The following is a 115,343-nucleotide window of genomic DNA, read 5'->3' as shown; positions in this document are numbered from 1 at the left end:
GATATAAAAACAGTCAACCACCGTTATCGTGAAATTAAAATAAAAATGCCTCGTGAATGGTTGGCACTTGAAGAAAAGTTAAAAACAATCATTCAAAAAAGGATTCAGCGTGGTCGTGTAGAAGTATTTATGACAATAGAACAGCAGGATTCCCACACTGAGCAACAAGTGGAGATAAACTGGCAACTAGCAGATCATTATTTTCAAGCTGCTGATCAGCTTAAAACTCGTTATAAACTACAAGATTCATTATCGCTAAAAGATCTTATGCTTATTCCTGATCTAGTTTCATTGCGTAAAAATCTACCTGATCAAGATGAATTGATGAATCAAATCATTTCGGATTGTTTAGAGGAAGCTTTGCATCAATTATTAGAAATGAGATCGAAAGAAGGAAGTCATTTACGCAAAGATTTAATGAAACGAGTACAAGTGATGGAGGAACTCCATACACAAATTCAGTCTATGGCACTATCAGCAGTTGAACAAATGCGTGAAAGATTATTACAGAGAATTCAAGAAGTTTATGACAAACAATTAGATGAATCTCGTTTTACTATGGAGGTTGCCTTAATTGCAGAACGTGCTAATATAGATGAAGAGTTAACCCGTTTGTTAAGTCATTTTGAGCAATTTAATACATTGTTTAATCAAGATGAGCCTGTTGGGCGCAAGCTTGACTTTTTGATCCAAGAAATGAACAGAGAAGTTAATACGATCGGATCAAAGTCTAATTTTACCGAAATCACAAACAAAGTCGTTGATTTGAAAGCAGAACTAGAGAAAATTAGAGAACAAGTTCAAAATATTCAATGAAAGCCATGATCTTCATATGTATATCAAAGAGGTAATCTGTGAATAGGTAATAGGGAGGAACTGAAATGGGTATAAAACTTATTAATATTGGTTTTGGTAATATTGTTTCTGCAAATCGTATTATTTCTATAGTCAGTCCAGAGTCGGCACCCATTAAAAGAATTATTCAAGAAGCACGTGACCGCCATATGCTGATTGATGCTACATATGGACGTCGAACACGTGCTGTGATATTAACAGATAGTGATCATGTGATATTATCTGCTGTGCAACCTGAAACAGTAGCCCAAAGACTTACAAGTAATAAAGAAGATGAAGACGAATAATTATGGAGAGTGTTATGGATAAAGGATTATTAATTGTATTGTCCGGTCCTTCTGGTGTAGGAAAAGGGACAGTATGTGCAGCACTGCGAAGACAAAAACCTGAACTTATTTATTCAATATCAGCTACTACTAGACAGCCTCGTAAAGGCGAAGTTGATGGTGTGAACTATTTCTTCAAATCAAAAGAAGAATTTCAAAAGATGATACAAAATAATGAGCTTTTAGAATGGGCAGAGTACGTTGATAATTATTACGGAACTCCCATTGATTTTGTGAAAAAAACGATTGATTCTGGTGAAGACATTATATTAGAAATAGATGTGCAAGGTGCTTTGAAAGTAAAGGAGAAATTTCCTGAAGCTGTCTATATATTTCTAGTTCCTCCTTCGATTGATGAGTTGAAAAATCGTATTGAAGGAAGAGGAACTGAGTCAGCAGATATCATAAAACATCGATTAACTATGGCTCAAGAGGAAATTGAATTATTGAAACATTATGATTATGCTGTGGTCAATGATAAGATAAAAAATGCATGTGCAAAGGTAGAATCTATTATTGTAGCAGAACATTGTAAAAGATTTCGATTTATTGAGAACAAAACAAAAGAAGAGGTGTAATGATGTTATATCCATCCATTGATGAAATTGTTGATAGAATTGATAGCAAATATTCACTTGTTGTAGCCGTTTCTAAAGAAGCGAGATTACTTCGAGATGGCAAGCATGTAAAATTAGAAAAAGTAAAATCACATAAATATGTTGGTAAGGCATTAGAAGAGATTTATAATGATCACATTCTAATCATAGAAAACAATTAAAAATACTTCATTTTTTAAACAACCTGAGGGTTGTTATTTTTTTGATTACTCGCGACGATCTCTTCGGGATGTTCCGATAAGAGCTTTTGATCTTTAGGAAAGTAGGGAGATTTATATGTTGAAAAGTAAAACAATCGTACTTGGGATTAGCGGAGGTATTGCAGCATATAAGGCAGCTTCTTTATGTAGTAAGTTAGTTCAAGGTGGAGCGAATGTTCATGTTATTATGACTGAATCTGCAACACAATTTATCCAACCATTAACATTACAAACGTTATCTCGAAATCCTGTAATCGTAGATATATTCGATGAAAAAGATGCGGCTGTCGTTTCTCATATCGATTTAGCTGATCGTGCAGATTTGGTATTAGTTGCCCCAGCTACTGCAAATATTATTGCCAAAATAGCACATGGTTTAGCGGATGATATGCTCAGCACTACATTATTAGCTACGATGGCTCCTATCATGATAGCACCTGCTATGAATGTACATATGTATGCACATCCTGCCGTACAAAAAAATATGCAAATACTGGAGCAACGCGGTATTCAATTTGTGAGTCCTGGTACGGGTCAATTAGCCTGCGGGTATGTTGGTGAAGGCAGATTAGCTGAGCCAGAAACCATATATGAGGCTGTACAGCAGCATTTTCTGACTTTTGAGTCTTCTCAATTGCTGAAAGGAAAACGTGTTTTAGTTACTGCCGGGGGGACTTTAGAGCGCATAGATCCAGTTCGATATATTACAAATGATTCTTCTGGTAAAATGGGGTTTTCGTTAGCAGAAGCGGCTTATAAAATGGGGGCAGAAGTCGTGTTAGTCTCAGCAAACACTCATTTAAAAGTGTTAGATGGAGTGGAGAATGTATGTGTTAAAACAACAGAAGACATGTATCAAGCTGTATTAAGCCGATATGATGAGATGGATATCGTGATTAAAGCCGCTGCAGTCGCTGATTATCGTCCCATAGAACAATATGAAAAAAAAATAAAGAAATCAGATGATACTTTAACAATAAGACTTCAAAAAAATCCAGATATATTAAAAAAATTAGGTGAATTAAAAACAAACCAGTTTTTAATTGGTTTTGCTGCAGAAACAAATGATCTAGAAAAATATGCACTTGAAAAATTGAAAAATAAAAATTGTGATATGCTTGTTGCAAATGATGTGACAGCTCTTGGTGCTGGTTTTGGTACAGATACAAATAAGGTGAATCTATATGATAAAATGGGATTAATCGAAGAAATGCCACTCTTATCCAAAGAGCAAGTTTCAGAACAAATTCTTAAAATTGCTGCTTCAAAAATGTCGTAAGGTGGTGATTTTAAACCATGTATGCTCGTGTCATCGTTGATGTTCCTTCAAAACAAACCAATCGTCCATTTGATTATAAGGTCCCGCCATCTTTAACCGATTGGGTAGAAATTGGGAGTAGGGTTGCTGTACGGTTTGGTCCGAGAATGATTCAAGGTTTTGTTATTGGGTTATTAGAAGAAAGCGAAGTTGATGATCGTAAGATGAAAAGCATTGAAAATGTTTTAGATCTTCAGCCTCCCTTAACACAGGAGCTTGTAAAGTTAGCTAAATGGATAAGTCGTAAATATTTATGCAATGAAATTACAGCGCTTCAGGTGATGCTACCAGGCGCATTGAAAGCTAAATACGAAAAATATATTACATTATCTGATTCAACAGAGAAAAAAGAATTTATTGCAAAAAGTGAGATAGAAAATGAAATTATACATTTTATAAAAAGTAAACAATCTGTTGAAATGAATGAATTACTTGACCATTTCCCAAATGCAAGTTTAACTATTAAAGAAATGATTTTAGGCGAGGTATTAACCGAAACTCAAAACATCAAAAATCGTGTCTCTGCTAAAAAAGTTTTAATGGTAAATCCTCCACAAAATATAACATTGTTAGAAAAGTACAAAAAAGAGTTATCTAAACAGGCACATAAACAATTGGAAATTTTACAGTTTTTTATAGAACATCCTAATTCAATACAGCTAGCTGAATTAACCAAAAGATTGAATACTAGTCCCTCGAGTATCAAAGCTTTAGTGAACAAAAAATGGCTGCAATTAGAAACAACTGAAATCTTTCGAGATCCTTTTCAAAAACATGATTTTATCCAAAGCTATCCATTGAAACTTACTGAAGAGCAGGAGAAGGTTTATCAATCCATTCGTCATATCATTCAAGAACAAAAGCAGCAGCTTTTTTTATTACACGGAGTCACAGGGAGCGGTAAAACGGAAGTTTATTTACAAACGATTCAACAGTGTTTAAATCAGAATCGAGAGGCGATTGTACTTGTTCCTGAAATATCATTAACACCACAAATGGTTGAACGGTTTAAAAGTCGTTTTGGGAACTTAGTGGCGGTACTCCATAGCAGATTGTCTCAAGGTGAACGTTATGATGAGTGGCGTAAAATTCAACAAAAAAAAGTGAAGGTCGTCATCGGGGCAAGGTCTGCGATATTTGCTCCATTCACAAATATTGGATTAATTATTATTGATGAAGAGCATGAAGCTTCATATAAACAACAAGATAATCCAAAATATCATGCGATTGAAATTGCAAAAATGAGAAGTGAGGCTCACCAGGCTGCGGTCATATTAGGTTCAGCGACTCCTTCTTTAGAAACTTATTATGAGGGTCATCAATCATCGATGAACTATTTATCGATGCCTACAAGAGTAGCGGGACGTGCTATGCCGCCAGTTCATATCGTTGACATGCGAGAAGAGTTAAAGGAAGGTAATCGAAGCATGTTCAGCCGAGTTTTACATACGGCGATTGAAGATCGATTAAAGAAAAATGAACAGATGGTTTTGCTCTTAAATCGCAGGGGATATTCCACTTTTGTGATGTGTCGTTCTTGCGGTCATGTTGTAAGTTGTCCCCATTGTGATATTTCTTTAACTTATCACATGAATACTCATCATATGCGTTGTCACTATTGCGGTCATGCTGAAAGAGAAAATCAAACTTGTCCTTCATGCTCAAGTCAGCACATTCGATATTTTGGAACAGGCACTCAAAAAGTGGAAGAAAGTCTCACTAGTTTTTTCCCTGGTATAAGAGTTATACGGATGGACGTTGATACTACGACAGAAAAAGGTTCTCATGAAAAATGGTTAAATCAATTCCGAGATCATAAAGCAGACGTTTTATTAGGTACACAAATGGTTGCCAAAGGTTTGGATTTTCCAAAAGTGACCTTAGTTGGTGTGATTGCGGCAGATACAGTGCTAAACCTACCAGATTTCAGAGCCTCTGAAAAAACATTTCAATTACTTACACAAGTTTCTGGGCGAGCGGGAAGGCATGAGCTACCTGGTGAGGTCGTAATACAAACATATAACCCTGATCATTATAGTGTGATTAGTGCGAGTCAACATGATTATTCATCTTTTATGAGAACAGAACTTCAAACGAGAAAAAGAGGTATTTATCCACCTTATTGCAAATTAATATTAATTACTTTTTCACATGAAAATATCAACCTTTTAGTACGTACAGGTGAGACATTTTCAGAATATATTAAAAGACAGCATCTTTCATCCGTTATAGAAGTTCTTGGTCCTGTAGCTTCGCCCATTCCAAGGAAGAAGGATAGATATCGTTTCCAATGTTTGATAAAATATCAAGGAGGGTGGGAAACGATAAACTTGGTTCACAAAGCGGTTGTTTCATTAGAAGAAACTATAAAACAAACTAAACTGCAGATAAGTATAGACGTAGACCCACAAATGTTAATGTAATTATGAATTTATAAAAGGTAGGTGATTGACATGGCAATTAGAGTCATTGTTAAAAATCCTGATCCGATTTTAAGGGAAAAGTGTAAAGAAGTTACAAAATTTAATAAAAATCTTCATAAATTATTAGATGATATGGCTGAAACGATGTATGATGCACCTGGGGTAGGACTTGCAGCTCCTCAGATAGGAATATTGAAACGTGTAATTGTACTTGATTCAGGTGAAGAAGAGGGACCGGGGTTAATTGAGTTGGTTAATCCAGAAATCGTTAAAACTTCAACAGAAAAAGAAGTAGGACCTGAAGGTTGTTTAAGTATTCCGTCTATCAATGGGGATGTAAATCGTTTTAAATCCATTACTGTAAAAGGCTTTGATCGAAATGGTAATGAAGTTGTTTATGAAGCAGAGGATTTTCTAGCCCGAATATTCCAACATGAAATTGATCACTTAAACGGTGTTTTATTTACAGATATAGCAGAAACCATTTATGAAAGGGAACAACCAAACAATGTCATTGATTAAACAAATACGTATCGTTTTTATGGGAACACCAGATTTTGCTGTTCCCTCTCTTCAACTTTTACTTGAAGAACAATTAAATGTAGTCGGAGTAGTAACGCAACCAGATAGACCTAAGGGGAGGAAGAGGATTCTAACACCTACTCCTGTGAAGGTAGAGGCGTTAAATCACAATATTCCTGTGTTTCAACCTGAAAAAATGAAAAATCCAGACGCAATAAAACAATTGAAACAATTGCAGCCTGATTTAATTATCACTGCGGCTTTTGGACAAATTTTACCAAAAGCGGTACTAGAAGTCCCTCGTTTAGGATGCATTAATGTTCATGCCTCTCTTCTTCCAAAGTATAGAGGAGGTGCTCCAATTCATCATGCAATAAAAAGTGGAGAAGCAAAAACAGGAGTTACCATTATGTATATGGCCGAAGGCTTAGATACAGGGGACATGATTAGTCGAGTAGAAGTGCCTATTCTTGATCAGGATAATACAGGAACGATGTTTGAAAAACTAAGTATTGCTGGAGCGGAACTGCTAAAAACAACTTTGCCTAAACTTGTAGAGGGTAATATTCAACCCGAAGTTCAAAATCATGAAGAAGCTACTTTTGCTTCAAATATTAAAAGAGAGGATGAACTCATCGATTGGGGAAAATCTTCTAAAGAAATATTTAATCATATTCGAGCTTTAAATCCTTGGCCAGGCTCTTATACTTTATGGGATGGAAAAGTGCTAAAGGTATGGGAAAGTTTAAATCCTTCTGATAACAGTTCAAAGTCTGATTATGATAAGGAAACATTACCAGGAACAGTAGTTCAGATGACTTCTAATGGTATAGAGGTGATAACTGGAGACGGAACGATCTGGTTAACACAAATTCAACCCGCTGGTAAAAAAAGAATGGATGTGGGGCAATTTAGCAAAGGAAGTATGATTCCAGAAGGCACACTACTTGGGAGCTGATTTATATGACTTCATCAAATACAACGACATCAAAAAAGAAAAAGCCTACAGCTCGTGAGCTAGCCATGAACATTCTTACAAAGGTTGATGAGAAAAAGGCATATAGTAATATTTTATTAAACGAATCATTAAACAAATTTAACTTAGAACGGCAAGAGGCTGCTTTAACAACTGAAATCGTATATGGCACGATTCAGAGAATGAATACAATTGATTATTTTTTAAACCAATTCGTAACGAAAAAGGTAAAGAAACTGCAACCATGGGTGCGGAATTTATTACGTTTAAGTTTTTATCAGTTGTATTACTTAGATCGAATTCCTGATCATGCTGTTGTAAATGAAGCTGTGAACATCTCTAAACGTAAAGGACATCGTGGGATTTCAGGAATGGTCAATGCAGTTTTAAGAAACATCATTCGGAAAAAAGAACAATTAGAATTGCCTAGCACTTCAAATATTGTGCAACACATATCCTTAAAACACTCACATCCTGAGTGGATGGTTAGACGTTGGATTCATCAGTTTGGTGAAGAGTTGACTGAACAAATATGCGAAGCGAATAATGGAACTCCTCATGTGAGTGTAAGAGTAAATACCCTTAAACAGGATAGAGATTTTCTAATAAATGAGATGCAACAAGAAGAAATACAAATATCTCCTTCGACTATTTCGACAGACGGCATTGTTGTTGAAAGTGGAGGGAACATGGCTCATAGCTCCTGGTTTAAGGAAGGTAAAATTTCTATACAAGACGAAAGTTCGATGCTTGTTGCAGCAGTGATCGATCCTAGGCCGAATGAAACCATTCTTGACTGTTGTGCTGCTCCAGGTGGAAAAACGACACATATGGCAGAAAAGATGAAAAACACAGGAGTCATTTGGGCAAATGACATCCATCCACATAAGGAAAAATTGATTGATGAACAAGTAGAAAGATTGCATTTAAAAAATATCAAAACATCGGTCCAAGATGCAGCCCTATTAAAGCAAAAGTTTGAGAAACATTCTTTTGATCGTATATTGTTGGATGCACCCTGTTCTGGATTAGGTGTGATCCGTAGAAAGCCAGATTTGAAGTGGGTAAAAAGTGAATCAGATGTTCAGGAAATAACACAAATACAATTAGATATACTGAGTAACATAGCTGACTTAGTAAAACCTGGAGGCGTACTAGTATATAGTACTTGTACGATGGAATCGTCGGAAAATGAACATATTGTTAAAGCATTTTTAGCACAAAACCCACAATTTTCCATAGATCCCTCTATTGAGAAACTTTTACCACAGGAGATATATCATCAAATCAAGTTAGAAGAGGGAATGCTTCAGGTGCTGCCGAATTATTATCATTCGGACGGTTTTTTTATTGCCCGTTTACATAAAAATGAGAATATATGATAAAATAGACTGAAACTTACCCAAAAAAAGAGACAAAGAAATTATCACTTTATAAACAAGGTTGTGTGAAAATGAAACCCTTTATTTATGATTACACCCTAGAGGAATTACAATCATGGGTAAAAGAAAATAAACAACCGACATTTCGGGCAGAACAAATTTACGATTGGTTATATGTTAAACGCGTAAACAGTTTTGAGGAGATGTCTAACATACCTAAACAACTTCGCGAAAAACTAGAAGCGGATTTCAACTTTGTAACTTTAAATGAGATAACAAGGTTCGAATCGAAAGATGGTACAATCAAATTTTTATTTGAGTTGCAAGATAAAAATGCGATAGAAACCGTTATTATGAAACACGATTACGGCAATAGCATTTGTGTTACAACACAAGTTGGTTGTCGAGTAGGTTGTACTTTCTGTGCATCTACTTTAGGAGGATTAAAAAGAGATTTAACAGCTGGAGAGATTATTGCACAAGTGGTACAGGCTCAGCAAAGATTAGATAATACAAATGAACGTATTAGCAGCATCGTGATTATGGGTATTGGAGAACCTTTTGAAAACTATGATCATATGATGAAATTTTTAAATACGATGATACATGAAAAAGGCCTAAACATCGGGCAGCGACATATTACTGTTTCAACGAGTGGGATTGTTCCAAACGTTTATAAGTTTGCAGATGAAAAAACACAAATTAATTTAGCGATCTCAATCCATGCTCCAAATGATGCACTTCGTTCAAGTTTAATGCCTGTAAATCGACGTTTTCCGCTTCGTGACTTGTTGAAAGCTTGTAAATATTATATTCAAACAACAGGTAGAAGAATTACCTTCGAGTATGCTTTAATTGGAGGTAAAAATGACCGACCAGAGCATGCAGAAGAATTAGCTGATGTATTGCAAGGGATGTTATGTCATGTGAACTTGATTCCTGTGAATCATGTACCAGAGCGGGATTATATTAGGACACCTAAAAAAGATATATTTGAGTTTAAAAAAATTTTAGAACGTAAAAAAGTGAATGTGACCATTCGTAGAGAGCAGGGTCATGATATAGAGGCGGCTTGTGGTCAATTACGTGCTAAACATATGGAGTCAAGTACGAGGTGATATAATTATGAAATCAACCAATAAAACGGATGTTGGACGTACTAGAGCAGTCAATGAAGATCGGGCTGCAGTACAAACCGAGTTAAATGGGTTTACTCTTGCAATTGTGGCAGACGGAATGGGAGGACATCAGGCTGGGGATACAGCAAGTCAAATTACGATTGAAACGATTCAAGAAAGTTTGCAATCTTTAGAGGTTAACATGTCTGTTGAAGAGTGTGAGATGTCCATCCGAGAAGCCATTTATCTAGCAAATGCAAAAATATATCAACTTGCTTCAGAAAATGAAAAATATAAGGGTATGGGAACCACTGTTGTGGTTGCACTTGCAACAGTTGAATTGATTTTAATTGCACATATCGGGGATAGCCGAGCTTATAAGTATACTGATGAATCTATGATACAACTAACAGAGGATCACTCTTTAGTAAACGAATTAGTAAAAAGTGGACAAATTTCTCTTGAAGAAGCAGAGCAACATCCGAGACGTAACTTATTAACTCGTGCTTTAGGAACTGAAGAATATGTTACCATCGAAATTCATCGTCATGAGTGGCTTCAGCATGATTTATTAATGTTATGTAGTGACGGTTTAAGCAGCTTAGTAAGTCAACAGGACATGGTTCATATTTTAAGCAAAGAACAAAATATTGAACATAAGGCTAATGAATTAATTCAGCATGCGCTTGATGCAGGTGGAGATGACAACATTACTGTTGTTTTATTAGTAAATGAATAAATTGAAAATGCTGAAATTATTATACACAAGTAAAGAGGTGAAAAAATGATTGGACAGCAATTAAGCGGTCGATACGAAATATTAAATCGCGTTGGTGGCGGCGGAATGGCGCTTGTATTTAAGGCACATGATAAACTATTGAACCGTATGGTTGCCATCAAAGTACTTCGTCAACAATTTGTTTATGATGAAGATTTTATTCGTCGTTTTCGTCGAGAAGCTCAATCTGCTGCATCACTTTCTCATCCGAATGTTGTAAGTATTTATGATGTAGGACAGGAAGATGATATTCATTACATTGTAATGGAATACATAGAAGGTAGCAATTTAAATGAAGAAATTAAAAATAGGGCTCCTTTTCAAGTAGATGAAGCCATACATATTACTTGTCAAATTTGTGATGCGTTAGATCATGCTCATCAAAATCAAATTATTCATCGTGATATTAAACCTCATAATATTTTAATTGGTAAAAATGGGCGTGTTAAAGTGACGGACTTTGGGATTGCACGTGCGGCTTCTTCGTCTGAAATTACACAGACTGGCTCTGTTCTAGGATCTGTTCATTACTTCTCACCTGAACATGCAAAAGGGGTTACACAAGGTGCCAAATCTGATTTATATTCACTTGGCATTGTATTGTACCAAATGTTAACGAACAAACTTCCTTTTTCAGGGGAAAGCCCAATTAGTATTGCTTTAAAACATCTACAAGAGGACGTAGAAGAACCTCGAAAAGTGAATCCGTTGATCCCACAGAGTGTGGAAAATATTGTACTAAAATCAATGCAAAAAAATCCTGAGCAGCGTTATCAATCTGCTAGTCAAATGTTTCATGATTTAGAATCATGTTTATTACCTGAGAAAATGAATGAAAATAAGGTACAGTTTAATGATGATTTAGATGATGAAGAACATACAAAAATCATGCCTGTCATCGGTTTAAATCGGAAAGTTCAGGAGATGGATCACGATGAAACCATAACCCCTGAACATAGAGAAGGTCGAAAAAAAAGAAATCGTCTTGGTTGGATAAAACCAGTTATTTGGACTTTTACTACAATTATCATTTTATTCTCAGCTTGGTTTGGTGTAAAAGCAGTGTTGGGTATGCTTGATGTATCTGACGTAGAAGTACCTAATGTTGTTGGTAAAACTTTAGAAGAGGCAACGAAGGAGTTAGAAAACGTTCAATTAAGAGTGCTTGATCCAGTTCAATATGAGTATGATGATCAAGTAAAAGAAGGAATCGTGATTGATCAATCGGATAAAAATAAGACGGTAAAGGTGAACTTCCCTATCACTCTCACTGTTAGCCAAGGACAAGAAACAAAAATCATGCAGGATTATAAAGGAATGCAGTGGGTGGATGTTGAAAATGCTTTAAGAAAAATTGGATTTTCTGATGAAGATATTAAGATGGAAACGGAATTAAGCGATGTACCTGATGGTGAGGTAATCAGCCAATCTCCTGAAGCAAATATAAAATTCAATCCAAATGATGTTGTTGTCTCCTTCATAGTAAGTGAAGGGTTAGGTAGCGTTACTATGCCTAATTTAATTAAATATAGCGAAGAAGCGGCAGTTAATACTCTTGAACAAAAAGGACTTAAAGTGATAATTGAAAAAGATTTTGATTTAAATGTAAATGAGGGTTATGTATTTAAGCAGCATCCTTATGAACCAGAAGATACCCTCAAAAAAGGTGAAGAAATTACTATATTTGTTAGTAAAGGTGAACCTGAAGATGTGAGGAGAACAAATTATCGTGTTTTCGTTGAACCTGAGGTTCAAGGTGAAGATTCAGTCATTGAGTTTAAAATAACTGATGCCCTAGGTACGGATCGCATTGGCAATACAAAAACGATAAAAGAGGAAGAGACTTTTTTTGTACCAATTGTATTAACTTCTGATTTACCTGATGGTAAAGCTTATATTAGTGTTTATCGTGATGCAAAACATTTAGGAACATATGAAGTGAAATATGATGATTATAAATAAAAAAAGGAGGGTTCTGATTAATTTATGCTAGAAGGAAGAATTGTAAAGGCATTAAGTGGATTTTATTATGTGAAACCTCATCAGAACGGAGAACCATTGGTCCAATGTAGAGCAAGAGGGATTTTCAGAAAAAGAGAAACCCCTCCTTTAGTTGGAGATTTTGTTATGGTTGAATTATCAGAAAACGGTGAGGGCACAGTTCATGAAATTCTTCCAAGAATTAGTGAATTAATCCGTCCCCCTATAGCCAATGTGAATTTGGCAGTACTTGTTTTTTCATTAGTAGAACCTAAACTAAATTTACAGTTATTAGATAAATTTTTAATTCATATTGAAAAAGTGGGTCTCGAAGCGATAATTTGTTTTTCTAAATATGACTTATATGCTTCAGATGAGCCTAAAATATTAGATGAGTTGATTCAATATTATGAAAAAATTGGTTATCCGGTTTTGTTAACAAGTAAGAAAACAAGTGAAGGTCATGAAGAACTTTTAGGGCATATGGCGAACAAAACCAGTGTATTTTCAGGGCAATCAGGTGTAGGTAAATCCTCTCTTTTAAATGCCATTATCCCCGGGTTGGAATTAGAAACGAAACAAATAAGCTCAAAACTTGGAAGAGGTAAACATACGACTCGCCATGTTGAATTACTTGAATTGAGTAACGGAGGTACCGTAGCTGATACTCCTGGTTTTAGTTCATTAGATTTTACGAATATTGAACAGGAGGATCTGGGTTTTTATTTTAAAGAGTTTAGAAAATATATTCCAAACTGTAAATTCAGAGGGTGCTTGCACCAGCATGAACCTAAATGTAAGGTTATTGAAGCTAAAAATGAAGGGGAAATTTCATCTGATCGTTATGGACATTATCTAGGATTTTTAGATGAGATTAGCCAGATGAAACGGAGGTATTAACATGTTACGTATCGCACCATCAATATTATCAGCAGATTTTTCAAAGTTAGGACAAGAGGTTCAAGAGTTAGAATCCTCCGGTGCAGATTGGATTCATGTGGATGTGATGGATGGGCATTTTGTTCCTAATATTACAATGGGACCTTTAGTTGTTGAAAGTATTCGTCCACATACTTCACTTCCTCTTGACGTACATTTAATGATTCAAAACCCGGATGTTTATATTCCTGATTTCGTGAAGGCAGGCGCAGATCTCATTACTGTACATGCTGAGGTGTGTCCTCATTTACATCGTACGATTCATCATATAAAAGATCTTGGTGTAAAGGCTGGCGTAGTTTTAAACCCAGCTACTCCTTTGACTGTTATTGAGCATGTAGTTCATGAACTGGATTTGGTATTATTAATGACAGTTAATCCTGGATTTGGAGGACAGAAATTTATTGAATCTATACTCCCCAAGATTAAACAGCTTAGAGAGATGAGTCTTAAAAATGGATTAAAGCTGGATATTGAGGTCGATGGTGGAATCAATATGGATACAGCTCCTTTAGTCATAGAGGCAGGTGCTAACGTGCTTGTTTCAGGAAGCGCGATATTTAATCATGACAATAAACAAGAGGCAATTGAACAACTCAGAGGTGGAAAATAATTTCAATTATTTTCTATAGGTATGTTGGAGGCTTATCTTACATATATAATGAATAGCGCTAAGTATTTGGATTTGTTTTATTTTTTTAAAACCATAGTCAATTTTTTGTTTGTTATGAATATACTATATTTAAAGTCCATGTACTTATGGTCAGTTCATTATGTATCCTGGGAGGGGTAGGGATGAGATTTTATACCTTTAAACTACCAAAATTTTTAGGCGGGTTTGTGAGGATTGTTTTAAATACGTTTAATAAAAAATGATCACTATGTTCTTCAAGAACTGAAAAAAGCACCCTGCAGAGGTGCTTTTTGTCAATGTCATTTTTTATGCACGTTCAACTAATCCAGATTTTAATGCTCTAGTACTAACATAAACGCGCTTTGGCTTACCATCTACAAGGATTCGCACCTTTTGAACATTAACTCCCCAAGTACGTTTCGTTTTATTGTTAGCGTGAGACCTGTTGTTTCCCACGCCTCTTTTTTTACCAGTAACATAACATTTGCGTGACATTCCTACACCCCCTTAAAAAAATCCTGAAGCATATACGTATTCATAAACACTTTTACTATGATATCACAAAAAAATTGAGATAGTCAATGAACTTTATAGAAAAATGGATTTATTTATATTCACGAGTATAGTACAATGATAAAGTCCATATTTCTGTAGAAAAAGGAGTGGATTGAAGATGACAATTCAACTTGTTAATGAGTATGGAAAGATTATAATGACAAGTGAGGTCATAGCAACCTTAGCCGGATCGGCTGCATTAGATTGTTATGGATTAGTAGGCATGGCTTCTCGTAGTCAGCTTAAGGATGGGATTGCAGAGCTCTTAGGCAGAGAGAATTTATCTCGTGGTGTATTGATTAGGCAAGAGGGTGAACAAAATGATATCCATATTGACCTGTACATCATCGTAAGTTATGGTACTAAAATCTCAGAAGTTGCACATAACATACAAAATAAAGTGAAATATGTTTTAAATGATCTCATAGGGCTTGAAGTTCATACTGTAAATATACATGTGCAAGGGGTTAGAGTATCCCAATAGAAAGGGAGAGTAACATTGAGTAAAGTTTTCATTAATGGTACAGATTTTATGAATATGGTTTTGTCTGGGGCGAACGTCCTTCATTCAAATGTAGAAAAAATCAATAGTTTGAATGTGTTCCCAGTTCCAGACGGTGATACAGGTACGAACATGAATATGACTTTAACATCAGGTATTGAGTATATTCAGTCAAAATCTTCGGACCACATTGGGGAGATGGCAGAGGCTTTTTCTAAAGGTTTATTAATGGGGGCACGTGGTAATTCTGGCGTCATCCTATCGCAGTTATTTCGTGGATTTACAAAAGCAGTTCAAGAACGAAATGAGATCAATGTAGTACAATTTGCAGCAGCATTACAACAAGGTGTGGATACTGCATATCAAGCTGTTGTGAAGCCGATTGAAGGCACGATCCTAACTGTTGCAAAAGAATCTGCAAAACACGCTCTGTTTATATCTCACCAAACGGATCAAGTTATTGAATTATTAGAGGAAGTGATCAGTGAAGCCAAGCAATCGTTAGCTAGAACGCCTGATTTACTTCCTGTATTAAAACAAGCTGGAGTAGTAGATTCTGGTGGGCAAGGATTGGTATTTATTTATCAAGGGTTTATTGAGGCTCTAAAAGGAAATTTTCATGTGGATAATGAGATAAATCATACCGATTCTCAGCAAATTACAACTAACAAGCCGAAACCAGCTCAATCAAGTATAGCTACGGAAGATATAACTCATTTTTATGATATGGAATTTTTTATTCATTTATCTAAGGAAGTTATTTTTGATGAGTCTGTATTAAGAAAAAAACTAGCTGAAATTGGTGATTCCATCGTTTTAATTCCTGATGATGATTTTGTAAAAGTTCACGTTCATTCCAATTCTCCTGGTGATGTATTAAATTTAACGATTCGTTATGGGGAGTTAACTCGTCTTCACATTCAAAATATGCGTGACCAACATCGTGAAATTGTGGAAGAAGCGGGTAGTATTCAAGAAAACGAGACTTTCAATGAAATCGATGAAACATCCGTTGAACCGAATTTGGAACCTAAGACCTTCGGAATGGTTACTGTTTCATCAGGCGAGGGAATTTCGGATGTGTTTAGAAGTATTGGAGTTGACTATGTTCTTTTTGGTGGTCAAACGATGAATCCTAGTACTGAAGATCTTGTGAAGGCTGTAGAAAGTATTCATGCAAAATATGTATTTATTTTACCTAATAATTCAAATATCATTTTAGCTGCTCAGCAAGCGAAAGATCTAATTGAGGATAAAGAAGTCATCGTTATTCCATCAAAAACAATACCACAAGGATTGTCAGCAGCGTTAGCATTGCAAGATATGAATGATTCTGACGAGAATGAAAAAATAATGAATCAAGCGATTCAGGACGTTCATTCTGGTTGTGTGACGATTGCTATACGAGATTCGCAAATGAATGGAATCTCCATCAATGAAGGGGATTATCTAGGAATACAAGAAAATCAGATTGTAACTGCTTCCAATGAAATTGTAGATACATCTAAGGAATTGCTTAAACAAATGATCACCCCAGATAATGAAATGTTAACGGTGTTTACAGGTGAAAGTGTGATTGTACAACATACTGATTTATTAATACAATTTGTTGAGGAATTTTACCCTGATATTGAAATTGAAGTCATTGAAGGTGGACAACCAATATACGATTATATATTTTCTGTTGAATAATAATAAAATGAGGTGATTGTGTGTCTAAAATTCGATTTGTTACAGATAGTACATCGGATATCCCATTAGAAATTAGGGAAAAATACAACATTGAGATGGTACCGTTAAAAGTTCATTTCGGTCAGGAAGTTTTTTTGGATGCCATTACAATTCAATCTAACGAGTTTTATGAAAAATTGGCTGGAAGTGAAGTGTTGCCTACAACGTCTCAACCGTCACCTGTAGATTTTTTAAAGGTATATAAAAAAATCTATGAAGAAGATCCAAACTGTACAATTATTTCCATTCATTTGTCTTCAGCTATGAGCGGCACATATCAATCTGCTGTATTAGCAAAATCTCTACTTGATGAAGAGTCAGATCTTCGTATTGTGGATGCGAGATCAGCTTCTTATGGAATTGGAGTATTGATGATTGAAGCAGTTAAGGCTTATGAAAATGGGAAAAATGCAAAGGAAATCTTGGAGGTAGTTGCAAAACTGCGACAGGATATGAGAGTTTACTTTTTAGTGGATACATTAGAATATTTGCAAAAAGGCGGTAGAATAGGTAAAGCTGCCTCCGTAGTAGGCTCATTATTAAATATTAAACCGATTCTTTCCATTGATGATGAAGGAGAAATCACTTCAATTGATAAAGTTAGAGGCAAAAAGAAAGCCATTAATCGAATTGTTGATCTTTTAAGAGAAGACTTTTCAAATACAGAAGATGTTGACATGATTATGATACATTCTAATGATGTTTCTAGTGCAGAAGATTTTTCACAACTTTTAAAAGAGCAATTTCAAGTACATAACGTAAAGTTTACATCTTTAAGTCCAGTTGTAGGCACCCATGTTGGTCCTGGGACGCTTGCTGTTATAATGCGACCTCGTTCTAATGAATAATTTACATCAAATCCCGCTCCAAGATGTTCATGGATTAGGTGCGACGAGAAGTAAAGATTTAAATGCACTAGGTATTCATTCTGTTTCAGATTTAATTGAGTATTTTCCTTTTCGTTATGAAGATTATCGTTTGCGAGACCTCTCAGAAGTAGAGGATGGAGAGAGAATTACATTACAAGCAAAGATTTATAGTTTGCCGCAAGTTCAACGATATGGGCGAAATAAATCAAGAATGACGTGTAAAATGATGGTGGATGATCAATCTATGATTACAACCGTATGGTTTAACCGGCACTTTCTTAAAGATCGTCTTATTATCGGTAAAGAAATTATAGTATCTGGGAAATGGGACAGAAGAAGGCAGGTTTTGACTGTTTCAGAATCTGAATTTCCTGGTGCTAATTCCCCTCAAGCTGGTGCATTACAGCCTGTTTATTCTGTAGGAGGGTCTATCACTCAAAAGTGGATTCGGAAAGTCATCCATCAAGCACTTCAACAATATAGCGGACTCATTAAAGATCCTATACCAGCATTTTACAATGAAAAGCATAATTTGATTCCTCGTAAACAAGCCATCATGTCCATCCACCATCCTCAAAATGTTTTAGATGGAACAGAAGCAAGGCGACGTTTAGTTTATGAGGAGCTTTTTTTATTTCAGCTGAAACTGATGATCTTTCGCTCAACATCACGATCAAAAGCGGATGGTATTCAGCACGGTTTTGAATCTGAGGACATACGTAAGTTTGTGCGTTCGCTCCCGTTTCAGTTGACAGATTCACAAAAAAATGTGATCGCTGAACTTCTCTCTGATTTACGTCAGCCTTATAGTATGAACCGTCTGTTACAGGGAGATGTGGGTTCAGGTAAAACGGTTGTAGCAGCATCAGCTTTGTATGCAAATTTCAAATCTGGTTTTCAGGGTGCGATGATGGTACCTACCGAAATACTAGCTGAACAGCATTTTCAATCGTTACAAGAGTTATTTGCACCCTATGGGCTTGAAATAGGATTGTTAGTCGGTAGTTTAACGAATAAACAACGAAAAGACGTTCTTGCATCATTACAATCAGGTCTCATTGATATCGTGATCGGTACTCATGCTTTAATACAGGAAAATGTCCATTTTAGAAACTTGGGGTTCGTTGTAACAGATGAGCAGCATCGTTTTGGTGTCAATCAACGAAGTGTATTTAGGCATAAGGGGTTGAACCCTGATGTTCTTACAATGACAGCTACACCGATTCCTAGAACGTTAGCTATTACTGCTTTTGGGGATATGGATGTATCTACATTAAAAGAGTTGCCAAAAGGTCGAAAGGAAATTAAAACATATTGGGTTAAACATAATTTGATGAAAAGAGTGCTTGCTTTCATTCAAAAGGAACTGCAAGTTCATCGTCAAGCTTATGTTATTTGTCCATTGATTGAAGAATCAGATAAGATTGATGTACAGAATGCAATAGATTTACATGCAGAAATACAAGAGGTTTTAACGGGTTACAAAGTAGGATTATTACACGGAAGGCAAGTTGCGGACGAAAAAGAGCAGATCATGTCACAGTTCAGTGAAAATGAAGTGCATGTACTCGTATCTACAACGGTAGTAGAAGTTGGAGTCAATGTGCCTAATGCTACTGTCATGGTCATTTATGATGCAGATCGTTTTGGTTTATCACAGCTACACCAGTTACGAGGGAGAGTTGGAAGAGGACAAGCCCAATCATATTGTATACTTATTGCCGACCCCAAATCAGAGATGGGTCAAGAGAGAATGCGCTCTATGACGAAAACGAATGATGGTTTTGAAATCGCACGTATGGATTTAGAATTAAGGGGACCTGGTGACTTTTTTGGTACAAAACAAAGTGGAATGCCTGAGTTTCGAGTTGCAGATCTAGCTCATGATTTTGAGGTGTTAGAGATGGCACGAGAGGATGCAGCAGAGTTAGTGAAATCAGAGGAGTTTTGGACTGCTGCTAAATATTTACCACTTCGTGAACTTTTGGAAAAGGATCAGTTATTAGAGAAGGAATTAGACTAAATATTCAAGTAGAGCGGTTGTTTGAAATACAATCAAAGAAAAGTGAGCGACTCGTTATTCTTTACAGTTTGAATGGAAAGAAACGTAGTCGCTATAATCATTTTGGGATGGGTTCAATATACGTTACGGCAAAGTAATTTTGTTTATCGGTCCAGAAATTACGCAAGCAAAGTCCTACTTTGACTAATGCTTGTTCGAATTCTTTGAGGTCGAACTTATAAGAATTCTCTGTATGAATCGTTTCTTCGGAAAGGAAAGAAAAAGTTTCATCCCCAATCTTCACTTCTTGATTCGTTTTGCTGATAAGGTGCATTTCGATTCTATTTTTATCATTGTTGAAAAAAGCATGATGTGTGAATTGTTCCACTTGAAAATTTGCATGAAGTTCTCTGTTCATTCGGTGTAACAAATTTTTGTTAAACTCAGCGGTAATGCCTTGTGAATCGTTATAAGCTGCTTCTAATAAAAGGGGTGATTTTTTTAAATCAATGCCAATAAGTAAACCATCATGGTGGTTTATATTTTTGGCTAATTGGCACAAAAACTTCTCCCTGTCATTTTCTTCTAAGTTTCCAATCGTTGATCCAAGAAATAAAATAACTTTTTGTTCTTTTGAACTCTGACATAGAAACGATAAGGCTTGTGTATAGTCGGCACGAATTGCTTTTACATCCAATAAAGGAAAGGTATCGAGTAATTTTTCAACGGTATTATTCAAAGCTTCTTGAGAAATATCAATGGGGACATATCGATTTCCTCTTTGCAAAGATTCTAAAATTAGTTGTATTTTTTCTTCACTGCCGCATCCTAACTCAAATAGTGGAGAGTTATGACCAATCAGAGCACAAATATCAGAATGAAATGTGGTCAAGATCTCTTTTTCTGCACGGGTTAAATAATATTCGGGTAAGGTGGTGATCTGATTAAAAAGTTTGCTGCCTCTTTCATCGTAAAACCATTTGGGATGTAACTGTTTTTGGTCTTGTCTTAATCCCTTTAAGACTTCTTCTTTTAAAGAGGAGATAGGAGGATTCAAATCAAGGATCATATGGTTTGGTTGCATCATATTATCGTTCCTCCTTAGCTAAACGAATGCCACTAAACTGCCATCTTTTATCTGGGTGGAAGAAGTTGCGATAAGTTGCTCGAATATGATTGCAAGGAGTAGCAATGGACCCACCACGTAAAACCATTTGGTTGCTCATGAATTTCGCATTGTATTCTCCTAATGCCCCTTCTGGTCTTGCGCTTTGTGGATAAGGAGTATAAGGGCTGGATGTCCATTCCCAAACTGTACCAAAAATGGTTTTGTCTGATTCGTAACTTTCATTAAAAAGAAGGTTTTCTAGAAACTTTCCTTCAACTGGTGCATTTCGAAATGCAAGTTCCCATTCTTGTTCGGTAGGAAGGCGATTACCGGTCCATCTTGCATAAGCATCCGCTTCATAAAAGCTAATATGTGTAACAGGTTGTTTTTTTTCTATGGGTTTTAATCCAGAGAGTGTAAATTGAAACCAAGTTCCGTTTATGTATTCCCAATATAGTGGTGCTTTCCACTTTTGTTTTGTAACAGTTTCCCAGCCATCAGAAAGCCAGTTTACGGCTGTCTCATAACCGTTATCTTCGATAAATTCAAGATATTCACCATTTGTTACGGGTCTGTTGGCGATTGAAAAAGGATATAGATAGTGTTTGTGAGCAGGTTGTTCATTATCGAATGAAAAATCTTGATTATTGGTTCCAATTGTTGTAGCTCCTCCCTCAAAATAGTCCCATTTTAGGGGTAGGACTGACGTATATTCCGATGGATTATCAATATCTTCTTTATAGGCAGGCTTTAATGGGTTAATTGAAAAATTATATTTAAGATCAGTAATTAAAAGTTCTTGATGTTGCTGTTCATGGTGAATGCCTAATAGAATTAAGGAATAAAACTTTTCATCTAACTCATCACTTTGATTTAAAAGTCCAATGATTTCTTCATCAACTGCACGCCGGTATTCTAGTACTTCTCTTACTGTTGGGCGAGAAATAAGACCCCTTTTTGATCTTGGAAACGGTTTACTTAATGTTTCATAGTAGGAATTAAACAACTTCCTTGCATCTTCTAAGTAATAGTAATACCTAGGTGTATAATCCATTAAAATAAAGTCTTCAAAAAACCAGGTTGTATGGGCTAAATGCCATTTGGGAGGACTTACATCTACCATGCCCTGTATACCAAAATCCTCAGTTTCTAAGGGTTCAACAATTTGTAGTGATAAGTTTCTTGTATACTGGTATTTCTCTAACAGTAGATTACTTCTTTTTGTTTGATTATGAATAACGATCCCTCCTTTTTGTTGGCTGAATTAGCAGCGTATTATAATTAAAAGAATATATGACTTCTGTAGATACATTATGAACGAATATGTAATCTAACTAAATAAATACGAAGGTTGAGTACTTGTTGCTAACATTGTTACATCATATCCAGCATTCTTATAATGGCTTGGTAACTTAAATGAAGGCCAAATCCTAGTATGATAAGACTTGCAACAAAAGAGATCCATTTAAGTGTGCTTGGTTTAAGTGATTTTCTCCCAAAGTGAACGGTGAGAGCTAAGTTTAAGTTCCACAACCCTATCCCTATAAAAACAGCACTGCTGATAAAGAATGCTTTGATTTTGTTGTCGTCGTTAAAGGTTTCACTTAACACTGATCCATATATACCTAGCCAAAAAAGAACATTTAGGGGGTTAAAAGCAGCGATAAACGCTCCTGTTAAAAATGAATCCATCAATCCAGTATGGTTAGAGTGGGTCCATTCATTAACCATTGTTGATTCTTTTTGCTTTCTTAAACTTTGTAAACCTGTATGCATCAACACCGCCGCACCGAAAATAATGAAAGTAAGCTGAATCCCCTCTAAGGTTAACAGTTGTGCAAATCCCTGGTACATGAGGAACATTAAGATACAATCAGCAGTCATTCCGCCTGCGCCTACAAAGAGAGACGGCCAGAATCCTTGAGATAATCCTCTTCTAAGAATTTCAATATTAATCGGCCCAATGGGTGCTGCGATGGATAACCCAAGAACAATATGTTTAATTAAAAGTAAGGACATCTTTTTACGCTCCTTTATAGCCTGTCTTTATAGTAATTAGTTATATTAGGAGAATGTAATATTATGCCAAGAACAATCATGATTTGTATGAGCACACCACAAATGTATTAAAAAATGAGTTAAATAAATCTGGATTTTCCTTACTTGTAATTTGTTGTAAAGTTTTTGATTTTTCTTTTCATTTATAGGTACATATTTAACATCTTCATCATAAACATTGCATTATGGAGGTGTGATTAATGGGCTATCAAGAATATGGAATACCCAAAGCACTGGTGGAGCGTGTGAAGAAAAAATTGCAAAACGATGTATACTTAGAACGAGTAAAAAAGGCATTAGAGGGTGTTACAAAAAAAGATCTGCAAAGTCGTACAAAAGTGAAAGCTCTTTTACAAAAAGCGTCCAAAATTTTAGGCATCAAAGTTGACACAGTAATAAGCAATAAAATCATTAAATTTGTAATTGATCAAAAAATTGATCCAAACAATACATTTCATATGATAAAGTTGTGGGGAATGTTTAGGTAAAAATTAATGAAATAGCAACCCATTTACGGTCCCTCTTATGTGTCTAATGAGAAGGGATTTTTTTTGAATCGTTTTACTCCTCCCGTTATATCCATTTGGATGTAATGGATTTTTTGTTTTAGGTAGACAATTTGAAATGAAGTTGACTTTTTATAGACAAATAAATATAATGTTTATAAATAAACAAACAAAAATAATTAAAATCTATTTATTTATAGATAAAGGTGAAAGGTGTTTATAAAATGAAAAACTCAGACTTATTTTGGAATGCGTCACTTGAAGAAATGAAATGTGGATTTAAAGAAGAAGAGGAATATTATACATGTTTGCTTTGTGGTGAAAAAGTGGAGAAGGGGATTATTTATCCTAACGATGGTATTTTGTATGAGGCTAGCAAGTATATACGAATTCATATAAATCGAGTTCATCAATCGGTATTTGATTATCTTATTGCCATGGATAAAAAAATTACGGGTCTAACGGATCACCAAAACACGTTGCTCCGACTCTTTTATGAGGGGAAAAATGATAAAGAAGTTCAGAAGGAAACTGGAATAGGAAGCGCTTCTACGATTAGAAACCATCGTTTTGCTTTAAAAGAGAAGGAACGTCAGTCTAAAAGTTTTTTAGTGATGATGGAGCTTTTAAAAGAAAATGACAAAAAAGCAACTAATTTTGTTATCCCTCATCAAACAGCAACTATGGTGGATGATCGTTATGTTGTTACTGAAAAAGAAAGTGCAGATATCTTAAAAAAGTTCTTTCCTGAAGGTACTGATGGTCCCTTAAAAACATTTTCAATGAAGCAAAAACATAAGTTGGTTGTTCTGAGAGAAATCACTAAAAAAATTGAAAGTAAACGAATCTACACTGAGAAGGAACTGAATCAAATTTTGGCTACAGTGTATGATGACTATGTGATTTTAAGAAGGTATTTAATTGAGTATGGCTTTTTAGACAGAAAATCAGATGGTAGTGAGTATTGGTTGAAGGAGGGAGAAGAGATGTTGAATAGAAAAGAAGCGGTACAAACCTATATGGATACAAAAATGGAAGCGGGTGTGTATCAGATTAAAAATAATCAAAATCAAAAGGTTTTTATTGGTAGCAGTATGAACTTGAAATCTATGAACGGGAAACAATTTCAACTGGATATGGGTAGTTACCCTATTAAAAAATTGCAAAGTGATTACAAAAAGTATGGGAAAGATGCGTTTTCTTTTGAAGTATTAGAGCTCTTAGAACATAAAGAGGATGAACATTTAGATAAATGGGATGTTTTGAAAAAACTTGAGGAAAAATGGCTAAGTGAATTACAGCCATATGGAGATAAGGGGTATAACACGAAAAAATCGAGAAAATAACATACCAGAATAAATGAATATCCTTGAACGTGAAAGGAGGTGAAAAAAATGAGCACAGGACAAGAATCAATTTTAGAAAAAGAAATGAAAGAACAAAAAAATGAAAAGGATGATGATAAATTAACCAAAAGTATATTAGAAGGACCGATTGTCCCCATAAGTTTAAAACTAGCGATTCCTATATTAATCGCAAATGTTTTGACGCTTGCTTACAATATTGTAGATACATTATTCGTTTCAGCAATTGATAAACATTCAACTGCTTTAATAAGTGGTTTGGGACTGATTTTCCCTATTTTTGTTTTTATTATGGCTATATCCAGTGGCCTTTTTATTGGAATAAGTGCATTGGTTGCTAGGGGGATTGGTGAGAAAAACAATAAGTTACTTGATAAAACTGCAGATTCTGGATTGATGTTGGGCTTATTGATTTCCTTGTTGACCATTTTGTTTGGATATTTGTTTAGTGATAACATTGTTCAAAAATTAGCTGGTACCGAATTAAGTATTGAAGCAATGGATTATGGACTTACCTACTTATACTTCCTGTTACCTGGTTTAGGTTTTATACTAGTGACACAAGTATTATCTGGAATTTTACAAGGAGAAGGATTAGCTAAATATGTTGCCTTCTCAATGCTTATTTCAACACTATTGAATATTATTTTGGATCCGATTCTTATATTTGGTTTTGATATGGGGCTTGCAGGAGCTTCCCTAGCCACAACAATCTCAATCATGGTTAGCTGTTTATATGTTATGTCCATATTTAAAAAGAAGTCAAACATAAAAGTGAAATGGGGGATAGTTCATGTTGACAGGAAAGTTATTGGTGAGATCCTTAAGATTGCTATACCAGTTTTATTAGTGACGGTAACTTCGGGTGTAGGTTTAGTATTCTTGAATTATATTGTAAGTTCGATTAGTGAGAGTGCAATGAATTCTTGGTCATTAGTAGGAAGGAGCGATGAGATTTTTAGAATGGCTGGCTTTGCTTTTGCTACCTCTACGATTACTTTAGCTGGACAGAACTTTGGTAGAGGTAATTTAGAAAGGGTTAAACAAATTTATAAAACAAATGTGGGTTTAGGTCTGATCTGTTGCTTGTTATTGGCACTGATATATAACTTAGTCGCTTATCCTTTATTTTCTTTGTTTTCATCTGTACCAGAAGTGGTAGATAACAGTGTAACCCAAGTTAGAATGCTTTCTTTAACTTTTCTTGGCGCAATGGTATCACTTATTTCCATATCTATTTTCCAGTCAACAGGTAAACCTTTGTTAGGGGCTTTATTAAACTTTGTCATTGTCATACTTCTGACTGTTCCATTGGCTTATGTACTGGTTTATCAATATGATTTGGGGTTGTATGGGATTTTTATATCCATTGGCATCGTTAACGGATTATTTTTATTTATCTCGTATTTATTAACACAACTTTATTTGAAAAAATTGAAATTTAAAAATATAACTAATTTGTAATGACTAAGAAATCCCGTTCTTTGTATCATATCGGGATTTCTTCTTCAACAATATGTTAATGCCATTTCTTTTGTTTTTTCATTCTGTTTTGTAATTTCCGCACGTCTAGGCATTGGATCCCATTCGTCTCTTTTATCTAACCAAGTATTTGTAAGTATTTTTGGACTTTCTTTTTGCCACTGCTGAATCCAATCTTCAGGCAGAGTAAGGTATGGTTTTTCTATAAGAGAATGGATTAATGGATGATCTGTCATCACCATCCACAGCAAACTCCATGCCCTTGGTACAACACGATAAATATCGTATCCTCCGCCACCGAGTGCGATCCATTTTCCATTGCAGTATTCATGAGATATGTTATGAATAATTTGGGGCATTTTGAGATAAATATTCATGCTGCAATGTATGTGTGAAAGAGGATCATATACGTGTGCATCACAGCCATGCAAGCTGACAATGACATCTGGTTTGAAGCTCCTCACAATTCTTTCCAATGTTTCACTGAAACATTTTAGCCACGATTCGTCCTCTGTATACGGTTGCATAGGAAGGTTTAAATTATATCCAAAACCGCTATCTTCGCCTCGTTCGGTTACATACCCTGTACCTGGAAACAAGTATTTGCCTGTTTCATGTATTGAGAAAGTAAAAACCTCTGGATCCGCATAAAAAGACCATTGCACCCCATCTCCATGATGCACATCTGTATCTACAAACAATACCTTTGCACCATAATTTTTACGGATGTATTGAATGGCAATTGCGGCATCGTTGTATACACAAAAACCAGCTGATCGATCTGGCATGGCGTGATGCAATCCTCCTCCTAAATGAAGAGCGTGTGAATATTGTCCTGACATGACTTGTTTACTTGCTTCTATTGAGCCTCCAGCCACGATAGATGTAATTTCATGCATGTTTACAAAATGAGGTGTATCACCTTTATCAAGTCCAAACTTTTCAGCCTGAGACAATGCATTTTTTGATGGGGAAGGGGAGCTTAATCCCTTCACTGCTTGAATAAACTCGGTTTGATGTACAGCATGAATAGATTCATCTGAAGCTGGTTTTGGAGTGATCATATTCTCTTCATTTAAAGCACCGGATTTTTTCAGTAGGTCTATCGTTAAAGTTAGACGTTTTTGATTAAAAGGGTGATGTTCATTAAATTTATAGTTTAAGGTTTGAGGATGATAAATAAATGCTGAATTTATACTCACTTTCCTTGACTCCTTTTTAGCTTCTTTTCGGTTTCTTCTAGATGTTTTTAATCCTTTCAAAGTTTCGCTTCACTTTTGTGGTTTTAGGTTTATGGGGGTCCCCGAAAAGTATTCGGATTAAGCTACAATACATTACTTCACTTTTTGGGGTTGGCTAGTACATGAAACGGCGTTGGAAACGGACTTGATCAAATTTCTCCTCTGAACTCATCGGCACGTTTTTTCCGATGCGCACCATTAAACAGTTTGCGGGATGTGAGCAGATTTCAGGATCGTCTGTGGCGTACCATGTCATACCAGCAGATTCCATCAACCTCTCCATCATTTTTCGATAATCCCAAACACTTAAGCCACTGCCTTTTAAATCCCAGTGCCAGTAATATTCGGTCGTAAATACGATATAATTTTCCAATTGATTTTTAAAAAAAGCATGTTGAATCATCTTTTTTCCCAAACCGTAAGATCGATAGGGGAAAGCTACTTCTATAGCACCCAGCTCTATTAAATCTTCCATATTTCCTTTTGACCATCTTTCCAATTCATCAGCATAGTGGAAGGTGACGTAACCTACGACGATATTTTTGTTCCGAGCAATGATGATTCTACCTTCCGGTAAGGAGGTAATTTCAATTAGCGCTTTTTGTTGTTCTTCCGGTTCACGAAAGGCAACTAAACGTTCATGCATGGTTAACGATTTTAATTCGGCTGAAGAAACTGGACCTTCTATGTAAATTGTTTTATCTTTAAATTTTAATTCTTGTTGATGAGGGATTTTTATATGTTCCATACCGATTCCCCTTTCAAAAATTGATCCTTATTATCATTTTACAGTTATTTTATACAAATAGGAATCAAATTTAACAAGAGAATGTAAACAATTATAGACTAAAACATATTCATCGTAATAATAGTCCCCTTCCCTATACAATCATTGCTGTAAAAATTAACCGGTTGAATCAGGAATATATGTTCGATATATTGAATACAATAAGTATAGGAACATATATTCTGTTTAGGGTGATGGGAATGAATAAAAAAGAGCGTGTAATTATGCTGGTTGACTGTCAATCGTTTTACGCTTCGGTTGAAAAGGCAGCACATCCACAATATAAAAACAAACCTGTTGTCGTGGCCGGAGATCCTGCTCGCAGATCAGGTATTGTCCTGGCAGCTTGTCCATTAGCTAAAAAACACGGGGTGGTGACAGCGGAACGGTTGGGGGAAGCGATGGGTAAGTGCCCCGATTTAGTTGTCCTGAAGCCTCAAATGCAATTATATATTGATGTTTCTTCTCAAATTACTCAACTTTTGGAAACCTTCACCGATTTAGTTGAACCCTATTCTATTGATGAACAGTTTCTAGATCTTACAAATACGCAGCATCTATTTGGAAAACCAGAGCAAATTGCTGAACAAATTCAAGAAAAGATCATGGACGCTACAGGTGTATATACAAGGGTGGGCATTAGCTATTGTAAGGTAGTTGCAAAAATGGCGTGTGATAATTTTGCTAAAAAAAATAAAAAGGGAATTTTTGAGCTTCCTAAAAAAGATTTGCAAACTGTACTTTGGCCCTTGCCCATACACAAACTGTTTTTAGTGGGCTCCCGAATGAATACACATTTATTACGTTTGGGGATTCATACGATAGGAGATTTAGCAAATACACCACTTTCTAAACTTCGGGAAAAATGGGGGGTAAACGGAGAGTTGCTTTGGAAAATTGCCAAGGGCATGGATGCTTCCCCAGTAACACCTCAAACCCACGAAAAGCAAAAAGGGATTGGGCACCAAATGACATTACCGAGAGATTATTGGAGCAAAACAGAGCTCGAGGTTATTTTATTAGAAATAACAGAATTGGTTTGTCGTAGGTGTCGTATGAAAGGCTATATGGGTTCTGTTATTTCTGTAGGATGTAGAGGAGCTGATTTTGATCGTCCGACTGGGTTTCATCGACAGAAAAAAATAACAGTTCCAACAAATGTAACGAATGAAGTATATGAAACGGTTCGCCAGTTATTTTATACACATTGGGATGGCTCACCTGTACGCAGCCTCGGGGTTTCTTTAACACAGTTGGTAAATGATCAGGAATATCAATTGAGCTGGTTTGATCCATTTGAAAAAGATCGTTCGTTGGAAAAGGCGACAGATGGGTTAAAGGATAAGTATGGGGATGCGATTATTATGCGCGCAGCCTCTGTGGCTGAAGCGGGTCTAGCTAAAGACAGAGCAGCTAAGATTGGAGGACATTATAAGTGAGTAAAAAATTGGAGGGAAACGGATTGTGGGAATCTAGCCGCATGATGCTTCCAGAACATAAAGAGCGTATTAATTTGTATAACGAACAGCGAAAGAAGAAGAAGAAACCACAGCTTGTTGAGGAAGAAGTTGGAATGATATCACAACGTTTGTCAGATTCAATGTTAGATGGTGCAGAGATTACAATAGAGCTATTTAATGAAAATGGGAAAAATCAATTTGCAACAGGAATAGTCAGCAAGATGGATTCGGCATTAAGGCGCATTAAATTACAATTTTATAATGATGATTACGAATGGATTCAGTTTGATATTATCGTGGATGTAAAATGAAAAACACGGTTCTGTAATCATTTCATAAGTAAGGTCATGTTTTTCTTGTAGTGAACTTTGGTACTCAAAACCAACAGTCCATTATTTCCCTATTATAATGGACTGTTGACAAGGGGAGAGCAATCATTGTTAGTGATCACTATCTAAATATTAGTATATATCATTTGATATAGTGAATTCAATAGAAAATGATGGATATAGTTCTTAAAAAAATAGCATTGAAAGAAATGCAGGAAATCAATTATCTACATAACAATATGCAATGATTTGTGAGCCCTCATTCTTTGTATCGTTTATGTACCCCTAGTAGTAGAATAATCATTAAGGGTTTTTACAACAATAGTCCACAATCATATTTGTGAAAGTGGACTATTGCAACTATGGGATAGTTTATTAAAAGTGTTTGAAGAAAAAATTCTTCTATTCATCTTTCAATTAACTACTGACAATGATAAACATTTAATGCTAAAAAATAAATAATTTGTAATAAAAACATGCAATGTTTTAAATTTATCTGTATATGCAGTGGCTGGTCCCTTGATTCACAGCAATCTTACAAATAGTTTGCAATATCTATCAAAAAGGTTTGAAAGGAATAATAGAGCAAACTTATTTATTCTTTTTTTAGTCACCTACTTCTAGTTGAGAGAATAAGACATAGGAATATCAAAGATCGGATATATTTGAGATTCTTATGGAACTACTATGTCAGTGCTTATGATTGTCAACATATAAAATTTCATTAAAGATAACTTCTATATTATCCATCAGCTGCAACAGGAGTTTTGAACTGTGTTCAGTATGGTTACTCTGCACCATATCTTCTGCAGATTGAACATATTTTCCTTCTGTAATATCATGGCTACAATGATGAATAAGTCTTTGAATGCTTTCGTCTGTTGATTCCAAATGAAACTGTAGTCCGAAAACGTGCCCATTATAGTGAAAGGCTTGATTCTTACAGTTTTCACTACTTACTAATCGTTTTACGTCTGATGGGATGTCAAATGTGTCACCATGCCAATGGAACGCATGAAATGTCTCTGGGAAGTTGTTGAAAATGGAACAATGAGTACCGTTTTGATGTAAAGAAACGGGAAACCAACCTATTTCTTTTTGATGATGAGGGTAAACACGTCCACCTAATACTTCACAAAGTAACTGTGCCCCAAGGCAAATGCCAAGCATCATTTTTTTGTTGGCAATGGTTTCTTTTATAAATTGTTTTTCTTCTTTAAACCACGGATACTTCCCATCTTTATCATACACACTCATTGGACCACCCATTATGATAAGTAGATCGAAATCATCTTGTGAAGGTAACGGGTCTTGATTAAATAATTGAGTCATCGAAATTTCGTATTCTTTTTCTTTTGCCCAATCCTCTATCAACTCAATAGATTCAAAAGCTACATGCTGGATATAATGAATTCTCATTATGATTCCCCCCTCAATATATTCTGATACAAGTTAATGAATTAAATGATGTTTCTGAAATGCTTCTCTCGTATACGGTTCATCAAATAATCCATTTCGCTTGAAATGTTTGAGTGTCATTTTTGATCCACTTCGTACATCAAGAATGATCTGATCACGTGGATAAGATTCTTCAATAATGCGTTCTATCAGTTTTTTTGGAAAATCTAATAGTTTAAGCCAACATCTTACTAGAGTTAAATCATGCTCCAGAAAACCATAAATAAATTTAGGTAGCATCGTCCCTATCAGCCTTTGATCTGCTTCGGAAAGTTGTATCCAAGCTTGATGGAGTACTTTGGCAAAATATACATGATGTCTTGCTTCGTCTTCAGCATGATCTCCAATGACTTCACGAACGGTTGGAACGATTCGTTCATCACGGGGAACAACGTTTAGAGTACCTGTAATTAACGTTTCAGAAACAATGGAAAAAAATAAATAAACGAGATCTTTTTTTTCTGGAGGAACGTCAGAAGCAAGTTGATGTAATAATCTAAGAAAACGAGGCTTCTCCATTAATGGCCTCTCTATACCCGTTGCAAGCTCTACTTGATTAATTAATTGGGCGGAAAATTTAAAATGATAAGCTTCATCTACGTATAACTTCCAGGCATCTTCTATCATTTCATAAGGCATATCCAACCCTAGCGTATTTCTACCTAATTTAAAAGAAACATAATTTACGGCTTCATGTTCTAGGTTTTCAGTGAAATCTAAATGTGCATAAAGCTGATAAACCGTTATGATTTTTTGTATTTTCTCACCTCTTTCTTGTACTAATGGATGCTGAGTAATAGGAACCAATTCAGGAGAAAAAAAGAATTGGCTTTTCTCCTGCTGAGTTTGACTATAGGTTCTACTTGGTTTTGTACGTACAGATGCCACTTCATCCCAAGTACTAAAGGGACTCTTATATTCCTTTGTTGTTAATTTTTTTCCTTGCATGATATCAACTCCACCTTTATTTCAAATGATTGGATTGTAACCTCTTTGATATTATGACACATTAGTTGAGTGTATGAAATTATTTTGCATTGATGCAAAATAATTAAGCAGCCACAATCCGAGCTTATAAATTATTTTGTATTATAAAATTTGTTAAAAAGTGTCGAATGTAGAAATACAAGGTGAAATTATAGAATATTATGAAACTCTGTTTCAATTCCTAACTCTTTTGCTTCTTCGAAAAGTCTAGTTTAAGCTCGAAGTTGGAGAATATACAGAAAAGTTAGTTGAAACGGAAAAAGGTTTTCATATCATTAAAGTAACAGGGGAAGAAGAAAAGAAATCATTTGAAAAAATGAAAAGTCAAATTCGAGAAAAACTAATCACTCAAAAGTTGGATCAGAGCCAAATATAAGAAACCACCACTAATCTTATTCGCGATGCAAAGACCGAAGAGGAAATGAAGGAGTATTATGGAAAAGATCAACCTGGTATTAAAGTAAACCTTATTTCACTTGAAGATATAAACACAGCAAAAGAGATCATTACAAAGCTTGATCAGTCAAAGTTTTGCAGAGTTAGCACAGGAATATTCCGTTGATCCTTCAGCTTCTAATGACGGTGATTTAGGTTTTATTAGACCTGGGGATAGAGAACCAGAATTTGAGGAAGAAGTACTCAAGCTGGGCGTTGGAGAATACACAAAAGAACCCGTCCAAATAGAAGATGCTTTTCACATCATAAAAGTTACAGAGAAAGAAGAAAAGAAACCGTTTGAAGAAATGAAAAATCAAATTCGAGATGAATTGACCACTCAAAAGTTGAATCCAGAGGAAACACAAGGAAAAATCAATAACCTCATTCATGAGATCAATATAAAAATTAATGATGAAGAGTTAAAAGACTTGTTTAAAGATTTAAACGCAGGTACAGAATAATCTAAAAATAAAACATTCCTTCAATATATATTCCCATATTGGAAACCACAGCTTGTTGAGGAAGAAGTTGGAATGATATTACAGCGTTTTCAGCAAGATGGATACGACATTAAGGCGCATTAAACTACAATTTTATAATGATGATTCTGAATGGATTCAGTTTGATACCATCGTTGATATAAAATGAAAAGGAGCTTAGGTAACAAGTTTCTTTTTTTGTATGAGAAAAAGCTTCTTTCATAATAGAAGAAACTTTTTCTTGGAGATGATGTTGTATGGTTTTTTTGACAAAAACATTTGTGATTGTGTAATTTTATTATATGAATTCAGAAGGAGTATTGACATAGACGTTCGCGGATTTTAAGATAACATTAGTACTTTAATAATAGATTGGATGTTTGTACATGAATAGCTTTGAAATTGCACGACTAGCAGGTGTATCACGCAGTACTGTGACAAGAGTGATCAATAATTACGGTAACGTTCACCCAAAAACCAAATCAAAAGTGCTGAAGGTGATGGAGGAGAATAACTATCGTCCAAATGCTACGGCAAAAAAGCTTTCTAGTAAAAAATCAAATGTCATAGGGTTGTTGGTAATAAAAGATATGGATAAAAGCTCTCCATCTTTCCTAGTTGATGCTTTTTTTGGACCTATGGTTGATACAATCATTCATACGGCTTCAAGTAGAGGTTATCGAATTATGTTGGATATTACAGAGGAAAATGATAAAAACACATTAAATTTATTCCATGAAAAGAGCATTGACGCAGGCATATTTTTGAGTTGGAGTAATATGCAACCTAAGATTAAAGAAGCAGTTAAATTGGGTTACCATTGTGGTGTGATTGATTTCGATTTTGCAATTGATCGAGATGATTCTATCGTTATTATGGATGTCTGTGATAAAAAAAGTGCTTATAAAGCAACGAAATATTTAATTGAATTGGGTCACGAACATATTGGATTCATTACAGGAATAAAATCAAAAAGATGTTCTATCGAGCGTTTGAAAGGTTATGAACTGGCACATTTAGAATCTGAAATTGTAATAAATGAAAGTAATTTATTTGAAGGTTATTTTAATGAAGAAGATGGTTACGCTGCAGTGGAGTATTGGACGGAATTAGGTAAAATGCCATCTGCTATTTTTGCTGCAAATGATAAAATGGCTATAGGTGCATTAAACGCACTACATAAAAAAGGATTGAGGGTTCCTGAGGATGTCTCCATCATTGGATATGATGACGTTATTTTGACACAATATACATCTCCTAAATTAACGACCATGAAAGTACCTGTGTCAGAAATGGCAGACTCTTTAATTAATACATTGATTGACAAAATAGAAGGAAGAGAAGACGTGCGGTTAAGAAAAACTTTTACAGCAAGGTTAGTTGAGAGGGAATCAACAGCACCAATTAGAAAAATAGAGAAAAAATAGTGGCAATAAATGAAGAGTTCTGTTATTCTAGTATTAAGTGATTCACGTGAGTCAATTTACCCTAGATTTGACTCATAAAACGGAGATGTTTCTCTAAGACTCATGGATATCAATTTTCGACAAAAATGAACCATGTGAGTCGGATGAATCAAACGGTTTTTTATTTTTTCCCCATTTAGCTGCTGACACTCATGTTAGCAGCTCTCTTTATAATAAAAAGGATTCGTTTTAAGATGGTCATTTGAAGAAACAGAAAAAACGCAGGTTTTATCCTGCGTTTTTTTCTTTTGGTACCTGCTCGCACAGGTACCTCATGGGAGAAGTGGAGTGTGAGAAAAACTGAATATGTATTATGCTTATTTAAGCTGATTTTATAGGGTTAGATTAAAGGTAATATGTCTATAAATGTCTTAAAATTGTAGTTTCGTCCCCAATCCGTCCCCAAAATTATTTTTCGATAATATCACCAAAGATATTTTCGGCTGCTTGATCTGCCTTTTGAATTACATGATTAGTGCTAAAAATGAGGGTATTGTGAGATATAAAGGAAGGGCGTGCATAGGCGCTCTTTTTTACATTCAGCCCATAGATAAGAGTCCAAGCAACTTCATTAGATTGTTCATAAGATAGTGTGAACGTAAATTTAATGAGTTAGGAGGTAATTTTATGGGTTTAAAGAAAGAACCTTTTGTTGTTGCTGAGACGTTTTCAGTATTAGATCCATATGACCCAGCGTCTGAAAATATAATCGTGCTTTCTAATGATGGCGATTTTGAAATTGTAGCTACAGTCGATGTATGTGTCAAACAACCACAGAGAACACAGGTGTCACTTGATTCATTCGCTCAAATCGCTGTAGAGCCAGGTGCCGATGATGATCCACAAACTTTTGAAGTGACGTATGAGCTCTTGAGAAATGGCGATCCCATTGTAACAATCGATGATGAAATGGATTATGTGCATGCAGGTACTGGAAGACATACAAACTTTCCAAACTTTCCTTTAGTGGATAATAATCCAAGTGCTGGCATCAATAGGTATGATCTTGTTTGTACAAGGATATCTGGTCCTTCTTTTATCTTTGTTGCTTCCCGTAGCCTAAAAGCAACAGTATTTACATTAACAGTTTAAAAATAAAATTTTATGATTAAACGGATAACAGGAAGGGCACATATAGTGCTTTTTTTGTTGGGAAAATATCATCCATTATGCTAGGGGAGGGAAGCAGGCTGATAAAAAGAAAGTCCCTACTAAGATGACTCTTAATAAGGACTATTACAGACAGCTTGCTTTTATATTATCCCTTTTATCTAATAAAATATAACTGATTTAGATTTTTCGAAAAAAGAGGAATCAACTATGCCTATTTATTTCATATATCTGCATTTACACAATCAAAAAGGTTTTTAAATAGCATTAATATAAATTATATTTTTTTGATTAGACAAAACAATAAAAAAAATGTTGCAATTAGAAAAATAATTATACTAGGTATTATCCCAAAGAATATAGCGAGTTGTATGAGTTCATCGCTTATACTCGGGTTCCTTGAAACTCCTATTACTAAAGCACCAGTAATAATTCCTAGACCAATCGCAAGCCCAGCTAATGTAATAAAAGGACCTAAACATAATCCCAAAAGACCTTTACAACATTTATCCATCTTTTCACCTCCAATAGAGATAAGTTAATTTTATGTTATGTGTCTATACACGATATTGATTGGGCGCAAGTAACAGATAACCATTGTTGCTAATGCGAAGGTGATTTTTTGTTGTGAAGAGGAAGGAACCTCGATAAGAAAGGAAGTGAGAAGCCATGCCAACTAAATCCAAAAGACCATGCAATAAAACTGGATGCAATACCCTAACAAGAGCAGATTATTGTGATGAACACAAAAAAGATAGCAACCAATACTATGACAAGTATATGAGAGATAAGAAGAGCAAAACATGAACTTAAAATCATTCTATCTACTTGTCAAATTGATGCCGTGGGATTTCCACCACCGAGTAGTCAACAAGCATTAAAAGCTATAGAGCAACAGAAAAATCGATTTAAAAATAGGGGTTCTTAGGGAAATTGAATTAGAACATTTTTCTTTTAAAATTCGATCATATGATTATTTCTTAAAAAAGTTGGGTCCTTTAAAATGAATTTCTAAATGGACTTAAAAGGATTTATATGGAAAGGCGGACATGATAGGCTGGATCAAAAACTTGCGATGCATTTTATTAAAAAGGATCGCCTTATCGCAAACATCGTGCCCGCAAAGGCTCAATGTCAAGCCGCAATTTTTCCAATTCATAATATTTGTGCTGTTAAGATTGAAGAAGAATTTGATTTCAAATTAAAACCCATTAAAAAAAGCGTCGTGGGAGAATGCTCGTGTACTGAAGACCCAACCACAAACTTAGCACAATCTATGATAGGAGAGGAGACAGGAATTCAGGCTTATAGTTTCTGTGAAGTAGGGACAATTATCGATGTTGGGGAAGGAATTGTCATTCTGTCTTTTGATGAGGAGGGAGCGACTTTTACAGCTGCTATATCTAGTTGCAAAATAAGTGCTTTAGGCGCTGATTGTTTGTAACAGACACCGCAGGAAAGAAGGCCTGAATAAATATCCGTATATATTTTTTATCAAGTGAAGAAAAACAAAAACTCTTTAAAATGAAAACGTGCTGATATGATGTTTATCAGTGGTTTTTCATTTTTTTGATTTAACTAGACACTTATCGTTCTGTGTATTATCATCTCCTCATCCGATGTCCTAAGGTAATACGCAAAAGTACAATTTTAACACTAGGTACACACGTCCAGTCAAACCTCTAATAAAACTCATAACATACATTAGATAAAAAATGAACGGAGGTGAAATCATGGGAGCTTTTGATAGAACAATCTGTGATTGCTGTGTCTGTCCGATGCAATGCGTCATGCAAAAATTAGTTACACGTGATGTGGGTATTGCCACGGCTGTCAGTGTGACTCCTGTTACAATTAATTCTGTTGAAAATTTTATAGCAAATACCAGTCAAGGATCATTTCCAATATGTAATGTTACTGCTGTTGGAAGTATACCTCCTTTTGATATTGATTTAAATCTAAAACCAGTGCAAAAAGATATTAAAGGGAAATGCAGTTGTTGCGAAGATCCAGCTACAAATGAATTGCAACAGCTCATTGGAAAAGAAGTGGATCTTGAATTTATTGGAGGAATAGCACCCTTTGCAGACGGAAATATCGTCACTGGAAAAGTTTCACAAGTTGGAGAAGGTATTTTAATTTTAAGTGATCTTGGAATAACTTTTTCTAATGCTGCAATATCTACTTGCCAAATTACAAGAATTGAACTCAACTAATTATACAATATCCCCCACCAGCTACTAAGCTAGTGCAGGAAAAAAACAAAAGCTTCTTCCGTTAAATGGAGAAGCTTTATATATGGGATATTTCAATAAAAGCATTTGTGACTGCTTGCTTTCATTATATTAATTCAGATTACATATTGACACTGGCATTAGCGGATATTTGAATCACATTTTGATGAATATTTTTGATGAGTTTTGCTTCCAGTTTAATCGATGCTTTAATCCGGACAAAATTTTTAATAGATTGTTAAATGTATGTGTATCATCGTCTCCACATCCGATAATCTGAGGTAAGTACATAATCAGAACAAATGTTCCGTTAGAGGTGAATAAAAATGAAAGAAAATGTTTTGGTTGGTTCCCAGTGCATGCACATCTTTAAGTCTATATCTAGGCTCTTTAAGCCATTCAAATCTTGATGAAACGGAAATTCAGGGGGGATGAAATCAATAACAATATTTAAGCTTTTAAATAATCAATTTGAAAATACCTTAGTAGGGTACGGTTTATTTTCCTTAAAGGAGGTGATATATAGAACACCCCTGATAATTGTTGAGAGCAATCATCAGGGACAAATGAAAAAAATAATGCAATTTAATATTATATCTATTCCCTCAAGTTGTAAATATGAAAACAAAGTAATTAAAGAAATATTTAATAAATTGAATATCGTTATTATCCAAGTGTTTAAAAGCACTTTAAATGTAAAGTTACACTAGAAGGAACTGCACATGAAAGGAAAACTTTTATTATACAAAGTGACTGACGATAAGATGTTAGGTTCTAATATATTGAGCGGTGACATTGTAATTATCGATAACGAAAAGAATTTTATTTTGGTAAGATGGCACTTATATGTATTGATGGAAAAAAGGTAAAGCTGAGCTATTTAATAAAACAAGGGTCATTTGTTATTACATACACCTCTGAAAATGATGTTGTAATTTTTCATAATAAACGTATTGAAGTATTAGGGTATGTACGTGAGGTGAATAGGGAGTTAGAAATTTAAAAATTCAAAATAGAACTTTAAAACCATTGGTATTATCATGAAAACAGAAAAAACGCAGGTTTTATCCTGCGTTTTTTTCTTTTGGTACCTGCTCGCACAGGTACCTCATGGGAGAGGAGAAACCGGATGAAGAGCTTATGGGGAAACGTAAGTCTTCTCCGCGGTTATCTACGACATTTTTGATGCCGTTAACTATAATTTTTGCCCTTTTTTGAGAAAATATACATAAGAATGACCAACTATTTGTGGATGTATTTTAAAGACATGCAGAATATGATACGATAGCAACGTACATATTGAAAGAAAATATAAGCAGGTGAATGTGTTGAGAGTAATATCGGGAGTCTCTAAAGGTAGAAAGTTAAAGGCGGTTCCAGGGAGTCATACGAGGCCGACTACCGATAAAGTAAAAGAAGCTATCTTTAGTAGGATCGGTCCTTATTTTTCAGGTGGGACTGTATTGGATTTATTTGCCGGAACAGGAGCCTTGGGTATAGAAGCGATAAGCAGAGGGATAGATCGAGGAATTTTTATAGATATTAACCCAAAAAGCATTGAAGTGATTAAGGGGAATATTAGTGCTGTAGGCCAAATTGAGAAAGCAGAAGTGTATCGAAATGATGCAAAAAGAGCTCTGAAAGTTTGTGCGAAACGTGAATTGAAATTTGATTTGGTGTTTTTAGATCCACCCTATAAATTAGAAATGACGGAGGATATTTTGCAACAAATGGACTCGCTTTCCCTTTTTCATAAAGGTGCTGTCGTTGTTGTAGAACATGACACGGTATACACATATAACGAACAAATAGGTAACCTCCAATGCAACCGTCGGTTAGTTTATGGTGATACCGCTGTTACGGTGTATGATTATATAGTGAATGAATAAAATGAGGTGTTGAAAAAATGCAAAAGAAACAGAGTATAGCTGTATATCCTGGGAGTTTTGATCCCGTTACATATGGACATCTAGATATTATTCACCGGGCTGCTAAGCAATTTGATACTTTGGTTGTTGCAGTGTTGAATAATGCTAAAAAAAATCCGCTTTTTACTGTGGAAGAACGGAAGGTTTTACTTCATCAAGCTACTCGGCATTTGCCGAATGTGGAAATTGATAGTTTTCACGACTTACTGACTAATTATATGAATTCAAAAAACGCACAAATCATCGTTAGAGGTTTAAGGGCTGTTTCCGATTTTGAATTTGAATTGCAAATGGCCTCTACAAATAGAAAGCTAAACGAGGACGTTGAGACCTTTTTTATGATGACAAACCCACAATATTCTTATTTAAGCTCGAGTATCGTAAAAGAGGTAGCTAAATATGATGGAACTGTCACCGATCTCGTTCCAAAAGAAGTAGAAAAAGCATTGAGAGAAAAGTATAATTACCTACAAAAGTGAAGACGTTTGTTTCCATAAAAGGGATACGAAGTGAATGATGATCCTTATCAAACGAATTTATGGAAAATCGCTCTGAAAATTGCAATGAATATGGATAGAATGAGCATTGTACAAAGTAGGATGAGTATAAAAATAAATGTGTTTTCCCAAATGGACCATACTGTATTAGGGGCTTCCACGTATTTTGGAGTGGTGTTAACAAAACTAGGTTGTACATCAGAAAATAAAATCTGATATGGTTTCCAAAGTAAAAAGGTTAACACAAAGGAAAATAGTGCTTGTAACATCCGTGATACTAAAAACGAACGATAACGTAAATCTGTATTTTGAATAAGACTTTTAACCTGTAGATGAACGGAAAAACCGCTCCAAGCTAACAAACTACAAATAAAAGCAATTTGCCAAATAAAAGGAATCGATTGTAATGTGCTAATTTGATATGCACCAAGATTTATTTCAAACCATCCAGTAGTGATGGAAGCCAATGTATTTTCAGACAGATTCATGATATTAAAAAACTGTGTTAACAGCTTATTAATCAGGGACAAAAGGTTTGTTAAGGTAACCATCTTGATGATTACGGCAAACAACATCATGGTGCCTCCAATCATCAATAAGTTTTGTGTAGAGGAGATGACAGCATCTCCAAGTAATTTACCAAATGTTCTCCCATCCTGTTGATGTGCTTGAATCATCGCCCTTACACTTCTTACGATGAAATGATTGTTCTGAGTAAGGGGTCTGTTTGAAGTGTCTCCATAGTATAATCTGAGTACAAACCCGAGTATTAATAATGAAATAAAATGGATGATCGTAATGAATAAACCAAGCTGCATGTGATGAAAAAATCCTATAGCAATAACATTGATAATAAATATGGGACTGCTTGAGTGAGAGATAGCTAGTATTTTTTCACCTTCATCTCTTGTAATTAGATTTTGTTGTCTTATATTTGATGTGATCTGTGCACTAGAAGGATATCCGACAGTCCACCCCATTGCGAGCGCCCAACCTCCTATTCCAGGGACTTTAAATAAAAACCTCATTAGTGGTTCTAACCAAACTCCAAACATACGAATAACACCATAAGCGATTAAAATTTCAGATAAGATGAAAAAAGGGAGTAGGGATGGGAAAACAATTTTCCACCAAATATTTAATCCTTGTAAAGAGGATTGAAAAGCCTCTTCTGGAAATATAATAATGAATAGAACAAGGAAGGCTGCACACATGGCTAGTAAAAATGTAAAAAAGCGATGATTCATGTTAAAATTCAATCGTGACATGCTTTTTCACCTCATTTGCTTTACAATGGTACATGTTTACGCTAAAGTTTGTCCAAATAGACCATCTGGGAGGAAATTGAATATGGAGCATCAGAATGAGAAGAAGACACACAAAATATGGGACATGAAATTTTCTAAAAACATCAAATTTTTTCTCATAGTTTCCGCCATTTTATACATTATATTTTTAATGCCAACACCCTATGTTGTGTATGAGCCAGGATCTGCTGAAATGTTGGAACCGATGGTTAATGTTGAAAATGGTTATATTGATGCCGAAGGAGCATTCATGTTAACTACTGTGCGCATGAATTATAGCAATGTATTTTACTATTTATATTCTTTCGTTAATCCTCACGCTGTAGTAGTAAAAAAAGAAGATATCTTTAGAAATGAAACAGAAGAAGAGTATATGGAAAGACAAACGTTTAATATGATAAATTCACAAAGTAATGCTATAAAAGTAGCTTACAATAAGGCAGGAGTTGCTTATGAATCGATTATAGATGGCGTTGTGATATTAGGCACTGTAGAGGGATACCCTGCAAAGGGTGTGTTACAATCTGGGGATAAAATTCTATCCATTAATGAAGAGATCATTAAAACCACGGAGGATATATATTCAGTTGTTGGAAAAAATCAGGTCGGGGATATGATCTCAGTTACATATGAAAGAGAAGAGCAAAACGAAGCAGTACAATTAACTTTGGTTGATCTTAGGAGTGAATATGAGGTTTCAGAAGGAATTAAAGAAAGACCTGGAATAGGGATTTATTTAGCTGACTTACAGCACATCATTGATGCAGGTAATATTAGAGGACCATCTGCAGGATTAATGTTTTCACTTGAGATATATAATCAGTTAGTACCTGAGGATATTACACAAGGTCATCTCATCGCTGGTACGGGTGAGATTTATGCAGATGGTCAGGTTGGAGCTATCGGAGGAGTCGACCGTAAGATTGTGGCGGCTGATAAGGAAGGGGCTGAAGTGTTTTTTGTACCTGAAGAGAATTATGAAGTCGCTGCCGAAAAAGCACAAGAAATCAAATCAGATATGGACGTAGTAACTGTAACGACATTGGAGGAAGCGCTGAAATATTTAAACCAGCTTACTCCTAGTCACTCCTAATAGAGGTGGTACAATATCCAAAAAATAAAGGGCATCCTATGATTCCCAGATTGTAAAAGGAGCCTAATAAGGCACCTTTTACAGGATGACTGGAGGTTGATAGTAATCCTGGAACATCTCTTTAGCAGATGGATTATGATAAGAAAGTGAATATATGGAGGTTGCACGTATGTCCATCTCTAATAGTGATGTATGATTTTTATTTACTTTTGTTATGATGGGTACTTTTGCTGTTTTCTTCATTTTCTTTAACAAATGTTGTCCTTTAATTGAAAATCCAAGCACCCTTAAATATGGGGTGCCTTTTTTTAATTTATCGATTGTGATATCAGTTTTATAGTGATTGAGTAAGATGCGAAGCAATGTGCGTTGTAACTTTGTCCTAGTATACCTTTTCGTTTTCAATAATTCTAATAACTTTGTAACCGAAAATGAAGAATCAGTTAACTCAGGTAATGTTTGTTTGAGTCTGTTTTCTAATCCTTCTGTGACTTCAAAAAAATGTGAGCATTCATTGGGTGTAATACTTAATAACTTGTATAATAATTGATCCTTTAAAGACTCCCAGTAGATAGGTCCGCGACCAGATTGAAATTCACGCTGTAACACTTCATAAGTATAATTAGGCATATATTGAGAAAAGTAAGATTGATTTTGTTTTTCAAAAATGAGTTTACGAATAGCCGTAGCACTAGCAATTTGTTGATCGGTAACCTCTTGCTGATGATACCCTGCCTTTTGTCTTGTAATGGTGAGAGGACTGATACTGCTGTTTAAACGTTCAATTGCAATTAAGTAATGTAAACCTAAAGTATTATTAGGCTGAGACAAGTCCATATGTTCAGATGTTTCAAAAGGTAAGATCTTTTGAATGGCTGAAGTATACGCAGCTGGATAATTCATTCCTTTTTTTAATTGTTGTTTTACTTCTGTTCCAAATCTAACGGGTTCTTCTTTTAGCTCTTTGGCTAATATCTGTAATGTTTCCAGCTCACCACTTTCACTGCCAAAACATAAATGATCAACAATTCCTGTTGCATCCAAGGCGGAAACTGCACCGAATGCAAACCATTCAGCAGGTTGGGAAGAGTAAACAACAGGTAGTTCAATGACTAAGTCAGCTCCCATATGTAAAGCCATTTCTGTTCGGGCCCATTTGTTTACTATCGAGGGTTCACCTCTCTGCAGGAAATTGCCGCTCATTACGGCAACTACGGCATCTGCATTAGATATTTTTTTAGATTGCTCAAAGTGATATACGTGTCCATTATGTAATGGATTGTATTCAACTATTATGCCAACGGTTTTCATATACTCCACCTCAATTTTAGATGTTGGTTCCTATACTGATAAATTCTGCATGAAAGAAAATACTTGAGCCAAAAAGCAAGTTTAATCATGTTTTTAGATATTTCATCACTTTTTTGGGTACTTTTAATATAACATGGAGGAAATATTGTTGACAAAACACAAAATAAATCGCTATAATAAACTTTGTCTGTTTGAGGTGGTTCTTAATGTCAATAATGATTAATTTACGTGATCTAATTACAAAAACAGATCCAGTAGTCATTCAACAATCTTTGTCTGTTACGGATCTAGTTTCAAATCACAAAGAAATTTTGAATATTACACCTTTAGAGGTGGATTTACAAGTGAAAATGGATTTTGAAGTGGCTCGAGTATGGGGAACATGTAATGGTCAAATTCGTTATATTTGTTCCAGATGTTTAAAAGAATATAATAAAACACTTCAAATTAACATACAAGAGGCTTTGACACAAAATTCAGAAATAGCAAAATCTGATCCTGAGGAAAGTATTCAGCTAGTTACATCTGATGAGGTTGATATTGAACCTTACATTAGAGAATCATTTTTATTAGAACTTCCCTATGCTCCTATCTGTGAGGAATCGTGTGAAGGGTTGTGTCCCACATGTGGGATTAATAAAAATGAATCATCCTGTACTTGTAAACAGGATCAAATTGATCCTCGTTTAGCTAAATTAAAAGACTTTTATGTCGAATAATGAATGGACATCGAATTAAGGAGGTGGAGAATTATGGCAGTACCTCAAAGGAGAACATCTAAAACTCGTCGCGATAAGCGCCGTACTCATTTTAAATTAGAAGTTCCTGGTATGGTGAAATGTGAGCAATGTGGAGAGTTGAAACTTTCTCATCATGTATGCAAATCATGCGGAACGTATAAAGGAAGAGAAGTTGCAGCAAAATAATTAATTTTTGAAAAAATAGTACTTCATTACGATGAAGTACTATTTTTTTCTTCACTTTTGTGATAAATTTATATATACTACTTTTAGTATCAGGTAATAATTTTTGGTGGTGATGAGAATCGGACGGCTTCCAAAACAGAAGCGGTTATTGGAATTAGCTAAAGAAATTGAACATAATCCATTTATAACCGATGAACAACTTACAAAGAAATTTAATGTTAGTATTCAAACGATAAGGTTAGATCGGATGGAGCTTGGTATTCCTGAGCTTCGAGAAAGAATAAAATTAATGGCGGAAAAATCGTATGATCAAGTGGTTTCACTGCAAATTGATGAAGTCATTGGGGAAGTAGTTGATTTACAATTAGATAAAAGCGCGATTTCCATTTTTGAAATCAATGATGAACATGTTTTTGCCAAAACAAAAATAGCAAGAGGTCATCATATATTTTCCCAAGGCAATTCACTAGCGATTGCGGTCATAGATGATGAGGTAGCATTAACAGCTTCTGCGGATATTCGTTTTATACGATCCGTGAAATTAGGAGAAAAATGTATCGCTAAAGCTTATGTACGTAATGAATCATTGAATCATGACAAAGCAAATGTTGATGTGTTTACATACGTAGGTAATGAGCTCGTTTTCGAAGGGAATTTTGTCATCTTTCGTTCAGATCATAAAAATAAATGATGAGGGGAGTGACTCTCATGAAAATCGCAATTGACGCGATGGGTGGAGATCATGCACCTGAGGTAAATGTAAAGGGCGCGATGTTAGCGGCTAAGCAATGGAAAGATATTGAAATTATTTTAGTGGGAGATTCTAAACAAATTGACCCATTACTTGATCCGTCTTTTACCAATATTACAGTTACTCACACTGATGAGGTGATTTCAGGAGATGAAGAGCCTGTCAGAGCAGTACGTCGTAAAAAAAACTCATCTATGGTATTAGCAGGGAAAATGGTAAAGGATAAAATTGCTGATGCGATGATTTCTGCTGGTAATACAGGGGCATTAATGACGACTGGATTGCTCGTCATCGGTCGTATCTCTGGTGTTGAAAGACCTGCTTTAGCGCCTATGTTACCAACGATGGACAATGTTGGCTTGCTTGCTTTAGATTTAGGAGCGAATATGGATGCTTCTGCAGAGCATTTAGTGCAATATGCCATAATGGGTAATATATACAGAACAAAAATTCATGGGATGGACTCTCCAAGGATTGGGCTACTAAATGTAGGAACCGAAGAGGGGAAGGGTAGTGAGATAACAAAAGAAGTATACCCTTTGCTTGAGCAGCTTCCCATCCATTTTATAGGTAATGTAGAAGCAAGGGATGTATTGAATCGAAATTGTGATGTACTTGTATGTGATGGGTTTGTAGGTAACATATTATTAAAAGCGATGGAAGGAACAGCGAGTAATGTTTTTTCTGTTTTGAAAGTTGAATTAACGAAAAATTTGCTTCGAAAAGCAGCTGCAGCTATTCTAAAACCCAGCTTGAGCGCTTTTAAAAAGAAGATGGATTATACCACTTATGGTGGAGCACCCTTATTAGGGGTAAATGGTGTATGTATTAAAAGCCACGGCTCCTCTGATGCAAATGCCGTTAAAAATGCAATCGGTCAGGCCAGAAATGCGATCGAAAAGAAACTAGTCGATTCAATTGCTTCAGAGATAGGTAAGAAATGAGGGCAATAAAAAGATGAATAATATTTCAGTTGGAATTATTGGGACTGGAAAATACGTTCCTGAAAGAATATTAACGAACAAAGATTTAGAGAGCATGGTTGAAACGAATGATGAGTGGATTAAAGCACGTACTGGAATTGAGGAAAGAAGAATAATAGCTGAAGATCAAGCAACGTCAGACCTTGCATTAAAAGCTGCTGAACGAGCTCTGATAAATGCTGGAATAAAAGCTGAGGATCTTGATCTTATTGTAGTTACAACAGTTACACCAGACATGGCTCTTCCTTCTACAGCGTGTATATTACAGGATAAATTAGGTGCTAAAAAAGCAGCTGCTTATGATTTATCTGCAGCATGCTCTGGATTTATTTATGGCTTAGCGAACGCGTCCAATTTTATTGCAACTGGTACATATAAACATATTTTAGTAGTAGGTGCGGAAAGTTTGTCTACAATAACAGATTATACAGATCGTAATACCTGTATTTTATTTGGTGATGGAGCAGGAGCAGTTGTACTTGGACCTGTTGCGAATGATAGAGGCTTTCGATCATTTGAGTTGGGTGCAGACGGCACAGGTGGCGACCTGTTAAAAGTTGAAGGTGGGGGATCAAGATACCCCTCCTCAACAAAAACAATTGAAAATAAATTACACTACATTTCGATGGAAGGTAGAGAAGTATTTAAATTTGCAGTTCGAATTATGGGATCAGCAGCTGAAGAAGCTCTTAAAAAAGCAGGTTTAAATAAATCAGATATTGACTTTTTGGTTCCTCATCAAGCAAATATCCGCATCATAGAGGCAGCTTTGGATCGACTGGAATTGTCGGAGGATAAATGTGTTGTGAATTTACAAAATTACGGCAATGTATCCGCTGCTTCTATACCAATTGCCTTAGCTGAAGCTGATGAGCAGGGAAGATTAGGTGAAGGTGACTGTATTGTACTTGTTGGTTTTGGTGGTGGATTAACATGGGGAGCTTCCGTACTTATTTGGTAAATTAAGATTAAACCTAAAAAGTGCATATGAATATAATAGCTTGATGCTGAAAACGGGAGTTCTTTAACACCATATTATTTAGGAGTTGATTAAATGGGAAAAATTGCATTTATTTTTCCGGGACAAGGTGCTCAAACTGTTGGCATGGGGTTAGATGCTTATGAACAACATGAAGGAGCTAGGCAAATTTATGATAAAGCAGATGAAATATTAGATTTTAAACTAACTGATTTAATATTTAAAGGTCCTGATGAAAAATTAAGACTTACTTATAATACACAACCTGCTTTGTTAACGACAAGTGTAGCACTGTATGAGGTTTTTAAAGAGGCGGGAGTTCATCCTGATTTTGTAGCAGGACATAGTCTAGGAGAATATAGCGCTTTAGTTGCGACAGGGGTGCTGAGTTTTGAAGATGCCGTAAAAACCGTTCGTTTACGTGGAGAGTTTATGGATCAGGCTGTACCAGAAGGTAAAGGAACGATGGCTGCAGTTCTTGGTTTAGGGAGAGAGCAGTTAGAGGGCTTGTGTAAAGAGGTTAGTCACAATGTAGGTTTAGTAGAAATGGCAAATCTAAATTGTCCAGGACAAATCGTTATCTCTGGTACAACTGAAGGTGTTCAAGAGATTGTTGAAAAAGGGAAAGAAGCAGGGGCGAAGAGAGTGCTTCCGTTGGAAGTGAGCGGACCTTTTCATTCTTCTCTTATGAAGGATGCAGCCGATAAGCTTTCATTGGAATTGAATCAAATTACCTTAAACACTCCAACAGTACCTGTTGTTGCTAATGTCACAGCAAATATGGTAACACAGCCAACAGAAATTAAAAAACTGTTAGTTGATCAAGTATGTGCGCCAGTACTGTGGGAAGATAGTATTATATACTTACTCGATCAAGGGGTGGATACGTTCGTTGAAATTGGTTCAGGAAAAGTACTAGCAGGATTAATTAAAAAGATTAATCGTAAAGTTAAAGTGATATCTATAAATGACATGAAATCAATAGAAAACTTTAAAATGGAGGGATCACATGCTTAAGGGGAAAGTTGCATTGGTAACAGGAGCATCTCGCGGTATAGGGAAATCCATTGCCTTATCTTTAGCAGAAGCAGGTGCGGATATCGTCGTCAATTTTGCAGGGAATGAAAAAGCTGCAGCTGAAGTTGTTGAGACAATAGAGGACTTAGGGCAAAAAGCGATTAAAATTAAAGCCAATGTTTCTCAAGTTTCTGAAGTTAGTGATATGTTCAAAAAGGCGATAGTAACATTTGGTAAGGTTGACATTTTGGTGAATAATGCTGGCGTAACAAGAGATAATTTATTAATGCGCATGAAAGAAGATGAATTTGATCAAGTCATCGATATCAATTTAAAGGGTGTTTTCAACTGTATCAAAGCGGCAACTAGACCTATGATGAAACAGCGTTCCGGTAGAATTATTAATATTTCTTCCGTTGTAGGAGTATTAGGAAATGCAGGGCAAGCTAATTATGTGGCAGCAAAAGCAGGGGTTATAGGTTTAACCAAATCAGCTGCAAGAGAATTGGCTCCACGTGGGATTACTGTAAATGCAGTAGCGCCAGGGTTCATTGAGACAGATATGACAGACCATTTAAAGGGGGATATGGAAGAGGGGATTTTAAATCAGATTCCACTCGCAAGAATGGGACAGCCTGCTGAAATTGCAAATGCAGTGAAATTCCTTGCTTGTGAAGAATCTTCGTATATAACTGGTCAAACATTACATGTAGATGGTGGAATGTATATGTAAATAAAAAGCATATGGAAATTTTAGTTGATTTTAAGTATAATACCATGGAGGAGGTGAACTGAATGTCAGAATTAGTAGATCGCATTAAGAAAATTATTGTTGATCGTCTTGGTGTTGATGAAGCTGAAGTTACTCCCGAAGCATCTTTTAAAGATGATTTAGGTGCAGATTCTTTAGATGTAGTTGAGTTAATCATGGAATTAGAAGATGAGTTTGAAATGGAAATTTCTGATGAAGATGCTGAAAAAATTAATACCGTAGGTGAAGTTGTGAATTACATAGAATCACATAAATAATTGAACCTTATATAATTTAATTAGAATCTTCAAGTCCCGTTCATTAACGGGACTATTATCTATCATTTTATACTTGAAAATGATGTAAATAAAGGGAATATATTATGGGATTTTATTGTTGAAATAAATACATATGGCGAACTAACGTTTGTTACGATGTAACTTATATGGTATAATTAACCTTATGCATGTAAAATACATATGCTTAGGAATATCTTTGTAAATAATCTTTCTAATCTCCCGTAGTACATTTAATTAACTAGGAAGCTCTTACCGTTAATCAACGAAGCTTACTACGTTTTATATAGAGGTGAATTTAATGAAGCAAAGAGTTGTGATTACAGGTTTGGGTGTAACATCTTCCCTTGGTTCTAATCTAGAACCATTCTGGAATAATTTAGTAGAGGGGAAATCAGGAATTTCTATCATTGAATCCATTGATGTTAGTGATTTGAGTACTAAAATTTCTGCTTCTATAAAAGACTTTAATCCTGAAGATTATATGGCGAAAAAAGAAGCACGTAAAATGGATCGATTTGTACAATTAGCGATTGCAGCAGCTACACATGCTTTGGAAGACGCTAATTTAAATGTAAAAGAAGACACAAATCCTGAAAGAGCGGGTGTCATTGTTGGTTCAGGTGTTGGTGGACTTCAAACATGGGAAGAACAACATACAATATTGCAAAAAAAAGGTCCAAAACGTGTAAGTCCATTTTTTATCCCAATGATGATAGCTAATATGGCATCAGGTCAGATCTCTATCCGTACGGGAGCAAAAGGACCCAATACAACACCTGTTACAGCTTGTGCTACAGGTACCCATTCCATCGGTGATTCATTTAAATTGATTCAACGAGGGGATGCGGATGTCATGATATGTGGTGGGGCAGAAGCTCCAATTACATTAACAGGTATGGCTGGATTTTGTGCATTGCGTGCAATGTCAACAAGAAATAATGAACCTGAAAAGGCAAGCCGCCCCTTTGATACTGGTAGAGATGGTTTTGTCATGGGTGAGGGTGCAGGCGTTTTGATATTAGAGTCCTATGAACATGCTGTGAATCGAAATGCTAAAATTTATGGTGAAATTATAGGTTATGGGATGAGTGGAGATGCATATCATATCACTGATCCCGCCCCAGATGGTGCTGAACGATGCATGAAGAATGCGCTGAAAGATGCTGGTATTCAACCAGAAGAAATAGATTATATCAATGCGCACGGTACCTCAACACCAGTCGGAGATATCTCAGAAACAAATGCAATCAAAGAAACTTTTGGAGAGCATGCTTATCAGTTAGCTATAAGTTCCACTAAATCAATGACAGGTCATTTATTAGGAGCAGCAGGAGGACTTGAAGCGGTTATCACTGGATTGACTTTAAAACATGGTGTAATTCCGCCGACTATAAATCTAGAAAATCAAGACCCCGAGTGTGATCTCGATTATACCGCAAATGCCGCTCGTAAATCTGATGTTGAAGTAGCATTGTCTAATTCATTTGGTTTTGGCGGACATAACGCTAGTATCATTTTGAAAAAAATATAAATGAAAATAATTAAAAGTAGTAAACATTTAGAAACAAACAGCTCAATCTTTCTATGTAGTCATACTTTAATCGTTTAGGTGGTGAAATATATGAATCAGGATTTGAAACAATTACAGTCAAAGTTGGATATATTTTTTAAAAATCAAAAATTATTAAAGCAAGCATTTACTCATTCATCCTATGTAAATGAACATCGCTTATCTAAATATGAAGATAATGAAAGATTAGAATTTTTAGGTGATGCAGTACTTGAATTAACGATCTCTGAATATTTATTTCAAACCTATCGACGATTACCAGAGGGAGAGTTAACAAAACTAAGGGCTTCAATTGTTTGCGAGCCATCCTTAGAAAAGTTTGCCTCAGCTTTAGATTTTGGGGCATATGCATTTCTCGGTAAAGGGGAAGAGTTGACGGGTGGAAGAGCAAGACCTGCTCTGTTGGCAGATTTATTTGAGTCCTTTATGGGGGCGTTGTTTCTTGATCAAGGTTTAGAAGCAGTGAAGTCTTTTTTAGAAAAGTATATTTTCCCTAAGTTATCAAGCGAAGGTAAACCGCAATTAAAAGACTACAAAACACAGCTTCAGGAATTTACTCAACAGCATAATATGGGTGTAATAAAATATAGAATTGTAGATGAAAGTGGTCCTGCTCATGAAAGGTTGTTTGTATCTGAAGTATGTATGAATGACACATCTTTAGGTAAAGGTACAGGGCGATCAAAAAAAGAAGCAGAACAACAGGCTGCTTCAAAAGCACTTATAAAATTAAATTATAAATAAATTTTATAAATTTACCGATCTATGAGCGTTTGTAGAAAACGTTCCATAAAAGATTTTTTTATTAAAAGGGCTCCTCAAGTATAAAAACTTGCTGGCGCCTCTTTTCATTAAAAAAACAAATTTTGTAATTGATACTACTGTAGTTATAACTTAGGTTGTTTGTTCTTTTTAGCTTCTATAAATTTCAACTCACACATGTGGGAAATTGTTCAGGGGTTCCCAAAAAGTATTCGGTCGATTAAAACCAGCCACGTCCATGTGGCTAACATCGACACCAGTTCATCCATGAACTGGGAATCTAAAGAAGTAGTTCACTTTTTGGGGTAAAATTGTGTTATATTTATTCATGAGGTGAGACCTTTATATGTTTTTAAAAAGGATTGAATTATATGGTTTTAAGTCTTTTGCAGACAAGACTGCATTAGATTTTGTACAAGGCATCACTGCTGTTGTAGGTCCAAATGGAAGCGGGAAAAGTAACATCTCTGATTCCATACGTTGGGTGCTGGGAGAGCAAAAAGCAAAATCCCTACGTGGTGGTAAAATGGAGGACATCATTTTTGCTGGTAGTGAGATTAGGAAACCTGTAAATTTTGGTGAAGTTTCACTTACATTGGACAATACAGATGAAAAGTTATTGCTTGATTTTAGTGAAGTTACAGTAACTCGACGAATACACCGCAGCGGAGAGAGTGAGTATTTCATTAACAAACAAGCTTGCCGCTTGAAGGATATTATAGAACTTTTTATGGATACAGGTATTGGTAGAGAAGCTTATTCTATCATTGGACAAGGTAAAATTGAAGAAATATTAAGCAATCGCTCAGAAGAGAGAAGAGGTATTTTTGAAGAAGCTTCTGGTATTGTAAAGTTTAAATCTCGTAAAAAAGAATCAGAAAAAAAACTGGCTGAAACAGAACAAAACCTGCTTCGAATATATGACCTTATTGCAGAATTAGAGGATCAAATTGAACCTTTGAAAAAGCAATCTGAACAAGCAGTTTTATATAAACAATTAAAAGCGCAATTAAAAGCGCATGACATATCACTCTATGTGTATAAAATTGAAGATTCACATCAAAACTGGGAAGCATCCTCGGAATCATTAAAGCAATTACAAAATAAACAAATTGAACTTTCCACGATAGTAAATCAACATGATGCAACGATTGAAAAAGACCGCATGGTTGCAAAACAGCTTGAGGAAGAACTGGATGCATTACAAAATACCTTATTAAACCTTAGTGAAGAGGTAGAAAAGGGTGAGGGTTTTGGTGAGGTTCTAAAAGAACGACATAAAAATCTATTACTGCAAAAATCACAACAAGAGGTTTTAGGAACTGAAAAAAATCAGCGTCATGAAAATGTAAAAACCGAACAGCATTCATTTGAGAGTAAATTAGAGCAAAGTTTACATCAACTTAAAGAAGCTGAGTACAACCTAAAAGAAAAACAAGAACATTTATTAGGTATTACATCAGAATTAAATATTGACTCTGAAGAACAGTTACAAGAAACACTATTAAAAACAATTAATGAAATTGCACAAAGTCAAAATGAAATTAGTAATATTAAACAACAGCTTAGAATTAGCGATGAGAAGAGAGAAGAACTTGAACAATTACATAAACTTTTAACCAAACAGAATCATGAGCTTCATACTGAATATGAGACAACAATGGTTTCCTTAGAACAAATACAGGATCAAATTAATGATACGAAAAATAAATACATTCAAATCAGTGAGCAGGTTAAGCAAAAACAAAGATTATTAGAAGATATTTTGTTAACTGTTCAAAAATGGCAGCAAAAGTTGAATTCTTTAATTTCTAGAAAAGATACTTTCAAAGAAATGGAAAATGACTTTGATGGTTTTTTTCATGGTGTTAAGGAAGTACTAAAAAAAAGGGGGCAAACTTCTGGTGGTTTAAGAGGTGTTCATGGAGCGGTAGCTGAATTAGTAAATGTTCCTGCTAAGCTAGAAACTGCGGTTGAGACGGCACTTGGAGGAGCTCTTCAGTTTATTGTCATGGAGAATGAGCAATACAGCAGACAAGCCATCTCCTACTTGAAACAAAGGAAGTTGGGAAGAGCTACATTTTTACCATTAGATGTCATCAAACCACGCTCCCTTTCTCAAAATGAAATCCATAAAATGAATCAAAATGCAGGTTTTATCGGTATAGCGGCTGATTTAATACAGTTTGATTCAACTTACTCATCTATCGTTTCTAATTTATTAGGTCAGGTGATTATTGCTGAAAGCTTAGAGCATGCTAATCGAATTGCTGCTTCATGTTCTTATCGTTTTAAAATAGTAACTTTAGATGGTGATGTAGTAAATGCTGGTGGTTCTATGACTGGGGGAAGTGTGCAAAAGAAAAACACTAATCTCTTAGGCCGTAAAAGGCAGATTGAGGAATTGGAGCATCAGATTACAAATTCACAAGTTCAACTTGATCAATTACAAGAAAAGAGCAAAAATTTAAAGCAGGAAATTTCCAAAACTTCAACAGAACTGGAAGAGTCACGAACTCTCGGAGAACAGTTTCGTTTGCAGGAACAGAAAATACAGTCTGAAATTCAACAATGTAAACAACAAATGGATTATAAAGAATCACAAATTACTTCAAATCAATTAGAAATTGAACAATTATTACAAAAATCACAGAAATTAATTGAAAAAGAAAAAGGAGAACATATTAAATTAACAAAATCTCAACAAACTGAAGAAAAAACACAACATGTGATGAAGGAAGTAGAAGAGAGTAAAAAAACAAAACAATCCATCAAAGATGAAGTTCAGAATGAGTTAACCGATTTAAAGGTGAGAGTGGCTTCCATTACACAGGAGAAACAAGCGATCATAGAGCAATTGGAACGTTTTCAACAGGAATTGAAGCAATTAGAGCAAGAGATGAACACAAATGATCAAATGAAACAGCAGCTTGAAGCAGAGATTGAAAAGAATGAAACAGAGCACGTAGAACAAATTGAAAAATTAAATCTACTTAAAATTAATAAACAAGAGTGCTCTAATCAAGTTGTTTTTAAAAGAAAAGAACGCGCTGATGGGTTGCAAACGATAGAGCTAAAAGAAAATGAAACAAAAGAACAAAGAGTATCCTTGAAACAAACTGAAGATAAATTACATCAAGTTGAAGTAAAAGTGAATCGGTTAGATGTAGAATTAGAAAATTTATTACATAAACTATCTGAGGATTATGAGCTCAGTTTTGAATTGGCAAAACAAAAATATTCTCTCCCTACGGATGTTGTAGAAACACAAGAGATGGTAAAACAATTAAAAAGAAAAATCACTTCACTAGGTGAGGTCAATTTAGGTGCCATTGATGAATTTGAACGAATTCATAATCGATTTGAATTTTTGACTCAACAACAACAAGATCTAATTGAAGCCAAAGATACACTTTATCAAGTTATAGGACAATTAGATGAAGAGATGTCACAGCGTTTTATTACTACTTTTGAAGAAATTCGCAAAAACTTTGTTGTTGCATTTGCAAAGTTGTTCGGTGGAGGAAGAGCGGATTTAGTATTGAATGCCCCGGAAAATTTATTAGAAACGGGTGTAGACATCGTTGCACAACCCCCTGGGAAGAAACTGCAAAATCTACAATTGTTATCTGGTGGAGAAAGAGCTTTAACAGCAATAGCATTATTGTTTGCAATATTACATGTGAAACCTGTACCATTTTGTGTATTAGATGAAGTAGAAGCTGCACTGGATGAAGCGAATGTAACTCGATTCGCTGAATACTTGAGGGAATTTTCATTGCAAACGCAATTTATCGTTGTTACGCATCGTAAAGGTACGATGGAAGAAGCAGATGTATTATATGGAGTAGCTATGGAAGAAGATGGAATATCCAAATTAGTATCTGTCCGATTGGATGAAGAGGAAGATGGGTTTTTCTCTGCATCATAAAGTAATATAAGAAATAAGAACTACAATGGAGGGTATTTATGAGTTTTTTTAAAAAGCTAAAAGATAAAATTTCTAAAAAAACAGAAGAGGTAACAACAAAATTTAAGGATGGGTTAAGTAAAACGAGCACTGCATTTACTGAAAAAATAGAAACATTAGTCCTTCGTCGTAAAAAAATTGATGAGGATTTTTATGAGGAACTAGAAGAAATTTTAATTGGCGCCGACGTAGGCGTGAACGTAGTTATGGAGTTGATTGATGAACTACGTACGGAAGTGCGCAAAAGAAAAATCGAAGATGCAGTAGATTTACAACCAGTCCTTTCTGAAAAACTTGTTGAATTGTTATCTGGGAAAGAGGATAACAGCTTAAATATACAAGAGAGCGGTTTGACGGTTATTCTTTTTGTTGGTGTAAATGGAGTTGGTAAAACTACGACGATTGGAAAAATGGCCCATCGTTTTAATTCTGAAGGAAAAAAAGTTTTGTTAGCAGCAGGAGATACGTTCCGAGCAGGGGCGATAGAACAACTTGAAGTATGGGGAGATCGTGTTGGGGTAGATGTTGTGAAGCAACAAGCAGGCTCAGACCCGGCTGCTGTCATTTATGATGCTCTACAAGCCGCTAAAAAAAGGGAAGCTGACATATTGCTCTGTGATACAGCGGGTAGATTGCAAAATAAAACAAATCTGATGGAAGAACTCAATAAAATATATCGTGTCATTAAACGTGAGGTTCCAAATGCTCCACATGAAGTATTATTAGTATTAGATGCAACGACAGGACAAAATGCACTAAGTCAGGCGAAGTTATTTGGAGAAAAAACAGGCGTTACAGGTTTAGTATTAACTAAACTAGATGGAACAGCTAAAGGTGGGATTGTAGTAGCGATCCGTAATGAGATGGATATTCCTGTGAAATTTGTAGGTTTAGGAGAACAAATGGATGATTTACAGGAATTTGATTCAGATCAGTTTGTTCACGCATTGTTTGCGGGATTAATTAAAGATGAAGAGGAAAGAGAAACAGAGGAATCTGTGGAATAGATAGAAATTATTTAAGAACGGATGTTACATCGTTAAGATGTGATGTCCGTTTTTTTGAAGTATAGGAAGTATAACCTTTCATCTCAAAAACGGAAATCTAGCAAAAGCAATAACGGAAGTCTCTTGGGCAAAGTTTCGTGCGATGCTTGAATATAAAGCGAAATGGTATGGCAAAGATGTGATTGTTGTATCTAAAACATTCGCTTCAAGCCAACTTTGTTCTCATTGCGGATACAAAAACAAAGACGTTAAGAATCTTCATTTTCGAGAATGGGAATGCCCATCTTGCCACACTCATCATGATAGAGATATTAACGCAGGACTTAATCTAAGAAAGAAGCCATTCGTCTCTTAACCGTAGTGTTCAATTCATTGTATATAACTATCACCTTTTTGTGATTAAATTCATTTTATGAATGATACGAGAAGTTCAGAGGTGGTTATATGAGTAAAGATTTAGTCACAATGTATAGAGGTATTCGCATTCCGCAAGAAGAAGGAGATGAAATTAGAGAACATATCCTTCGAAAAGGTCTTCTGGGTGGGGAGGGTCTTGTTTTTAATGATGTTTCTTATCATTTAAGAGATCGACTAGAGGATCTTTTTCATAAAGTAGCTCTTAGTACAAAGGATACCCGAGTATGCAAAAATAGTTATCCCATTGTATATGCATGTGGAGATGAGATCGGAGCGCTTTGTTATGCTTGCGAACCTATTGTTAACAAAAAAGAAAATAATCAAACACCTTTTATTCTTCAGTTCAAAACAGAATTATCATCCATTGAAGTAGATGGTAATGATTTCCTTAACAAAGTATTTCAGAGAATCCATAAAGGAATTGAAGTTCATATTCTTAAAAAAATTATTGATATTTTAGTACCCCTTTATGGAATTAACATCCAGAAATATATAAACAGAGCAGCTGAATCTCCATTTAGAGAACTAAGTTTTAGAAATGCCATCTCTGATTTAGCAAACAAAGATCCACAAATTGTAAAGGATCATTTGAACAATGAACTTATGATTGGAGGGATGTTTAAACTCTTATTTAGATCTGCTTTTAAAGTGAAACTCCCTATTTTACCCCAGCAAATTGTCTCCATTCGTATAGCTGAACAACCTAAAAATGAAATCATCCCCGATATTAGATACTCAGAATTTATGTCTTCATTATTAAAATACTGTAATTGAAATCGAAAGGTCAATCGCCCCTTTTTAAAGTGAGAAGAAAAACACCCAATCCATTCTATTCATCTATTCATAGGATATCGTATCTAATTTGAAAGGGCGGAATTTAAATGTCTATTTTTAATAAAACAAAATGTGACTGTTGCGTATGTCCTATGCAGTTTGTTCTAAAACAATTGGTTGGGCAGACAAATGTGCGCATATTTACTCCTTCAGGATCTTTTTCCACAAATATAATTGATGTGAACGAATTTATATTATTTACTACAGATGGCGATGTACCAATATGTAACATTTCTGCAGTTCGTTTGGAAGGTTTTCAAGAAATAACATTAGAACCACCCATTAAAAATAGTGTGGGAGTTTGCAGTTGTTGTGAAGATCCTATGACTAATATACTTAAATCCCATATTGGAGGTACGGCTTTTATTGAAATAATATCTCCAACTGGAAATATTGCAGCTGATATTATTGATGTTGGGGAAGGAATTGTGTTCGTAAATGATCCTAGTACTACCATTTTCTTTTTTGTTATTTCCACATGTGCTATAACAAGGATCATCCCTTTAAATTGAAATATCAACCTATCAAGTAAAATCACTTGACATTGTTTCTCAAATCCTTTATGATAATTAAAGTTTGACTGTAAGGATATTTTCCTTGACAGAAGGAGAAGAGAAAATGTCTGCTGAAAAAATGTTAGAAAAAACAAATCGAATCAATATGTTATTTGATTTTTATCAAAACTTACTAACCGAGAAGCAGCAAACATACTTAAAGTTTTATTTTCAAGATGACTACTCTTTAGGAGAGATTGCAGAGCAATTTCAAATTAGTAGACAAGCTATATATGAACACATAAAACGGGCGGAACAAGTGCTAGATCAGTATGAAAGCAAGTTGCATTTAGTTTCAAACTACTTAAAACGCAATGAATTATTAAACCAATTAAACAATCACATATTAGATTTGAAAAATAATAAACAATTGTTAGATATCACAGAAAAATTAAAAAGTCTTGATGAAACATAAGAAGGATTGGGGGGTGAAGGTGGATGGCTGCTTTTGAAGGGTTATCAAGTAGATTGCAGAATGTTTTTGGAAAGCTTAAAGGAAAAGGAAAGGTTTCCGAAAATGATGTTAAGGAAGCTATGAGAGAAGTCAGATTGGCACTTCTTGAGGCAGATGTAAACTTCAAAGTTGTGAAGGATTTCATCAACAAGGTGAAAGAAAAAGCAACTGGGTTAGAAGTAATGAAAAGTTTTACGCCAGGTATGGTTATCATCGATATTGTTAATAAAGAATTAACGGCCTTGATGGGGGAAACACAAAGTAAATTAAATAAATCTAATAAACCTCCAACGGTCATCATGATGGCAGGTTTGCAAGGGGCAGGTAAAACAACCACAACCGGAAAATTAGCAAAATACTTACAAAAACAAAACCATAAACCACTCTTAGTTGCAGCAGATATTTATAGACCTGCAGCGATCAAACAGCTCCAAATTCTAGGAGAACAAATTGATGCACCTGTATTTTCACTAGGTGATAAAGCGAATCCAGTGGATATCGCCAAACAAGGTTTACAGCAAGCGAAAGAAAATCATAATGATTATGTCATCATTGATACAGCCGGACGATTACATATCGATGAAGACTTAATGAATGAGCTTAAGGAAATTAAAGAAACGGTTCAACCTGATGAAGTACTGCTTGTTGTTGATTCCATGACAGGTCAGGATGCTGTTAATGTAGCAGAGAGCTTTAATGAACAACTTGAATTAAGTGGCGTTGTTTTAACGAAGTTAGACGGTGATACTCGTGGTGGTGCTGCGCTTTCTGTAAAAGCGGTGACAGGTAAACCGATTAAATTTGCGGCAATGGGTGAAAAAATCGATGCACTAGAACCTTTTTATCCTGATCGTATGGCTTCTCGAATACTTGGTATGGGGGATATGCTTAGCTTAATTGAAAAAGCACAAACGAATATCGATGAAGAAAAAGCCAAAGAAATGGAACGTAAGATGCGCAAGGCTGAATTTACATTTGAGGATTTTCTGGAGCAAATGGAGCAGGTCAGAAATATGGGGCCGCTAGATCAAATTATGGATATGATGCCTGGAATGGGCAAAATGAAAAACATGAAAAATCTAAATGTAGATGAAAAACAGCTAGGACGTGTAGAAGCAATAGTCAAATCTATGACCACAGAGGAAAAGAGAAAACCAGAGATCTTAAATGCAAGTCGTCGTAAACGTATCGCATTAGGTAGTGGAACCTCAGTAAAAGATGTAAACAGGTTACTAAAACAGTTTGAAGATATGAAAAAAATGATGAAGCAGTTTTCTTCTATGATGGGTGGACCAGGTAAAAAAGGAAAGAAACCGAATTTAGGAAAGGGATTTAAATTCCCATTTGGTTAAGAGTAGTTTTTTATTTAAAGGGTTTATCCTATGAACATTGTAGTTTTTTTTTTAAGGAGGTGAAAATATAATGGCAACTCGTATCCGTTTAAAACGTATTGGTGCACACAAAGCACCGTTTTATCGTGTAGTAGTATCTGATTCACGTTCTCCTCGTGATGGACGTTTCATCGAGGAAATTGGAACATATAACCCTTTAACTGAGCCTGCAACTGTAAGTATCAATGAAGAGAAAGCACTTCAATGGCTTGGTACAGGTGCAAAACCTTCTGATACTGTACGTAATTTATTCAGTAAAGCAGGGATCATGAAAACTTTTCATGAGCAAAAGCTTCAAAAATAATGTCTTCATACGGAGGGGGCTTTTTATGAAAGAGTTAATTTTAACGATCGTAAAGGCACTAGTAGACCATCCAGAAGATGTTCATGTGAATGAAGTACAAAAAGATCGTGAAACAGTTTATCAATTGTCTGTCCATAGCGATGATATGGGTAAAGTAATCGGTAAACAAGGTCGGATCGCAAAAGCGCTTCGTACAGTTGTATCATCTGCAGCTGTAAAAGATAAAAAGCGAGTATACATTGATATTATACAATAAGGTTAGGGGATTATATTTCCTAACCTTTTTGTATATAGACATATTTACTCCCTTAATTATGGGTATATTAATGAAGAGTTTTTGTGGATGTTAGGAGTGAATGATATTGGAGGAAAATAAAAAATACTACAGAGTAGGTAAAATCGTAAATACTCACGGTTTACGCGGGGATCTCAAGATAATTTCAAAGTCTGATTTTCCTGAAGTTCGATTTAAAAAAGGAAGCAAGTTATATGTCTTACTTGAAAATGAAAATAAATACCAAGCCTTAATTGTTGAAAACGCAAGACCTCATAAAGAAGTGTTTATTGTGAAGTTTAATGATTTTAATCATATCAATGAGGTTGAAAAACTGAAAAACCTTATATTATATGTTTCTGAAGATCAATTGGTAGAGCTTCCAGATGAAGAATATTATTTTCATGAAATTATCGGATGTAAGGTATTCTCTGATGAAAACGAGGAGCTTGGTGAAATTATAGACATATTAACACCTGGTGCGAATGATGTGTGGGTAGTCAAACGAAAAAAAGGAAATGATTTGTTAGTCCCAATCATAGATGATGTTTTATTACGTGTGGATGTGAAAGAGAAAATGGTTATGATTCGATTGATGGAAGGAATGTTATAATCATGAAAATCGATGTTTTAACCTTATTTCCGCACATGTTTAACGGTGTTTTTAATGAAAGCATACTTGGTAAAGCAAACGAAAAGGGACTTGTCTCCTTAAATACTATTAATTTTCGTGAATTTGCAAATAATAAACATAACACAGTAGATGATTATCCATATGGTGGTGGGGCAGGAATGGTATTAAAACCAGAGCCCATATTTTCTGCTGTAGAAAACCTGATAAATGAAGGTGAAACCACTTCTAAAATTGTTTTAATGTGTCCGCAAGGAGAAAAGTTCGATCAATCAAAAGCAGAGGTTCTTTCTAAAGCGGAACATCTTGTTTTTATCTGTGGTCACTATGAAGGTTATGACGAAAGAATAAGAGAACATTTAGTTACAGATGAGATATCTGTTGGCGATTATATTTTAACAGGGGGAGAAATCCCAGCAATGGTTGTCATTGATAGCGTTGTTCGCTTACTGCCTGGTGTGTTAGGGAATGAAGCCTCTGCTGGTAGTGATTCCTTTAGTTCAGGGCTGTTAGAATACCCACAATATACAAGACCGGCATCATTTCGAGGACTTGATGTTCCTGATGTGCTATTATCAGGTCATCATAAAAATATTGATGAGTGGAGACAAAAAGAATCTCTACGAAGAACTTTGGAGCGCAGGCCAGAACTTCTTGAAAAATTGAACTTAAGTAAGGAACAATTAAAATACATAAATGAACTTAAATTTCAAAGTTCAGAAGAATAAAATTTACATTGAGTTTTCAAGTATGATATGGTAAAATACTATCTGTTGTGATTGACTAAGGTGGTCCTCTGCTCGTAGAACATATAGAACTGATTTCTATATTATAGACGGTATGAACATCTGTTCGGAAGGAGGAATTAACTCATGAATATTGTTAGAGAAATTACACAAGATCAATTACGTCAAGATCTACCAAGCTTTCGTCCTGGTGATACTTTAAAAGTACACGTTAAAGTAATCGAGGGATCTCGTGAACGTATTCAGGTTTTTGAAGGTGTAGTTATCAAAAGACGTGGTGGCGGAATTAGCGAAACGTTTACAGTAAGAAAAATTTCTTACGGCGTTGGAGTTGAAAGAACATTCCCTATAAATTCACCTAAAATTGATAAAATTGATGTTGTTCGCCGTGGTAAAGTTCGTCGTGCTAAGTTGTATTACTTACGTGCTCTTCGCGGTAAAGCAGCAAGAATTAAAGAGATCAGAAGATAAAAAAGAAGGGGGCTTGCTAAAACAAGTCCCTTTTTTTATCAGATAGGAAAATATGACTTTCCTTGGCTGGTTGTTTAGCTAGTTCAAAGGTCAATTTTACAGCCCTGTTATCATTGTTATATCATTTTTATTAGGGTTATTCAATATATTCCCAAAATTAGAAAGGTCAATGGATATGGATGAAAAAATAGATAATGAAGAAACAAAACAAATGAGTTCCTTTATGAATACATCTTGGGAATGGATTAAATCAATATTAATCGCAGTGGCATTGGTTGTCATCATTCGATCTTTTTTATTTACTCCAACCGTAGTGTCAGGACAATCAATGGAGCCTAGTTTTTTTAATAGTGATAAGTTAATCGTTAATAAGATCCTTTACACTATTCGTGAGCCAGAACGTGGTGAAGTGGTCATCTTTAAAGCAAATCAAGAACAAGATTTTATTAAAAGGGTCATTGCATTACCAGGAGAAACGGTGGAAGTTAAAGGTGATGAAGTATTTGTTAATGGAGAACGATTAGATGAGCCCTATATTAAAGAAGAGATAGAAAAAGCCAAACAAAATGGTGGAAGCTATAATAATTTGGATTTCCCTGAAGCTATCGTTCCAGAAGGCACAGTTTTTGTGATGGGGGATAACCGTCCTAATAGTCAAGATAGTCGAAGGATTGGGTTTGTTTCTTATGAGCAAGTTATTGGTCGAGCAGACTTAGTGATTTGGCCTTTACAGGATCTAGGAATCGTATCACATGAGGTTGGTGAATTGCAATGACAATTCAATGGTTTCCTGGACATATGACTAGAGCTCGAAGACAGATCGAAGGTAAATTAAAACTGCTTGATGTCGTGATTGAATTATTAGATGCTCGAGTTCCTCTATCCAGTCGAAATCCAATGATTGATGAAATATTAAAGGATAAACCTCGGATTGTGCTTTTAAACAAAGCAGATTTAGCAGATCCTTCTGTTACTACTGAATGGGTAAAATATTTCAAAAATCAAAATTTAGACGCTTTACCGATCGATTCAATTTCTGGTACACAAGTACAAGAAATATTACCTCGATCAAAACAATTGATAAAACACAAAATTGATGCCCAATTGAGAAAGGGTATTAAACCTCGTGCTATCCGATCATTGATTGTCGGAATTCCTAATGTAGGTAAATCAACATTGATTAATCGTTTAGCAGGGAAAAAAATAGCGGAAACAGGAGATAAACCAGGCGTTACTAAAGCGCAGCAGTGGATCAAAATTGGCTCAGAAATGGAGTTGTTAGATACACCTGGTATTTTATGGCCAAAATTTGAAGATCAAAATGTAGGGATGCGATTAGCAGCAACGGGCGCGATTAAGGAAACTTTATTACATCTGGATGATGTAGCATTTTATGTTATTAGACATTTTCTTGAAAATTATCCTGAACGACTAAAGGAAAGATATGATGTTGAATATATTCCTGAAGATTTAAATGATCCGAACGAAATTGTGACTGTTATGGAAGAAATCGGACAAAAACGTGGCTGCATTAAACGTGGAGGAATCATTGATCTAGAAAAAACTTCAAGTATCATTATAAGGGAAATGAGAGCCGGTACCTTAGGTAGATTTTCATTGGAGACTCCGGAGAATTTGAATGATTAGCTATGAAAAAACTTATTGGCAGCAGAACAAACAATACATAGCAGGCATTGATGAGGTTGGTAGAGGGTGTTTATTAGGAGATGTTGTGGCTGCTGCTGTTATTTTACCTATAGATTTAATAATTGAAGGTATTAATGACTCTAAAAAACTAAGTCCTAAAAAAAGAGAAGTATGTTATGAAAAAATCATGGAAAAATCATTGGCTATTAGCATAGGCAAGGTGGATGCAAGTACAGTTGACGACATAAATATAAAACAAGCTTCACGTTTAGCGATGAAACAAGCCGTTGAAAAATTAGATATCCAACCTGATTTCTTATTAATAGATGCCGAGAAAATTAGTACCTCCATACCTCAATTATCACTCATCAAGGGGGATTCATTAAGTCAGTCTATAGCAGCGGCCTCCATTGTTGCTAAAGTGACTAGGGACCGAATGTGTTTGCAGTGGGATATGGAATACCCAGAATATGATATTGCGAAGCACAAAGGTTACGGAACAAAGCTACATAGAGAACATATAACAAACTATGGTCCTTGTCCGATACATAGACGGACTTTCCTTAAAAATATCATTAACATACAACAAACTCTTTTCTAAAGCAGTTATAGAGGTAAGAACTTTTTGTACACGTAGTGATAACATAATTATGTTACATAGTTGAGTCCTAAAGTCAAAAGTGAATGGTTCACTTCAATTTTAGGGCTTTTTTACCGATAAAAATTGTATAGACTTACTAATGATTATTGGGGAGATTATAATGAACTTTAATGTTTTAATGCGTAATTTATTAGGTGATTTAAAGTTATCAGATACTAAAACTCTTCAGTTAAAAGAGGGGCAGATTGTGAAAGGTTTAGTGCTTCAGCTATTGAACAATCAAGAAGCATTAATTCAAATTAATGGTGTACAATTAAAAGCCAAGTTAGAAATTGCATTATCACAAGGGGATCATAAGTTGTTACAGGTACAACCAAAAACTTCTGATGGGTTATTGCTATTGAAACCTGTTGAACAATCGGTATTGCCTATTGCAAAAGAATCTGTACCAGAATTATTAAATGTATTTAATCTTAAGAACACACCGTCCAATAGAGAGCTGATACAAACCTTACATAAAGAAGAAATTCCTCTTACAAAAGAAAATTTAACAAAATTTCAATCTATCATTCCCCTTACAAAAGATCGTAATTTAATACAAAAATCGTTACAGTCCGGGATTTTCCTTTTAAATAAAGGGTTGCCCATAACTGAAACAACAATGGAAGCAATCCGGCAAATACAACAAGGAAAACCTCTACATGAACTGATAAACCAATTATATAAATCAGTAACTGAATGGGTGAAATCAGCTTTACAACAAGTGAAAGAACCTCAGCCACAAACAGATTTAATTGCTAAATTCAATCCAAGTCATCATGATCAATCTAACTTGTCTAAATTATCTAACGAATCCAAAACCGTATCTTTGAAGTTATTAGATAATTTACACATGATGAAGAGCTTAATGTTTCAATTTCAGACTTCCGTGGAGATGAATACACAATCTAAAATGAATATTAAAACAACTCTAGACAATGAGCACGTTCGTTTTACAAAAAATGTTCAAAGGATTGATTCTGAGAATCCTGTTTCTCATCAACAGTCAACAGATTTATCTAATGAACAACAGACAAACAGACCAGTTGCACAAATGACTCAAGATGGACAGATGAAAGAAAACTGGATTTCTCGATTTATTAAAAATTTAGGTCTAGACTATGAGAAGCAGTTAGTGAATTCGTTTAAATCATTTGAATTTACATCAAATAAAATGAATCAACCTATAATGAATATTGCAACTCTATCAGATTTAGAAACTTCCATGGAATTTCAAAACCTCAAAAGTTTAATGTTACAGTTGTTATCGGTTGATGATCTTCCGAGCCATATTAAAGAACAATCACAACAACTACTCAATCATATTACTGGGCAGCAACTATTTTTATCATCCAATCGTACAGATGTTATAACTCACTTTACTATTTTTATACCGATTTATAATGATAGCGGAGATCAGACTTCATCGATCAGTATTCAGAGTCGCCGCAATAAAAAAGGTGAGATAGATGTTAATAATTGTAGTTTGTGGTTTGATTTAAATATGAAAACATTAGGTGAAACGCTGATAGATATCCAAGTTGTTAGCAACATGGTGAGCATACAAATTCATAATGATCATTCTAAAACAGAGGAGTTAATTGAAACGGGTATTGTGAAACTAATAATAGAAGGCTTGGGTTTTCGATTTCTTTCCTTAAAACATCTCCCTATACCAGAAAAGCAAGGAAAGTTAAATGTAAGACATAGCCCAAATGATTATGTATCTTCTTCATATAAGGGGGTAGATGTTCGAGTATGAATAAGAACAATCGAAAAATAACAAAAGCTGTAGCTCTAAGTTATTCATCTGAGCAAAATGATGCACCAGAATTAAAAGCAAAAGGTAAAGGGATAATCGCAGACAATATCATTGAAAAAGCGAAAAGTTATGGTGTTCCCATTCAAGAGGATGCATCCCTTGTAGAAGTCTTATCAAAGTTAGAAATAAATGAAGAAATCCCAGCAGAATTATACCAGCTTGTTGCTGAGGTTTTAACTATGGTTTACGAAGCGGATCAAAAAGCAAAAATGCTGGAAGTATTTAAACCATGAAAAAACAAATAAAGGATCAGAGAATAAAAATAGGACAAATAGGAGAACAATTTTCTGTTCAATTTTTAGAATCAAATAACTATCATGTCAAAGAAATAAATTGGAGATGCAAAATAGGTGAGATAGATATTATCGCTTATGAAAAAGATATACTTGTATTCTTAGAAGTCAGAACTAGAAGAGATACAGGGAAGTTTGGTACTCCTCAAGAATCGATTAATTATACAAAGCAGCACAAAGTTCGTTCAGCTTCACAGGTATATCTTATGACAAACAATAAATTAAATGGAAAAATTAGATTTGATGCCATTTGCATACTGCTAAATAAGAAGGGTGATACATTGCTGTCTCTTGACCATATAAAAAATGCATTTTGATTGGGTTTCATGAATCAAATAGAACTGAATCTTCGGTCTAATGTACGATATTGGATAGCTTCTGCAATATGTTCGCATTTAATATTTTTTTGTTCATCTAAATCTGCGATAGTTCGAGCTGTTTTTATAATTCGATCATACGCACGAGCACTTAATCCAAGAGCTTCAAATGAAACGTGTAAAAGCTCTTTAGCATTTGAATCCAGTTTGCAGTGTTCATAAATTAAAGAGCCGTATGCTTCTCCGTTAAAATGGATATTTGTTTGTTGATATCTTTTACGTTGAATTTTTTGTGCTGATTCTACACGTTCTATCATTTCAGCAGAAGACATCTGCTTTTCATTAGACGTTATCGTGCTATAATCCATTTGCAGTACCTCTACATGAAGGTCAATGCGGTCCAACAACGGTCCTGAAATTTTCGAGCGATATTGATTGATTTTATGAGTGCTGCAGGTGCAAGGATTTGATTCGGAGTCAGATCCTAAATATCCACAGGGGCAGGGATTCATAGCTGCTGCGAAAATGAATTGTGAAGGATATGTATATACTGCTTTGGATCTGCTAATAGTTATTTCCTTCTCCTCTAAAGGTTGTCTTAAAACTTCAAGAACATGACGATGGAATTCAGGAAATTCATCTAAATACAACACCCCTCTATGAGATAAACTCACTTCACCTGGTTTAGGTATACTCCCGCCGCCAATCAATCCAGCTTGGGAAATCGTATGATGAGGAGATCGAAATGGACGTTTTTTTATAAGTTCATGGTTACTTTTAAGTTTATTTGTTACACTATATATTTTTGTTACCTCAAGTGCTTCTTCGTTTGACAATATAGGTAAGATGCTTGTTATTCTTTTCATTAACATGGTTTTACCAGAACCCGGGGGACCAATAAGTAATATATTGTGCATTCCAGAGGCAGAAATCATTAAAGCTCTTTTTGCATGAATTTGTCCTTTTACATCTTTGAAATCTTCATTTTCTGATATAGGGGATCTTAATTGCTCTGATATCTCGTGCTGTTGTACATAAATCGGATATTTTTTTTGATTTAAATCATTCAAGTGGGAGATCGGAATAACTTTACAATGCTCAATTAAGGTTGCTTCGGCTGCATTATCCTGAGGTAAAATGATTTGGTGAAGTCCATGATTCTGAGCATAATCTACCATTGGCAGGACCCCAGGAACAGCTCTTAATGTGCCGTCTAAAGCTAATTCTCCAATGATGAGTGTATGAGATAAGTTTTCTAGTTGGAGTTGTTTACTTGCCACAAGAATACCTAGAGCAATGGCTAAATCAAAAGAAGATCCTTCCTTTCTAAGATCTGCAGGTGCTAAATTAACTGTAATACGTTGGAGTGGAAATTCAAAGCCACAATTTTTAATGGCGGATCTTACTCGTTCTATTGATTCTCGAACTGCAGAATCAGGGAGACCTACAATATGAAAAACAGGCAAACCATTACTTAAATCAACCTCAACCTCTATAATTTTACCTTCGATTCCATGTAGACAGCTACTCAATAATTTTGCATACAAAAAAAACACCATCCTCTTCTTATTTCATCATAAAACAATAGAAAATGGTGCTTCCATATTTCCTGAATTTTCTTTTTTATTATAATAAATACATTTTTATTATGCAAGTATTGTATCTACATTCACGTTTCATAAGAATCAATCTAACATTGAAATATTTTTATTGAGGGATGGACATATTATAATCGAGGTGATAAAAATGGAAGAAAAACCATATTTTTGTCCAAACTGTCGTGCAAATCGAATTAAGTTTAACTTAATTGCTTCAACATCTTTACAAATGTTAAAGGATGCTTATTCCGGACAGGTCGTTGAACAAGAGGATCCAACCGTGATTGCTGAGGTGGAACCAATGATTCAATGCAGAGTATGTAACTTTAGCGGCAACGAAATGCGTTTTATTAAACAAGCTGAGCGGGAACCAAGATTTGAAAATGTCACTACACCGATGAGCTGATGTGTGTGAAAGATAGATTTTATGCACAAGATATTTATATTATTGACATTAGAAGACCGTCCCTAGGGCGGTTTTTCCCTTTTCACACCTATGTGACAAATGTCTGCATCAAAACCTGTTTTGTAAACTTCTGACACCAGTGCATTTTTGATCTGGCAACATCGGCATCATCTGTCTTCGCCTTTAAGGCTCGCCAATCGGCGAGTTTTCTTTATCGAACAAAAGTGATAAATTTTTTTTATACCTACTTTAGAAAAATGATATTGCTATGAATCGTGTGTTTTTTTAAAAGTAAGGTAATTGTCAAAAAAAAATGGTACAATAGTTTAGGATTTGTGATAAGGACTATATAAACCTGTTCCAGTATATGGTTCTAATAGAGAATCGTTATAAAATAGACAAAATTGTCAACATATTATAAGTGAATTTTGATAGGAGGAAAATAGAAATGAATATCCATGAGTATCAAGGGAAAGAAATCTTGAGACAGTATGGTGTAGCGGTCCCTGAAGGGAAAGTTGCTTTTACTGTTGATGAAGCTGTGGAGGCTGCTAAAGAACTAGGAACATCTGTGAATGTTGTAAAAGCTCAAATACATGCAGGTGGAAGAGGTAAAGCAGGCGGTGTTAAAGTAGCAAAAAATTTAGATGAAGTACGTACATATGCTGGTGAAATTTTAGGTAAAGTTTTAGTAACACATCAAACAGGACCTGAAGGAAAAGAAGTTAAACGTTTGTTAATTGAACAAGGTTGTGATATTCAGAAGGAATATTACGTTGGAATCGTTGTTGACCGTGATACAGGTAGAGTTGTTATGATGGCATCTGAAGAAGGCGGAACAGAAATTGAGGAAGTCGCGGAAAAAACACCTGAGAAGATTTTTAAAGAAGTTATAGACCCAGCCGTAGGTTTACAAGCATTCCAAGCTAGAAAGTTAGCTTATTCGATTAATATCCCTACTAAATTAGTAAATAAAGCTGTTAAATTTATGATTAGTTTATATACTGCTTTTGTTGAAAAAGATTGCTCTATTGCAGAAATCAATCCACTAGTTGTGACTGGTGATGGAAATGTTATGGCGTTAGATGCAAAATTGAATTTTGATTCAAATGCATTGTATCGTCATGCTGATATATTAGAATATCGTGATTTAGATGAAGAGGATGGAAAAGAAATCCAAGCTTCTAAATTTGACTTAAGTTATATTGCATTAGATGGAAATATTGGTTGTATGGTTAATGGTGCTGGACTTGCTATGGCAACGATGGATATCATTAAACATTATGGAGGAGACCCTGCGAACTTCTTAGATGTAGGGGGCGGTGCAACAACTGAGAAAGTAACAGAAGCTTTTAAAATTATATTATCTGATGATAACGTAAAGGGTATTTTTGTTAATATCTTTGGTGGAATCATGCGTTGTGATATCATCGCTAATGGAGTTGTTCAAGCTGCTAAACAAATCTCATTAGATCGTCCTTTAGTTGTTAGATTGGAAGGTACAAATGTAGAACAAGGCAAAGACATACTAAATCAATCAGGTTTAAATATAGTGACTGCTGATTCAATGGCAGATGGAGCTCAAAAAATAGTTGAGATGGTAAAGTAATTAAGTAAAAGCATATAACTTTAGAAAGGATTGAAAATGCGATGAGTATTTTAATAAATAAAGATACAAAAGTCATCACACAAGGGATTACAGGATCTACAGGTATGTTGCATACAAAAGGTGCATTGGATTATGGAACACAAATGGTCGGCGGTGTGACTCCCGGTAAAGGGGGAACAAATGTAGATATTGAACTTGATAATGGAAGTACTGCTTCTTTACCTGTATTTAATACAGTAACGGAGGCTGTAACGGAAACAGGTGCAACAGTTTCAGTGATTTATGTACCCCCTGCTTTTGCTGCTGATGCAATTATGGAAGCTGTTGATGCGGAAGTAGAATTAGCTATTTGTATAACAGAAGGCATCCCAGTTCTAGACATGGTTAAAGTGCAAAAATACATGGAGGGGAAAAAGACACTTCTCATTGGTCCAAACTGTCCAGGACTAATCACACCAGATGAATGTAAAATTGGCATTATGCCAGGATACATACACACTAAAGGTCATGTAGGTGTAGTATCAAGAAGTGGTACTTTGACATATGAAGCTGTGCATCAATTAACAACTCGTGGTATTGGTCAATCTTCAGCAGTCGGTATTGGCGGAGATCCTGTTAAGGGAATGGAATTTATTGATGTATTAGATCGTTTTAATGAAGATCCCGATACTTATGCAGTTATTATGATCGGAGAAATTGGTGGAACTGCAGAGGAAGAAGCTGCAGAGTGGATTAAAGCAAATATGAAAAAACCTGTTGTTGGTTTTATTGGTGGAAAAACAGCCCCTCCAGGAAAAAGAATGGGACATGCGGGTGCCATTATTTCAGGAGGAAAAGGAACTGCGGCCGAAAAAACTGCAACACTGGAAGCTTGTGGTGTGAAGGTAGCTCCAACACCTTCGGATATGGGAGCTACTTTAGTAAGTGTTTTAGAGGAACATGGTTTGTTAGAAAAGTGTATTACTAAATAATAAATTTATATACAAAACCTTCTATATCTAAGTTGATATGGAAGGTTTTTTTTATAAAGTTGCTTCACATTAATTTTATAATTAATTTATTTAAACATGATTTCCTTCTAAAAATATGTATAATAGGAATAAAGTTCTAAGCAATTCTAATCGGTATGCTTTTTATTCTATGGGGGTGATGAAGAAGTGGAGTCACGCAATATTTTATTTGGATTACATGAGTTGAATGGTATAGGGTGGAAAACGATACAGTTGATTTTTCAATCTATAAAACATAATGAGGATATTGAAAAAGGGTTGGAAAAACTCCTTAGTACTGATGAAAATTCATTGATTAAAAACTATAAACTTCCTAAGAATAAAGCTCAAATTATTGCAAAAAATTTGAATTTAAACTTCATTCAGTGTAGATTAGAAATATACAAAAATGAAAATATCTCATTTTTAACGATTTTTGATGAGGATTATCCGAAAATTTTAAAGGAAACACCGAGTCCTCCATGGGTCATTTATTACAAAGGGAATTTAAGAATTTTAGACAATTTTAAATTAGCAATTGTTGGGACAAGATATCCTACAGTATATGGAAAAATGATTACCGAAAAACTAGCAAATCAATTATCTAACCTGGGATTTTGCATAGTAAGTGGATTAGCAAGAGGAATCGATAGTATTTCTCATAAAGCTGCTATGGATCATTCAGGTTCGACTATTGCTGTTTTGGGTTCAGGTATAGATGTTGTATACCCGTCAGAAAATAAACATTTATATGACTCCGTTGCGAATAAAGGTTTGATTGTTTCAGAATTCCCATTAGGGACAAAACCACATCCAGGTTTATTTCCGCAACGTAATCGGATCATTGCTGGTTTATCTTTAGGTACAATCGTAATTGAAGCAGCTGAAAAAAGTGGCTCATTAATTACAGCAGATCAAGCATTAGAAATGTCTAGGGATGTCTTCGCTATACCTGGTCCGATTACTTCACCAAAAAGTCAAGGTACTTTGTCATTGATTAAACAAGGGGCAAAAATGGTAACCGTTTTAAAAGATATAGTTGAAGAATATGAGCATATGATGAAAATAAGTTATAATGAAGAAACCTTAACAACAAGTAAGGTTTTAAGTGAAGAAGAGCAAAAAATTGTTGAATTTATCTCTTCAGAACCCACCACTTTTGATCAAATTTTACATAAAAGTGAATTTACTTTTGGACATTTACACTCAGTTCTGTTATCTTTACTTATGAAAAATGTGATAGCTCAATTACCAGGATCAAAGTTTGTAACAAAAAGTTCTTAAACAATAAATTTTATAACTTTTATATTATAAAGTTAATCTTTCATTAGGGGGGGATGAGACTATGGCGGATTCATTAGTCATTGTTGAGTCACCAGCAAAAGCAAAAACCATAAGTAAATATTTGGGAAAAAAATTCATCGTTAAAGCTTCAATGGGACATGTTAGAGATCTTCCTAAAAGTCAAATTGGCGTTGAAGTTGAAAATCAATTCTCTCCTAAGTATATTACCATTCGTGGAAAGGGTTCAATTCTTAAAGAATTAAAAGATGCTAGAAAAAAGGTTAAACGAGTATTTCTTGCAGCTGACCCTGATCGAGAGGGTGAAGCAATTGCTTGGCACTTAGCACACTATTTAGATGTATCAGAAAAAGAATCATGTCGTGTTGTTTTTAATGAAATTACGAAAGAGGCAGTGAAGGACGCCTTTAAAACGCCAAGACCGATCAATATGGATCTGGTGAATGCACAGCAAGCTAGACGTATATTAGATCGATTAGTAGGTTATAAAATTAGTCCTTTGTTATGGAAAAAAGTGAAAAAAGGACTATCAGCAGGGCGTGTTCAATCTGTAACCGTAAAATTAGTTATAGATCGAGAAAACGAAATTAATGAGTTTGAACCTAAAGAATATTGGTCTATTACTGCTCAATTATCCATTCATGGTAAAACCTTTGAAGCGAAATTCCATGGAAAAGATGGTAAAAAACTCGAATTAAATAGTGAAGCTGAAGTCAATGAAATATTACAATTAATAAAAGACGCGAAATATATCGTGAAAAATGTAAAGGAAAAGGAACAGTTTCGTAATCCAGCACAGCCTTTTACTACCAGCTTACTGCAACAGGAAGCTGCTAGAAAATTAAACTATAGAGCTGCTAAAACGATGCAAGTCGCTCAGCAGTTATACGAAGGTGTAAATATAGGTAAAGGTGGAAGTGTAGGATTAATTACTTATATGCGTACAGATTCACCACGTATTTCTCCAGTTGCACAGGAGGAAGCTAAGTCTTATATAAAAGAAAAATATGGAGATAAATTTGTTCCAAATAAACCTAGAGTTTATGGGAAAAAGAATTCAAATGCTCAAGATGCACATGAAGCCATAAGACCTACTTCAACTTTGAGAGATCCAGCTAGCATAAAGTCTTATTTAAGTAGAGACCAGTTTCGATTATACAAATTGATTTGGGAAAGATTTGTTGCAAGTCAAATGGCATCAGCGATATTAGACACGATGTCTGTAGATATTGAAGTTAACAACACAACATTTAAAGCAAGTGGATCAAAGGTTAAATTCCAAGGTTTTATGAAGGTATATGTTGAAGGGAACGATGAAGGAGTTAAAGAGGATCATAAATTTCTACCTGAGTTAAAGTCAGGTGATGTTCTTGAAAACAACAAAATTGATCCTAAGCAACATTTCACTCAGCCACCTCCACGATACACAGAGGCAAGACTGGTTAAAACTTTAGAAGAGTTAGGAATTGGTCGTCCCAGTACTTTCGCACCAACACTAGATACCATTCGTAGAAGAGGTTACGTAGCACTAGAAGATAAAAAATTCGTGCCTACCGAGATGGGAGAGCTTGTGATCCAGTTGATGGAAGAGTTTTTCCCTGAAATATTAAATGTTGAATTTACTGCCAACATGGAAGATGAACTCGATGATATTGAAGAAGGAAAAGAATTTTGGGTGAATGTCCTTGAAGAATTTTATTCCCCATTTAAAAAGAGACTAGATGTTGCAGAAGAAGAAATGAAAGAAATTGAAATTGAAGATGAAGTTTCCGATGAGATATGTGAAAAATGTGGACGTCATTTTGTTTATAAAATGGGGAGGTTCGGAAAGTTTCTAGCATGTTCAGGGTTTCCAGATTGTCGCAATACAAAACCTATTGTGAAGGATATAGGTGTCACCTGTCCATCATGCAATAAAGGTCAAATCGTTGAACGAAGAAGTAAAAAGGGCAGAGTGTTTTATGGTTGTAATCAATATCCTGAATGTGATTTTGTTTCTTGGGATAAACCTACCGATATTAAATGTCCGGATTGTTCTGCACATTTAGTTGAAAAAAGAAACAAAAAAGGGACTTACTTAAAGTGTTCTAATTGTGATTACAAAAAAGAGTAATCACTAGAGGGTGTTCAAAAAGTCCACTTTTGCCAGCACAGGACGTGCTGGTACTACATTAGACTTGTACAGGATGTACTGATCCATCATTAGTCACAGGACGTGACTGGTTTTCAGTAGTGATCACGAAACATCTCTTAGGAAGTATATCGACGTCGAATAGACTATACCCAAAAAAGTGAAGAAGCACGGTGTAGCTTAAACCTATTACTTTTTCGGTCCCGAACATCCAAGGAAGATGTCCGGTGTGTATGTAACAAACAGCAATCCCATGTTTCGGGGTCCCCCAAAACGTACTAGGAAATTACATCGATGATTAACTTCACTTTTTGGGGTAATCTAAATGTTCGCACAATCTTCTCGGTGCTGAAAACTGAACTTTTAGTCATTGCTAGGGGGAAAATAACTTGTCAGATAAACAACAACATGTGAACGTAATCGGGGCAGGGCTTGCAGGAAGTGAAGCGGCTTGGCAAATAGCTAGCCGAGGTGTTTCTGTTACTTTATATGAAATGCGTCCTGTGCGCCAGACCCCGGCTCACCATACAGATAAATTTGCTGAGCTTGTTTGCAGTAATTCATTAAGAGCAAATAATTTAACAAATGCAGTTGGTATTTTAAAGGAAGAAATGAGGAATTTTGATTCCATTATTATCAATAGTGCAGATCAAAATCAAGTACCTGCTGGTGGAGCGCTTGCTGTTGATCGAGATGATTTTGGGGAATCAATCACGAGTACTTTACGTAATCATCCACTTATTGAAGTGAAAAATGAAGAAGTTACGGAAATACCAGAAGGGACAACCATTGTAGCGTCAGGACCGCTTACCACACCAGAGCTTGCTGATAAAATCAAACAGCTGCTAGGACAGGAATACTTTTATTTTTATGATGCTGCAGCACCAATTATAGAAAAAGACTCTATTGATTTAAATAAGGTTTTTTATGCATCACGTTATGATAAAGGCGAGGCTGCATATTTAAATTGTCCAATGAATGAAGAAGAATTCAAAGGGTTTTATGAAGCATTAGTTACAGCGGAGACTGCACCTGTAAAAGACTTTGAAAAAGGAATGTTCTTTGAAGGGTGTATGCCTATCGAAGTGATGGCAGGTAGAGGTGAAAAGACCATCTTGTTTGGACCTATGAAACCTGTTGGTTTGATTGACCCTATTACTGGAGAACAGCCTTACGGAGTAGTTCAATTACGACAAGATAATACTGCTGGTACACTGTATAACATGGTTGGTTTTCAAACTCATCTAAAGTGGGGAGAACAAAAAAGGGTGTTTTCAATGATACCTGGACTCGAGAATGCTGAGATCGTTCGTTATGGAGTGATGCATCGCAATACATTTATTAATTCTCCTCAACTGTTAAAACCGACATACCAATACCGAAATAAGGAGAATTTGTTTTTTGCAGGTCAGATGACTGGGGTTGAAGGATATGTTGAATCTGCGGCTGCTGGATTAATTGCAGGAATTAATGCTGTAAAAGTAGCTAAAAATGAGGAAACTTTAGTATTCCCAAGAGAAACTGCATTAGGTAGTTTAGCAAATTATATTACAACAGCAGATTTTAAGCACTTTCAACCAATGAATATGAATTTTGGTTTATTTCCACCATTAGAACAAAGAATTAGAAATAAAAAGATGAAAAATGAGATGATTGCAAATCGCGCGATTGATGAAATTAAAAAATTTAAAAATCAGATCGAAACTAACTTGTAAGACAAACTTTATTTATGATAAAATTAGGATGTTTTAGCAACACGACATATCTTACTGTATACTAATATTAAGATCTCCTTTAGGAGGTTTTTTTAAAGAAAACTTCATGATATTTAAATATAGTATGATCGAAAAACTTAACCTTAGGTTACTTAATCCCGCAAATATTTTTTTGTGGGTTTCACTTTTTGGTTATTTAAATTCTAGATGTTCAACTTTATGGGGGATATGAGGGAGGTTTTATTGATGAATCAAGGATTTCATGCTACGACGATTTGTGCTGTACGCCATAATGGTAAAGGTGCGATAGCTGGAGACGGTCAAGTTACATTTGCAAATAGTATGGTGATGAAGCATCAAGCAAAGAAAGTTCGAAGATTATATAAAGGTAAAGTTGTTGCAGGTTTTGCAGGTTCCGTTGCTGATGCCATTACGTTATTTGAGAAATTTGAAGGGAAACTAGAAGAACATCAAGGTAATTTACAACGATCTGCAGTAGAGCTTGCAAAAGAGTGGCGATCTGATAAGGTACTCCGAAAATTAGAGGCAATGATGCTTGTGATGGATGAACATTCCTTATTGTTAATTTCAGGGAATGGAGAAATCATAGAACCTGATGATGATATACTGTCCATTGGTTCTGGGGGTAGTTTTGCCCTAGCTGCTGGAAGGGCTATGAAGCGACATGCAGATCATATGGACGCAAAACAAATAGCTGTAGCTTCTTTAGAGCTTGCAGCAGAGATTTGTGTATATACTAATAATAATATTATTGTAGAAGAGATTTGATAGGAGGGATGAGTATGAATAATCAAGCATTAACCCCTAAAGAAATTGTGGAAGAATTAGATAAATATATTGTTGGGCAAAAAAATGCGAAAAAATCAGTGGCAGTTGCTTTAAGGAACCGATATCGCAGAAGTCAAATTGAGGAAAATATGAGAGATGAGATTGTTCCAAAGAACATTTTGATGATCGGTCCAACAGGAGTAGGGAAGACGGAAATTGCTAGGAGATTGGCAAAATTAGTTGATGCTCCTTTTATAAAGGTAGAAGCCACTAAATTTACTGAAGTAGGTTATGTAGGTAGAGATGTTGAATCCATGATCCGTGATCTTGTTGAAACCTCAATCAGAATGATTAAAGCAGAGAAAACAGAAATAGTAAAAGAAAAAGCAGAAAAGATGGCTAACGATAAAATTGTGTCTTTATTAGCACCTTCAAAAAACAAACCCAAAAATCAAAAAAATCCTTTAGAAATGTTTTTTGGCAATCAGAATCAAAAAGTTGAAGAGGATGAGAATGAAAGTACAGATGATCTTACTAGTAAGAGATCCTCTTTAAAGGAAAAACTTCAAAAAGGACAACTAGAAGATGAAGTGATTGAAATCAATGTTGAAGATAATGCACCTTCCATGTTTGATATGTTTGCTGGTCAAGGGAATGAGCAAATGGGCTTTAATATGCAGGAGTTATTCGGTAATATTATTCCTAAAAAAACAAAAAAACGCAAGCTCCCAATAAAAGAAGCAAGAAAGATTCTAACACAGCAAGAAGCCCAGAAATTAATTGATATGGATGAAGTCATACAAGAGTCAGTGAATAGAGCTGAGCAACTAGGGATGGTATTTATTGATGAAATCGACAAAATTACGATTTCAAACCGAGGGTCAGGACCAGATGTTTCAAGAGAAGGCGTTCAAAGAGATATTCTACCTATCGTTGAAGGCTCCACCATAATGACCAAATATGGACCTGTTAAAACCGATTATATACTGTTTATTGGTGCAGGAGCTTTCCATACATCAAAACCTTCGGATATGATCCCAGAACTACAAGGGAGATTTCCAATTCGTGTGGAGTTAAATAATCTTACATTGGAACAATTTGAGTTGATATTAAAAGAACCTAAAAATGCACTGACAAAACAATACACAGCACTTCTTGAAACGGAAGGAATTAAAGTAGTGTTCTCAGAAGAATCTATTACTGAGATCGCAAAAATTGCAGCAGAAGTGAATCAAAACACAGATAATATTGGTGCGAGAAGGTTGCATACGATATTGGAAAAATTGCTGGAAGACCTGTCATTTGAAGCACCGGATTTAAATTTGGAGTCTTTTATTATCACACCCGAATATGTAAATGAAAAATTAATGGATATTGCTAAAAATAAAGATTTAAGTCAATACATTTTATGATGTAGCAATTTAGGAGGAAATAGCAGGATGAGACTAATACGCAAAACCCGCAAACTGAACAAGTTATTGCAAAAGGCTGCGGGTAAAGCTGTGAACTTTACTGAAATGTCAGAAGTACTTGATGGAATAATAGATGCAAATATTTTTGTTATTAGTAGAAAAGGAAAAGTATTGGGAAGATCAATTTCCAATCCTTTTCAAACAGATGAATTAAATAAAATGGTTTACGAGGAACATCGTCTAACGCAAGACTGCAATGAATTGTTTTTAAAAATTTATGAAACGGTCACAAATGTCGACATCAATAATTCAACTGACCCAATGATACAAAAATTAGCAGGTATATTTGAAGGGTTTCATATTACTATTGTCCCTATTATTGGAGGCAGAGACAGACTTGGGACTTTAGTATTAACAAGAATGGGAGAAAAGTTCGATGATGACGATCTAATTCTTGCAGAATATGGATCTACTATTATAGGAATGGAAATTTTGAGGGAAAGATCCACAGAAATTGAAAAAGAAGCAAGAAGTAAAGCTTCCGTTCAAATTGCGGTTAGTTCACTTTCCTATAGTGAATCTGAGGCTGTTGAATATATTTTTAACGAACTGGATGGATATGAGGGTTTATTAGTCGCTAGTAAAATTGCAGACCGTGTTGGTATAACAAGGTCTGTTATAGTGAATGCTCTCCGAAAATTAGAAAGTGCGGGTGTGGTTGAGACAAGATCTCTTGGAATGAAAGGGACTTACATTAAAATATTAAATGAGCAATTACCTGAAACAATTGTTAACGCACATTAAAAAAATAGTGTTATTTATACTTATCCAATTTTTATAAATAATTAAGAATAGGTTCATTCTGAAAAAGTCCTTATTTCAAAAATAGGACTTTTTCCTTATTGTGTAAGTTTTTTTGCAGGATTAAATTATAGAGTATAGCTTATTCGATAATAAATGATATTTTTTTTGTTTATTTTGTCGAAAAATAAAGGGATATTATCGATATTTGTTGAATAGTTTATCATTATAAACACTATATGTTAAGGCGGTTGTTACATTGGAATTATTAGTAAATCAATCCTTCAAATTGTTGGAGCGTTCAGTAGATGCATCCACATTAAAACAGAATGTGATCACAAATAATATTTCAAATGTAGACACGCCCTTTTTTAAAAGGTCTGATGTTCAATTTGAATCATTATTACAAAAGGAAATGAATAAAAATACAAAATTTGAAGGTGCTAGAACTCACAGTAAACATTTTGCTATTGGTAATGAACAAACGACAATTGAACCAAAGGTAGTAAGAGATGATAACTCTATATTTAATAACAATAATAACAATGTTGATATTGAATACGAAATGGCTTTATTAGCTGAAAATCAATTGAGATATAACTTGTTTATTCAACAGTTGAATCATGAAATTAAACAAAAACGCTTAGCGATAGGAGGTAGAGCTTAGTGAATTTGACAAATAGCTTTAATATTAGCTCCTCAGCATTGACAGCACAACGATTAAGAATGGACATTATTTCTTCCAATATAGCTAATGCTGAAACGACAAGAGGTAAGTTGGTTGAGGGAGAATGGGTTCCATATCAAAGAAAAGTAGTCGTTACAGAAGCCAATGATCCACCTTCATTTGATAAGGTGTTTCAATCTAAATTAAACAGCAACTCTGTTGGGAATGGAGTTAAAGTTACTCAAATAGTTGAAGATCAGTCTCCATTTAAGCGAATATATCAACCAACACATCCTGACGCAAATGAAGAAGGATTTGTATACATGCCGAATGTAGATATACTGAAGGAAATGGTAGATATGATTTCGGCTACACGTTCCTATGAAGCAAATGTAACAGCATTAAATGCATCAAAATCAATGTTTATGAAAGCATTAGAAATAGGTAGATAAATCGAGAAACTTAATAAAGTAGTTTTTCTTTACTTTATTATTATCGGTTAGTATTTAAATAAAGTTAAATATGGGGGAAGAAACAGTGATTAATAAGGTATCCCAACAGCCCATGGAATTCAATGGAACTGGTATAAAAAATCAACAAAATATAAGTGGAACCGACCTAAGTAAGCAGTTTAGCAGTTTTCTCAATAATGCAATTCATGATATGAATCTAGAAGAAAAAACGGTAAGTCAGTTGAATTCTCAATTTATTCAAGGTGGAAATGTTGATCCTCATGAATTATTAATTGCTTCTCAAAAGGCTTCTTTAAGTTTGGAGTTAACAGTTGAGGTACGAAACAAAGTAGTAGAAGCATATCAAGAAATAATGAGAATGCAAATTTAAACAACTTAGCGAATGGTTATTGATATTTGTGAGGTGACAAGGTGAACGAAACAATTAGTCGTTATTGGGGGAAAGTACTTCAATTTTGGAAACAGATAAGTTTAAAACAAAAGATAATGATGGGAATCCTTTTCCTCGTAACACTACTGATAATAGCAATCGTTATTTTTAACTTATCTAAAACAGAATATTCATTGGCATACACTGAATTGACACCTGCAGATGCAGCGTCAATTCAAGAATATTTAAATTCAAACAACATACCATATCAATTTTCAAATGATCTAAAAAGTGTAGGTATACCAAGTACATATTTAACTGACGTAAAATTAGCTGTAGCTTCACAGGATTTAATTGTTGATGGTTCCCAGGGTTTTGATATATTCAAAGAAAATATGTCTACTTTTGGTGGCATAACAGAAAATCAATTTGAAATATTAAATACCGATGCTCGAGCAGGGGAGATTGAGCAATTGATTAATGCCATTGAAGGTGTTAATTGGTCAAAGGTGGTCTTGAATCTACCGGAGGAAAGTGTATTTATCTCACCTTCAGGTACAGAAGACCAATCCTATGCTTCGGTAATCGTCAGTTTTAAAAGAAATTATAGAATTGAGCAACCTATAGTAGATACAATATATAATTTAGTGAGAACAAGTGTCAGAGACTTACCTATGGAGAATATAACGATTTCATCTGATTTAACGGGTGAATTACTTCCTTCATCTAGAACAGATACGAGCAGTGGTATTCAAACAGGTGTTGCAGTACAACAGATGCAAATCAAAAAACAGTATGAGTTAGAAATTCAGAGAAATGTTCAAAATTTCTTGAAACAAATCTTTATTGGAGATGAACATATCGCAGTAAATGTATTCTCTACATTAAATTTTGATCAAGTTAATACTCAAGAAATAAGATTTGAGCCTTTTGATGATGATGATCAGAAGGGGATTGTAAGAAGTATAGAGGAAATTCAAAAATCATATACAGGTGAGGATAATCCTTCAGGTGGTATAACCGGAACAGGTGATAACGATATCCCTAACTATGTTGCTACTGATAATAATGGTGTGACTAGTGAGGAAGAGAGTGAAAGTAGAATCAATTATGAAATTGATGAGATCACAAGCTCTATCATTAAAAGTCCATATATAGTCCAAGATTTAACGATTTCTGTAAGTATACCTTCTTTAAGTAGTGTTGATCCTGATAATGAAGATCAAATGATTGCGATAGAAGATTTAACAGAAGAAGTTGAAAATCTATTAGTGAATATTGTATCTGCTTCTTTGGCAGATAGTGGGAAACAGTTCACTGAAGATCAAATCACAAAAAAAGTAACAGTGCTCTCACATCCTACCGATGGTGGAGGGAATTTAGGTAATGAAACTCCTTGGTGGCGTGATCCAGAAAGACTTGGAATGTTTGGTGGTGCTGTAGCTTTAGCATTAGTAGCTGGTGGAGCATTTGTAGCATTTAGAAGAAAACAACGTGAAAATCTATATGAACAAGAAGAATTTGCTTATACTTCTGAGAATGATCTTCCTAACTTGGAAATTCCTACTAAGGCTGTAGATGATGAAGTGAAAAGACAATTAGAACATTTAGCAAAAAGTAAACCAGATGAATTTGTAAAAATATTACGGACTTGGTTAGCAGATGAGTAGAAGGAGGATATATTATGGCTAAGGCACTGTTATCAGGAAGACAAAAAGCTGCCATTCTTTTAATCTCTTTAGGAACTGAAACATCTGCGGAAGTTTTTAAACATCTAAAAGAAGAAGAAATTGAACAGTTAACATTGGAAATTGCAAATGTAAGAAAAGTGAACAGTATTGAAAAAGAGAATATTATGAGTGAGTTTTATCAAATTTGTATTGCTCAAGATTATATTTCTCAAGGTGGAATTAGTTATGCTAAAGATATATTAGAAAAAGCATTAGGTCATCAGAAAGCAGTTGATATTTTGCATCGCTTAACGTCAACACTGCAAGTGAGACCTTTTGACTTTGCAAGAAAAGCAGAACCGGCACAAATACTTAACTTTATTCAAAATGAAAATTCTCAAACGATAGCTCTAGTACTGTCACACCTCGATTTTGAGAAAGCATCAGTAATTTTATCTTCACTTCCTCAAGATAAACAGGCTGATATAGCTAGAAGAATTGCAACGATGCAAAGTACTACTCCTGAGGTAATTAGGCAAGTAGAACGAATTCTTGAACAGAAACTATCTGCTACAGTGAGTGAAGATTATACTTCATCAGGAGGTATTGATGTTATCGTTCAAATTTTAAACGGTGTTGACCGTGCAACTGAGCGTACTATTTTAGAATCAATGGAAATTCAAGACCCAGTCCTCTCAGAAGAAATCAAAAAACGCATGTTTGTATTTGAGGACATCGTGAATCTGGACAATCGATCTATTCAACGGATCATCCGTGATTTAGATAATCATGATTTACAACTTTCATTGAAAGTATCAAGTGAAGAAGTACGAGATGTAATTTTCAAAAACATGTCAGGTAGAATGGTTGAAACCTATAAAGAAGAAATGGAATTTATGGGTCCAGTTCGATTGCGTGATGTAGAAGAAGCACAAACTCGAATTGTATCGGTCATTCGTCGACTTGAAGAAACGGGAGATATCGTTATTTCAAGAGGTTTGGGAGATGATATCATTGTCTAATCTCATTAAATCTACTAACTATATATCTTTAGAAGACAAAAAAAAGTTAAAATTATCAATTACATACAAAGAGGACTTAACTCAAATTGAGGAAACGGAACAAAATATTGAGGAAGATGCTGAGATCTTGTCCATAAGAGATGAGATATTGAAAGAAGCACAAGCGATAGCAAGTGAACAAATAGAAAAAGCAAAAACTGAGGTTGCTGCTATAAAAGCAGAGGCTGAAAATGAAATCAAGTTATGGTGGTCTGAGAAAAGAGAAAAGGATGAAGATATTGTTCAAGAAACAAAAGCAAAAGCAGTTGAGCAGGGTATTAAAGAAGGTACTGAACATGCAGTAGAACAAGTAAAACAACAATATTCTGATTTGATCAACGAAGCAAGTTCTATTGTTAATACAGCTTACAAAGAGAAAGAGAAAATTATTCAAGAAGCAGAGCCATTTCTGGTCGATTTGAGTTGCGCCATAGCTGAAAAGGTGATACATAAAGAACTTCATGATTCTAAAGAAACAGTCATTCAAATGATTAGTAAAGTTTTAACGAGAAGAAATGAAGAAGGGATTATAAAGTGTTGTGTTGCACCAGATCAGTACAAATACATAAAAGATGCAAAAGAAGAACTACTCCTATCATTAGATCCACAGGCTGAATTGCAAATAGTCCCTGACGCTAGTTTAAGTGGTTTTGACTGTGTTGTTCATTCTTCATTTGGAAGTATTGACGCTAAGATAGATACACAACTATCAGAAATTAAAAATCAGTTGAATGAAATAACAAGAAAACGTGATGAACATGATGGATAAAATCAACCTTAATGTAGAGAAATATATTGAGCATCTAAATCATATTGAAACCGTTCGATTTAATGGAAAGGTTACACAAGTTATTGGTCTAACTGTTGAGTCTGAGGGACCAGAAGCAAAGATTGGAGATGTTTGTTATATATATCCTGACCGACACATTAAACCAGTCTTAGCTGAAGTTGTAGGTTTTCGAAATCATAAAGTCATATTGATGCCGATCGGTGATCTAAATGCAATAGGACCTGGCTGTGATGTGGTTAGTCTAGGTAAACCTCTAAATGTTAAAGTAGGTCATGAATTATTAGGAAAAGTATTAAATGGGCTTGGAGAACCATTAGATGGTTCTAAACTTCCTTCTAATATGACGTCGTATAACACAAATAACTTACCTAATAATCCATTGAGCAGACCAAGAATTACAGAACCAATTAGTGTTGGCATTCGAAGCATAGATGGGCTGCTCACTGTAGGAAAGGGGCAGAGGGTAGGTATATTTGCAGGATCAGGTATTGGGAAAAGCACGATTCTAGGAATGATTGCTAGAAATACTTCTGCTGATATCAATGTAATAGCTTTAATAGGAGAACGTGGTAGAGAAGTAATGGATTTTATTGAAAGAGATCTTGGTCCAGAAGGGCTAGCTAAATCAGTTGTTATCGTAGCCACTTCGGATCAGCCAGCCTTAGTACGTATGAAGGGTGCGCTTATAGCAACTACAATTGCCGAGTATTTTAGAGATCGTGGTTTGAACGTCATGTTAATGATGGATTCAGTAACCCGTTATGCAATGGCATTAAGAGAGGTTGGATTAGCAGTAGGCGAACCACCTACGACAAGAGGATATACTCCTTCAGTATTTGCAAATCTTCCTAAACTGCTTGAGCGTGCTGGTACAAGCTCAAAAGGTTCCATTACAGCTTTTTATACTGTATTAGTAGATGGGGATGACATGAACGAACCTGTTGCAGATACAGTACGAGGGATCTTGGATGGTCACATTGTATTGGATCGAAATTTAGCAAATAAAGGTCACTACCCTGCGATCAATGTATTATCCAGTGTAAGTCGTGTAATGAAAGAGATCGTGTCTAAAGATCAGCAACTATCCGCAGATCACTTAAAACGTCTGTTGTCTGTTTATACTGAATCAGAGGATTTAATTAATATCGGGGCATATCAGAAGGGTTCAAATTTAGAGATTGACCAATCATTAAATTATATGCAGGATATATTGGGTTATTTGCAACAATCAACGGATGAAAGAGTTACTTTTGAAGATGCTAAGCAATTATTATTAAATCAATTTAGTAGGAGTTGATGATATTGGTTTATAAATACCCAATGCAGAAGATCGTTGACTATAAAAATAATTTGAAAACACAAGCGGAATGGAAGCTAACTAAAGCAATAAGTCAATTAAATTCTGAAAATGAAAAATTGTCTAGATTGCAAAATCAAAAAAATAATCAATATCAGGAACTATATTCTACATTCAAAGATAAAACCCCTATTTCAGAGTTGCAAAATATGTCCAGCTACATCTTGTTATTAAATCATCATATACAAAAACAACATGAGGGTTTGAAAAATGCCGAAGTGGCTGTGAGTAATAGCAAAGATGGTTTGAAGAGACAATTGATAGATGAAAAAGTCTGGGTGAATGCAAGAGAAAAATCATATACAGCACATATGGAAAAAAATTCAAAAAAGGAAACGATGGAGCTAGATGAAATTGCAATACGTGTTCAAAGATAAATATCAGCTAGAAACAGCATATATGATAGGAGGGTTATAGGTGGATGATATAAAAATAGAAGGATCATCTATGAGTTTGTTTTCAAAAGTATTTTACTGGTTTTTGATACCTGTTATTTTTACCACCATACTTATTTTTGTATTACTTTCGATATATGACTTCAGTGTGCTAAATATGGTTTTAAAAGCCGGCAATAAAATTCCATATGTAAAAACCCTAGTACCAGATGTCGAAGAATCAGATATTGAGGTTACAGCAATGTCAGACGAGGAAAAAAATGAAATATTAATACAGTCTATAGAACTAGAATTAGATAAAGTACAAACTAAATTGGTGAAAGAAGTAGAAGAAAATGCTGAGAAAGATCAAGTAATAAACGAATTACATGCAAAAATCGATTTATTGGAAGATCAATTAATTGATAAAATAACTCTGGATGAATATGATGCAAAAATTAAAGAAACATCTAAAATATATGCGGATATGATACCAAGTAAGGCTGCATCCCTATTTGAAAACTTAACGATGAGTGAAACAGTGCTAATGTTAAATGTAATGAATAAAGATAATCAGGTTAAAATCTTAGAAAAAATGAATCCGGAAATGGCTGCTGAAGCATCCATTCTTTTGAAGGATACCGTTTCAGTTAAAGATCAACAAATTGCTGCTTTACAAGCAAGGTTGAAAGAGATGGAAAATAGAAAACGAAAAGATGAGCCTTTAACAAGTGAAGAATTAAGTTTAACGATCTCAACGATGGTTCCAGAAAATGCGGCTTCTATATTATTAGAAATGAAAAAGCAGAATCAAGAGTTAGTTTTAGATATATTACGTGAGACAGATACAGGACTTCGTTCCAATATTATACAAGTTATTTCAGAAACATCTGAAGCAGATGCTGCAGAATTTTTAACTTTATTAGCAAAAGAAAAACCATAAGTTTATTCATACTTTAATTGAAAGGAGGTGAGATACATGATGCAGACGCCTTTGATACATCATTTAAGCAATAATTCAAATCGTTCTATATTAAATAGTTCTTCAAATGTAACAACGAACACATCAAATGTTGGTTTTATGGCAACATTGACCGCTTTAAATGAAGTAAACCAAACACAAGAAGAAGGTTTAATAAATTTAGAAGCTATTCCTATGGATGAGCTATTGCAATCTATCTTTTCAGAATTGCTGTCCCTCGATTTATCTAGTCTTAATCAATTGATTGATGCTGAGAGTAGTGACGAGGAAGCGAACATTAAGATAATTGAGCAGTGGTTAGAAGATTCTGATTCTAAACAATCGTTTTTGACGGTAATTGCACTATTAAATCAGTTAAGTCAACTAGTTGAGGAGCCTCTTTCTCTGCAAGGGAATATGGCAGATAAATATGGAGACTCTCCGCTTGAACTTAAAAATCTTGCAGATCCTTTACATAATATGCAACCTAAAAAAAATAGTAGTGCTAAATTAAATTTAATTGATTTATTAGATATTTCACCTGAAACATTGGAATTAATGAATAAGCTAATAAATGACACCGATAAAAAATCATCTTTGCAATTTATTCAGTTGTTTAACGTTATATCAAAAACAACGGTTACAGATCTTGAATCCATGGATGTTTTGACAGATCAAGAATTGTTAAATATATTGCAGAAAACATTAAAAGTTTATCAATCAAATTCATCTGAGTATTTTAAATCATCTTTTCCAAATGAACAGACTTCATTTGGAAGGTTAGAACAACCAATTTCTTTAATGAATCAAATCATATATCAAACAAATGCCATACCTGATGAAGGGGTAATACAGCCACTGGGAAATCATAATATTGGTACTGTTTTTAATAATGATGTGATCCAATCCACAAATGCAGAAGTAGTAAAACTACCAATTGAAGCACAAAAGTTTACACAAGAGATGAGTCAATTTGTATTTAAAACCATAAGGTTTTCTCAATTTAATGGTATAGCTGAAGCTAGAATTTCATTAATTCCTCAGCAATTAGGTCAAGTAGATGTTCATATGAAACTGGAAAATGGACAGTTAGTTACTCAGTTTATGGCAGATAAATTGATAGGAAAAGAGATGATTGAAAGTCAGTTGCCTCAATTAAGATTGGCTCTACAAAATCTTGGTATTCAGGTTGATAAAGTCGAAGTGGTTCAAATGGATTCTACTTCATCTTCACAGTTGTTTCAGGGTGAGACAAACCAGCAGTTTTCACAGCAATATAAACAACAAGATCAGAGCTCTGATAAATACGACAATTTTTTAAATGAAGATTTGGAGATAGATATGTTAAATGAAAGTTTAACGAAAATTAGTGGTAGAGGATTTGATGTGACCGCATAAATAAATAATTATTTGAAGGAGGCAAGGACATGTCCACCTATATACCTGGAGTCACTAATGTGTGGCCTAATTATTCATCAGTGAATCAAAATATTTCTACATCTGAAGAACAAAACAATCTTGGGAAAAATGAGTTTTTAACTCTTCTTGTTGAACAATTGAAATATCAAGACCCTTTAGAACCTTTAAACGACCAAGAGTTTATAGCACAGATGGCTCAGTTTAGTTCTTTAGAACAATTGATGAACATGACTGAAGAAGTTCAACTATTACGTCAATCTATCGGAATTTCCTCAGATATGATTGGAAAAGAGATTTCGTATAGTTATTTTGATACTTTGTCGCTTGAGGTAATAACTAAAACTGGACTTGTTGAATCAATCAGCATTAAAGATGGGGCACAGTTTGCAATCGTTGAAGGGGAAGAAATTCCTTTAGATTATATTACTAAAATTTCAGAATCCACTATTTCCAACGAACCTGTTATTGATGAAGGTATAAATAGTAATGATAACACAGAAATTGATTCAACCATTGATACTATTGAAGAAACAATACTTGAAGATGATGATGGAGTGGATGAATAGTGATTGATCGAAAAATGATAGGTCATTTACAAACAAATCAAATTCCACCAAATATAAAAAATAAATCTCAATCCTTATCAAAACAGAACAATAATCATCAAACTTTTGAAAAGCTGCTTCAAGATGAGATGTTAAATTTCAGCAACCATGCAGAGCTGAGGTTAAAACAAAGAGGCATCCAGTTACAACCTGATCAGATTCAAAAAATAAACAAAGCAATAGATAATGCTTCTGCAAAAGGAGCTCAAGATTCTTTGATATTATTTGATAATACAGCATTTATTGTTAATATCAAAAATCGAACAGTTGTAACAGCTATCGATAGTAATTCCTTAAAAGATCATGTTTTTACAAAAATTGATAGTGCTTTAGTTATAAAATAATATACTAGGCTGGACCTTATAGGAGGCCTATGGTTGTGGACCGACAGAAGCAACCAATTCAATTATAAATAGTGGGAGTGAGCTAAATGTTAAGATCTTTATATTCAGGAATATCTGGAATGCAAGGCTTTCAAACAAAATTAGATGTCATTGGTAATAATATCGCAAACGTGAATACAACAGGTTTTAAGGCTGGAAGAGTGATGTTCCAAGACGTATTAAGCCAACAAATTTCAGGTGGAACAGCTCCAAACGATGTAACTGGTGGTAGTAACGCAAAGGAAATCGGTCTGGGTGTTACTGTTGGAGCGATCGATACGATCCATACTCCTGGTAGTGCAATGACTACAAATGTACCAACTGATCTCAGAATTGATGGTGATGGATTTTTTGCAGTTGCACCTAATTCAGATGTTGAGACAGCTTATTTAACACGAGCAGGGAATTTTTCAATAGATGCTAATGGAAATATTGTTAATGCTAATGGTATGTTTTTGCTAGATTCCGAGGGAGAAATTATTACGATAGATACTGAAGAAGTGACATCATTTTATATTGCTCAAGATGGTGAAATTGTTTCTGTAAATGTGGATGGAGTATCAGAAGGAACTGACATTCGAATCGGAATTGGCAAAGTTACAAATCCATCAGGACTAGAAAAGTTAGGTGGAAACCTATACAGAGTTACTCCAAATTCAGATGCAGAAGCTGAAGATCCTTTGGATTTAATAGGGCAAGCAAATGATCCTGACACTGGGACAGGTTCTATTATCTCTGGGCAGTTAGAGATGTCAAATGTAGATTTAACTGCTGAATTTTCAGAAATGATTGTTGCTCAGCGTGGATTTCAATCTAATTCAAGAATAATTACTACATCTGATGAGATTCTTCAAGAGATAGTTAACTTGAAACGATAATCCAAGTAACTCCTCTTTACGACAAATAAGGAGAATATGAACTGTTAATACGGATAACTTGAAGTGAAGTTCAGTGGGTGAATGATGAATGACTATCCCACTGAATATGCTTCAAACTATCAATTGGGGGTAAATGATGATTACTGTGACTCGAATCAACGGAAAAAAAGTTTCTATTAATGCCTTACTAATAGAAACAATTGAAGATATACCTGAGACAATTATAACTTTAACCAACGGCAAAAAAATACTGGTTCTCGAAAAGGTAAAAGATGTGATAGTATTAATAAAAAACTACCTTCATGATATTGGTATTATGAATGCTGCGGTTAAATCCCAAAATGTGGAGGGATCATAGTGTCAAGAAATCTATTATTCTCACTCATTTTTATTTTGGTGTTTATTACTTTAATTATTTTATCAGCATTTATATTTTGGGATTGGGTCAAAAACGAACCCGTATCAACTGAGAATCCAAGTGCTCAAGAGATTCAAGAACTAACTGTTTTTATGGATGATGTAACAACAAATCTTGCGGATCTAAACTATTTAATAAGAATAAGTTTTGCGTTTCAACTTGATAATAAGGATGCAAAAGAGGAATTAGAAGCCTCAATACATATAGTAGAATCAAATGTCATTCGTTTATTAGCAGATACGAAAGCGAATGAGATGAGTGATAGTCAAGATTTAGATTTAATCATAAACAAGCTGAAGGATATCATTAATCCAATTCTAACAGAAGGTACATTAGAGCAAGTTCACATTACAGATCGAGTTGTTAGTAGGATATAACAGCGCTAACCGTGCTTAAGGAGTGGTTTAATTGGTAGATATTCTATCCCAGAATGAAATTGATGCTTTATTAACTGCTCTTTCTTCTGGTGAGATGGATGCAGAAGAGCTAAAAAAAGAGGAATCTGCAAAAAAGATACGAGCATATGACTTTAAAAGAGCGGTTCGGTTTTCAAAGGATCATATCAGAAGTTTGTCAAGAATACATGAGAATTTTGCTAGATATTTAACAACCTATTTTTCGGCACAATTAAGGACTTTTATGCAAATTAAAGTCGTTCAAGTTGAACAGTTGCCATATGACGAATTTATACGCTCTATTCCAAAAACGACGATTTTAAATATATTTGAAGCTGAACCTTTAAAAGGAAGGATGGTTTTGGAAGTACATCCTAATATTGCATACGCCATGATTGACCGTTTGCTTGGAGGCGTTGGAACTAATTCTTCAAATGTTACGACTTTGACAGAGATTGAAACCATGGTCTTAGAAAGAATATTTATAAGAGCGTTTGATAGTTTTAAAGAAGCATGGAAATCAGTGATAGATGTCACACCTAAACTCACTGCTTTGGAGACAAATCCGCAATTTATTCAAATTGTTTCTCCAAACGAAACTATCGCCCTTATATCAATGAGAACAAACATTGGAGATTTTTCTGGAATGATGAATTTGTGTATACCACATGTTGTCATTGAACCAATAATGTCTAGATTATCTGATCATCATTGGTTTATATCAGAAAAAAAGTCAGAAAAAAACCCTGTTGAAATAGAAGCTCTAGAGAGAAGAATACATAATACTACGTTACCTGTCGTTGCTCAGTTAGGCAATTCAAGTATATCCGTCCATGAATTTTTAAATATAGTAGAAGGCGATGTTATTAAATTAGATAAATCCATTCAAAGAGGATTGACCTTAAATATTGGTGACAAGGAAAAATTCATCGGAAGACCAGGTGAATTAAATGGGAAACTAGCAATAAAAATCGAAGAGATTTTAAACGAGGAGGAGGGTGGAAATGAATAGTAAAAACTTATTAACACAAGAAGAAATAGATGCATTACTTAACCAACCGTCCGAGCAAAATCAATCAATGGATATCCATCAATATTTATCTTCCTTGGAAATGGATGCTCTTGGTGAAATTGGAAATATCACATTCGGTAGTGCTGCTACAGCTTTATCAACATTAATTGGGCAAAAAGTGGATATTACAACTCCGAATGTTTCTATTGCTTTAAAAGAAGAATTAAAAAAAGAGTTTAAGCATCCTCATCTAGCAGTGCACGTAGAGTATATTGCTGGTTTGGAGGGAATTAACTTATTAGTCATTGCTGAAGAAGATTCAAAAATCATTGCGGATCTTATGCTAGGTGGTGATGGGACAAACGTTGCAGATAAAATAACTGAAATTCACATTAGTGCAGTTCAGGAAGCCATGAATCAAATGATGGGATCATCAGCAACATCCATGTCAACTATTTTCAACCGTACTGTAAATATATCACCACCAAGCATTAATGTTATAGACACGGATCATCAGAGAGATTTACCTTCAGATGATGTGGTTATAAAAGTATCTTTTAGATTGAAAATCGCTGATCTGATAGATTCAACGATTATGCAGCTAGTATCGATACCATTTGCTAAAAATCTAGTCAATAGTTTAATAGGGGGGGATGCAGAACAGAGTGAGGAACAAACAACCACTGTTGAAAATACATTACAATCAGATTCAGCATCTAATTTATCACAACCTGTACAACAATCTGTAAATCAACCTGTACAAAAAGAACTGGAAGTTAACAGATCATATCAAGAAATGAATCAAACCCATCAGGAACAACGGAATTTAGTTAATAAGAATCCTATGAACTCAAATGTTAACGTACAGCATGTTCAATTTGAAAACTTTACTCAAACTAATGTTACACATTCAGATCAAGTAAATTTGAATTTATTACTTGATATCCCTTTGAATGTCACTGTAGAATTAGGAAGAACTAAAAAAAAGGTCAAGGAGATTTTGGAATTAACGCAGGGATCCATTATTGAACTAGATAAATTAGCTGGTGAACCGGTAGACATTCTGGTTAATGACAAAAACATTGCCAAGGGTGAAGTGGTTGTCATAGATGAAAACTTCGGTGTCAGAGTAACTGAAATAATTAATCAAGTCGATCGACTAAACAAAATACAATAAATGCGGAGGGAATTATATGGCTAACAAAATTTTAATCGTAGATGATGCTGCTTTTATGAGAATGATGATCAAAGATATTTTATCGAAGAATGGGTTTGATGTTGTAGGTGAAGCGATTGATGGTTCACAAGCAATTGAAAAATATAGAGAACTGCAACCAGATTTAGTGACAATGGATATTACAATGCCTGAGATGGATGGAATTGAAGCTCTTAAAGAAATTAAAAAAATTGATCCTAATTCTAAGGTTATAATGTGTTCTGCAATGGGTCAGCAAGCAATGGTGATTGATGCGATTCAAGCCGGTGCTAAAGATTTTATAGTAAAACCTTTTCAAGCTGACCGTGTAATTGAGGCGATTAAAAAAACACTTAATTAATTGATACATCAATAGAAAGGATTGTTCATTTTTGGTTACGCTCAAAAATACAACCTATACTTTTAATAAACTAATGCCCCCTCTTCTAAAGAATCCTGGAGAGGGATTAACGGAACAATTTTTACTTGTTTTTTTTGTGTTGTTATCTATTATTGCTTTGATATTTTTAGTATTTAAGTTTCTATCTAAAAAAAATACTTGGTTGTCTAATAGTTTAATTAAACACTTAGGTGGAGTTAAACTTGGACAGAAGAATTCAATTCAAGTTATTGAGTTTGGTGGAGACATTTATTTGATTGGGGTAGGTGATGAGGTACAACTTATTGATAAAATTGATCAAATAGAAAAGATTAACCTTATTAAACAGACACTGAATTCTAATCAGAAATCCATCAATTTGGTGAACTTTAAATCATTATTCAATGGTCTGAATAAGAAGAACGCAGAGGAAATACATAATGAAAATCAGAGTAGTTCTACTTTTCACGAAGTTATTTATGAGAAAATGAATAACGTAAAAAAACGAAATCAAAAAATCGATTCTATGTTAATAAAAGATAAAAATAAAGATCGGGAGAATAAAGATGATTAACTCACTTACTTTGCCAATCATTCCCGAAATACCTGGAATCGAGCCTTCAAATACAGTTACAATTTTACTCCTCATTACTATTTTGAGTATTGCACCTGCGATTCTCTTATTGATGACTAGTTTTACTCGAATTGTAATTGTACTTGGCTTTGTCAGGACGAGTTTGGCAACTCAACAAATGCCACCCAATCAGGTTTTGATTGGTCTCGCATTGTTTATTACATTATTTGTTATGGCTCCAACGATAGGGGATATTAATGAAAATGCATTGCAACCGTTGTTAAAGGAAGAAATTGATCAGACACAAGCTTTTGTAAATGTTGCCAATGAAATGAAAGAATTTATGGTCCCACATACAAGGGATCAAGATTTGTTATTGTTTTTAGAATATGCCAATGTTGAAAAACCAGAAACGTTATATGATATTCCCCTTACTGCATTAATTCCAGCTTTTGCAATTAGTGAATTAAAGACCGCTTTTGAAATGGGGTTTATGATATTTATTCCTTTTTTAATTATTGATATGGTCGTATCCAGTGTGTTAATGTCCATGGGTATGATGATGTTACCGCCAGTTATGATTTCTTTGCCGTTTAAAATATTATTGTTTATTTTAGTAGACGGCTGGCATTTGGTAGTTAAATCATTGTTGCTTAGCTTTAATCCATAGCGCTTTAAGAGGTTGTTCAAAAAGTCCCCTTTTGCCAGCACAGGACGTGCTGGTACTGCATTAGTCACAGGACGTGACTGATATTAAGCAGTGATCACGAAGTATCTCGAGGAGGTCTACTCGACGTCGAATCTGACATTCACTTTCTTGGTGCTGAAAACTGAACTTTTTGAACACGTAATTTAAGGGAGAATATTTATGACTTCAAATTTTATAATTAGTTTGGCTGCTGAAGCCATTTGGATCGTATTAAAGGTAAGTGCACCCATGATATTACTCGCATTGGCTGTTGGATTAATCGTTAGTATATTACAAGCTACAACACAAATACAAGAGCAAACTTTAGCGTTTGTGCCTAAAATCGTTGCCGTATTCATTGCACTATTAGTTTTTGGCGAATGGATTTTAACGGTTTTAGTAGATTTCACTTCTAACTTGTTTAATAATTTATATTTATTTATTGGGTAGGTAATCTCCATGTATATAGACCTTTTTCTTCAATATTTACCTAATGTCATCCTAATTTTTTGTCGAATAACATCATTTTTTGTAGTTTCTCCTATTTTTTCATTTAGAGGACTACCTACACAATATAAAATCGGTTTGTCTTTATTTATTACGTTATTAACTTTCATGTCTACTGGATTAGAGGAACCAGTACCGATTAATAGTGATTACATAACATTTATTTTCAGAGAAATTTTGGTAGGGTTATTATTAGGATTTACAGCTTATCTTTTTTTTACTGTCGTTCAAATTGCAGGTGCTTTTGTTGATCTACAGATGGGATTTGGTATGGCTAATGTAATGGACCCCATAACTGGTGTGCAAACGCCAATTCTTGGTAATTTTAAATACATGTTAGCAATTACTTTGTTTTTAATTATGAATGGACACCATTTATTATTGCGTGCCATTATGGATAGTTACGAATGGGTGCCGTTATCAAATGGACTTTTTACAAAAATTTATGATGGTGATATTTCTACATTTATCATTTCAACTTTTACAAATGTGTTTTTTTTGGCGTTTCAAATGTCTGCCCCTTTAATAGCCGTTTTGTTTTTGGTAGATGTTGCATTAGGAATGTTAGCTAGAACAGCACCACAGTTTAACTTATTTGTTATTGGTATACCGATTAAAATTATGGTTGGCTTGTTTGTTTTATTTACATTAGTTACTGGCTTTTTGTATTTATATGAAGACTTGTTTGAGAAGATGTTTAAGAGATTAGAAGAGTTATTAATGATTATATAAGAAGTTGTTACTTAGGATGTGAGTCGCTTGCAAAGATACCAATTGAAATTAGATTTGCAATGTTTTGCTGGGGAAAAAACGGAAAAAGCGACACCTAAAAAAAGGCAAGAGGCTAGAAAAAAAGGGCAAGTTGCCAAAAGTATGGAGCTTCCGAGTGCATTTATATTTCTATTCTCTTTTCTATTTTTATATTTATTTAGTTCATTTTTTAACGATAGAATGCAGCAATTTTTTATCATACCATTAACAGAATTTATGCAGTGGGAAATTACGATTGATAATGTAATGATTATGCTTGCGGAACTTTTATATAGTATGCTCATCTTTTTGCTGCCTTTACTTATTTTAAGTATGGTGTTTGGATTTCTTGCAAATTATGTGCAAATTGGCTTTTTATTTACTGGCGAACCTTTAAAAATGAAATTGAGTAAGCTAAATCCTATTGAAGGTGCCAAAAAGATATTTTCAATGCGAGCTGCAGTAGAATTTCTGAAATCTATTTTAAAAGTTTCTATTATCGGAACGGTTGCATTTCTGATTTTGTGGAATGAAAGAATGAACATTTTTTCTCTATCATCGAATACTTTGGAATATATGCTATCTTATACTGCCAATCTTACAGCGATTCTTGGTATTCTCATTGGGTTAATTTTAATTGTTGTAGCTGTGCTTGATTATATGTATCAAAAATATGACTTTGAAAAACAACAGAGGATGTCCAAGCAAGATATTAAAGATGAATATAAAAAAACAGAGGGAGATCCTTTGATTAAAAGTAAAATAAAAGAAAAACAGCGTCAAATGGCTATGCAAAGGATGATGCAAGAAATTCCTAATGCTGATGTTGTCATTACCAATCCAACACATTATGCTGTAGCAATAAAATATGATGCTGATAAAATGCAAGCTCCTTTAGTCATAGCAAAAGGAACGGATTATGTTGCTCTTAAAATTAAAGAAAAAGCAAAAGAGCACAAAGTTGTCACAATGCAGAATAAACTTTTAGCGAGAGCACTTTATCAACAGGTGGAAATTGGAGAGTCAATTCCAAATGAACTATTCCAAGCTGTAGCTGAAGTTTTGGCATACGTATATAAATTAAAGCGAAATGTGTAATACAAAAAGTTGAAAGGAGGAGACAAAAACGATGAAAATCAAAGAAATATTAATTCTTCTTGCTATTATAGGTATTGTTATTATGATGGTTGTTCCAATCCCTGTGATGTTATTGTCCATCCTTCTTATTATTAATATTTCGTTAGCTTTGATGATTTTATTAGTTGCCATGAATACAAAGGATGCATTGGAATTTTCAATTTTTCCTGCATTATTGCTGATTACAACTCTATTTAGATTAGCACTTAATATCTCTTCAACGAGAACGATATTAAGTGAAGCTAGGGGTGGTCCTGTCATTGAAACCTTCGGAAATTTTGTCGGAGGAAATACCATTGCTGTAGGTTTTGTCGTTTTTCTTATTCTTGTTGTTGTACAATTTATAGTAATTACAAAAGGGTCGGAAAGAGTTGCTGAGGTAGGTGCTCGTTTCACCTTGGACGCAATGCCCGGAAAACAAATGAGTATTGATGCTGACTTAAATGCTGGGTTAATAGATGAACAGCAGGCAAAGGAAAGAAGGCAAAAAATAGAACGTGAAGCTGATTTTTATGGTGCAATGGATGGAGCTAGTAAATTTGTCAAAGGGGATGCCATTGCAGGAATCGTAATTTTGTTAATTAACTTGTTGGGTGGTTTAGTGATTGGCATGATGGTTCACGGATTGTCTTTGGCAGAATCCGCCTCCACTTTTTCCGTATTAACGATTGGGGATGGACTGGTGAGTCAGATTCCTGCATTATTAATTTCTACTTCAGCAGGTTTAATTGTGACAAGATCTGCATCTAAAGGAAACTTAGCTTTTGATTTGTCTTCTCAGTTGCTGGCATACCCTAAATTATTATATATTGTAGCCGGAACCGTAGCTCTATTAGGAGTCTTTACTCCGATTGGAATATTAATTACCCTTCCATTAGTTATAACATTCGTTATTACTGCACGTAAAATGCAACAAAACATAAATAATAGAAAAAAAGAAGAGGAACAAATGGAAGAGAAACATGACATAGAGGAAGTGAAAAGTCCAGAGAGTGTGATTAATCTATTAGATGTTGATCCTATTGAATTTGAATTTGGCTATGGATTAATTCCTTTAGCAGATGCAGGACAAGGTGGCGATTTGCTGGATCGAATCGTCATGATTCGACGACAATGTGCATTAGAACTGGGACTCATTGTTCCTGTTGTGAGAATTCGCGACAATATTCAACTTAATCCGAATGAATATGTCATAAAAATTAAAGGAAATCCAGTAGCTCGTGGTGAATTATTACTAAACCACTATTTGGCTATGAGCTCTGGTATTGATGATGAGTCCATTACTGGTGTTGAAACGGTAGAGCCTGCATTTGGACTACCGGCTATATGGGTTGATGAAACGACAAAAGACAGAGCAGAATTATCAGGTTATACCATTGTAGATCCACCTTCTGTTGTAGCCACACACTTAACGGAAGTCATAAAAAACCATGCGTATGAACTTTTAGGTAGACAGGAAACAAATTCATTAGTAGAAAACATCAAAGGTAATGTTCCTGCTTTAATAGATGAGCTTATCCCAAATATATTATCAATTGGGGACATCCAAAAGGTATTAGTGAATTTATTAAAAGAAAAAATCTCAATAAGAGATTTAGTGACTATATTTGAATCGTTAGCAGACTATGCTGCATACACAAAGGATCCACAGGTACTAACTGAATATGTGAGACAGAACTTATCACGTCAAATTACACAGCAATATAGCTCAGTCGGGGATGTTTTAAAAGTATTAGCCATTGGTCCTGATTTAGAAAAGAAAATATCGGAATCGATTCAACAAACCGAACACGGGAATTACCTTACTCTTGACCCTTCTACTTCACAAATCATACATCAAAGAATATTAGAACAAGTCAAAAAATTCATGCAAACAGGTAATAACCCAGTCATATTAACTTCTCCAACGATAAGATACTATTTGCGTCAATTAATTGAAAAGACGATGAAAGATATCCCTGTATTATCTTATCAGGAATTAGAACCAACGATTGAGGTTCAAAGTGTAGGAGTGGTGAATATATGAGAGTAAAACGTTACGTAGTAGAGTCTATGCCAACTGCTCTTCAAAAAATCAAATCTGAATTAGGGCAAAATGCTGTAATTTTAAATACAAAAGAATTTAAACAAGGCGGTTTTTTAGGTTTATATAGAAAAAAGAGAATTGAAGTGATTGCTGCTTCTGAAACGAACAAAGAGGAAAAGGTAGTTAAAGAAAATAAACTTCAAGTTTTGAATTCAAGCCTTTCAACAATTACAAAGGATGAATCAACATCAGCTTCTGACTCAGATGTATTAGATGAAGTTAAAAAGCTTAAGGAGTTTATTTTAAAGTTTCACACAAATGAAGAAAACTCAAAAATACCAAACCATTTGAAAGATTTACAGCTTCGTTTAAATGAACATGAATTTGAAGCGCAATTAATTGATAACATTATACAACATATCATTGAACAGCATGATGAAGAATTAAGTAAATTATCTGAAAGTAAAACAAATCAAATCGCAAGAGAACATCTTATAGAGTTGTTATCTTATCACAATATACAAGGCATATCACCTCAAACTAAAATAGCTTATTTTGTAGGACCTACTGGTGTAGGGAAAACTACAACCATTGCTAAACTCGCTGCTGATCAAGTATTGAAATATAACCGTAAAATTGCTTTAATCACTTCCGATACTTATCGAATTGCGGCCATTGATCAATTAAAAACTTATGCAAATATCCTAGATGTTCCATTACATATTGTGAACTCACCTAAGGATTTTGAAATTGTGATTGAGAAGTTACAAGATGTTGATGTCATTTTGATGGATACAGCAGGGAGAAACTTTCGAAATGAAATGAATGTTTCTGAACTTAAAAGTTTATTGAAAACAGAGGAACAAAGTGAAACCTACCTGGTATTAAGCTTAACTACTAAATATAGGGATATGAAAACCATTACCCATAATTTTATGAAATTTGGAATTGATAAAGTTCTTTTTACTAAAATGGATGAGACAGAATCATTAGGTAATATCTTTAATTTAGTGAGTGAATTTTCTTTAAAACCTTCTTATATAACATATGGTCAAAACGTACCAGATGATGTTTCAGTTTTGAAATATGATGAAGTCATTGATCGTATAATGGGGGATCCTTAACATGAATGATCAAGCCCAAGGATTAAGGAATTTAATAAAAATGCAAAGTAATTCCAATGACAACAAAACTAGAGTCATCACAGTAACGAGTGGGAAGGGTGGAGTTGGAAAGTCAAATTTGACTTTAAACCTTGCCTTAGCTTTGCAACTAAAAGGTTATAAAGTGTTGATATTTGATGCAGACATAGGTATGGCAAACATTGATGTATTAATGGGGGTGACCCCTAAATATAATTTATATCATTTATTAAAAAGAGAAAAAAATATAAAAGAGATTATAACGAAAGGAGTACACGACTTACAAATTATAGCAGGTGGATCAGGGATTCAAGAATTATTAAATTTATCTCAAGTTGATTTAGATTATTTTGCTTATGAAGCTAGTAAATTATTAGGTAGCGTAGATTATATCATTTTTGATACAGGGGCAGGGTTAACGCAACAATCTATGAATTTAATGATGTCATCCCATGAAACGATTGTAGTGACTACACCTGAACCAACCTCGATTACAGATGCATATTCAATTATTAAAATGGTGCATTCCTTGAATCAACAAATACAATTTAGAATGATTATTAATCGAGTTACAACACAAAAAGAGGGAAGATTTACTTCTGAGAAAATTAGTTTAGTAGCTAGGCAATTTTTAGGTTTGGAGCTATCTACATTGGGATACATCGGTGAGGATGTGAATATTTCAAAGGCAGTAAAAAAGCAAACACCATTTTTAACTGCTTATCCAAATACCTCTGCTTCTAGAGACATTCAACAAATATGTAGAACCTTTTTATCAGAACAAAATGAAACAAGTGATTCAATTACAAGTGTAAAAGGTTTTTTTTATAAGATGATTAGATTACTCAAATGATGATCCCTAAATACTGGAGAGTGACACATGACGCAATATAGGGTAATTGTAGTAGATGATTCCGCTTTTATGAGAAATTTAATAACAAATATCATTTCAGAAGAAAATGATTTTGAAATTATTTATTTTGCTAAAAATGGAAAAGAAGCTGTAGATAAAGTGATTGAGCTTAAACCCGATATCGTTACAATGGATATCGAAATGCCGATCATGAATGGTTTACAAGCATTGCAATTGATTATGGAAAAGCAGCCAACTCCTGTTCTTATGTTAAGCAATTTTACGGATTTTGGCACTGCGGAAACCATTAAAGCATTGCAATATGGAGCAGTAGATTTTATAAAAAAACCATCTATTGCTACTAGCTTTAACTTACATACAAATGATTTTCCTTTTATAGAAAAGCTGAAAAGTGCAGTGAAATCCAATGTAAAAAAACAACTTCCAATTTTCAACCAAAAGTCTGAAAAAGGAATACGAGTTAAAAGCAAGGGAAGTGATGAGTTTTCACATTTGGTTGCTATAGGTACATCTACTGGTGGCCCAAGAGCGCTTCAGCAGATATTATCAGCATTGCCTGGAACTTTTTCAGCTCCATTATTAATCGTACAGCACATGCCTCCTAAGTTTACAAAATCATTAGCAGAACGATTAAATATGCTGTCTTCTATGAAAGTGGTTGAAGCGGAACATGGGCAAGCCATTGAAACATCCACAGCATACCTAGCGCCAGGTGACTGGCATATGAGTGTAGAAAAGGATTTTGGAAAGTATAAAATCAATCTTTCTAAGGATAAACATCGAGCTGGTCATCGTCCATCTGTAGATTATTTGTTTGAATCTTTGGCTCCATTTAAAGAATTAGAGAAACACATCGTGATTATGACAGGAATGGGATCTGATGGAGCACAAGGAATGAAACAATTAATACAGTCGGGAGTAAGCTCTACTATTGCTGAATCTGAGGAAAGTAGTATCATTTTTGGTATGCCTCGTGCTGCAATTGAATTAAATGAGGTGCGTTACATCTTAACACTAGATAAAATTGCATCAAAACTAATAGATTTAGTAGTAGAATAAATTAAATTCTTTCTCCAGGGAGGTTTGATCATGAGTTCAGATCAATATTTAAATATGTTTATTGATGAAGCAAAGGAACATTTACAGCATTTAAATGATAATGTTATGAAACTGGAAAATGCCCCTGATAATTTAGAGTTAGTACAGGAAATATTTCGTTCAGCTCATACATTAAAAGGTATGGCTGCAACAATGGGTTTTGATGATTTATCCTCATTAACACATGAAATGGAAAATGTATTAGATCTTGTTCGAAATAGAAAAATTCAAATGAGTTCATTTATATTCGATGTACTATTTAATAGTTTAGATATTTTAGAAATGATGTTATCTGATATATTCGAAGGCGGAACTGGAAAAGCAGATGTCACAGATATCGTGAGTGCACTTCACATGATTGTTGTTAAAAATCAAGAGGGAAATCATAATGTTGAAAGCAATCAAGAGACTGAAAATACAGCAGCTGAACTGGATGAACACCAATATTCTGTTTTAAAAAGATCACTAGAATCAAAACAGGTTTTTTATATAAAAGTCAATATTGATGAAGGTTGTTTATTAAAAGTTGCCAGAGTATTTATGGTAACGAATACTCTTGAACAAAACGGTGAAATTGTCAAAATAACACCTAGTACTGATGACATTGAACAAGAGTTAATTAACAATGAATTATTACTTTACTATATTTCTGATGTCGATGAACAAACATTGCAACATGAAATATTAAATATTTCTGAAATCAAATCCATACAGATTGATGTCGTAGACAATCATTTTCTAGAAGAACATTTTGTGGATATGCCACAAAACACAACTGAAAATGAAGAAAAACATGAATCAGAGATCCAACCTGGTTCTAAGAAACAACGTGAACCAGAGAAGCAACATGAACCAGACAACCAACTTGGATCTAAGAAGCAACGTGAACCAGAGAAAAAACATAAACCAGACAACCAACTTGGATCTAAGAAGCAACGTGAACCAGAGAAAAAACATAAACCAGACAACCAACTTGGATTTAAGAAGCAACGTGAACCAGAGAAAAAACATAATCCAGACAACCAACTTGGATCTAAGAAGCAACGTGAACCAGAGAAAAAACATGAACCAGACAACCAACTTGGATCTAAGAAACAACGTGAACCAGAGAAAAAACATAAACCAGAGAAAAAACATAAACCAGAGAATCAACTTAAATCTAAGAAACAACGTGAACCAGAGAAAAAAAGTCTTAAAAGCTCCACAAATCGTACAATCCGTGTGGATATCGCTAAACTCGATACATTAATGAATCTATTTAGTGAGTTGTTGATAGATAGAGTTAGATTAGAGGTACTTTCATCTGAAATAGATCGAATGGATTTAACTGAAACGGTTGAGCACATGTCAAGAGTAAGTGGTGATATTCAAAATATAGTATTAAATTTACGGATGATGCCGGTTGAATCTGTATTTAATCGATTTCCAAGAATGGTAAGAGATTTAGCGAAATCATTGAATAAAGAAGTGGAATTAATCATTACAGGAGCAGACACAGAGTTAGATCGAAATGTGATTGATGAAATTGGTGATCCTTTAGTTCATTTACTAAGAAATGCACTAGACCATGGAATTGAAACACCAGATGAACGAATTCAGAGTGGCAAATCTGAAAAAGGGACACTATCTCTTTCTGCATACCATAGTGGGAATCAAGTATTTATAGAAATAGAGGAAGATGGACGAGGGATCGATAAAGAAAAAATTATTAACATTGCATTAAAGAAACAAATTATTAGTAAAGATGAGGCTCAAATGATGACTGATGAACAAATTCATCAACTCATTTTTTCACCAGGTTTTAGCACCGCAGAAAAAGTGTCTGACATATCTGGCCGAGGTGTGGGGTTAGACGTTGTAAAAACGAAAATAAATTCTCTAGGTGGCCAAATACAAATCGACTCTAAAAAAGGGGAAGGTACTACATTTTCAGTTCAACTGCCTCTCACCTTATCTATCATTCCAGCTATGTTAATTAAACAAGGGGAAGAAAAATACGCCATACCATTGTCATCAATTATTGAAACTGATATTTTACAAAAAAAGGATATCAAAATTGTACATAATATAAATATGATAGAATATCGTGAAAAATTAATACCGATTTTATTTTTGAAAAATATATTTGATATTCCCGGTTCTTATGATCCTGTAGATTATAATATCGTCATCCTTCAAAAAGGAGATAAGAAACTGGCTATTGTAGTAGATGAATTTATCGGACAGCAAGAAATTGTATTAAAATCACTAGGTAATTATTTAACTGATATTTTTGCTATTTCAGGAGCTACGATTCTCGGAGATGGACAAGTTGCATTAATCGTTGACCCTAATGCTTTATTCAAGTAAAGATCTCAATCCATAAAGAGTGTTAAATAAAAGAAGTTTACTAATATGATATTTATTATCTTAGGAGGATGTTAAATATGGGAGAAGATTTGAAATTTATTATGTTTTCTTTAGGTCATGAGTCATATGGGGTAGAAGTAGATCACGTGAATACGATTGAGAGAATGATGCCGATTACACGTGTACCTAAAACACCTGATTTTGTAAAAGGCGTGATTAATTTAAGAGGTACTGTAATTCCAATTATAGATTTAAGAGGTCGTTTTGGACTTGAGGAAACGGAGTACACTGAACAAACTAGGATCATAATCGTTTCTATTAAAGATATAGAGGTAGGTTTAATTGTTGCTGAAGCAAATGATGTGTTTGATATTGATAGCGCTTCGATCGAACCTGCACCTGAAATTGTAGGAGGTATAAAAGCAAAATACCTTCAAGGGATTGCCAAACTGGATCAACAACGAGTTTTAGTTTTATTGAATCTTTCGGAAGTATTGAACAAAAATGAAATTGTACAGCTAGAAGAATTTGAGGGTTAATAAAGTGAGCGCATTCAGTAGATTTCAACCTCTTCAATTAGATGTATTACAAGAAATAGGAAATATTGGTTCAGGTAATGCAACCACTGCGTTATCTAATCTAATAAACAAAACGGTAGATATGAGGGTTCCAAGGGTCAATTTTGGTCCATTTTCGAATATAACTGAAAGTATGGGGGATACCGAAAAGCTTGTAATTGCAGTTTACCTTCGTGTCATTGGAGAAACACCTGGAAATATGTATTTTATATTATCTCAAAAGTCTGCTAATCAATTGCTTAGTGATGTATTACAAATAGACATGACCAAAAATAAAGAGTACTCAGAATTTGAAATATCTGCATTAACTGAAATAGGAAATATATTAACTGGCTCTTATCTTTCCTCACTTGCTAATCTTACACATCTTAAGATTTATCCATCTGTTCCCTCATTGACAATGGATATGTTAGGTGCTGTATTAAGCTCTGGTATGATGCAATGTGGTCAATATGATGATTACGCTCTATTAATTGAAACTAATTTTTTGGAAGGCAATGAAAAAGTAGAGGGACATTTCATTTTTATACCTGATCCTGAATCTTTAGATAAAATATTTCATGCTTTGGGAGTACCTATTCAATGATCGAAAGTACTGTATTAAGAGTTGGGATTGCAGAGCTTAACGTATTAAAAGGGGAAGGGAAAATAAAAACTACGGGGCTGGGTTCGTGTATAGGATTGACATTGTTTGATCCAATAAATCAGGTAGGTGGATTAGCCCATATTATGTTACCTACTTCACAAATTGCAAGAGATCAAAACTTTAATGTAGCAAAATATGCAGACACTGCTATTCCTGCTCTTTTGGAAAAAATGCATCAGTTTGGCGCTTCTAGAAAGAACATTCATGCAAAGATGGCAGGTGGCTCTCAGATGTTTCAAATTGAACTAGATTCAATGAAAATCGGATATAAAAATATTGTGAAATGCAAAGAAATTTTACAACAACTTAAAATCCCAATTCAAGCTGAAGATACAGGAGGATCATTTGGTAGAACAATTGAGTTGGATGTATTAAATGGTAGCTTATCAATTCGCAGCATTAAATATGGAATAAAGGACATTTAAAAATGATTGGAACTTGGAAGTGGAATCTCGTCTTTAGCTTGATTGGCATGATAATAACTTTTGTCTTTAATGCTTCTAATAATTTGCTTCAAACCTCTATAGTAAGGAGTCTGTTTTGTTTTCTATTACTATTTATTTTAGGTTTTATAGTGAGATTGGGCATAGCGTTGATATTAAAAAGTAATATAGATCAGAACTCTGTAAAAGGGAAATTTTTAGATATAACTACCCCAGAGGAAATAGATGAGATGAATGAATCTCTTAAAGAAAATGTTCATGCTCAGAAGGATCAGAGTACCTTTACTCCGATGAAACCTCCAAAACTACAAACAAATGATACGTTAGACTCCAAGACAGTGGCAGAGGCTGTGAAGCATCTGTCAAATGAGTAAGGGTGGTGAATGTAATGAATAACAACCAATCCCAAATGTTATTGTGGAAGCAATGGAAAGAACATTCTGATCTTGAAATAAAGAAAAAATTAATTGAGTCTTATATTCCTCTTGTGCAATTTGTAGTGAATCGAGTGGCAATTGGTTTACCTAAAAATATTACACACGATGATTTGCAAAGTTATGGTGTCATTGGTTTGATAGATGCTTTGGAAAAGTTTGATTTTGAACGAGGTTTAAAATTTGAAACGTATGCATCATGGAGAATCAGAGGGTCCATTCTAGATCATTTACGGAAAGGGGATTGGGTACCCAGATCTATTCGAGAAAAATCTAAAAAACTTGAAGAAGCTTACAAAACACTTGAACAGAAACACTTAAGATCTGTTACCGATCAGGAAGTTTGTGAATATCTAGATGTAAGTGAATCTGAATTTAATAAAATGTTACAGGAAATTTCGATTACAACTTTATATTCTTTGGATGAACCTGTCCAAGAAGAGGAAACTGAAACAAGAAAATCATTGTTGATAGATAAGAATGCCATTCAACCTGAAAGTAAAGTTGGTGAATTGCATTTAAAGGAAACGTTAACAAAAGCAATAAAAAAACTAACTGAAAAGGAAAGAGTAGTTGTTTCATTATATTACTACGACGATCTTTCATTGAGTGAAATTGCAGAAGTCATGTCACTTACACCTTCACGGATTTCTCAACTTCACTCTAAAGCAATCTTAAGATTAAGAGGAGCGCTCAACTCAGAACAAGAATGAAATCATTAATATTGATTATTGGAGGTGACTTCTTTGATATATTACATATTGATTTTCATCGGTATCACGATGATTATTATTGCTAAATTTTTTGTAAAAGATCAATCATATCACGCAACAAATTCTGAGTTATTAGAAGAAGTAAAACAAACCGTAGAAGATTTTTCAATTGAATTGGATGAAGAGAATAAAAAAATAATGGAACGAATCATTGGAATGAGTGAAACAACGCAAGATCAAAATTCGCGATTAACAAAAAGAGTGGAGCAATTGGAGATACAACTTCAAAAATTAGAGATAAATACTCTGGAAGTAAAACAAGCCCCTTTTAAACAAGCGGAAGATGCCACTTTAAAAGAAAAGGAAGACGTGTTAAAAATTAATCAGCGATACAATGAACTTATGACATTACATCATGATGGGAAGTCGGTACAATATATTTCAAATAAAACTGGAATCAATAAAGGAGAAGTCCAGCTTATCATTAATTTAGCGAAACAGGAGGACAAATCACGTGCTGGGGCATAAATATTTTTATTATGGATTTGGAATCGGAATGACTCTTACTGCACTCCTGTTATTGTTCAACACTTTTGTAGGTACAGATGTTGTTGGCAAGGAAGAAGAGTTTGATGTATATAAATTAAAGCAAAAAGCAAATGAACTAAATTACAGTGTTTATCATAATGATGAAACCAGGTTTTCACAAGAACAATTTGATGCAAAAATAAATAAATTGCTAAAAGAAAAAGGTTCGTTAACTAATCCAGTTGCTACAAAAGCATTCCTAATTCAAGAAGGAATGAATTCCAATGATGTTGGAATTATTTTATTCGAGTTGGATCTTATTTCTGAAATAGAAGAATTTGAGACTGTAATGACGGAGTTTAATCTACATCGTAAAATCAAAAAAGGTTATTATATATTTGAAGAATCAGATGACCTAACTCATATTATTAACAAAATAACTGAATAAAATGATAAACCGTCCTGTGTATAAATGTTAGGGTGGTTTTTTAGTTTAGAACAGGATTTTGTTGCATAAGAATGCCAGTTATGGTATATTAGTTGACGGTGTTAATACACACGTCAATTAATTCTTATTAAGGGTGCTTTCTAGATGGAAGTCTTATAAGAAAATGCGATTGGCGGAGGAAACTAAAAAACCATTTAGAGGAGGTGTGTGAGGATGGCAGTAATCTCCATGAAACAGCTATTAGAAGCTGGGGTTCACTTCGGGCATCAAACTCGTCGTTGGAATCCTAAGATGGATCGTTACATCTTCACCGAAAGAAACGGAATTTATATTATTGATTTACAGAAAACTGTAAAAAAGGTTGAGGAAGCTTATAACTTCATTAAATCTATTGCAGCAGACAACGGAACAGTTCTTTTTGTAGGTACAAAAAAACAAGCTCAGGATTCAGTAAAAGATGAAGCAGAGCGCAGTGGTATGTACTATATTAACCAAAGATGGTTAGGTGGAACACTAACTAACTTTGAAACAATACAAAAACGTGTTAATCGTTTGCATGAATTAGAAAAAATGGAAGAAGACGGTACATTTGAAGTCTTACCTAAAAAAGAAGTTATTTTATTAAACAAAGAAAAGGCTCGTTTGGAAAAATTCTTAGGTGGAATTAAACACATGAAGAAGCTTCCGAGCGCATTGTTTATTATTGATCCAAGAAAAGAACGTATAGCTGTAGCGGAAGCTAAAAAATTGGGAATCCCAATTGTATCAATTGTTGATACAAACTGTGACCCTGATGAAGTTGATTACGTTATTCCTGGTAATGACGATGCAATAAGAGCAGTAAAATTAATCACTGCTAAAATGGCAGATGCTGTGGTTGAAGCACATCAAGGTGAAGAAACATCAACAACTGCTTAATCTGAAAATATATTGAAAAAACGAAAGATGGGTTGATGGGCATATCCATCATCCCCTTTTTTTTAAGGAATGGAAGGTTTACCTTTCCATCTCATTTTACAAAAGAACATAGGAGGTCTTTTTATGGCTATTTCAGCGGCAAGTGTTAAAGAATTACGTGAAAAAACAGGTGCGGGAATGCTTGATTGTAAAAAAGCACTTGATGAAGCAAATGGTGATATTCAAAAGGCGATGGATATATTAAGAGAGAAAGGTTTATCTGCTGCTGCTAAAAAAGCGGGACGTGTTGCATCAGAAGGTGTTGTGGAATCTTACATACATGCAGGTGGAAAGATTGGCGTGCTTGTTGAAGTGAACTGTGAAACAGATTTTGTTGCATTAACAGATGGTTTTAAATCCTTCGTTAAAGATATTGCAATGCACATTGCAGCATCAAATCCATCTTACGTAAGTCGTGAGGAAGTATCTCAGGAAGATTTAGATAGAGAACGTGAAGTACTAAAAAATCAGGCTTTAAATGAAGGAAAGCCAGCAAACATTGTTGAAAAAATGGTTGAGGGTCGTCTTAGCAAATATTATGAAGAGTACTGTTTGTTAGAACAACAATTTATTAAAGATCCAGATAAAACGATTGCTGATTTGGTAAACGAAAAAGTAGGAACAATTGGTGAGAATATTTCAATTCGTAGATTTGTTAGATTCGAACTTGGTGAAGGTTTGGAGAAAAAAGAAGAAAACTTTGCAGAAGAAGTAAAGGCTCAAATGAAAAATTAATATGCTGATATAAGTTGGAACACTTTGTGTTCCTTCTTTTTTCAAGAATATTTATAACCGACTGCCATATATAAATACATACTTATAGAAAAAAGGGGGGGCAAATACTTGGAACAACCTAAGTTTAAACGCGTAATATTAAAGTTGAGTGGTGAAGCTTTATCAGGGAATGCTGGGTACGGAATTGAATCAGATGTCATTACATCTATAGCATATCAAATCAAGGATGTTATTGAATTAGGTGTTGAAGTAGCCGTTGTTGTTGGTGGAGGCAATATATGGAGAGGGATTGCAGGTAGTGAACAAGGAATCGATAGAGCCACAGCAGATTATATGGGAATGTTGGCTACGGTTATGAATTCATTAGCATTGCAAGATGCGCTAGAAAATATTCAGGTTCCGACGCGTGTGCAAACCTCTATTGAGATGAAACAAATTGCTGAACCTTATATTCGAAGAAAAGCCATTAGACACTTGGAAAAAGGTAGAGTTGTCATTTTTGCTTCTGGAACTGGGAACCCTTATTTCTCAACAGATACAACAGCAGCTTTACGTGCAGCTGAGCTTGAAGCAGAAGTTATATTAATGGCTAAAAATAAAGTCGATGGTGTATATTCTGCTGATCCATTTAAGGATAAAACCGCTGAAAAATATGATACACTTACTTATATGGAAGTTTTAAATCAAAATTTAGGAGTAATGGATTCTACAGCTTCATCTTTATGTATGGACAATAACATTCCTTTAATTATCTTTTCAATCACAGAGAATGGGAATATTAAACGTGTTGTATTAGGAGAAAAAATTGGTACGGTAGTGAAGAGGAAAGGGAGTGCTGAATGATGCCTCAATCAGTTAAAAGTAATGCTGAATCAAGAATGGACAAAGCAGTTCAAGTACTTAAAAGAGATTTATCTTCAATGCGAGCAGGTCGTGCTAATCCTGCTATCTTAGATCGAATCCAAGTGGATTATTATGGAACACCAACTCCATTAAATCAAGTAGGTAACATTAATACACCTGATCCACGTACACTGATCATTCAACCTTGGGATAAAACGGTGTTAAGTGATATAGAGAAAGCAATTTTGAAATCTGATTTGGGATTAACTCCAATGAATGACGGTGAAATTATTCGTATTTCTATCCCTCCACTTACGGAAGAGCGCAGAATGGAATTAGTTAAAGCAACTAAAAAGTCTGGCGAAGAAGCAAAAGTTGCTATTCGTAACATAAGAAGAGATGCTAATGATGAGATTAAAAAACTTGAAAAAACCGAAATTTCAGAAGATGAATCTCGTCGTCACCAAGAAGATATTCAAAAATTAACGAATAAATATGTAGCATCGGTAGATGAGTTACTCATTATAAAAGAAAAAGAAATTATGGATGTATAATATCATGATGTTATGACATCGAATCCCCCCATATGGTGGGGTTTTCATTTAATCAGAATTCCTTTTTTTGGAGGAAAAAATGATGTTAAGACTATTAAAAAAATGGTTTGGAAACAAAGTTACTGAACAGAGGAATTTACTGTCAGATATGAATCAGAAGAATATTCCTAAACATGTAGCCATTATCATGGACGGGAATGGAAGATGGGCAAAGAAACAAGGACTGCCAAGAGTAATGGGTCATCATGCAGGAATGAAAAATGTAAGATCCATTACGATTGCAGCTAATAGAATGGGAATTGATGTGTTAACTTTGTATGCTTTTTCTACGGAAAATTGGAAACGACCAAAAGATGAAGTTGATTTCTTAATGAAACTCCCAGAAGAATTTTTTCCCATGATGATAGATGAACTCATTGAAAATAATATACAAATAAAAATGATAGGCAATAAGGTAGGACTGCCTGATTATACTTTGAAATCTATAGAAAAAGCAATTGATTTAACAAAACATAATACAGGTCTAATACTAAATTTTGCTTTGAATTATGGCAGCAGGGATGAAATGATCCAAGGTTTTAATCGTTTAATAAATGCGATTCATTCAGGTGAAGTAAATGAAAAGGAAATAACAGAGGAAACTTTTTCTTCATTTTTACATACATCTGGTTTACCTGATCCTGACTTATTAATACGTACAAGTGGTGAATTGCGAATCAGTAATTTTATGCTTTGGCAATTAGCTTATTCAGAATTGTGGTTTACGGATGCATACTGGCCTGAATTTGATGAAGACCAATTTGTAAAAGCAATAGTTGAATATCAAAATCGAGCTAGAAGATACGGTGGATTATAATTCACAAGTGGAGGGAGCTTTTTTGATACAAAGAATTGTAACAGGTGCACTAGCATTAGTACTATTTATGGTCTTTCTATTTTTAGGACATATTTGGTTCGCAATGTTTATGTTGTTATTATCATTAATAGGCTATTTCGAATACGTAAGAATAACTCAAAATAAGGTGGGTCAATTTTCATCTGTTTTAGGGTTTGTTTTTGTTATTTATTTAGTTTTACCGTGGTCGGAAATGGGCGTTTCATTATTTGAATCACTGTCTTTAGAATCAGTCATTTGGGGTATGCTGTTATTGTATTTTCTAACTTCAGTGATGTCAAAAAATAAACAGGATATTAAAAAAATATCACTTCTTTTTCTAGGTGCCATTTATATCGGATTCGGATTTCATTATATGGCGCTCACATTATTTATAGAAAATGGACTGTTTTGGGCTTTATTCATATTTATATCCATTTGGTTAACCGATGCAGGAGCTTATTTCTCTGGACTAGCCTTTGGAAAACATCCATTATGGCCTTCCATAAGTCCCAAGAAAACAATTGAGGGTTCTATTGGTGGAATTCTTATTACATTGCTTGCTGCTATTATTTTTTCATTTTTCAATCCAGATTTATTAGAACTACAACAAGCAATCACACTTGCTATCATAATCTCTATTTTTTCACAGTTAGGTGATCTTATTCAATCCGCATATAAACGTGTGTATGATGTTAAGGATTCTGGAAATATATTACCTGGACATGGTGGGATTCTTGACCGTTGTGATAGCTGGATCATTGTTTTTCCATTACTTCATATATTCCATATTTTATAGCAGCAACTTGTGAGGTGTTTTTTTGAGTAAACATATATCTTTACTAGGCTCAACTGGTTCCATTGGCACTCAAACATTAGATGTCATTTCTCTGTACAATGAAGATTTCATTATTGATGGTTTGGCAGCAGGTTCAAACTTACCTCTCTTTGTAGAACAAATTAATACTTTCCGTCCAAAAAAAGTTTCAGTTGCTACCAAATCATTAGCTGAACAATTAAAACCTCTCATTTCTTCTTCAATAGAAGTCTTTTATGGTGAGGAAGGTTTAATTGAAGTTGCAGCAAACACTGATGCATCCTTTGTA

General features: G+C 34.6%; 121 protein-coding genes and 2 pseudogenes (2 of these 123 only partly in view). 111 read left to right on the top strand and 12 right to left on the bottom strand.

Annotated elements, in window-relative coordinates:
* The 15 genes from EPK97_RS01685 to spoVM form a co-directional block, all read left to right on the top strand.
* Positions 1-816 carry the 3' portion of a YicC/YloC family endoribonuclease gene (locus EPK97_RS01685; protein ID WP_162034864.1) on the top strand. 66 nt of this gene lie to the left of the window's left edge, so the window shows 816 of its 882 coding nt (coding positions 67-882); the start codon falls outside the window, past its left edge; the stop codon is at positions 814-816.
* A 65-nt stretch (positions 817-881) separates the two neighbouring features.
* Positions 882-1,142 (top strand): extracellular matrix/biofilm regulator RemA, encoded by a 261-nt coding sequence (remA, locus tag EPK97_RS01680; protein WP_162034863.1) that lies wholly within the window; start codon positions 882-884, stop codon positions 1,140-1,142.
* A 14-nt stretch (positions 1,143-1,156) separates the two neighbouring features.
* Positions 1,157-1,759 carry a guanylate kinase gene (gene gmk / locus EPK97_RS01675; protein WP_162034862.1) on the top strand — a complete coding sequence of 201 codons (603 nt, stop codon included), beginning with the start codon at positions 1,157-1,159 and terminating at the stop codon, positions 1,757-1,759.
* A gap of 2 nt (positions 1,760-1,761) precedes the next feature.
* Positions 1,762-1,959, top strand: coding sequence for a DNA-directed RNA polymerase subunit omega (gene rpoZ, locus EPK97_RS01670; RefSeq protein ID WP_162034861.1), 198 nt, complete (start codon positions 1,762-1,764; stop codon positions 1,957-1,959).
* Between the two features lie 115 nt (positions 1,960-2,074).
* Positions 2,075-3,277 (top strand): bifunctional phosphopantothenoylcysteine decarboxylase/phosphopantothenate--cysteine ligase CoaBC, encoded by a 1,203-nt coding sequence (gene coaBC, locus EPK97_RS01665; protein ID WP_162034860.1) that lies wholly within the window; start codon positions 2,075-2,077, stop codon positions 3,275-3,277.
* Between the two features lie 17 nt (positions 3,278-3,294).
* On the top strand, positions 3,295-5,739 hold the full coding sequence (priA, locus tag EPK97_RS01660; protein WP_162034859.1) for a primosomal protein N': 2,445 nt from the start codon (positions 3,295-3,297) through the stop codon (positions 5,737-5,739).
* Positions 5,740-5,769: 30 nt separating this feature from the next.
* Complete coding sequence (def, locus tag EPK97_RS01655; protein ID WP_162034858.1) at positions 5,770-6,261, top strand: peptide deformylase; 492 nt, start codon at positions 5,770-5,772, stop codon at positions 6,259-6,261.
* Positions 6,227-7,219 carry a methionyl-tRNA formyltransferase gene (gene fmt, locus EPK97_RS01650; protein ID WP_240903660.1) on the top strand — a complete coding sequence of 331 codons (993 nt, stop codon included), beginning with the start codon at positions 6,227-6,229 and terminating at the stop codon, positions 7,217-7,219. The genes def and fmt overlap by 35 nt, the downstream gene beginning before the upstream one ends.
* A 5-nt stretch (positions 7,220-7,224) precedes the next feature.
* Positions 7,225-8,619, top strand: a complete 1,395-nt coding sequence (gene rsmB / locus EPK97_RS01645) for a 16S rRNA (cytosine(967)-C(5))-methyltransferase RsmB (RefSeq protein WP_162034857.1) — start codon at positions 7,225-7,227, stop codon at positions 8,617-8,619.
* Positions 8,620-8,690: 71 nt separating this feature from the next.
* Positions 8,691-9,737, top strand: a complete 1,047-nt coding sequence (gene rlmN / locus EPK97_RS01640) for a dual-specificity RNA methyltransferase RlmN (RefSeq protein WP_162034856.1) — start codon at positions 8,691-8,693, stop codon at positions 9,735-9,737.
* A 7-nt stretch (positions 9,738-9,744) separates the two neighbouring features.
* Entirely contained in the window at positions 9,745-10,476 is a 732-nt protein-coding gene (locus EPK97_RS01635) for a Stp1/IreP family PP2C-type Ser/Thr phosphatase (protein WP_162034855.1), read from the top strand.
* Positions 10,477-10,521: 45 nt separating this feature from the next.
* A complete protein-coding gene (pknB, locus tag EPK97_RS01630; protein ID WP_162034854.1) occupies positions 10,522-12,477 on the top strand; it encodes a Stk1 family PASTA domain-containing Ser/Thr kinase in 1,956 nt (651 codons plus the stop codon).
* Between the two features lie 24 nt (positions 12,478-12,501).
* Positions 12,502-13,395: a ribosome small subunit-dependent GTPase A gene (rsgA, locus tag EPK97_RS01625; protein WP_162034853.1), complete on the top strand. Its 894-nt coding sequence runs from the start codon at positions 12,502-12,504 to the stop codon at positions 13,393-13,395.
* A gap of 1 nt (position 13,396) precedes the next feature.
* Positions 13,397-14,047 carry a ribulose-phosphate 3-epimerase gene (gene rpe / locus EPK97_RS01620; protein WP_162034852.1) on the top strand — a complete coding sequence of 217 codons (651 nt, stop codon included), beginning with the start codon at positions 13,397-13,399 and terminating at the stop codon, positions 14,045-14,047.
* Between the two features lie 182 nt (positions 14,048-14,229).
* Positions 14,230-14,310, top strand: coding sequence for a stage V sporulation protein SpoVM (gene spoVM / locus EPK97_RS01615; RefSeq protein ID WP_162035427.1), 81 nt, complete (start codon positions 14,230-14,232; stop codon positions 14,308-14,310).
* A gap of 64 nt (positions 14,311-14,374) precedes the next feature.
* Here spoVM and rpmB read toward each other — a convergent pair whose 3' ends face one another.
* A complete protein-coding gene (gene rpmB / locus EPK97_RS01610; protein WP_162034851.1) occupies positions 14,375-14,563 on the bottom strand; it encodes a 50S ribosomal protein L28 in 189 nt (62 codons plus the stop codon).
* Between the two features lie 178 nt (positions 14,564-14,741).
* On the opposite strand from rpmB, the gene EPK97_RS01605 reads away from it, so the two are divergent.
* The 4 genes from EPK97_RS01605 to recG are packed head-to-tail and all read left to right on the top strand — an operon-like array spanning position 14,742 to position 19,748.
* The gene (locus tag EPK97_RS01605; protein ID WP_162034850.1) at positions 14,742-15,107 is read left to right on the top strand and encodes an Asp23/Gls24 family envelope stress response protein; all 366 of its coding nucleotides are present in this window, start codon (positions 14,742-14,744) and stop codon (positions 15,105-15,107) included.
* 15 nt (positions 15,108-15,122) lie between these two features.
* Entirely contained in the window at positions 15,123-16,817 is a 1,695-nt protein-coding gene (locus tag EPK97_RS01600) for a DAK2 domain-containing protein (protein ID WP_162034849.1), read from the top strand.
* Positions 16,818-16,837: 20 nt separating this feature from the next.
* Complete coding sequence (locus EPK97_RS01595; protein ID WP_162034848.1) at positions 16,838-17,704, top strand: DegV family protein; 867 nt, start codon at positions 16,838-16,840, stop codon at positions 17,702-17,704.
* On the top strand, positions 17,697-19,748 hold the full coding sequence (recG, locus tag EPK97_RS01590; protein WP_162034847.1) for an ATP-dependent DNA helicase RecG: 2,052 nt from the start codon (positions 17,697-17,699) through the stop codon (positions 19,746-19,748). The genes EPK97_RS01595 and recG overlap by 8 nt, the downstream gene beginning before the upstream one ends.
* A gap of 97 nt (positions 19,749-19,845) precedes the next feature.
* Here recG and egtD read toward each other — a convergent pair whose 3' ends face one another.
* The 3 genes from egtD to EPK97_RS01575 form a co-directional block, all read right to left on the bottom strand.
* Entirely contained in the window at positions 19,846-20,814 is a 969-nt protein-coding gene (gene egtD / locus EPK97_RS01585) for an L-histidine N(alpha)-methyltransferase (protein ID WP_162034846.1), read from the bottom strand.
* A gap of 1 nt (position 20,815) precedes the next feature.
* Positions 20,816-22,042 (bottom strand): ergothioneine biosynthesis protein EgtB, encoded by a 1,227-nt coding sequence (gene egtB, locus EPK97_RS01580; protein ID WP_170295446.1) that lies wholly within the window; start codon positions 22,040-22,042, stop codon positions 20,816-20,818.
* 167 nt (positions 22,043-22,209) lie between these two features.
* On the bottom strand, positions 22,210-22,854 hold the full coding sequence (locus EPK97_RS01575; RefSeq protein WP_162034845.1) for a LysE family transporter: 645 nt from the start codon (positions 22,852-22,854) through the stop codon (positions 22,210-22,212).
* A 239-nt stretch (positions 22,855-23,093) separates the two neighbouring features.
* On the opposite strand from EPK97_RS01575, the gene EPK97_RS01570 reads away from it, so the two are divergent.
* The 3 genes from EPK97_RS01570 (at position 23,094) to EPK97_RS01560 (ending at position 26,227) form a co-directional block, all read left to right on the top strand.
* Entirely contained in the window at positions 23,094-23,381 is a 288-nt protein-coding gene (locus tag EPK97_RS01570) for a stage VI sporulation protein F (RefSeq protein ID WP_162034844.1), read from the top strand.
* Positions 23,382-23,623: 242 nt separating this feature from the next.
* Entirely contained in the window at positions 23,624-24,745 is a 1,122-nt protein-coding gene (locus EPK97_RS01565; protein ID WP_162034843.1) for a DUF2087 domain-containing protein, read from the top strand.
* A 48-nt stretch (positions 24,746-24,793) separates the two neighbouring features.
* Positions 24,794-26,227: an MATE family efflux transporter gene (locus tag EPK97_RS01560; RefSeq protein ID WP_162034842.1), complete on the top strand. Its 1,434-nt coding sequence runs from the start codon at positions 24,794-24,796 to the stop codon at positions 26,225-26,227.
* 44 nt (positions 26,228-26,271) lie between these two features.
* On the opposite strand, the gene EPK97_RS01555 is transcribed toward EPK97_RS01560, so the two are convergent.
* Complete coding sequence (locus EPK97_RS01555) at positions 26,272-27,447, bottom strand: arginase family protein (protein ID WP_162034841.1); 1,176 nt, start codon at positions 27,445-27,447, stop codon at positions 26,272-26,274.
* Positions 27,448-27,601: 154 nt separating this feature from the next.
* Positions 27,602-28,234 carry a GNAT family N-acetyltransferase gene (locus EPK97_RS01550; protein WP_162034840.1) on the bottom strand — a complete coding sequence of 211 codons (633 nt, stop codon included), beginning with the start codon at positions 28,232-28,234 and terminating at the stop codon, positions 27,602-27,604.
* 233 nt (positions 28,235-28,467) lie between these two features.
* Between EPK97_RS01550 and EPK97_RS01545 the strand changes: the two genes are divergently transcribed.
* Entirely contained in the window at positions 28,468-29,712 is a 1,245-nt protein-coding gene (locus EPK97_RS01545; protein WP_420826769.1) for a DNA polymerase IV, read from the top strand.
* On the top strand, positions 29,709-30,044 hold the full coding sequence (locus EPK97_RS01540) for a YolD-like family protein (RefSeq protein WP_162034839.1): 336 nt from the start codon (positions 29,709-29,711) through the stop codon (positions 30,042-30,044). The genes EPK97_RS01545 and EPK97_RS01540 overlap by 4 nt, the downstream gene beginning before the upstream one ends.
* Before the next feature lie 708 nt (positions 30,045-30,752).
* Here the strand turns inward: EPK97_RS01540 and EPK97_RS01535 are convergent.
* Both EPK97_RS01535 and EPK97_RS01530 read right to left on the bottom strand, forming a co-directional pair.
* On the bottom strand, positions 30,753-31,481 hold the full coding sequence (locus EPK97_RS01535) for a type 1 glutamine amidotransferase (RefSeq protein WP_162034838.1): 729 nt from the start codon (positions 31,479-31,481) through the stop codon (positions 30,753-30,755).
* A gap of 33 nt (positions 31,482-31,514) precedes the next feature.
* Entirely contained in the window at positions 31,515-32,468 is a 954-nt protein-coding gene (locus tag EPK97_RS01530) for a diiron oxygenase (protein WP_162034837.1), read from the bottom strand.
* A 554-nt stretch (positions 32,469-33,022) separates the two neighbouring features.
* Between EPK97_RS01530 and EPK97_RS01525 the strand changes: the two genes are divergently transcribed.
* The 3 genes from EPK97_RS01525 (at position 33,023) to EPK97_RS01515 (ending at position 35,982) form a co-directional block, all read left to right on the top strand.
* The gene (locus EPK97_RS01525) at positions 33,023-33,406 is read left to right on the top strand and encodes a peptidylprolyl isomerase (RefSeq protein ID WP_162034836.1); all 384 of its coding nucleotides are present in this window, start codon (positions 33,023-33,025) and stop codon (positions 33,404-33,406) included.
* Positions 33,407-33,810: 404 nt separating this feature from the next.
* Complete coding sequence (locus EPK97_RS01520) at positions 33,811-34,851, top strand: LacI family DNA-binding transcriptional regulator (protein ID WP_162034835.1); 1,041 nt, start codon at positions 33,811-33,813, stop codon at positions 34,849-34,851.
* 666 nt (positions 34,852-35,517) lie between these two features.
* Positions 35,518-35,982, top strand: coding sequence for a hypothetical protein (locus tag EPK97_RS01515; RefSeq protein WP_162034834.1), 465 nt, complete (start codon positions 35,518-35,520; stop codon positions 35,980-35,982).
* Between the two features lie 295 nt (positions 35,983-36,277).
* Here EPK97_RS01515 and EPK97_RS01510 read toward each other — a convergent pair whose 3' ends face one another.
* Positions 36,278-36,514 carry an ATP F0F1 synthase subunit C gene (locus EPK97_RS01510; RefSeq protein ID WP_162034833.1) on the bottom strand — a complete coding sequence of 79 codons (237 nt, stop codon included), beginning with the start codon at positions 36,512-36,514 and terminating at the stop codon, positions 36,278-36,280.
* A 501-nt stretch (positions 36,515-37,015) separates the two neighbouring features.
* Here EPK97_RS01510 and EPK97_RS01505 point away from each other — a divergent pair.
* The 4 genes from EPK97_RS01505 to coaD all read left to right on the top strand — a co-directional run bounded on the left by EPK97_RS01505 (position 37,016) and on the right by coaD (position 40,641).
* Complete coding sequence (locus tag EPK97_RS01505) at positions 37,016-37,444, top strand: hypothetical protein (protein WP_162034832.1); 429 nt, start codon at positions 37,016-37,018, stop codon at positions 37,442-37,444.
* 289 nt (positions 37,445-37,733) lie between these two features.
* Positions 37,734-38,216 (top strand): hypothetical protein, encoded by a 483-nt coding sequence (locus tag EPK97_RS01500; RefSeq protein ID WP_162034831.1) that lies wholly within the window; start codon positions 37,734-37,736, stop codon positions 38,214-38,216.
* A gap of 1,343 nt (positions 38,217-39,559) precedes the next feature.
* The gene (gene rsmD / locus EPK97_RS01495; RefSeq protein WP_338075636.1) at positions 39,560-40,123 is read left to right on the top strand and encodes a 16S rRNA (guanine(966)-N(2))-methyltransferase RsmD; all 564 of its coding nucleotides are present in this window, start codon (positions 39,560-39,562) and stop codon (positions 40,121-40,123) included.
* 17 nt (positions 40,124-40,140) lie between these two features.
* Entirely contained in the window at positions 40,141-40,641 is a 501-nt protein-coding gene (coaD, locus tag EPK97_RS01490) for a pantetheine-phosphate adenylyltransferase (RefSeq protein WP_162034829.1), read from the top strand.
* A 47-nt stretch (positions 40,642-40,688) separates the two neighbouring features.
* Here coaD and EPK97_RS01485 read toward each other — a convergent pair whose 3' ends face one another.
* Positions 40,689-41,927: a nucleoside recognition domain-containing protein gene (locus EPK97_RS01485; RefSeq protein WP_162034828.1), complete on the bottom strand. Its 1,239-nt coding sequence runs from the start codon at positions 41,925-41,927 to the stop codon at positions 40,689-40,691.
* Between the two features lie 82 nt (positions 41,928-42,009).
* Here EPK97_RS01485 and EPK97_RS01480 point away from each other — a divergent pair, with 82 nt between their 5' ends.
* Positions 42,010-43,059 (top strand): YlbL family protein, encoded by a 1,050-nt coding sequence (locus EPK97_RS01480; RefSeq protein ID WP_162034827.1) that lies wholly within the window; start codon positions 42,010-42,012, stop codon positions 43,057-43,059.
* A gap of 78 nt (positions 43,060-43,137) precedes the next feature.
* Here EPK97_RS01480 and EPK97_RS01475 read toward each other — a convergent pair whose 3' ends face one another.
* The gene (locus EPK97_RS01475; protein ID WP_162034826.1) at positions 43,138-44,370 is read right to left on the bottom strand and encodes a nucleotidyltransferase; all 1,233 of its coding nucleotides are present in this window, start codon (positions 44,368-44,370) and stop codon (positions 43,138-43,140) included.
* Positions 44,371-44,576: 206 nt separating this feature from the next.
* On the opposite strand from EPK97_RS01475, the gene EPK97_RS01470 reads away from it, so the two are divergent.
* The 28 genes and pseudogenes from EPK97_RS01470 (at position 44,577) to EPK97_RS01335 (ending at position 68,180) form a co-directional block, all read left to right on the top strand.
* Positions 44,577-45,089, top strand: coding sequence for a YceD family protein (locus EPK97_RS01470; RefSeq protein ID WP_162034825.1), 513 nt, complete (start codon positions 44,577-44,579; stop codon positions 45,087-45,089).
* A gap of 33 nt (positions 45,090-45,122) precedes the next feature.
* Complete coding sequence (rpmF, locus tag EPK97_RS01465) at positions 45,123-45,296, top strand: 50S ribosomal protein L32 (RefSeq protein ID WP_162034824.1); 174 nt, start codon at positions 45,123-45,125, stop codon at positions 45,294-45,296.
* 112 nt (positions 45,297-45,408) lie between these two features.
* A pseudogene (gene fapR, locus EPK97_RS01460) lies at positions 45,409-46,021 on the top strand (transcription factor FapR).
* Complete coding sequence (gene plsX, locus EPK97_RS01455; RefSeq protein WP_162034822.1) at positions 46,005-46,991, top strand: phosphate acyltransferase PlsX; 987 nt, start codon at positions 46,005-46,007, stop codon at positions 46,989-46,991. The pseudogene fapR and the gene plsX overlap by 17 nt, the downstream one beginning before the upstream one ends.
* Positions 46,992-47,004: 13 nt before the next feature.
* Positions 47,005-47,991, top strand: a complete 987-nt coding sequence (locus EPK97_RS01450) for a beta-ketoacyl-ACP synthase III (RefSeq protein WP_162034821.1) — start codon at positions 47,005-47,007, stop codon at positions 47,989-47,991.
* A gap of 93 nt (positions 47,992-48,084) precedes the next feature.
* Positions 48,085-49,026 (top strand): ACP S-malonyltransferase, encoded by a 942-nt coding sequence (gene fabD / locus EPK97_RS01445; RefSeq protein WP_162034820.1) that lies wholly within the window; start codon positions 48,085-48,087, stop codon positions 49,024-49,026.
* Positions 49,019-49,759 carry a 3-oxoacyl-[acyl-carrier-protein] reductase gene (gene fabG, locus EPK97_RS01440; protein ID WP_162034819.1) on the top strand — a complete coding sequence of 247 codons (741 nt, stop codon included), beginning with the start codon at positions 49,019-49,021 and terminating at the stop codon, positions 49,757-49,759. The genes fabD and fabG overlap by 8 nt, the downstream gene beginning before the upstream one ends.
* A gap of 62 nt (positions 49,760-49,821) precedes the next feature.
* The gene (gene acpP / locus EPK97_RS01435; RefSeq protein WP_162034818.1) at positions 49,822-50,055 is read left to right on the top strand and encodes an acyl carrier protein; all 234 of its coding nucleotides are present in this window, start codon (positions 49,822-49,824) and stop codon (positions 50,053-50,055) included.
* A 319-nt stretch (positions 50,056-50,374) separates the two neighbouring features.
* Positions 50,375-51,607, top strand: coding sequence for a beta-ketoacyl-ACP synthase II (fabF, locus tag EPK97_RS01430; RefSeq protein ID WP_162034817.1), 1,233 nt, complete (start codon positions 50,375-50,377; stop codon positions 51,605-51,607).
* Between the two features lie 90 nt (positions 51,608-51,697).
* A complete protein-coding gene (rnc, locus tag EPK97_RS01425) occupies positions 51,698-52,390 on the top strand; it encodes a ribonuclease III (protein WP_162034816.1) in 693 nt (230 codons plus the stop codon).
* Positions 52,391-52,754: 364 nt separating this feature from the next.
* The gene (smc, locus tag EPK97_RS01420; protein WP_162034815.1) at positions 52,755-56,339 is read left to right on the top strand and encodes a chromosome segregation protein SMC; all 3,585 of its coding nucleotides are present in this window, start codon (positions 52,755-52,757) and stop codon (positions 56,337-56,339) included.
* 38 nt (positions 56,340-56,377) lie between these two features.
* Positions 56,378-57,385: a signal recognition particle-docking protein FtsY gene (gene ftsY / locus EPK97_RS01415; protein ID WP_162034814.1), complete on the top strand. Its 1,008-nt coding sequence runs from the start codon at positions 56,378-56,380 to the stop codon at positions 57,383-57,385.
* Positions 57,386-57,467: 82 nt separating this feature from the next.
* Positions 57,468-57,784: pseudogene (locus EPK97_RS01410) on the top strand (zinc ribbon domain-containing protein); the annotation flags it as partial.
* Positions 57,785-57,829: 45 nt separating this feature from the next.
* Positions 57,830-58,576 (top strand): hypothetical protein, encoded by a 747-nt coding sequence (locus tag EPK97_RS01405; protein ID WP_162034813.1) that lies wholly within the window; start codon positions 57,830-57,832, stop codon positions 58,574-58,576.
* 107 nt (positions 58,577-58,683) lie between these two features.
* On the top strand, positions 58,684-59,148 hold the full coding sequence (locus tag EPK97_RS01400; RefSeq protein WP_162034812.1) for a hypothetical protein: 465 nt from the start codon (positions 58,684-58,686) through the stop codon (positions 59,146-59,148).
* Positions 59,149-59,254: 106 nt separating this feature from the next.
* Complete coding sequence (locus EPK97_RS01395; RefSeq protein WP_162034811.1) at positions 59,255-59,605, top strand: putative DNA-binding protein; 351 nt, start codon at positions 59,255-59,257, stop codon at positions 59,603-59,605.
* 23 nt (positions 59,606-59,628) lie between these two features.
* The gene (ffh, locus tag EPK97_RS01390; protein ID WP_162034810.1) at positions 59,629-60,996 is read left to right on the top strand and encodes a signal recognition particle protein; all 1,368 of its coding nucleotides are present in this window, start codon (positions 59,629-59,631) and stop codon (positions 60,994-60,996) included.
* A gap of 70 nt (positions 60,997-61,066) precedes the next feature.
* On the top strand, positions 61,067-61,339 hold the full coding sequence (gene rpsP / locus EPK97_RS01385) for a 30S ribosomal protein S16 (RefSeq protein WP_162034809.1): 273 nt from the start codon (positions 61,067-61,069) through the stop codon (positions 61,337-61,339).
* A gap of 25 nt (positions 61,340-61,364) precedes the next feature.
* A complete protein-coding gene (locus EPK97_RS01380; RefSeq protein ID WP_160646376.1) occupies positions 61,365-61,595 on the top strand; it encodes a KH domain-containing protein in 231 nt (76 codons plus the stop codon).
* Between the two features lie 106 nt (positions 61,596-61,701).
* Positions 61,702-62,226, top strand: a complete 525-nt coding sequence (rimM, locus tag EPK97_RS01375) for a ribosome maturation factor RimM (protein WP_240903658.1) — start codon at positions 61,702-61,704, stop codon at positions 62,224-62,226.
* 2 nt (positions 62,227-62,228) lie between these two features.
* The gene (gene trmD / locus EPK97_RS01370) at positions 62,229-62,972 is read left to right on the top strand and encodes a tRNA (guanosine(37)-N1)-methyltransferase TrmD (RefSeq protein ID WP_162034807.1); all 744 of its coding nucleotides are present in this window, start codon (positions 62,229-62,231) and stop codon (positions 62,970-62,972) included.
* Positions 62,973-63,116: 144 nt separating this feature from the next.
* Complete coding sequence (rplS, locus tag EPK97_RS01365; RefSeq protein ID WP_162034806.1) at positions 63,117-63,461, top strand: 50S ribosomal protein L19; 345 nt, start codon at positions 63,117-63,119, stop codon at positions 63,459-63,461.
* Positions 63,462-63,636: 175 nt separating this feature from the next.
* Positions 63,637-64,236 (top strand): signal peptidase I, encoded by a 600-nt coding sequence (gene lepB / locus EPK97_RS01360; RefSeq protein ID WP_338075635.1) that lies wholly within the window; start codon positions 63,637-63,639, stop codon positions 64,234-64,236.
* On the top strand, positions 64,233-65,108 hold the full coding sequence (gene ylqF, locus EPK97_RS01355; RefSeq protein WP_162034804.1) for a ribosome biogenesis GTPase YlqF: 876 nt from the start codon (positions 64,233-64,235) through the stop codon (positions 65,106-65,108). Before lepB ends, ylqF begins: the two co-directional genes overlap by 4 nt.
* On the top strand, positions 65,101-65,709 hold the full coding sequence (locus tag EPK97_RS01350) for a ribonuclease HII (protein WP_162034803.1): 609 nt from the start codon (positions 65,101-65,103) through the stop codon (positions 65,707-65,709). The genes ylqF and EPK97_RS01350 overlap by 8 nt, the downstream gene beginning before the upstream one ends.
* 160 nt (positions 65,710-65,869) lie before the next feature.
* The gene (locus EPK97_RS01345; RefSeq protein WP_162034802.1) at positions 65,870-67,510 is read left to right on the top strand and encodes a hypothetical protein; all 1,641 of its coding nucleotides are present in this window, start codon (positions 65,870-65,872) and stop codon (positions 67,508-67,510) included.
* Positions 67,507-67,803: an EscU/YscU/HrcU family type III secretion system export apparatus switch protein gene (locus tag EPK97_RS01340; RefSeq protein WP_162034801.1), complete on the top strand. Its 297-nt coding sequence runs from the start codon at positions 67,507-67,509 to the stop codon at positions 67,801-67,803. Before EPK97_RS01345 ends, EPK97_RS01340 begins: the two co-directional genes overlap by 4 nt.
* The gene (locus EPK97_RS01335) at positions 67,800-68,180 is read left to right on the top strand and encodes a YraN family protein (RefSeq protein WP_162034800.1); all 381 of its coding nucleotides are present in this window, start codon (positions 67,800-67,802) and stop codon (positions 68,178-68,180) included. Before EPK97_RS01340 ends, EPK97_RS01335 begins: the two co-directional genes overlap by 4 nt.
* A 14-nt stretch (positions 68,181-68,194) precedes the next feature.
* Here EPK97_RS01335 and EPK97_RS01330 read toward each other — a convergent pair whose 3' ends face one another.
* A complete protein-coding gene (locus EPK97_RS01330; protein ID WP_162034799.1) occupies positions 68,195-69,727 on the bottom strand; it encodes a YifB family Mg chelatase-like AAA ATPase in 1,533 nt (510 codons plus the stop codon).
* Positions 69,728-69,926: 199 nt separating this feature from the next.
* Here EPK97_RS01330 and EPK97_RS01325 point away from each other — a divergent pair, with 199 nt between their 5' ends.
* The 51 genes from EPK97_RS01325 to EPK97_RS01075 form a co-directional block, all read left to right on the top strand.
* Positions 69,927-70,184, top strand: coding sequence for a hypothetical protein (locus tag EPK97_RS01325; RefSeq protein ID WP_162034798.1), 258 nt, complete (start codon positions 69,927-69,929; stop codon positions 70,182-70,184).
* Between the two features lie 448 nt (positions 70,185-70,632).
* On the top strand, positions 70,633-71,793 hold the full coding sequence (sucC, locus tag EPK97_RS01320; RefSeq protein ID WP_162034797.1) for an ADP-forming succinate--CoA ligase subunit beta: 1,161 nt from the start codon (positions 70,633-70,635) through the stop codon (positions 71,791-71,793).
* Between the two features lie 41 nt (positions 71,794-71,834).
* A complete protein-coding gene (gene sucD / locus EPK97_RS01315) occupies positions 71,835-72,764 on the top strand; it encodes a succinate--CoA ligase subunit alpha (RefSeq protein ID WP_162034796.1) in 930 nt (309 codons plus the stop codon).
* A 186-nt stretch (positions 72,765-72,950) separates the two neighbouring features.
* Positions 72,951-74,066 carry a DNA-processing protein DprA gene (gene dprA / locus EPK97_RS01310; RefSeq protein WP_162034795.1) on the top strand — a complete coding sequence of 372 codons (1,116 nt, stop codon included), beginning with the start codon at positions 72,951-72,953 and terminating at the stop codon, positions 74,064-74,066.
* 61 nt (positions 74,067-74,127) lie between these two features.
* On the top strand, positions 74,128-76,197 hold the full coding sequence (gene topA / locus EPK97_RS01305) for a type I DNA topoisomerase (RefSeq protein WP_162034794.1): 2,070 nt from the start codon (positions 74,128-74,130) through the stop codon (positions 76,195-76,197).
* 407 nt (positions 76,198-76,604) lie between these two features.
* The gene (gene trmFO, locus EPK97_RS01300) at positions 76,605-77,930 is read left to right on the top strand and encodes an FADH(2)-oxidizing methylenetetrahydrofolate--tRNA-(uracil(54)-C(5))-methyltransferase TrmFO (RefSeq protein WP_162034793.1); all 1,326 of its coding nucleotides are present in this window, start codon (positions 76,605-76,607) and stop codon (positions 77,928-77,930) included.
* 246 nt (positions 77,931-78,176) lie between these two features.
* Positions 78,177-78,719, top strand: coding sequence for an ATP-dependent protease subunit HslV (gene hslV, locus EPK97_RS01295; protein WP_162034792.1), 543 nt, complete (start codon positions 78,177-78,179; stop codon positions 78,717-78,719).
* A 14-nt stretch (positions 78,720-78,733) separates the two neighbouring features.
* Complete coding sequence (hslU, locus tag EPK97_RS01290; RefSeq protein ID WP_162034791.1) at positions 78,734-80,131, top strand: ATP-dependent protease ATPase subunit HslU; 1,398 nt, start codon at positions 78,734-78,736, stop codon at positions 80,129-80,131.
* 27 nt (positions 80,132-80,158) lie between these two features.
* Positions 80,159-80,935, top strand: coding sequence for a GTP-sensing pleiotropic transcriptional regulator CodY (gene codY, locus EPK97_RS01285; protein ID WP_162034790.1), 777 nt, complete (start codon positions 80,159-80,161; stop codon positions 80,933-80,935).
* A 256-nt stretch (positions 80,936-81,191) separates the two neighbouring features.
* The gene (gene flgB / locus EPK97_RS01280) at positions 81,192-81,599 is read left to right on the top strand and encodes a flagellar basal body rod protein FlgB (RefSeq protein ID WP_162034789.1); all 408 of its coding nucleotides are present in this window, start codon (positions 81,192-81,194) and stop codon (positions 81,597-81,599) included.
* The gene (flgC, locus tag EPK97_RS01275) at positions 81,599-82,051 is read left to right on the top strand and encodes a flagellar basal body rod protein FlgC (RefSeq protein ID WP_162034788.1); all 453 of its coding nucleotides are present in this window, start codon (positions 81,599-81,601) and stop codon (positions 82,049-82,051) included. The genes flgB and flgC overlap by 1 nt, the downstream gene beginning before the upstream one ends.
* Positions 82,052-82,136: 85 nt before the next feature.
* Positions 82,137-82,442 (top strand): flagellar hook-basal body complex protein FliE, encoded by a 306-nt coding sequence (fliE, locus tag EPK97_RS01270; RefSeq protein WP_338075634.1) that lies wholly within the window; start codon positions 82,137-82,139, stop codon positions 82,440-82,442.
* 41 nt (positions 82,443-82,483) lie between these two features.
* A complete protein-coding gene (gene fliF / locus EPK97_RS01265; RefSeq protein ID WP_162034786.1) occupies positions 82,484-84,112 on the top strand; it encodes a flagellar basal-body MS-ring/collar protein FliF in 1,629 nt (542 codons plus the stop codon).
* A 14-nt stretch (positions 84,113-84,126) separates the two neighbouring features.
* Entirely contained in the window at positions 84,127-85,134 is a 1,008-nt protein-coding gene (gene fliG, locus EPK97_RS01260; protein WP_162034785.1) for a flagellar motor switch protein FliG, read from the top strand.
* Positions 85,127-85,942 (top strand): FliH/SctL family protein, encoded by an 816-nt coding sequence (locus EPK97_RS01255; RefSeq protein ID WP_162034784.1) that lies wholly within the window; start codon positions 85,127-85,129, stop codon positions 85,940-85,942. Before fliG ends, EPK97_RS01255 begins: the two co-directional genes overlap by 8 nt.
* Positions 85,935-87,260: a flagellar protein export ATPase FliI gene (fliI, locus tag EPK97_RS01250; protein WP_162034783.1), complete on the top strand. Its 1,326-nt coding sequence runs from the start codon at positions 85,935-85,937 to the stop codon at positions 87,258-87,260. The genes EPK97_RS01255 and fliI overlap by 8 nt, the downstream gene beginning before the upstream one ends.
* Before the next feature lie 5 nt (positions 87,261-87,265).
* Positions 87,266-87,697, top strand: a complete 432-nt coding sequence (gene fliJ / locus EPK97_RS01245; RefSeq protein ID WP_162034782.1) for a flagellar export protein FliJ — start codon at positions 87,266-87,268, stop codon at positions 87,695-87,697.
* A 40-nt stretch (positions 87,698-87,737) separates the two neighbouring features.
* Positions 87,738-88,637, top strand: coding sequence for a MotE family protein (locus EPK97_RS01240; protein WP_162034781.1), 900 nt, complete (start codon positions 87,738-87,740; stop codon positions 88,635-88,637).
* A 36-nt stretch (positions 88,638-88,673) separates the two neighbouring features.
* Positions 88,674-90,053, top strand: coding sequence for a flagellar hook-length control protein FliK (locus EPK97_RS01235; RefSeq protein WP_162034780.1), 1,380 nt, complete (start codon positions 88,674-88,676; stop codon positions 90,051-90,053).
* A 29-nt stretch (positions 90,054-90,082) separates the two neighbouring features.
* Positions 90,083-90,640 (top strand): flagellar hook capping FlgD N-terminal domain-containing protein, encoded by a 558-nt coding sequence (locus EPK97_RS01230; protein WP_162034779.1) that lies wholly within the window; start codon positions 90,083-90,085, stop codon positions 90,638-90,640.
* Complete coding sequence (locus EPK97_RS01225) at positions 90,640-91,023, top strand: TIGR02530 family flagellar biosynthesis protein (RefSeq protein ID WP_338075633.1); 384 nt, start codon at positions 90,640-90,642, stop codon at positions 91,021-91,023. Before EPK97_RS01230 ends, EPK97_RS01225 begins: the two co-directional genes overlap by 1 nt.
* A gap of 86 nt (positions 91,024-91,109) precedes the next feature.
* Complete coding sequence (gene flgG, locus EPK97_RS01220; protein WP_162034778.1) at positions 91,110-91,940, top strand: flagellar basal body rod protein FlgG; 831 nt, start codon at positions 91,110-91,112, stop codon at positions 91,938-91,940.
* 136 nt (positions 91,941-92,076) lie between these two features.
* Positions 92,077-92,298: a flagellar FlbD family protein gene (locus EPK97_RS01215; protein WP_162034777.1), complete on the top strand. Its 222-nt coding sequence runs from the start codon at positions 92,077-92,079 to the stop codon at positions 92,296-92,298.
* Positions 92,298-92,735, top strand: a complete 438-nt coding sequence (locus EPK97_RS01210; RefSeq protein WP_162034776.1) for a flagellar basal body-associated FliL family protein — start codon at positions 92,298-92,300, stop codon at positions 92,733-92,735. The genes EPK97_RS01215 and EPK97_RS01210 overlap by 1 nt, the downstream gene beginning before the upstream one ends.
* Before the next feature lie 31 nt (positions 92,736-92,766).
* The gene (gene fliM / locus EPK97_RS01205; RefSeq protein ID WP_162034775.1) at positions 92,767-93,765 is read left to right on the top strand and encodes a flagellar motor switch protein FliM; all 999 of its coding nucleotides are present in this window, start codon (positions 92,767-92,769) and stop codon (positions 93,763-93,765) included.
* Positions 93,758-94,942, top strand: a complete 1,185-nt coding sequence (gene fliY / locus EPK97_RS01200) for a flagellar motor switch phosphatase FliY (RefSeq protein ID WP_162034774.1) — start codon at positions 93,758-93,760, stop codon at positions 94,940-94,942. Before fliM ends, fliY begins: the two co-directional genes overlap by 8 nt.
* 16 nt (positions 94,943-94,958) lie before the next feature.
* The gene (locus EPK97_RS01195; protein ID WP_162034773.1) at positions 94,959-95,321 is read left to right on the top strand and encodes a response regulator; all 363 of its coding nucleotides are present in this window, start codon (positions 94,959-94,961) and stop codon (positions 95,319-95,321) included.
* Between the two features lie 31 nt (positions 95,322-95,352).
* Entirely contained in the window at positions 95,353-95,913 is a 561-nt protein-coding gene (locus EPK97_RS01190; protein WP_162034772.1) for a flagellar biosynthetic protein FliO, read from the top strand.
* Positions 95,906-96,583, top strand: a complete 678-nt coding sequence (fliP, locus tag EPK97_RS01185) for a flagellar type III secretion system pore protein FliP (protein WP_162034771.1) — start codon at positions 95,906-95,908, stop codon at positions 96,581-96,583. The genes EPK97_RS01190 and fliP overlap by 8 nt, the downstream gene beginning before the upstream one ends.
* A gap of 198 nt (positions 96,584-96,781) precedes the next feature.
* Positions 96,782-97,051, top strand: a complete 270-nt coding sequence (gene fliQ / locus EPK97_RS01180; RefSeq protein WP_162034769.1) for a flagellar biosynthesis protein FliQ — start codon at positions 96,782-96,784, stop codon at positions 97,049-97,051.
* A 15-nt stretch (positions 97,052-97,066) separates the two neighbouring features.
* On the top strand, positions 97,067-97,840 hold the full coding sequence (gene fliR, locus EPK97_RS01175; protein ID WP_162035423.1) for a flagellar biosynthetic protein FliR: 774 nt from the start codon (positions 97,067-97,069) through the stop codon (positions 97,838-97,840).
* A 27-nt stretch (positions 97,841-97,867) separates the two neighbouring features.
* A complete protein-coding gene (gene flhB, locus EPK97_RS01170) occupies positions 97,868-98,956 on the top strand; it encodes a flagellar biosynthesis protein FlhB (RefSeq protein WP_162034768.1) in 1,089 nt (362 codons plus the stop codon).
* A 31-nt stretch (positions 98,957-98,987) separates the two neighbouring features.
* Positions 98,988-101,021 (top strand): flagellar biosynthesis protein FlhA, encoded by a 2,034-nt coding sequence (flhA, locus tag EPK97_RS01165; RefSeq protein ID WP_162034767.1) that lies wholly within the window; start codon positions 98,988-98,990, stop codon positions 101,019-101,021.
* Positions 101,018-102,145: a flagellar biosynthesis GTPase FlhF gene (flhF, locus tag EPK97_RS01160; RefSeq protein ID WP_162034766.1), complete on the top strand. Its 1,128-nt coding sequence runs from the start codon at positions 101,018-101,020 to the stop codon at positions 102,143-102,145. The genes flhA and flhF overlap by 4 nt, the downstream gene beginning before the upstream one ends.
* Position 102,146: 1 nt before the next feature.
* On the top strand, positions 102,147-103,016 hold the full coding sequence (locus tag EPK97_RS01155; RefSeq protein WP_162034764.1) for a MinD/ParA family protein: 870 nt from the start codon (positions 102,147-102,149) through the stop codon (positions 103,014-103,016).
* A gap of 27 nt (positions 103,017-103,043) precedes the next feature.
* On the top strand, positions 103,044-104,096 hold the full coding sequence (locus EPK97_RS01150; protein WP_162034762.1) for a protein-glutamate methylesterase/protein-glutamine glutaminase: 1,053 nt from the start codon (positions 103,044-103,046) through the stop codon (positions 104,094-104,096).
* Between the two features lie 30 nt (positions 104,097-104,126).
* Positions 104,127-106,484: a chemotaxis protein CheA gene (locus tag EPK97_RS01145; protein ID WP_162034761.1), complete on the top strand. Its 2,358-nt coding sequence runs from the start codon at positions 104,127-104,129 to the stop codon at positions 106,482-106,484.
* Positions 106,485-106,561: 77 nt separating this feature from the next.
* The gene (locus EPK97_RS01140; protein ID WP_162034759.1) at positions 106,562-107,023 is read left to right on the top strand and encodes a chemotaxis protein CheW; all 462 of its coding nucleotides are present in this window, start codon (positions 106,562-106,564) and stop codon (positions 107,021-107,023) included.
* A gap of 4 nt (positions 107,024-107,027) precedes the next feature.
* On the top strand, positions 107,028-107,648 hold the full coding sequence (locus EPK97_RS01135; protein ID WP_162034758.1) for a chemotaxis protein CheC: 621 nt from the start codon (positions 107,028-107,030) through the stop codon (positions 107,646-107,648).
* A complete protein-coding gene (locus EPK97_RS01130) occupies positions 107,645-108,133 on the top strand; it encodes a chemotaxis protein CheD (protein WP_162034757.1) in 489 nt (162 codons plus the stop codon). Before EPK97_RS01135 ends, EPK97_RS01130 begins: the two co-directional genes overlap by 4 nt.
* 167 nt (positions 108,134-108,300) lie before the next feature.
* Positions 108,301-108,525: a hypothetical protein gene (locus EPK97_RS01125; RefSeq protein WP_162034756.1), complete on the top strand. Its 225-nt coding sequence runs from the start codon at positions 108,301-108,303 to the stop codon at positions 108,523-108,525.
* Between the two features lie 14 nt (positions 108,526-108,539).
* Entirely contained in the window at positions 108,540-109,298 is a 759-nt protein-coding gene (locus EPK97_RS01120; RefSeq protein WP_162034755.1) for a FliA/WhiG family RNA polymerase sigma factor, read from the top strand.
* 33 nt (positions 109,299-109,331) lie between these two features.
* Positions 109,332-109,826: a hypothetical protein gene (locus EPK97_RS01115; RefSeq protein ID WP_162034754.1), complete on the top strand. Its 495-nt coding sequence runs from the start codon at positions 109,332-109,334 to the stop codon at positions 109,824-109,826.
* A complete protein-coding gene (locus EPK97_RS01110) occupies positions 109,813-110,274 on the top strand; it encodes an endolytic transglycosylase MltG (protein WP_162034753.1) in 462 nt (153 codons plus the stop codon). Before EPK97_RS01115 ends, EPK97_RS01110 begins: the two co-directional genes overlap by 14 nt.
* A gap of 213 nt (positions 110,275-110,487) precedes the next feature.
* Positions 110,488-111,192 (top strand): 30S ribosomal protein S2, encoded by a 705-nt coding sequence (rpsB, locus tag EPK97_RS01105; protein ID WP_160643281.1) that lies wholly within the window; start codon positions 110,488-110,490, stop codon positions 111,190-111,192.
* Between the two features lie 123 nt (positions 111,193-111,315).
* Entirely contained in the window at positions 111,316-111,966 is a 651-nt protein-coding gene (gene tsf, locus EPK97_RS01100; RefSeq protein ID WP_162034752.1) for a translation elongation factor Ts, read from the top strand.
* 108 nt (positions 111,967-112,074) lie between these two features.
* A complete protein-coding gene (gene pyrH / locus EPK97_RS01095; RefSeq protein ID WP_162034751.1) occupies positions 112,075-112,809 on the top strand; it encodes a UMP kinase in 735 nt (244 codons plus the stop codon).
* Complete coding sequence (frr, locus tag EPK97_RS01090; protein ID WP_162034750.1) at positions 112,809-113,363, top strand: ribosome recycling factor; 555 nt, start codon at positions 112,809-112,811, stop codon at positions 113,361-113,363. Before pyrH ends, frr begins: the two co-directional genes overlap by 1 nt.
* A gap of 82 nt (positions 113,364-113,445) precedes the next feature.
* Entirely contained in the window at positions 113,446-114,219 is a 774-nt protein-coding gene (locus EPK97_RS01085; RefSeq protein WP_162034748.1) for an isoprenyl transferase, read from the top strand.
* 22 nt (positions 114,220-114,241) lie between these two features.
* Positions 114,242-115,036: a phosphatidate cytidylyltransferase gene (locus tag EPK97_RS01080; protein WP_162034746.1), complete on the top strand. Its 795-nt coding sequence runs from the start codon at positions 114,242-114,244 to the stop codon at positions 115,034-115,036.
* 22 nt (positions 115,037-115,058) lie between these two features.
* Positions 115,059-115,343, top strand: partial view of a 1-deoxy-D-xylulose-5-phosphate reductoisomerase gene (locus tag EPK97_RS01075; RefSeq protein WP_162034745.1) — the 5' end (the start) only. 870 nt of this gene lie beyond the right edge of the window; 285 of the gene's 1,155 nt are visible here — the first part of the coding sequence; it begins with the start codon at positions 115,059-115,061; the stop codon falls past the right edge of the window.

Origin of the sequence: Chengkuizengella sediminis (assembly GCF_010078385.1) — a bacterium.
In the GTDB taxonomy this organism is placed as follows: Bacteria; Bacillota; Bacilli; order Paenibacillales; family KCTC-33759; genus Chengkuizengella; species Chengkuizengella sediminis.
The sequence above is the reverse complement of the archived record's forward strand: the minus strand, read 5'-3'. Positions and strand labels throughout refer to the sequence as shown.

What these genes read in the sequence shown, in the direction of transcription:
- remA (WP_162034863.1), top strand. Translation starts at nt 882, where the DNA reads ATGGGTATAAAACTTATTAATATTGGTTTTGGTAATATTGTTTCTGCA.
- gmk (WP_162034862.1), top strand. Translation starts at nt 1,157, where the DNA reads ATGGATAAAGGATTATTAATTGTATTGTCCGGTCCTTCTGGTGTAGGA.
- rpoZ (WP_162034861.1), top strand. Translation starts at nt 1,762, where the DNA reads ATGTTATATCCATCCATTGATGAAATTGTTGATAGAATTGATAGCAAA.
- coaBC (WP_162034860.1), top strand. Translation starts at nt 2,075, where the DNA reads ATGTTGAAAAGTAAAACAATCGTACTTGGGATTAGCGGAGGTATTGCA.
- priA (WP_162034859.1), top strand. Translation starts at nt 3,295, where the DNA reads ATGTATGCTCGTGTCATCGTTGATGTTCCTTCAAAACAAACCAATCGT.
- def (WP_162034858.1), top strand. Translation starts at nt 5,770, where the DNA reads ATGGCAATTAGAGTCATTGTTAAAAATCCTGATCCGATTTTAAGGGAA.
- fmt (WP_240903660.1), top strand. Translation starts at nt 6,227, where the DNA reads ATGAAAGGGAACAACCAAACAATGTCATTGATTAAACAAATACGTATC.
- rsmB (WP_162034857.1), top strand. Translation starts at nt 7,225, where the DNA reads ATGACTTCATCAAATACAACGACATCAAAAAAGAAAAAGCCTACAGCT.
- rlmN (WP_162034856.1), top strand. Translation starts at nt 8,691, where the DNA reads ATGAAACCCTTTATTTATGATTACACCCTAGAGGAATTACAATCATGG.
- EPK97_RS01635 (WP_162034855.1), top strand. Translation starts at nt 9,745, where the DNA reads ATGAAATCAACCAATAAAACGGATGTTGGACGTACTAGAGCAGTCAAT.
- pknB (WP_162034854.1), top strand. Translation starts at nt 10,522, where the DNA reads ATGATTGGACAGCAATTAAGCGGTCGATACGAAATATTAAATCGCGTT.
- rsgA (WP_162034853.1), top strand. Translation starts at nt 12,502, where the DNA reads ATGCTAGAAGGAAGAATTGTAAAGGCATTAAGTGGATTTTATTATGTG.
- rpe (WP_162034852.1), top strand. Translation starts at nt 13,397, where the DNA reads ATGTTACGTATCGCACCATCAATATTATCAGCAGATTTTTCAAAGTTA.
- spoVM (WP_162035427.1), top strand. Translation starts at nt 14,230, where the DNA reads ATGAGATTTTATACCTTTAAACTACCAAAATTTTTAGGCGGGTTTGTG.
- rpmB (WP_162034851.1), bottom strand. Translation starts at nt 14,563, where the DNA reads ATGTCACGCAAATGTTATGTTACTGGTAAAAAAAGAGGCGTGGGAAAC.
- EPK97_RS01605 (WP_162034850.1), top strand. Translation starts at nt 14,742, where the DNA reads ATGACAATTCAACTTGTTAATGAGTATGGAAAGATTATAATGACAAGT.
- recG (WP_162034847.1), top strand. Translation starts at nt 17,697, where the DNA reads ATGAATAATTTACATCAAATCCCGCTCCAAGATGTTCATGGATTAGGT.
- egtD (WP_162034846.1), bottom strand. Translation starts at nt 20,814, where the DNA reads ATGATGCAACCAAACCATATGATCCTTGATTTGAATCCTCCTATCTCC.
- EPK97_RS01575 (WP_162034845.1), bottom strand. Translation starts at nt 22,854, where the DNA reads ATGTCCTTACTTTTAATTAAACATATTGTTCTTGGGTTATCCATCGCA.
- EPK97_RS01570 (WP_162034844.1), top strand. Translation starts at nt 23,094, where the DNA reads ATGGGCTATCAAGAATATGGAATACCCAAAGCACTGGTGGAGCGTGTG.
- EPK97_RS01565 (WP_162034843.1), top strand. Translation starts at nt 23,624, where the DNA reads ATGAAAAACTCAGACTTATTTTGGAATGCGTCACTTGAAGAAATGAAA.
- EPK97_RS01560 (WP_162034842.1), top strand. Translation starts at nt 24,794, where the DNA reads ATGAGCACAGGACAAGAATCAATTTTAGAAAAAGAAATGAAAGAACAA.
- EPK97_RS01550 (WP_162034840.1), bottom strand. Translation starts at nt 28,234, where the DNA reads ATGGAACATATAAAAATCCCTCATCAACAAGAATTAAAATTTAAAGAT.
- EPK97_RS01545 (WP_420826769.1), top strand. Translation starts at nt 28,468, where the DNA reads ATGGGAATGAATAAAAAAGAGCGTGTAATTATGCTGGTTGACTGTCAA.
- EPK97_RS01535 (WP_162034838.1), bottom strand. Translation starts at nt 31,481, where the DNA reads ATGAGAATTCATTATATCCAGCATGTAGCTTTTGAATCTATTGAGTTG.
- EPK97_RS01530 (WP_162034837.1), bottom strand. Translation starts at nt 32,468, where the DNA reads ATGCAAGGAAAAAAATTAACAACAAAGGAATATAAGAGTCCCTTTAGT.
- EPK97_RS01520 (WP_162034835.1), top strand. Translation starts at nt 33,811, where the DNA reads ATGAATAGCTTTGAAATTGCACGACTAGCAGGTGTATCACGCAGTACT.
- EPK97_RS01515 (WP_162034834.1), top strand. Translation starts at nt 35,518, where the DNA reads ATGGGTTTAAAGAAAGAACCTTTTGTTGTTGCTGAGACGTTTTCAGTA.
- EPK97_RS01510 (WP_162034833.1), bottom strand. Translation starts at nt 36,514, where the DNA reads ATGGATAAATGTTGTAAAGGTCTTTTGGGATTATGTTTAGGTCCTTTT.
- EPK97_RS01505 (WP_162034832.1), top strand. Translation starts at nt 37,016, where the DNA reads ATGGACTTAAAAGGATTTATATGGAAAGGCGGACATGATAGGCTGGAT.
- EPK97_RS01500 (WP_162034831.1), top strand. Translation starts at nt 37,734, where the DNA reads ATGGGAGCTTTTGATAGAACAATCTGTGATTGCTGTGTCTGTCCGATG.
- coaD (WP_162034829.1), top strand. Translation starts at nt 40,141, where the DNA reads ATGCAAAAGAAACAGAGTATAGCTGTATATCCTGGGAGTTTTGATCCC.
- EPK97_RS01485 (WP_162034828.1), bottom strand. Translation starts at nt 41,927, where the DNA reads ATGTCACGATTGAATTTTAACATGAATCATCGCTTTTTTACATTTTTA.
- EPK97_RS01480 (WP_162034827.1), top strand. Translation starts at nt 42,010, where the DNA reads ATGGAGCATCAGAATGAGAAGAAGACACACAAAATATGGGACATGAAA.
- EPK97_RS01475 (WP_162034826.1), bottom strand. Translation starts at nt 44,370, where the DNA reads ATGAAAACCGTTGGCATAATAGTTGAATACAATCCATTACATAATGGA.
- EPK97_RS01470 (WP_162034825.1), top strand. Translation starts at nt 44,577, where the DNA reads ATGTCAATAATGATTAATTTACGTGATCTAATTACAAAAACAGATCCA.
- rpmF (WP_162034824.1), top strand. Translation starts at nt 45,123, where the DNA reads ATGGCAGTACCTCAAAGGAGAACATCTAAAACTCGTCGCGATAAGCGC.
- plsX (WP_162034822.1), top strand. Translation starts at nt 46,005, where the DNA reads ATGAAAATCGCAATTGACGCGATGGGTGGAGATCATGCACCTGAGGTA.
- EPK97_RS01450 (WP_162034821.1), top strand. Translation starts at nt 47,005, where the DNA reads ATGAATAATATTTCAGTTGGAATTATTGGGACTGGAAAATACGTTCCT.
- fabD (WP_162034820.1), top strand. Translation starts at nt 48,085, where the DNA reads ATGGGAAAAATTGCATTTATTTTTCCGGGACAAGGTGCTCAAACTGTT.
- fabG (WP_162034819.1), top strand. Translation starts at nt 49,019, where the DNA reads ATGCTTAAGGGGAAAGTTGCATTGGTAACAGGAGCATCTCGCGGTATA.
- acpP (WP_162034818.1), top strand. Translation starts at nt 49,822, where the DNA reads ATGTCAGAATTAGTAGATCGCATTAAGAAAATTATTGTTGATCGTCTT.
- fabF (WP_162034817.1), top strand. Translation starts at nt 50,375, where the DNA reads ATGAAGCAAAGAGTTGTGATTACAGGTTTGGGTGTAACATCTTCCCTT.
- rnc (WP_162034816.1), top strand. Translation starts at nt 51,698, where the DNA reads ATGAATCAGGATTTGAAACAATTACAGTCAAAGTTGGATATATTTTTT.
- smc (WP_162034815.1), top strand. Translation starts at nt 52,755, where the DNA reads ATGTTTTTAAAAAGGATTGAATTATATGGTTTTAAGTCTTTTGCAGAC.
- ftsY (WP_162034814.1), top strand. Translation starts at nt 56,378, where the DNA reads ATGAGTTTTTTTAAAAAGCTAAAAGATAAAATTTCTAAAAAAACAGAA.
- EPK97_RS01405 (WP_162034813.1), top strand. Translation starts at nt 57,830, where the DNA reads ATGAGTAAAGATTTAGTCACAATGTATAGAGGTATTCGCATTCCGCAA.
- EPK97_RS01400 (WP_162034812.1), top strand. Translation starts at nt 58,684, where the DNA reads ATGTCTATTTTTAATAAAACAAAATGTGACTGTTGCGTATGTCCTATG.
- EPK97_RS01395 (WP_162034811.1), top strand. Translation starts at nt 59,255, where the DNA reads ATGTCTGCTGAAAAAATGTTAGAAAAAACAAATCGAATCAATATGTTA.
- ffh (WP_162034810.1), top strand. Translation starts at nt 59,629, where the DNA reads ATGGCTGCTTTTGAAGGGTTATCAAGTAGATTGCAGAATGTTTTTGGA.
- rpsP (WP_162034809.1), top strand. Translation starts at nt 61,067, where the DNA reads ATGGCAACTCGTATCCGTTTAAAACGTATTGGTGCACACAAAGCACCG.
- EPK97_RS01380 (WP_160646376.1), top strand. Translation starts at nt 61,365, where the DNA reads ATGAAAGAGTTAATTTTAACGATCGTAAAGGCACTAGTAGACCATCCA.
- trmD (WP_162034807.1), top strand. Translation starts at nt 62,229, where the DNA reads ATGAAAATCGATGTTTTAACCTTATTTCCGCACATGTTTAACGGTGTT.
- rplS (WP_162034806.1), top strand. Translation starts at nt 63,117, where the DNA reads ATGAATATTGTTAGAGAAATTACACAAGATCAATTACGTCAAGATCTA.
- lepB (WP_338075635.1), top strand. Translation starts at nt 63,637, where the DNA reads ATGGATGAAAAAATAGATAATGAAGAAACAAAACAAATGAGTTCCTTT.
- ylqF (WP_162034804.1), top strand. Translation starts at nt 64,233, where the DNA reads ATGACAATTCAATGGTTTCCTGGACATATGACTAGAGCTCGAAGACAG.
- EPK97_RS01350 (WP_162034803.1), top strand. Translation starts at nt 65,101, where the DNA reads ATGATTAGCTATGAAAAAACTTATTGGCAGCAGAACAAACAATACATA.
- EPK97_RS01345 (WP_162034802.1), top strand. Translation starts at nt 65,870, where the DNA reads ATGAACTTTAATGTTTTAATGCGTAATTTATTAGGTGATTTAAAGTTA.
- EPK97_RS01340 (WP_162034801.1), top strand. Translation starts at nt 67,507, where the DNA reads ATGAATAAGAACAATCGAAAAATAACAAAAGCTGTAGCTCTAAGTTAT.
- EPK97_RS01335 (WP_162034800.1), top strand. Translation starts at nt 67,800, where the DNA reads ATGAAAAAACAAATAAAGGATCAGAGAATAAAAATAGGACAAATAGGA.
- EPK97_RS01325 (WP_162034798.1), top strand. Translation starts at nt 69,927, where the DNA reads ATGGAAGAAAAACCATATTTTTGTCCAAACTGTCGTGCAAATCGAATT.
- sucC (WP_162034797.1), top strand. Translation starts at nt 70,633, where the DNA reads ATGAATATCCATGAGTATCAAGGGAAAGAAATCTTGAGACAGTATGGT.
- sucD (WP_162034796.1), top strand. Translation starts at nt 71,835, where the DNA reads ATGAGTATTTTAATAAATAAAGATACAAAAGTCATCACACAAGGGATT.
- topA (WP_162034794.1), top strand. Translation starts at nt 74,128, where the DNA reads ATGGCGGATTCATTAGTCATTGTTGAGTCACCAGCAAAAGCAAAAACC.
- hslV (WP_162034792.1), top strand. Translation starts at nt 78,177, where the DNA reads ATGAATCAAGGATTTCATGCTACGACGATTTGTGCTGTACGCCATAAT.
- hslU (WP_162034791.1), top strand. Translation starts at nt 78,734, where the DNA reads ATGAATAATCAAGCATTAACCCCTAAAGAAATTGTGGAAGAATTAGAT.
- codY (WP_162034790.1), top strand. Translation starts at nt 80,159, where the DNA reads ATGAGACTAATACGCAAAACCCGCAAACTGAACAAGTTATTGCAAAAG.
- fliG (WP_162034785.1), top strand. Translation starts at nt 84,127, where the DNA reads ATGGCTAAGGCACTGTTATCAGGAAGACAAAAAGCTGCCATTCTTTTA.
- fliI (WP_162034783.1), top strand. Translation starts at nt 85,935, where the DNA reads ATGGATAAAATCAACCTTAATGTAGAGAAATATATTGAGCATCTAAAT.
- EPK97_RS01235 (WP_162034780.1), top strand. Translation starts at nt 88,674, where the DNA reads ATGATGCAGACGCCTTTGATACATCATTTAAGCAATAATTCAAATCGT.
- EPK97_RS01230 (WP_162034779.1), top strand. Translation starts at nt 90,083, where the DNA reads ATGTCCACCTATATACCTGGAGTCACTAATGTGTGGCCTAATTATTCA.
- flgG (WP_162034778.1), top strand. Translation starts at nt 91,110, where the DNA reads ATGTTAAGATCTTTATATTCAGGAATATCTGGAATGCAAGGCTTTCAA.
- EPK97_RS01215 (WP_162034777.1), top strand. Translation starts at nt 92,077, where the DNA reads ATGATTACTGTGACTCGAATCAACGGAAAAAAAGTTTCTATTAATGCC.
- fliY (WP_162034774.1), top strand. Translation starts at nt 93,758, where the DNA reads ATGAATAGTAAAAACTTATTAACACAAGAAGAAATAGATGCATTACTT.
- EPK97_RS01195 (WP_162034773.1), top strand. Translation starts at nt 94,959, where the DNA reads ATGGCTAACAAAATTTTAATCGTAGATGATGCTGCTTTTATGAGAATG.
- fliP (WP_162034771.1), top strand. Translation starts at nt 95,906, where the DNA reads ATGATTAACTCACTTACTTTGCCAATCATTCCCGAAATACCTGGAATC.
- fliQ (WP_162034769.1), top strand. Translation starts at nt 96,782, where the DNA reads ATGACTTCAAATTTTATAATTAGTTTGGCTGCTGAAGCCATTTGGATC.
- flhA (WP_162034767.1), top strand. Translation starts at nt 98,988, where the DNA reads ATGAAAATCAAAGAAATATTAATTCTTCTTGCTATTATAGGTATTGTT.
- flhF (WP_162034766.1), top strand. Translation starts at nt 101,018, where the DNA reads ATGAGAGTAAAACGTTACGTAGTAGAGTCTATGCCAACTGCTCTTCAA.
- EPK97_RS01155 (WP_162034764.1), top strand. Translation starts at nt 102,147, where the DNA reads ATGAATGATCAAGCCCAAGGATTAAGGAATTTAATAAAAATGCAAAGT.
- EPK97_RS01150 (WP_162034762.1), top strand. Translation starts at nt 103,044, where the DNA reads ATGACGCAATATAGGGTAATTGTAGTAGATGATTCCGCTTTTATGAGA.
- EPK97_RS01145 (WP_162034761.1), top strand. Translation starts at nt 104,127, where the DNA reads ATGAGTTCAGATCAATATTTAAATATGTTTATTGATGAAGCAAAGGAA.
- EPK97_RS01140 (WP_162034759.1), top strand. Translation starts at nt 106,562, where the DNA reads ATGGGAGAAGATTTGAAATTTATTATGTTTTCTTTAGGTCATGAGTCA.
- EPK97_RS01130 (WP_162034757.1), top strand. Translation starts at nt 107,645, where the DNA reads ATGATCGAAAGTACTGTATTAAGAGTTGGGATTGCAGAGCTTAACGTA.
- EPK97_RS01120 (WP_162034755.1), top strand. Translation starts at nt 108,540, where the DNA reads ATGAATAACAACCAATCCCAAATGTTATTGTGGAAGCAATGGAAAGAA.
- rpsB (WP_160643281.1), top strand. Translation starts at nt 110,488, where the DNA reads ATGGCAGTAATCTCCATGAAACAGCTATTAGAAGCTGGGGTTCACTTC.
- tsf (WP_162034752.1), top strand. Translation starts at nt 111,316, where the DNA reads ATGGCTATTTCAGCGGCAAGTGTTAAAGAATTACGTGAAAAAACAGGT.
- frr (WP_162034750.1), top strand. Translation starts at nt 112,809, where the DNA reads ATGCCTCAATCAGTTAAAAGTAATGCTGAATCAAGAATGGACAAAGCA.
- EPK97_RS01085 (WP_162034748.1), top strand. Translation starts at nt 113,446, where the DNA reads ATGTTAAGACTATTAAAAAAATGGTTTGGAAACAAAGTTACTGAACAG.